The sequence below is a fragment of the Paraburkholderia steynii genome, assembly GCF_900100565.1.
Lineage (GTDB): Bacteria > Pseudomonadota > Gammaproteobacteria > Burkholderiales > Burkholderiaceae > Paraburkholderia > Paraburkholderia terrae.
On sequence record NZ_FNDI01000007.1, the window covers coordinates 113,575 to 228,917 of the forward strand.

A 115,343-nucleotide genomic window follows, 5' to 3' on the forward strand; every position below is an offset into this window, starting at 1 on the left:
TCGGCGAAAACCTGAGCACGTGCGGCCTGACGGAAGCGGATGTTTGCGTCGGCGACGTGTACCGGATAGGCGGGGCGATCGTCCAGGTATCGCAGCCGCGTCAGCCGTGCTGGAAACTGAACCTGCGCTTCGCGCGCGCCGACATGTCGCGCGCCGTGCAGAACACGCGCCGCACGGGCTGGTATTACCGCGTGCTCGAAGCGGGCGAAATCGGCGCAGGCGACGCGATCGAGCGGCTCGCGCGTCCTCACGCACAGTGGAGCGTCGAGCGCCTGTTGCGCGTGTTCTATGTCGATCGCGACGACCGGCCGGCGCTGGAAGCGATGGCTCAACTCGACACGCTGTCGCCGTCATGGCGCAAGACCGCGTCGAAGCGTCTCGAAAGCGGTGAAGTCGAATCGTGGTCGAAGCGCCTCGATGTGCCTCCCAGTCAAAGCTGATTCTCGCTGTTGAAAGCGACGCGCCTGGCCGTCTGCAGCAAATCAGACCCGGTGCTATCCTCGATCGCTCTTGAGTTTCGATGGGTAACCCCACCACCATGAGCGCTCTTTTCACTCCGCTCACGCTGCGTAGCGTGACGCTGCCGAACCGCATCGTCGTGTCACCGATGTGTCAATACTCTGCCGAACGCGGCGAAGCGACGGCATGGCACATGATCCATCTCGGCCACCTCGCGCTGTCGGGTGCGGCCATGCTGTGTATCGAGGCAACAGCCGTCGAGCCCGATGGCCGCATCACGCCCGCCGACCTCGGCCTCTGGGACGACGTGACGGAAGAAGCACTGAAGCCCGTGCTCGCCGCGATCCGCAAGCACTCGAAAGTACACGTCGCGATGCAACTGTCGCACGCGGGGCGCAAGGCTTCGAGCAACGTGCCGTGGGAAGGCGGGCAACTGATTCCCGTCGCCGACGGCGGCTGGCTGCCGCATGCGCCATCCGCGCTGCCGCACAAAGCCGGCGAAGAGCCGCCGCTCGCGCTGGACAACGCGGGTCTCAACCGTATCCGCGAAGCGTTCGCGGCGTCGGCACGGCGCGCCGCGCGTCTGGGCATCGACGCGCTCGAAGTGCATGCGGCGCACGGTTATCTACTTCATCAGTTCCTGTCGCCGCTTGCAAACCAGCGCAGCGACGAATACGGCGGCTCGCGTGAGAATCGCATGCGTTTCCCGCTCGAAATCTTCGACATCGTGCGCGCCGCATTCCCCGCCGACAAGCCGGTCGGCGTGCGTGTCTCGGCGATCGACTGGGTCGACGGCGGCATCACGATCGAAGACACGATTGCGTTCGTGCAGGAGCTGAAGAAGCGCGGCTGCGACTGGGTCGATGTGTCGTCAGGTGGCGTGTCGCCGTTGCAGAAGATCCCGCTCGAACCCGGCTATCAGGTGCCGTTCGCGAAGGCGGTAAAGGAAGCGACGGGTATGACGACGATGGCCGTCGGTCTGATCACGGACCCGGAGCACGCGAACCGGCTGATCGAAGAGGGCGACGCGGATCTCATCGCGATGGCCCGCGCGATGCTCTACGATCCGCGCTGGCCGTGGCACGCGGCCGCGCAGCTCGGCGCGACCGTCGACGCTCCGCCGCAATACTGGCGTTCGCAACCGCGCGAACAGAAGGCGCTGTTCGGCGATATTTCGTTCGGTCAGCGCTGAAGGCTGCGTTCAACCGACTACGCAGAATACGCATCGCGCGCACATGCGATGTGGATCTGTACGTAAGACGGTTGAACGAAGTCACATCATCCGTGTACGATTTCGGTTGTGACGCTGTATGCGTCGCATGTCGACGCGGCGCCAGCAAGGCGCCGCGTTTGCTATCCGCGTCAGAAAAGCCGCGCATCTGCAAAGGTGCGTCGAACGCGGAGGCATCGGCGAACAAGCGAGTTTGTTCATCCACCGTTCTACAAGGATTGATTCAATGAGTTCACGCAGGATCGCTGTGCGTCAATCGGGCGTGCACGGCAAAGGCGTGTTTGCACTCGAACCGATCGCAGCCGGCGAGCGGTTGATCGAATACAAGGGCCAACGGATTTCCTGGAAGGAAGCGCTGCGACGGCATCCTCATAATCCCGACGAACCGAATCACACGTTCTACTTCGCGCTCGATAGCGGCGACGTGATCGACGGCAAGGTGAAGGGCAACAGCGCGCGCTGGATCAATCACTCGTGCGCGCCGAATTGCGAAGCGGAAGAAATCGACGGCCACGTATTTATCGACGCGCTGCGTGATATCGGCGCGGGCGAAGAGCTGTTCTACGACTACGGGCTCGTGATCGACGCGCGTCAGACGAAGAAGCTGAAGAAGGAATACGAGTGTCGTTGCGGCGCGCGCAAGTGCCGCGGCACGATGCTCGCGGCGCCGGACAAGAAGGACGAGAAGAAAGCGAAGAAGAAAAAGTGACCAGAGTGCGCTGCCGTTCGTATCGAACGCAGCGCACGTTTTGGGACACGCTTCAAGGATCGACCGGCGCATGATGCGCCGGTTTTTTTGTTTCGCGCGGTGGTTCCGGTGCGCGCAGCACGGCGCCCGTCGCGACGGGAAGCCGCACGATAAAGCGCGCGCCACCTTCGGCGGCATCTTCGTAATGCACGCTGCCGCGATGCAGCGCCATGATGTCGTGAACGATCGCAAGGCCGAGACCGGCGCCACCGTCGACGGTGCCGTCGCTCATGCCCTGGCCGTCGCCGCGGAAGAAGCGCTTGAACAGATCGGGTTGCTGCTTTTGGGGCACGCCCGGGCCGTTGTCCTCAACGGTGACTTCCGCTGTCGGGACGCCATCCACCACCGTTTGCGCGACCGTCATCGTGATCCGCGCGCCGTTCATGCGCGACGGCGGCACATATTTCAGCGCGTTGTCGAGCAGATTCGCGATCACTTCACGCAGCAGCACAGGGTTGCCGCGCGCAATCAGCGGGTTATCGTTCGACGGATCGTCGAGCCGCTGGAAACCGAGGTCCACATGCACGGCGAGCGCGCGCGGCACCCATTCGGCGCCCGTATCGAAAGCGAGCGACGCGACGTCGAGGTTCACGAAACGCGCGGCCTGTTCGCCCGGTTCGGCGCGCGCTAGCGACAGCAACTGGTTCGACAGACGCACGGCGCGATCGGCGGCGGCACGCAGTTCCTTGACGGCGGCGAGTGTCTGCTGCGGATCGCGTCCAATGGCCGCCTGTTCCGCGTGCAGCTTGATCGCGGTGAGCGGCGTGCGCAGCTGATGCGCGGCGTCGGCGATGAATTTGCGCTGTGCGTCGAGCGCGGCTTTCAGACGGTCAAGCAAACCGTTCAGCGCGCCTGTCAGCGGACGGATTTCGACGGGGACGAAGGTTTCGTCGACGGGTTCCAGCGACGTGTGGGTCTGGCGGTTCAGCGAATCGGCGAGATCGGTCAGCGGGTTCAGTTGCTGGTTCACGACGCGCCACACGATCACCCAGCCCGCGAGCAGCAACAGCAGCAGCGGCATCATGATCGCGACCAGAAATTCGGCAGCGATGCGAAAGCGGTGATGCACCGGTTGGCCGACTTCGATGACGACGGGATTGCCCGTCGGCTGATCGACGCGCACCTGCGCAACGCGCACGGCCGTACCTTCATGCTGCGTCTCGAACACGTACGCATAGTGCATGCGACGCACATTGGTGCCTTGCAGCGGCAGTTTCGGATCGCCGGCGATTTCGGTTTCACCATTGCTGATCCGGTACACGAGTTGTTCGACGGGATCGGAGAACATCGCCTGCGCGAGCGGCGGGACGGTGATCGGCGCATCGGGGCCGGCAATCTGGATCTGCTTCGAAATGGCCGTGGCGAGGTCGGCGAGAGAACGGTCGACGACGTGCTGCGTGTATTGCCACGCGAGCCAGTACGCGATGAGGCCGCTCATCAGCGCGAGCAGCGAAAGGGGAGCGGCGAGTCGGCGCAGTAACTGGCGGCGCAGGCTATTCGCGGCGGGATAGGGCATGATCGAACCCGCGGTAAAGGACCGACGCCGAGGGATTATCGACTGCGTCAGTCATGCGTTCCAAGTGCAGTTCCAAACGGCAGTTCATATCCGGGTTGAATGACACAGGCGGCCGCCGCGCATCTGTGAGGATGCGCTCGCGGCCGCCCGTCGGACAACCCGGACGCCGTCAGACCACAATGATCTTGACGACCATTATGACGCCTGGCGGATTTCCTGGAGCAGATAGCCGAAGCCGCGCACCGTGACGATTTCGACGCGGCAGTTTTCGAGCTTTTTGCGCACCCGGTGAACATAGACTTCGATCGCGGTGTCGCCGAGATCGCCGCCGAAGTGCGTCAGGTGATCCTGCAGTTGCGCCTTGCTGACCACGCGGCCATGGCGCAGCAACAGCATTTCGAGCACCGCAAATTCACGCGGCGACAGTTCGAGCGGCTTGTCGTCGTTGAAGATGCGGCGATCCACACCCGACAGACGCACGCCACCGAGCGACACTTCCGGACGCGGCATGTCGCCGTGCGGTCCGCTGCGGCGCATCACGGCGCGAATACGCGCTTCGAGTTCGGCGGGTTCGAACGGCTTCAGCATGTAGTCGTCGGCGCCGGAATTGAGGCCTTGCACGCGGTCATTCAGTTCGTCGCGCGCGGTCAGGACGATCACGGGCGTATGACGGTTGCTCTGACGGAAACGCGAGAGCAGCGTCATGCCGTCGATACCGGGCAGTCCCAGATCGAGGATCACCAGCTCGTGGCGGTTTTGCGTGAGGGCCTGTTCGGCGAAGATGCCGTCGTGGACCATGTCGACCGTGAAGCCGGCTTGTTCGAGACTGCTTTGGATGCCGCGCGCGATAGGGCGGTCGTCTTCGATCAGAAGGAGTCGCATGGGTTTCGCTCAAGTACAATGGGTTGGGCAAGGGGCACGCGGTTCGCCGGGGCGCCTGCTGCACAGAATGCCGTGCGGCGTGCCGTCGATGCGGCCTTCAACAGATCTGCCAGCCATGTCCGATATTACGATCTACGAACTGGAAGCCGCGATCAATTTCTGGCGTTCCCGCTCGCCTTCGAGCGGTGACGAACTCGTTCTGTGCAAGGAGGCAAGCGCGCTCTCCAAGCCGTATGCGCTGATGATTGTACAGCGACAGACCGTGCTGCCGCAGGAAGGAATGGACGAGATTGCCCGCGCCGCGTGGGATTCTTACGTGTCCCTTAAGAATGGCCTAAAGAAGTGAAGGTTTGGTGGCCTGATTACCTGCAAAACGCTTTCATAACGGGTTTTCGTCAGGGTTTTGGAGCGTCACCGGCTTTCGTCCGATCAACGGCTCAAGTCACTTTCCAGCCGCAATTTCATCGATAAAACGTGCGAGGCGAATGTCGCGCTCGGTGATTCCGTTTGCATCGTGCGTCGATAGCGTGATCTCGACGTTGCTGTAGACGTTGAACCATTCCGGATGATGGTCCATCTCCTGGGCTTTGATCGCGACGCGCGTCATGAAGCCGAACGCTTCGTTGAAGTCGGCGAACTTGAACTGCCGTTTGATCGCGTCGCGGCCTTCGACGTTTTGCCAGCCGTCGAGTTGAGCGATTTGCGTTGCGCGTTGTTCGGAAGAGAGTTTCTCGATCATCGTGTCACCTTTTGAAGCCGCGCGTGGCCGCGCCGATGCCGCGTGCATTGGCGCATACGCGGTCGTCCTATTTTTTCACGGTTGAAGGGTTGCTGCAGCGCGCTACGTCAGATGTCACCGTCCGTCGCCCAGCCTTCGCCCGTGCCGCGCGTGATGACGGTGTCGGTGGCGCGCACTTCGCCGGCCGGGAAAGGTACTGCATGCGCGAGCTTCGCCAGCAGCGGCGCGAAGTCGGTACGCGCGACGTCGAACAGTTGCGAGAAATCGTCGATCACGAAGTAGGTCTTCTGGAACGTGTCGATCCGGTACTGCGTTTGCATCACGCGTTCGAGATCGAACGCGATGCGATTGGGCGCGTCGCTTTGCTGGCTGTAGAGCGTCTCGCCTTTGCTCGACACGATGCCCGCACCGTAGATCTTCACGCCGTTTGGACTCGCGTCGTCGCGGATCAGGCCGAATTCGACTGTGTACCAATAGAGGCGCGCTAGCAGCGGCAGCGCATTCGCATCGTTCGCAGCGAGGGCCGCGCGGCCATATGCATGCATGTAGTCGGCGAACACGGGGTTGATCAGTAGCGGCACATGGCCGTACAGATCATGGAAGCAGTCGGGCTCCTGCAGATAGTCGAGCTGATCCGGGCGGCGCATCCACCACGTCACGGGAAAGCGGCGGTTCGCCAGATGCTCGAAAAACACCTGATCCGGCACGAGGCCCGGCACGGCGACGATCCGCCAGCCGGTCGCAGGCATCAGCTGTTCGTTGATCGCTTCGAACGAAGGCACGCTTTCCGGCGACAGATTCAGCCGCTCGACGCCTGCCAGAAATTCGTCGCACACGCGCCCTCTGAGCAGCGCCGTCTGCCGCGTATAGAGCTGCTTCCACACCGCGTGATCGACCGCGCCGTAGCGATGCGTCGGCTGGTCGATGGTGAAGTCGGCGCGGGTTTCGAGGCCGGCGTCAAATTGCTCTTTGAGCTTCGCGGTGTTCGGGACTGACATGACGGATGACTGGCCGGGCGCGGCTCGCCCGATAGATAGAAACCGTGCAAGTCTAGAGCGGGTAACGCGCGGAAAGGGCGCATGTTTTCCGGATCGCACGACGGGAATGCGATAATCGTGCATTAGATCGCCAATTCATGCGGAGGATTTACATGCTAGAACTCGATCACTTCGATCTGGCGCTGCTCGACGTCCTGCAGCGCTTCGGGCGCGCGACGCACCAGCAACTGGGCGAGCAGGTGCCGCTGTCGCCTTCGCAGATCGGGCGGCGCTTGCAGCGGCTGGAGTCGATCGGTGTGGTCGATGGTTACCGCGTGGTGCTGCGGCCGGAAAAGCTCGGGCTCGGCGTGACGGCTTTCACGAGCCTGAAGCTGAAGCACCACGGCGATTCGATCATCGAGCAGTTCCAGCAGCAGATCGACGTGCTGCCCGAGGTGCTGGAGTGCCACGCGGTGGTTGGCGACGCGGATTATCTGCTGCGTATCGTGGCGCCGGATCTGAACGCGCTGTCGTCGTTCGTGATGAAGAAGCTGATGCGGGTGCCGGGCGTCGACAGCGTGCGCTCGTACATCGTTCTGACGACGTTCAAGCGCAACGGCCCATTGCCGCTCGGTCATCTGGCGCCCGGCGCGGCCGCCGTCTGACCTCGCGGCATATCGGACATCAGGCGGCTTTCAACGGCTCCTGATTCAGCATATCCACGTAAGCGACGGCAACCAGATCCGATTCCGGCACGCCGAGCTTCGAGAACACGGCGTGCGCTTCCTTCTCGCCGCCTTCTTCGTCGTCATCCTGCGCGAGCACGACTTCGAGCTCGATGAAATCGCCGAGACCATCGACGCGATCCAGGTGAATCCGCGTGCGCCCGACGATATAGACATGGCGCTCCTTCGTGACGATGCCGCGCGTCGTGAGCGCGGTGGCGAGCAGCGAGTGCATCGCTTCGGGGTTCGTCACCGGGCTGCGCGTGTAGTACGACGCCTTCGGGCCGTCGCGGTCGTCGCGCTGATAGAAGATCAGTTCGGCGGGCGTGCCGTCGTCGAACTGGCGCAACTTCAGACGGCCACGCGGCACGTCGTAGAAAAAGTCCTGCTGGCGAAAAATCAAAGGAGCGTCAGGCGAAAGCGCAGCGGCGCGCTCGCGAAGCTGCTCGAAGTGCTGCGCGCGAGCTTTGATTTCGATGTTGCGTGCCATGTGAAGCTCCTGTCGAAAGGTGAACGTGGACGGCTTCTGACGACAACGGGTTCGCCCCGATTGGCTGAGTGCGCAAACCGGTCGGCAGAGACCAAAGGGATACGGAAAAACAGCGGGGGAAAAGCGGGCAAAGCGTCAATCTAGCAAAAAGCCCATGACGATGTGGTTAAAGGCCACGGCATGCGAAGGGTGCAAAAACCTCGCTGTGTCATGAGATCGGCTCATATCGCGCGACGCCGCTTTTCGCGCTGTGGCATGCGCGTTCCGCGTGTACCGCTTATGCCGACCACTGCTGTTCGATCAGCTTCAGCGCCACGGCGATCGCCGGCTCGTCCTTGTGCGCGGCAAGCGTGATGAACGTCAGCTCCGTCGGCACGGTGATGCCTTCGACGATCGTCAGTGCATGCGCGTGCGCTTCGGCAAGTGCAGTCGAATCGCGCGCGAGCGTGAGCCCGACGCCTGATTTGACGAGATCGAGCATCGACGGTTCCTGATCGACCTCCGCGACCTTGATGGGCTTGACGCCGGCATCGGCGAAGCGGCGCGTCAGCAGCCGGTTGTGTGCGGACGCGGGCGGCGTCCAGATCCACGGAAACGAAGCGAGCGCACGCCAGTCGCGCGCGCCTTTCATGCGGTCTTTCCAGCCGGGCGGCGCCAGCACGCGATACTGGAAGTGCGTCAGCGTGACGGCGTGAAAGATCGCGCTGTCGCGTGGTTCGTCTTCGTCAGGCTGGCCGATGTAATAACCGACGTCGAGTTCGCCCGCGCGCACCTGATCGCGCACCCAGCCGGACATGCCGTGCCGCAATTGCGTTTCGATGTGCGGCCACGTCTCGACGAGCTGCTTCAGAAATCCGCCGAGCCGCAGAAACGCCGGATCGAGAATCGTGCCGATGCGCAGACGCCCGCGCACTTCCTGGCGCAGTGTGGCGGCCGCCCGTTCGACATCGTTCGCGGCCGCGAGCGCGCGCTCAGCATGCGGCAACAGCGTCTGACCGTCGCGCGTGAGCGCAAGCCCGTGTGACGTGCGCGTGAACAGAGTCACGCCGAGCGCGGCTTGCAGGTTCTTGATCTGCAGGCTGACGGCGGGCTGGGTCAAATGCAATTGCGCGGCAGCGCGCGTCAGATTGCCTTCGCGCGCGACCGTCGCAAAGGCGCGGAGCAGGGTGAGGTCCATCCGCTGATATTAACGCGCCTTATATCGCATTTGAGCATTACTCATTGGATTTGCGACTCACTTGCCGATTAGGCTGAAAAGATCATGCGAAGGCGCGCCGCATTGCGCTGCAGCATCGACCATCAGAAAGCCCTACACAGGAGACACCATGAGCGAGACAGATCAAGGCAAGGTGCGCGCGCTGACGCACGTGATCAACGGCCATCCTATCGATGGCACGAGCCAGCGCTTCGGCGACGTGTTCAATCCGGCGACAGGCGAAGTGTCGTCGCGTGTGCCGCTCGCGAGCGTCGCCGAAGTCGATGCAGCTGTTGCCGCCGCTAACGCCGCGTTTCCCGCATGGAGCGAAACGGCACCGATCAAGCGCGCCCGTGTGCTGTTCAAGTTCAAGGAACTGCTCGACCGTCATCACGACGAACTCGCCGAACTGATCACGCGCGAGCACGGCAAAGTGTTCTCGGACGCGAAGGGCGAAGTGATGCGCGGCATCGAGATCGTCGAATTCGCGTGCGGCATTCCGAATCTGTTGAAGACCGACTTCACCGATCAGATCGGCGGCGGCATCGACAACTGGAACCTGCGTCAGTCGTTGGGTGTGGTCGCGGGTATCACGCCGTTCAACTTCCCGATGATGGTCCCGTGCTGGATGTTCCCGGTCGCGATCGCATGCGGCAATACGTTCGTGTTGAAGCCATCGGAACGCGATCCGTCGGCGTCGATCCGTCTTGCCGAGTTGCTGAAGGAAGCGGGATTGCCTGACGGCGTGTTCAACGTCGTGCATGGCGACAAGGTGGCCGTCGATGCATTGCTCGCGCATCCCGATGTCAGCGCGCTGTCGTTCGTCGGCTCGACGCCGATTGCCGAATACATCTACACGGAAGGCACGAAGCACGGCAAGCGAGTGCAGGCGCTGGGCGGTGCAAAGAACCACCTCGTCGTGATGCCCGATGCGGATCTCGATCAGGCCGTCGATGCATTGATCGGCGCAGCGTATGGTTCGGCGGGCGAGCGTTGCATGGCGATTTCCGTTGCAGTCGCAGTCGGTCATATCGCCGACGAACTGATCGACAGGCTCACGCCGCGTGTGAAGACGCTGAAGATCATGAACGGCATGGAAGGCGAGGCGGAAATGGGTCCGCTCGTGACGGCGGCGCATCGCGAGAAAGTGTCGGGTTATATCGACGCTGGCATCGAAGCGGGCGCGAAACTGGTGGTCGATGGACGCGGGCACAAGGTGCCGGGTCACGAGAAAGGCTTCTTCCTCGGCGGCACATTGTTCGACGATGTGAAGACCGACATGAAGATCTATCGCGAAGAGATCTTCGGCCCCGTGTTGTGCGTGGTGCGCGTGCCCGATTTTGCTTCGGCTGTCGAACTCATCAACAAGAACGAGTTTGCGAACGGCGTGTCGCTGTTCACGTCGGACGGCGGCGTCGCGCGCGCGTTCTCGCGTCAGATTCAGATCGGCATGGTCGGCATCAACGTGCCGATTCCCGTACCGATGGCATGGCACTCGTTCGGCGGCTGGAAGCGGTCGCTGTTCGGCGATCACCATGCGTATGGCGAAGAAGGCGTGCGCTTCTATACGCGCTACAAGAGCATCATGCAGCGCTGGCCGGACAGTATCGCGAAGGGCGCCGAGTTCACGATGCCCGTTGCGAAGTAACGCGAATCAGTAGATTGGAATGGCCGCGGCATTGCGTCGTCAATAACGCAGTGCCGTGCGCATCGCACTTGTGGTGTTGATAAACAAAAAGCAGTAGCGACACAAACGCCCAAAGCGCAATCAGATGCCATGCAACGTGGCCATGCGAAGGAGACAGGGGTGAGCACGACAGCAAGAAAACTCGAAGGCGAATTCGACTACATCGTCATTGGTGCGGGCACGGCGGGTTGCGTGCTTGCGAATCGCCTGACCGAAGATCCCGACGTCACCGTGCTGCTGCTCGAAGCGGGCGGCAAGGACGATTACCACTGGATTCATGTGCCCGTCGGTTACCTCTATTGCATTGGCAATCCGCGCACTGATTGGCTTTATAAAACACAGGCAGAACCCGGACTCAACGGACGTGCATTGTCGTATCCGCGGGGGCGCGTATTGGGCGGCTGCTCGTCGATCAACGGCATGATCTATATGCGTGGGCAGCGCGAAGACTACGACGAATGGGCGCGTGTGACGGGCGATTCGTCGTGGTCGTGGGATGCTGTGCTGCCAATCTTCAAACGTAGCGAAGACCATCATGGTGGCGCGAATGAATTTCACGGCGCGGGCGGTCAATGGCGCGTGGAAAAGCAGCGCCTCAAATGGAAGATTCTGGAGAAGTTCGCCGAAGCCGCGCAGGAAGCCGGTATTCCCGCCACCGAGGATTTCAATCGCGGCGACAACACGGGCGTCGGCTATTTCGATGTGAACCAGAAGCGCGGCATTCGCTGGAATGCATCGAAGGCTTTTTTGCGGCCTGCGTTGCAGCGGGCGAATCTCACCGTCATCACAGGCGCGCACACGCAGCGCGTCGTATTTGAAGGCAAACGCTGCGTTGGTGTCGAATATCGTGGCGACAATGTCGAGTACATCGCAAAGGCGCGCATCGAAGTCGTCATGAGTTCGGGCGCGGTGAACTCGCCGCAATTACTCGAATTGTCTGGCATCGGTAATGGCGCGCGTTTGCAGAATCTCGGGATCGAGGTCGTGAACGATTTGCGCGGCGTCGGCGAAAATCTTCAGGACCATTTGCAGTTGCGCATGGCGTATAAGGTGCATGGCGTGCGCACATTGAATACGGCCTCCGCGCACTGGTGGGGCAAGATGATGATCGGTCTGCAGTATTTGCTGACGCAAAGCGGGCCGATGTCGATGTCGCCGTCGCAACTCGGCGCGTTTGCGAAGTCCGATGTGAACGACAGATCGTTGACGCGTTCCGATCTCGAGTATCACGTGCAGCCGCTTTCACTCGACAAGTTCGGCGAGCCCTTGCATCGCTTCAATGCCTTTACGGCATCGGTCTGCCATTTGCGTCCGACTTCGCGCGGCAGCGTGCATATCGAATCACGCGATCCGCACACTGCGCCGCTGATCGCGCCGAACTATCTGTCGACGGATTACGACCGTCACGTCGCTGCGAATGCGTTGCGTCTCACGCGGCGCATTGCGGCTTCGCCTGCATTGAAACCCTATCGGCCCGAAGAGATCTTGCCGGGCATCCAGTTTCAGACCGAGGAAGAATTGCAGATTGCAGCGGGTCAAGTCGGTACAACCATCTTCCATCCCGTCGGCACATGCCGGATGGGCACATCGAATGATCCAGGCGCTGTAGTGGATAGCCGCTTGCGGGTGATCGGTGTCGAAGGACTGCGCGTGGTCGATGCATCCGTGATGCCTACCATCACCTCAGGCAACACGAACTCGCCGACACTGATGATCGCGGAACGCGCGAGCGACATGATTCGCGCCGACCGTCGTGCGCGAAGAGACAGTCACACCATCGAAACCAACACCGCTTCACCGATGTCCGTTGCATGACACGCAACGTTTAACGTTTTGCGGCACGAAGGTCGCATTAAACACTAAGTGCAAATCCCAATGATTGCGCTGCATCATTGGCGCGACAATGGCACCCATGCTGCGTGGTGCGGCATGGATTACCGTCCGCATTGGTGCACCACGCCACGATTGGCACGGGGGTGTCATCGCCAATAACAGTCGCGACGATTCAGCGCGGCATAAAACGCGGTAATGCTTCGCCTTACTTCGCATGGAAGGGAACATGATTCTCGGCGATACGATACTCGAAACGCGCGGGCTCACTCGTGAGTTCAAGGGTTTTACCGCGGTCAACGGTGTGAACCTGCGCGTGAAGCGCGGTTCGATCCATGCGCTCATCGGGCCAAACGGCGCAGGCAAAACCACCTGCTTCAATCTGCTTACCAAATTTCTCGTGCCCACTGCGGGTCAGATCGTCTTTGACGGCATCGACATCACGGGCGAACGTCCTGCGCAGGTCGCGCGTCGCGGCATCATTCGCTCCTTTCAGATTTCCGCTGTATTTCCGCATCTGACGGCATTGCAGAACGTACGCGTGGGTCTGCAACGTCAGCTCGGCTCGGCGTTTCATTTCTGGAGAAGCGAGCGCACGTTGCGTCAACTCGATGACCGCGCGATCGATCTGCTCACGCAAGTAGGCTTGACCGATTTCGCCGATGTGCCCGCCGTCGAGCTGTCATATGGGCGCAAACGCGCGCTCGAAATCGCCACGACGCTCGGCATGGAACCGGAACTGATGCTGCTCGACGAACCGACGCAAGGCATGGGACACGAAGACGTTGACCGCGTGACTGCGCTGATCAAGAAAGTATCGGCGGGTCGCACGATCCTGATGGTCGAACACAACATGAATGTGATAGCCGGCATCTCCGACACGATTACCGTCCTGCAACGCGGCGAGGTGCTCGCCGAAGGCACGTACGCGGAAGTCTCGAAGAACCCGCTGGTCATGCAGGCCTATATGGGCAGTGCGGACGCGGCGCTTGCCGGAGCGCATGCATGAGCACAGTGAGCGAACAGGAAGACGCATCGGTCAGTGTGGTGAGCGGCGAGCCGGCGCTGGAGATCGCGGGGCTGCAGGCGTGGTACGGGGAATCGCACATCCTGCATGGCGTCGATCTGACCGTCAGCCGCGGTGAAGTCGTCACGCTGCTCGGCCGCAATGGCGCGGGCCGTACCACGACGCTGCGCGCGATCATGGGCCTGACGGGTCGGCGCACGGGCTCGATCCGCGTCGGTGGACGCGAGACGATTTCGATGGCGACGCACCGCATCGCGCATTGCGGCGTCGGTTATTGCCCGGAAGAGCGCGGCATCTTTTCCAGCCTGTCGTGCGAAGAAAATCTGATGCTGCCGCCGCCCGTCGGCGACAAGTCGTTGATGATGTCGATCGACGAGATCTACCAGATGTTTCCCAATCTCCAGGAACGGCGCATGAGCCAGGGCACGCGTCTGTCGGGCGGCGAGCAACAGATGCTGGCCGTCGCACGCATCCTGCGCACGGGCGCAAACCTGCTGTTACTCGATGAAATCTCCGAAGGCCTTGCGCCTGTGATCGTGCAAGCGCTCGCGCGCATGATCGTCACATTGAAAGCACGCGGCTACACGATCGTAATGGTCGAACAGAATTTCCGCTTTGCCGCGCCGCTCGCCGATCGCTTCTATGTGATGGAACATGGACGCATCGTCGAGCATTTCGGTGCAAAGGAACTCGAAAGCAAAATGCCGGTGCTGCACGATTTGCTCGGCGTCTAAGTGGGGTGGACGCATCCCGATCAGAACTCGGGGTCGTCATGGGAACTGCGACGCACGACATACCCAGATGCCTCTGATAACCACAAGCATGGAAAACAGGAGACACGCATGAAACTGAAGAACTTCGCCAGGCTGTCAGCAGTCTGCTTTGCGGCCGCCGCGGGCACGATGTTCGCTGCGGGTAACGCGCAGGCCGCCGATGGCGCGACCGTCAAGATTGGCTACATCACCGATCTTTCCGGTCTGTATGCGGATATCGATGGCCAGGGTGGCCTCGAAGCGATCCGCATGGCGATTGCCGATTTCGGCGGCAAGGTCAATGGCAAGCCGGTCGAACTGGTCTACGCCGATCACCAGAACAAGGCTGATATTGCTGCTTCGCGTGCGCGTGAATGGATCGACCGCGACGGCGTCAATGTGATCATTGGCGGCACCAACTCGGCCACCGCGCTGTCGACCAATCAGGTTGCGGGCGAAAAGAAGGTGCCGTACATCAACATCGGCGCGGGTGCGGACAACCTGACCAACGAGCAATGCACGCCGTACACGGTTCACTACGCGTACGACACGATGGCGCTCGCAAAAGGCACGGGTTCGGCCGTTACGAAGCAGGGCGGCAAGACCTGGTACTTTCTGACGGCGGACTACGCGTTCGGCAAGGCGCTCGAAAAGAACACATCGGACGTGGTCAAGGCGAATGGCGGACAGGTGCTCGGCACGGTGCGTCATCCGTTGTCGGCATCGGATTTCTCGTCGTTCCTGTTGCAGGCACAAGGATCGAAGGCGCAGGTGCTCGGTCTCGCGAACGCGGGTGGCGACACGATCAACGCGATCAAGGCCGCCAAAGAGTTCGGCGTCACAAAGTCGATGAAGATCGCCGCGCTGCTGATCTTCCTGACCGATATTCACAGCCTTGGACTTGAAACGACGCAAGGTCTGGTCGCGACCGATAGCTGGTATTGGAACAAGGACGCCAATACCCGCAAGTGGGCGCAGCGCTACTTCGACAAAATGAAGAAGATGCCGACCAGTCTGCAGGCAGCGGACTATTCGGCCGTCACCACTTACCTGAAGGCCGTGCAGGCAGCTGGCACGACCGACAGCGACAAGGTGATGGATCAACTGCACAAGACGAAGATCGACGATTTCTACGCGAAGGGCTACATCCGTCAGGACGGCAGCATGATCCACGACATGTACCTGATGGAAGTGAAGAAGCCGTCGGAATCGAAAGAGCCGTGGGACTACTACAAGATCACCGCAACGATTCCCGGCGATCAGGCATTCGGAACGAAAGCGGAATCGCGCTGCGCGCTCTGGAAGTAAGCGGTTCGCAGCGGGATGTAACGGGCGGCGCAGCGCCGCCCGTTGTGTCTCGTGAGTGAACTGCGTCGATACTATTCTGACGGCGGATTCAATGGAAATCTTTGGCATTCCGCTACCGGCGATGCTCAGCCAGTTGCTGCTCGGTCTCGTGAACGGCTCGTTCTACGCGATCCTGAGTCTGGGGCTGGCTGTGATCTTCGGTCTGCTCAACGTGATCAACTTCGCGCACGGCGCGTTGTTCATGCTGGGTGCGATGCTCACGTGGATGGGCATGTCGTATTTCAGTCTCCCGTACTGGGTGATGCTCGTGCTCGCGCCCGTGCTCGTGGGGCTGTTCGGCATCGTGATCGAACGCACGATGCTGCGCTGGCTGTACAAGCTCGACCACCTCTACGGCCTGTTGCTCACGTTCGGGCTCACGCTCGTCGTCGAAGGCGTGTTCCATTCGATCTACGGTTCGTCGGGGCAGCCGTACGACGTGCCGTCAGCGCTTGCGGGCGCAACCAATCTCGGCTTCATGTTCCTGCCGAACTATCGCGCGTGGGTGGTCGTCGCGTCGCTGATCGTGTGCTTCGCGACGTGGTTCGTGATCGAGAAGACGCGTCTTGGCGCGTATCTGCGCGCGGGCACAGAAAACCCGAAACTCGTCGAGGCATTCGGCGTGAACGTACCGATGATGGTCACGCTCACATATGGCTTCGGCGTCGCGCTGGCCGCATTTGCCGGCGTGCTTGCGGCGCCTGTGATCCAGGTCTCGCCGCTGATGGGCCAGTCGATGATCATCACGGTGTTCGCGGTCGTGGTGATCGGCGGCATGGGCTCGATCATGGGTTCGATTCTCACGGGCCTTTTGCTGGGTGTGATCGAAGGGTTCACGCGCGTGTTCTACCCGGAAGCGTCGGCGACCGTGGTCTTCGTGATCATGGCGCTCGTGTTGCTCGTGCGTCCGGCAGGTCTCTTCGGCAAGGAAAAATGATGCAGAGAAAAGCGCTCTACGTTCTGCTGCTGATCGCGCTCATCGTTGCGCCGTTTGTCGGCGCGTATCCCGTGTTCGTGATGAAGGTGTTGTGCTTTGCGCTGTTCGCGGCCGCGTTCAATCTGCTGATCGGTTATACGGGTCTGCTGTCGTTCGGACACGCGATGTTTCTCGCATCGGCCGGCTATATCACCGGTTACGCGATCCAGACACTCGGCGTGTCGCCCGAACTCGGCGTGCTAGGGGGCGTGGTGGCGGCGACGCTGCTGGGCTTTGTCGTCGGTATGTTCGCGATTCGCCGGCAGGGCATCTACTTCGCGATGGTGACGCTCGCGCTCGCGCAGATGGTCTACTTCGTGTTCCTGCAGGCGCCGTTCACACATGGCGAAGATGGCCTGCAAGGCGTGCCGCGCGGCAAGCTGTTCGGCGCGTTGAGCCTGTCTTCAGACCTGACGCTGTACTTCGTCGTGCTGGCCGTGATGGTGCTCGCGTTCCTGCTGATCGTGCGTATCGTGCATTCGCCGTTCGGGCAGGTGCTGATCGCGATCAAGGAGAACGAGCCCCGCGCGATCTCGCTTGGCTATGATACGAACCGCTTCAAGCTGCTGGCGTTCATTCTGTCGGCGGGGCTTGCGGGTCTCGCCGGCTCGCTGAAGGTGGTCGTGCTGGGCTTCGAAACGCTCGGCGATGCGTACTGGACGATGTCGGGCCTCGTCGTGCTGATGACGCTGGTGGGCGGCATGGGCACGCTGTTCGGGCCGTTGCTCGGCGCCGCGTTGATCGTTGCGCTGGAAGACCGGCTTGGCGATATCGGCAGCGGGCTGGCGTCGGTGACGGGTGTTGAGTGGTTCCGATCACTTGGCGAGTCGGCGACGATCGTCACGGGCCTGATTTTCATCGCGTGCGTGCTGGCGTTCCGGCGCGGTATCGTTGGCGAGATCGTGCAGCGGGTCAAACCGTTGCGCGCCTGAGTGGGCCAGGAAATTAGTTTGCGATCCGAAATAACGGTTAGCCGCAGCGAAATGACGCGAACATGGAGCGAAACTACAAGAATGCGCCCCATTTTTGTGCGGCGCTGCACCACTAGGGTAAATGCTAGTTGCTCGTGAAGCGTCCCCCGTTTAATCTTCACACAGTTCTGATGCACCGAATTTTGCAGGTGGAGAACGAGGAGACATGAGGCGCATAAGTGCCCATACAAAAGCGCTGTTGGACGAAATCCAACAGCGCTTTTTACTTTTTCCGTTCAGAACTCATCTTCTTCAGCGCACCTTCCTGCGTCGCGCGGCATTGTAAGTCTGGCGTTTTCTCTCTCGCTGCACCCGGCAATTTTCCCCAAAGATTCAAAGCCTTCAAACCGCTTGCCGCCTGCGCTATGCGTCCGCTACACTCGCCATTCGCCGACCATCGGGTCGGCCTTTGGGACATTCGAATCCATTCGAACATCGGGGCGTAGAGGAGCGGAATGAAGTCGGCATTGCGGTGGATCAGCGCGGCACTCGTCGCGGCAGGCGTGTGCGCAACATATAGCGGCGCGGCATTCGCGGACGTGAAAATCGGCATGACGGTATCGGCGACGGGGCCCGCGGCCTCGCTCGGCATCCCGGAGAAGAACACCAGCGCGCTTCTGCCGAAGGAAATCGCGGGCCAGAAAATCGACTACATCGTGCTCGACGATGCGACCGACTCGACGCAAGCCGTCAAGAACGCACGCAAGCTCACCAGTGAAGATCACGTCGACGCGTTGATCGGCTCGACTGTCGTGCCGAACTCGCTGGCCATGATCGACATCGCCAACGAAACGCAAACGCCGATGATCTCGATGGCCGCGGCGGCGTCGATCGTCGAACCGATGGACGCGAAGCGCTCGTGGGTCTTCAAGACGCCGCAGAACGACATCCTGATGGCTACGGCGATTGCGCAACACATGTCGAACCACGGCGTGAAGTCGGTGGCGTTCATCGGCTTCTCGGATGCATACGGCGAGAGCTGGTTCAAGGAATTCAGCAAGGCGGCAGATCTGAAGAAGATCAAGGTCGTCGCGAATGAACGTTTTGCCCGCAACGATGCGTCCGTGACGGGCCAGGTGCTCAAGATGATGTCGCAGAACCCGGATGCCGTGCTGATCGCCGGCGCGGGCACGCCGGCCGCATTGCCCGAAAAGACGCTGCGTGAGCGCGGCTTCAAGGGCAAGTACTATCAGACGCACGGCGTCGCGAATAACGACTTCCTGCGCGTGTGCGGCAAGGATTGCGAAGGCACATATCTGCCCGCTGGTCCGCTGCTCGTCGCCGATCAACTGCCCGATTCCAATCCTGTGAAGAAGGCTTCGCTCGCGTACAAGCGTGCGTATGAAGGCGCAAACGGTGCGGGCTCGATCTCGACGTTCGGCGGTCACGCGTGGGACGCGGGCCTGCTTCTGCAGCATGCAATTCCTATCGCGTTGAAGAAGGGCCAGCCTGGTACGCCGCAATTCCGCGAAGCATTGCGCGTCGCGCTCGAAGACACGAAAGATCTGCCCGGCTCGCACGGCATCTTCAACATGAGCGCGAACGATCACGCGGGTCTCGATCAGCGTGCGCGTGTGATGGTGCAAATCGTCGACGGCAAATGGAAGCTTGCTTCCGATTAAACGAGGCGAATTAACGAATTCGAATTCACAAAAAAGACGCGAGCAGTTGACGCGTCTTTTTTATTGCACGCGAGATGTCTGAATTAAAAAGCAGTGCAGCGGCGAGGGGAGGCGACTAAAGCGGTAGAGCCTGCGTTTGAGGTTTGACGCAATTGCAACGAGCAGGGAAAACCATGCTTGGCAGGCTTATACCCGATAACTAGATTCAGTTACCCGGTTCTTACTGGATTACGACACGCATTTAAAGCGTTTGGAGACAAGCAATGAAAACGACAAAACAATGGGTCCGTACCGCGATCGCGATGGCGCTCGTGTGCGGAGCAAGTGCGGCGATGGCACAGGTGAAGATTGGGGTCACGCTGTCCACGACGGGACCGGCCGCATCGCTCGGCATCCCTGAGAAAAACACGATTGCGCTGCTGCCTAAGGAAATCGCGGGCAAGAGCGTGCAATACATCGTGCTCGACGACGCATCGGATACGAGCCGCGCCGTGCAGAACACGCGCAAGCTGATCGACGAAGATCACGTCGATGCGATCATCGGTTCGACGGTCACGCCGAATTCGCTCGCGATGCTCGATCCCGCTTCTGAAGGCAAGACGCCGGTGATCTCACTCGCGGCATCGGCGGCCATCATTTCGCCGATGGACGCGAAGCGTGCGTGGGCATTCAAGACGCCGCAGAACGACGGCCTGATGGCCGATGCGATCGCCGAGTACATGGAGAAGCACGGCGTGAAGACGGTCGCGTTCATCGGCTTCGCGGATGCGTATGGCGAGAACTGGTACAACGTGTTCAGCAAGGCGGCGGAAGCGCATCATCTGAAGATCGTCGCGAACGAGCGCTATAACCGCACCGATGCATCGGTGACGGGGCAGGTGCTGAAGCTCGCTGCATCGAATGCGGATGCGGTGCTGATCGCTGGCGCGGGCACGCCGTCCGCGCTGCCTGCGAAGGCACTCAAGGAGCGCGGCTACAAGGGCAAGATCTATCAGACGCACGGCGTCGCGAACAACGACTTCCTGCGCGTGTGCGGCAAGGACTGCGAAGGCGAATTGCTGCCTGCAGGCCCGATTCTCGTCGCCGATCAGTTGCCCGATTCGAACCCGGTGAAGAAGTCGTCGCTCGCGTACAAGAACGCGTACGAGAAGGCCTATGGCGTGGGCACCGTGGCGACCTTCGGCGGTCACGCGTGGGATGCCGGCCAGATGCTCCAGCGTGCGATTCCCGAGGCGCTGAAGAAGGGCCAACCCGGCACGGAAGCGTTCCGCGTCGCGTTGCGTGAAGCGCTCGAGAACGTCAAGGACTTGCCACTCTCGCACGGCATCATGAACACGACGCCCACTGACCACAACGGTCTCGACAAGCGCGCACGCGTGATCGTCGAGATCTCTGATGGCAAGTGGAAACTCCAGAACGACTAAGACGGTACGCGCCTCTCGCGCAAGGGCGTGGGGGCCAGCGTATGCGAAAGCGCTTAAGCCACGCAGCAATTTCTGATCGATAACAATGGCAAGCTCTGCCGCGCTGTATCTCAGGCGCGGCAGTTGTTTTATGTGTTTGAGCTTCGCTTCGTGGCGGGTAGTCGTTCGGCCCGCTCTCATTGTTTCTTAGTTTCGATTTCGACGTTCCAGGACGAGGAAGTATGGATCTATCAATTGCGGCGATCCTCGCGCAGGACGGCATCACGACCGGCGCGATCTACGCATTGCTCGCGCTCGCGTTGGTGCTGGTGTTCTCCGTGACGCGCGCCATTTTCATCCCGCAAGGGGAGTTCGTGTCATACGGCGCGCTGACGCTCGCCGCACTGCAGACACAGAAGTTTCCAGCGACGTGCTGGCTGCTGATGGCGATGGGGCTCGCGTGCTTCGTCGTCGAGGTGACCGGCATGGCGCGGCATCCAGAGCGGCGGCGTCATGCGGCGCGCACGCTCGTGATGCTGGTCGGCAAGTATCTGCTGTTTCCGGTTGCAGTCTACGCGGTCACGCGCGGCGTATTCATGCAGCCGCTGCCGATGCTCGCGCAGATCGCGCTGACGCTGCTGATCGTGGTGCCGATGGGGCCGTTCGTCTATCGCCTCGCCTACGAGCCGGTTGCCGAAGGGACGACGCTGTTGCTGCTGATCGTATCCGTCGCCGTACACTTCGCGATGGTCGGCCTCGGGCTCGTGATGTTCGGCGCGGAAGGCTCGCGGACCAACGCGTTCACGGACTCCACGTTCAACGTCGGCAGCATGTCGATTTCGGGGCAGAGCGTGTGGGTGATCGGCGTCGCTGTGGTGCTGATCGGTGTGTTGTATGTGTATTTCGATCGCTCGATTTCGGGCAAGGCGTTGCGCGCGACGTCGGTGAACCGGCTCGGCGCGCAGCTGGTCGGCATCGGCACGACACAGGCGGGACGGCTCGCGTTCACGCTCGCGGCTGGTCTCGGCGTGCTGTGCGGGATTCTCGTCGCGCCGCTCACGACCATCTACTACGACTCGGGCTTCCTGATCGGTCTGAAGGGCTTTGTCGGGGCGATTATCGGCGGGCTGGTCAGTTATCCGCTGGCTTTTGCGGGTTCGATACTCGTTGGCTTGCTGGAGTCGTACTCATCGTTCTGGGCCAGTTCCTACAAGGAAGTGATCGTGTTCACGCTGATCATTCCCGTGCTGCTCTGGCGGAGTCTCGCCAGCCCGCACGCGGAAGAAGAGGAGGAGTGACGCGATGAAACGCATCATGCAAAACAGGTTCTTCTGGTTGTTTCTCGTCGTGATGTTCGCGCTGCCCGTGCTGCCGCAGCCGATCCGCGTGCCCGAGTACTGGGTGACGCTGCTCAACTACATCGGGCTGTATTCGATCGTGGCGATCGGCCTTGTGCTGCTGACAGGCATCGGCGGAATGACGAGCTTTGGGCAGGCGGCGTTCGTCGGCGTCGGCGCGTATGCGACGGCGTATCTGACGACGCAGTTCGGCGTATCGCCGTGGCTCGCGCTGATCGTCGGCGTCGTGCTGACGGCGCTGATCGCGCTGCTGCTTGGTGCCGTCACGATGCGGCTGTCGGGCCACTTCCTGCCGCTTGGAACGATCGCGTGGGGTCTCGCGTTGTTCTTCCTGTTCGGCAATATGGAAATGCTCGGCAAGTACGACGGGATCAACGGGATTCCGGTGTTGAACGTGCTCGGCATCAACCTGGAATCGGGCCGACATATCTACTACCTGATCTGGATCGTCGTGCTCTGCGCCGTGGTGTCTGTTCAGAATCTGCTTAATAGCCGGCCGGGGCGGGCGATTCGCGCGCTGCGCGGCGGCGGCTTGATGGCGGAGGCAATGGGCGTAAATACGGCGTGGATGCGCGTCGTTATCTTCGTCTACGCGGCGGTGCTGGCGGCGATTTCGGGTTTTCTGTACGCGCATCTACAGCGTGCGGTGAATCCGACGCCGTTCGGCCTCAATCACGGCATCGAATTTCTTTTCATGGCCGTGGTTGGCGGTGTCGCGCATGTTTGGGGCGCGGTGCTTGGTGCGGCGATCCTGACGATTCTGCAGGACTATCTGCAGACGCTGCTGCCGAAACTGCTCGGCGAAAACGGCAACTTCGAGATCATCGTCTTTGGCGTCTTGATGGTGCTGCTTTTGCAGTATGCACGCCAAGGCGTGTGGCCGTTCGTCGCGCGCATGTTCCCGCGCGGTCCGCGCGCGCACGTGCCGGATCATGCGGATGCTTTGCCGCAGCGCAGCAAGCCAAGTGCGGGCGAATCGCTGCTGGTGGTGGACAAGGCGCGCAAGCAGTTCGGCGGTCTGGTGGCGGTCAACGATGTCAGCTTCGAAGTGAAGGCGGGGCAGATCATCGGCTTGATCGGGCCGAACGGCGCGGGCAAGTCGACGACGTTCAATCTGGTCACGGGCGTCTTGCAGCCGACGAGTGGCTCGATTTCGTTTCAGGGCGAGCGCATCGATGCGCTCAATTCACGTGAAATCGTCAAACGCGGCATTGGGCGCACGTTCCAGCACGTCAAGCTGCTGCCGGGCATGACTGTGCTGGAGAACGTCGCGATCGGTGCGCATCTGCGCGGGCATGCGGGCGTGTGGCGCAGCGTGGCGCGCCTGAACGCGGCCGAGGAGGCACGTCTGATGGCGGAAGCGGCGCGTCAGATCCGGCGCGTGGGCCTGGAAGAGCATATGTACGACGAAGCGGGCAGCCTCGCGCTGGGCAAGCAGCGGATTCTGGAGATTGCGCGGGCGCTGTGCTGCGATCCGACGCTTCTGCTGCTTGATGAGCCGGCAGCCGGCCTGCGTTATCAGGAAAAGCAGCAACTGGCGACGCTGCTGCGCAAGCTTCGCGAGGAAGGTATGAGCGTGCTGCTGGTCGAACACGATATGGATTTCGTGATGAACCTGACGGATCGACTGGTAGTCATGGAGTTTGGGACACGTATCGCGGAAGGCTTGCCGCAAGACGTGCAGAACGATCCGGCCGTGCTGGAAGCTTATCTGGGCGGGGTGGAGTGATGGTGAATCAGACAACGGCTGCACCGATTCTCGAAGTCAACAGTCTTTCCGTGCGATATGGAAAGGTGGAAGCGCTGCACGGCGCGAAGATCGCCGTCGGCCCCGGCCAGATCGTCTCGGTGATCGGTCCGAATGGTGCGGGTAAGTCGACGCTGCTGAACGCGATCATGGGCGCGTTGCCGGTAACGGGACATGCAAAGGGCGCGATTATGTACCGGGATGAGGACGTGAGCCACGTTCCCATCGAGAAGCGCGTGGGGCGCGGCATGTGTCTTGTGCCGGAGAAACGCGAGCTGTTTGCCGCGATGACGGTCGAGGACAACCTGGTGCTGGGCGCATATCGTCGCAAGCGCGCTGGCGAGCGGAATTATCTCGACCAACTTGAGCCCGTGTTCCAGCTCTTTCCGCGGTTGAAGGAGCGTCGCAAGCAAGCTGCTGGAACGTTGTCGGGCGGCGAGCGGCAAATGCTGGCGGTTGGGCGCGCGCTGATGGGCAAGCCAGATCTGCTGATGCTCGATGAGCCGAGCTTGGGCTTGGCGCCCCTGATCGTGAAGGAGATTTTTCATATCATCAGCGCACTGCGTCAGACGGGTGTTGCCACGCTGCTGATCGAGCAGAACGCACGCGCCGCGCTACAGATCTCCGACTACGGCTATGTGCTTGAAACAGGAGAACTGGCGCTAGAAGGAGCGGCGAATGAATTGGCACAAAATCCGCGTGTCATCGAGACATATCTGGGTCTGACGAAGAAAGTCGCGTAGTCAAAGGATTTTTTGGCTGATTGGCTGTCAAATGAGCGGCGTGTTTCACGTGAAACACGCCGTTTTTTCGTCCTATACCGTCTGGACGGAATTCGGGCCAAAAGCGAACCCGCTATAATTTCGCCCATACTTTCTTTTAGGCTCACGCTGGATCCCGCGTGAGATCCGCGATGCTTTATCCCACAGAGTTTGACGTAATCGTCGTTGGCGGCGGTCATGCCGGCACGGAAGCCGCTTTGGCGTCCGCGCGCATGGGCAACAAGACGCTTTTGCTGACGCACAACATCGAAACCCTCGGTCAGATGAGCTGCAATCCGTCGATTGGCGGCATTGGCAAAGGCCATCTGGTCAAGGAAGTCGACGCACTCGGCGGCGCAATGGCTGCTGCAACTGACGAGGGCGGGATTCAATTCCGCATTCTCAACTCGTCGAAGGGGCCCGCCGTTCGGGCGACGCGCGCACAGGCTGACCGCATTCTCTACAAGGCGGCGATCCGCCATCGGCTCGAGAATCAACCGAATCTTTGGCTGTATCAGCAGTCTGTCGACGATTTGATGGTCGAAGGCGACCGCGTTGTCGGCGCCGTGACGCAGGTTGGAGTTCGTTTTCGCTCGCGTGCGGTGGTTTTGACGGCTGGTACGTTCCTCGATGGGAAGATCCACGTCGGCCTCAACAACTACACGGGCGGGCGAGCAGGGGACCCGGCTGCGGTGTCGCTGTCGGCACGGCTCAAGGAGCTGAAGCTGCCGCAGGGGCGGTTGAAGACGGGCACACCGCCGCGTATCGACGGTCGTACGATCGATTTTTCGAAGCTGGAAGAGCAGCCGGGTGACCTCGATCCGGTCCCAGTGTTCTCGTTCCTTGGACGCGTCGAGCAGCATCCGCGTCAGGTGCCGTGCTGGGTTACGCATACCAATTCCCAAACTCACGACATCATCCGTAGCGGTCTGGACCGTTCGCCGATGTACACGGGCGTCATCGAAGGCGTTGGGCCGCGATATTGCCCGTCAATCGAGGACAAGATTCACCGTTTTGCGTCGAAAGAGTCGCATCAGATCTTTCTCGAGCCGGAAGGCTTGACCACAAACGAGTTCTACCCGAACGGAATCTCCACGAGCCTGCCGTTCGACGTCCAGCTCGAGTTGGTCCGGTCGATGGTGGGCCTGGAGCACGCGCATATCCTACGTCCGGGCTATGCGATCGAATACGACTACTTCGATCCGCGTGGGCTGAAGGCGTCGCTGGAAACGAAGGTGATCAACGGTCTGTTCTTTGCCGGTCAGATAAACGGTACGACCGGCTACGAAGAGGCGGCGGCGCAAGGGCTGCTGGCCGGGATCAACGCTGGTCTATATGTGCAGGGCAAGGAAGCGTGGTGTCCGCGCCGTGATCAGGCTTATCTGGGCGTGCTGGTGGACGATCTGGTCACGCGGGGCGTGTCCGAACCGTATCGGATGTTCACGAGTCGCGCAGAATATCGCTTGAGCCTGCGCGAAGACAATGCCGACATGCGCCTGACGGAGATCGGTCGTGAACTCGGCGTGGTGGACGACGAGCGTTGGGATGCATTCAGCCGAAAACGCGACGCTGTTTCACGTGAAACAGAGCGGCTGCGCACCACATGGGTCAATCCGAAGACGCTTTCGTCTGAGGAAGCGACCGCCTTGCTCGGCAAGTCGATCGACCATGAGTACAGTCTCGCCGATCTGCTGCGGCGTCCCGGTGTTTCGTACGACGGCGTCTGCGCTTTGCGCGAAGGCGCCTGCGGCCCGGCCGAGGTACTGGCCGATGACGAAGTGCTGCTCGCGCAAATCAAGGAACAGATCGAGATCGGCGTCAAATATCAGGGTTATATCGAGCGGCAAGCTGGCGAGATCGAGCGAAACGAAGCGCACGAGAACACGAAGTTGCCCGAAAACCTCGATTACTCAGAGGTTCGAGGGCTGTCGTTCGAGGCACGTCAGAAGCTGACGCAGTTCCGCCCGGAAACGATTGGCCAGGCGTCGCGCATTTCCGGCATCACGCCGGCTGCGATCTCGCTGCTGATGGTTCACCTGAAGCGCGGCCTCGGTCGGCGCGCGCAGAAGCCCACTAACGCTGGCACCGACAACTCGCCGGTGGCTCAATGACGGCACGTATCGACACGACAGCGGGGCGCGACGCGCTCGCCGCTCTGCTGGAGGATGGCCTGCGCGAACTGGACATCGAGCTGAGCGCGGATCAAAAGGGCAAACTGCTCGACTACGTTGCGTTGCTGGCCAAGTGGAACGCCGTCTACAACCTGACGGCGATCCGCGATCCGCGGCAAATGCTGATTCAGCACATCCTCGATTCACTTTCGATCGTTCCGCATCTGGCTACGCTTGGACCGGCGACGCTGCTGGACGTCGGCTCAGGAGGCGGACTGCCGGGCGTCGTCCTTGCGATCGTGTTTCCCGAATGGACGATCACCGTCAACGACATCGTTCAGAAAAAGTCCGCGTTCCAGTCACAAGCTAAGGTGGAACTGGGCTTGGGAAATCTGTCGGTTGTCACGGGGCGGGTCGAAAATCTGCGGCCGGGCACCGAGGTTCCAGGAAAGTTCGATGTAATTGTCTCGCGCGCATTCGCAGAGCTGGCGGATTTCGTTACACTGGCCCGTCACCTCGTTGCGGACGACGGCGCGATCTGGGCAATGAAGGGCGTTCGACCGGATGGGGAAATCGAGCGCCTGCCTGAAGGCGCCCACGTGAAGCAAGTGATTCGTCTCAAAGTGCCTGCGCTGGATGCCGAGCGGCATCTGATCGAAGTCACGGTAGGCTGAATTTCAGATCGAAATTTCATTAAACAGGCTGCAAAGGGACACCTAACAGATGGCAAAAATCTTCTGCGTTGCGAACCAGAAGGGTGGAGTCGGCAAAACGACGACCGCGGTCAATCTCGCCGCGAGCCTCGCATCGCAGGGACAGCGGGTCCTGCTCATCGATCTCGATCCGCAAGGTAACGCCACCATGGGTAGCGGCGTCGACAAAGCCGCTTGCGAGAACACGGTTTACGAAGTGCTGGTCGACGGCGTGTCGTTGGTCGACGCGCGAGTGAAGTCCGAAGCTGTTTCGTATGATGTCGTGCCGGCGAACCGTGAACTGGCAGGGGCCGAAGTCGAACTCGTGGGCATGGAGAATCGCGAGCGTCAGCTCAAGGAGGCGATTGCGCACGTCGTATCGGACTACGACTTCGTGCTGATCGACTGTCCTCCAGCACTGTCGCTGCTGACGCTGAACGGACTCTGCGCCGCGCATGGCGTCGTTATCCCGATGCAATGCGAATACTTCGCGCTCGAGGGCCTGTCGGACCTCATCAATACGATCAAGCAGGTGCATGCAAACCTGAACCGAGACCTGAAGGTGATCGGCTTGTTGCGTGTGATGTTCGATCCACGCATCACGCTACAACAGCAGGTATCGGAACAACTGAAAGAGCACTTTGGAGACAAGGTGTTCGACGTCGTCATTCCGCGGAACGTGCGACTCGCCGAGGCGCCGAGTTACGGCCTGCCGGGCGTCGTGTTCGACCGCGCATCGCGCGGCGCACAGGCTTATGTGCAGTTCGGCGCGGAAATGATCGAGCGGGTGCGCCTGCTATGACGCAGCGTCAATCATCCAAAGCGGATCGAGGAACCACGATGAACGCAGTAGCACGGAAGAAGGGGTTGGGCAGGGGGCTGGAAGCGCTGCTCGGCGGAAGCGCGGATATCACCGAAGCGGTGAAGATCAACGGCGCACCTCACACGTTGCCGCTCGACAAGATGCAGGCGGGCAAGTATCAGCCGCGCACGCGCATGGACGAGGGGGCACTGCAGGAACTGGCGGCCAGCATTCGCGCGCAGGGTCTGATGCAGCCGATTCTGGTGCGGCCCGTTTCTCCGGAGAAGTTCGAAATCATCGCGGGTGAGCGGCGTTTTCGCGCTGCGCGCCTCGCTGGTCTCGAAGAAGTGCCTGTCCTGGTGCGCGACGTGCCCGATCAGGCTGCCGCCGCGATGGCACTCATCGAGAATATCCAGCGCGAGGATCTGAACCCGCTGGAAGAGGCGCAGGGTATCCAGCGGCTGCTCGATGAGTTCAGCTTCACGCATGAGCAGGCGGCCGAGTCGGTGGGGCGCTCGCGCAGCGCGGTATCGAATCTGCTGCGTCTGTTGAACCTGGCGTCTCCCGTGCAAACGATGCTGCTCGCCGGCGATCTCGACATGGGCCACGCGCGCGCACTGCTTGCCGTGGACGGGGCCACGCAGATTACGCTCGCGAACCAGGTCGTCAACAAGCGCATGTCGGTGCGTGAAACCGAAAAGCTGGTCACGGCGACGACGAAGGCTGTACCTACTGTAAAGGCGAAAGCGAACAACGACGGCGGCCGCGATACGCGACGGCTCGAAGAGGAACTGTCGGATCTGCTCGCTGCCACGGTGAAGATCAAGCTCGGACGCCGTGGGCGAGGGCAGGTGCTCGTCGATTTCGGCGACCTCGATGCACTGGAAGGCATTCTCGTTCGGCTGCGGGGCAACGCAGCCGCCGCATAAGAACCTTCTCCGATGCCCGCTGCCGAGCAAGCGCTAAGCTCACATCGCAACCTGCTAAGCACGATCTTCCACTATGCAACGAAGGAGCCGGTCCTCACCGTGCTCGTCGTTGCATTGATCGTGTTGCAGGTTTTTCATCCGCATCCGTGGGGATCGTTGCCCGCGCTGGTCGACTGGCAGACGGTGATGACGCTCGCCGGGCTCCTGATCTTGACGAAGGCCGTCGAATATTCAGGATTCCTGATGTGGCTCGCCCATCGCGTCGTCCATCACATCCGGTCGCAGCGAGCGCTGGCGTATCTGTTGATCGCGCTCGCGGCCGCGCTGTCGACGTTGCTCACCAATGATGTCGCGTTGTTCGTCGTCGTGCCGCTTACGTTGTCGCTGAACGAGTTGGCACCGCTACCGCTCAAGCGGCTCGTCATTTTCATCGCGATAGCGGTCAACGCAGGCTCGATCCTCACGCCTTTGGGCAATCCGCAGAATCTGTTTCTCTGGCAAACGAGCGGCGTCTCATTCGGCGGGTTCGTGTTCGCGCTCGCGCCCTTGTGTCTGGCGCTGATGGTGATGCTGTACGCGTTGGCCACGGTATCGTTCAAGCGGACCGCGCTGGATCTGTCGAAAGACACGGAACCGCATCCCGTCGATCGTCCGTTGCTTGGCGTTGCGGTTGTTTTGTTTGCGGCATTCGTGCTGCTCGCCGATTCTCATCGGGCGGGCATCGGACTGATTGGCGTCGGCGTCGGATTTATCTTCTGGCGCCCGCGAATCGTCCTGAAGATCGACTGGCTTTTGCTGCTGATCTTCGTGTTCATGTTCATTGTGTTGAGAAGCGTCGCAGCGCTGCCGTGGGTACACAACGCCGTCGGGCAACTGCATCTCGCGACGCCGTTGCGCGCCTACGCGGCGGGCGCCGTGCTGTCCCAGTTCATCAGCAACGTTCCCGCAGCGATCATGCTGGCCGAGTTTTCGAAGGATTGGCGCGCGCTTGCGTTCGGCGTCAGCGTCGGCGGCTTCGGATTCGCGATCGGTTCGCTGGCGAATCTGATTGCAATGAGGCTTTCAGGACAGCGCGGAATGTGGGCGCAGTTTCATCTCTTTTCGATCCCGTTCTGGGTCGTCGGCGGCGCAATCGGCGGCTGGCTTCTGTTGCATTTTTGACACTCCTGCGTGTGGCAAAAACACGCATTGGAACGTGATGCCCTAGCACAGTCCGGCCCGGATTTCCCGGTCTCCCGCGACGTCCTTACATTTGCAGTCCGACAGCATGAAAATCGGAGTTTTCCCGTATCGTGAAGCACCGTTTCATGCGGGTTATTGGTCGGGCTAAAGTCTTGAATTGCCTGCAACTATCGCTTACAATCGCCCGGATTTATTTGCTAGGCAATCCCGTAAGCGGTGCGAAAGCTCGCGGACTGAACAGGACTCTGCGGAACACTGCGATGGCGGTCAAAGCGTCGAACCAAACGCCGCAACAACGGCACGACGAACACCGCGACGGGCGCAGTGGCCCGCGAGCGACTGGTGGTCAGCGCGCCGTGCATGACGAGGCATGGGATGCCGAGCAGCAAGATAACAATATCGTTCCGCTCACGCGGGCCGAGGCCGAAAAACTGTTCGGCCCGAACGTGAGTCGTCCATCGCGCGTTACGCCGTTCAAGGTCGTGATTGCGCAAATGGTTTTGTCCCTGGGTGCGACGCTGTTGTGGTGGCTGTTCTACACGCCGCCGGGCGCTGCTGCGCTGTCAGCCTTCCTGGGAGGAGCGATTTGCTGGGTGCCGAGCGCATTGTTCGCGGCACGTCTTAAGAAGTTGAGCGGCGCCCAGACAGCGATGAGCTGGATGATCGGTGAAGCGCTCAAGATGGGGACAACGATCGCGATGTTTATTGCCATCGCCTTCTGGTATCACGACGTACGGTGGATTCCGCTGCTCGTGACCTATCTCATCGCTCTCAAGACGTACTGGATCGCGCTCGCCTGGCGATGAAGCAAACGAGACATTAGGCTGATGCGAGGCGTGAACAACGCGGCGTCAGCCACGAGGCGCGCGGGTTCGACAAAGTCCCGCGCTGGCGTGTTCCCGCAATAAAGTATTGCGGCGGGAGCGGCCCGGAAAGATTTTCGACAATTTGGGTGGCATTAACGATATGGCAGCTAGCGAAGGAACGCGCGCTCTGGATCCGTCCGAGTACATTGCGCACCACTTGCAGAATTTTTCCACCGCTCATCAGACGTCGATTTTCGACATCCACGTCTGGAATCTCGATACGCTTTTCTGGTCGATCGTATGCGGTCTCGTCACCATCCTCATCTTGCGTCTCGCTGCGCGTAAGGCGACGTCCGGCGTGCCGGGCCGTTTCCAGTGCGCAATCGAAATGCTGGTCGAGATGGTCGAGGATCAATCGAAGTCGATGATCCACGGCAACCGCACGTTCATCGCGCCGCTCGCGCTGACGGTATTCGTCTGGGTCGCGCTGATGAACTCGCTCGACTTTCTCCCCGTCGACCTGCCGGGCCGCGTGATCGGCTGGCTGGGTCTGTCGGAAGTCATCCCGCACCACCGCATCGTTCCGACTGCCGACCTGAACGGCACGCTCGGCATCGCGCTCGGCGTGTTCGCGCTGATGATTTACTACAACTTCAAGATCAAGGGCGCAGGCGGCTTCGTGCACGAGCTGCTGTCCGCTCCGTTCGGCGCGCATCCGCTGCTGTGGATCCCGAACCTTGCACTGAACATCATCGAGTTCGTCGCGAAGACGGTTTCCCTCGGCATGCGGCTGTTCGGCAACATGTACGCGGGCGAGCTGTTGTTCCTGCTGATTGCCCTGCTCGGCAGCATCTGGAGCTTCGGCGCGGACACGACGGTGCTTGGCTTCATCGGCCACGTGATCGCGGGCAGCGTGTGGGCGGTCTTCCACATCCTGATCGTTCTGCTGCAGGCGTTCATTTTCATGATGCTGACGCTGGTGTACATCGGCCAGGCACACGACTCCCACTAACGTGGCGTCGTAAGAAAGAATCAGAGTTTCAAGTATCGTAGTTTTTTAAATCCCAGTTCCAAAAAGACTTTTCACAAGGAGTGATCATGCAAGCTTTCATCGCCAACATCCAGGGTCTGACCGCCATCGGTATCGGCATCATCATCGGCCTGGGTGCTATCGGCGCCTGTATCGGTATCGGTCTGATGGGCGGCAAGTACATCGAAGCATGCGCTCGCCAGCCGGAACTGATGAACCCGCTGCAAACCAAGATGTTCCTGCTGGCTGGTCTGATCGATGCGGCGTTCCTGATTGGCGTTGGTGTGGCAATGCTGTTTGCGTTTGCGAACCCGCTGCTGTCGAAGCTGGCAGGCTGAGGTTCCTCGGAAGTGTGCGCCTGATCTATAACTGATAAGGCGCGAAGCGGAACGGGCACTAAGGCGCTGATCGAGCAATGAATCGATGAGCGCCTTGCCGTTTCCTCCTCCGACCAAGCAACGTTTAAGGAAACACCGTGAATCTCAACGCAACCCTGTTTGCGCAAATGGTCGTGTTCCTGATCCTCGCGTGGTTCACGATGAAGTTCGTGTGGCCGCCGTTGATCAACGCCCTCGACGAGCGCTCGAAAAAGATCGCCGACGGCCTCTCGGCCGCTGAAAAGGGCAAGTTGGAACTCGAAGCCGCGCACAAGCGCGTCGACCAGGAACTCGCTCAGGCACGCAACGACGGCCAGCAACGTATTGCTGACGCCGAAAAGCGTGCAGTCGCGGTCGCCGACGAAATCAAGGCACAGGCGCAAGCCGAAGCTGCGCGCATCATCGCTCAGGCGAAAGCCGACGCTGATCAGCAGGTCGTGAAGGCGCGTGAAACGCTGCGTGGCGAAGTCGCCGCGCTGGCCGTGAAGGGTGCCGAACAGATCCTGAAGCGCGAAGTCGACCAGGCGGCTCACGCCGACCTGCTGAATCAACTCAAAGCCGAGCTCTGATCATGGCCGAACTTGCAACCATCGCCCGTCCGTACGCAGAAGCGCTGTTTGGCGTGGCCGAAGCAGGTGACACCGCCGCCTGGTCCACGCTCGTGCAGGAGCTGGCACAGGTTGCGCGTCTGCCCGAAGTGCTGTCGATTGCCTCGAGCCCGAAAGTCAGCCGTACCCAGATCAGCGAACTGCTGCTGGCCGCGGTGAAATCGCCGCTCAAGGACAACCCGCAGGCGAAGAACCTGGTTCAGATGCTGGTCGACAATCATCGTCTGCCGCTCTTGCCGGAAATCGCCACGCAGTTCGAAGAGTTGAAGAACGCCCGCGAAGGTGCGGCCGATGCGCTGATCGTCAGCGCATTCCCCCTCGAAGGTGCGCAGCTGAACGACCTCGTCGCAAGCCTCGAACGCAAATTCAAGCGCAAGCTGAAGCCGACGGTCCAGGTGGACTCGTCGTTGATCGGCGGCGTTCGCGTGACGGTTGGCGACGAAGTGCTCGATACCTCGGTCCGCGCGCGGCTCGCCAGCATGCAGACGGCTCTGACGGCCTGAAGCCCTCACGTGGTTGTGACGGCTGGCACGCAACAGAATTGACTATCAGGAGCGAATAATGCAACTCAATCCCTCTGAGATCAGCGAGCTGATCAAGAGCCGGATCCAGGGCCTTGAAGCGAGCGCAGACGTTCGCAACCAGGGCACCGTGATCTCCGTGACCGACGGCATCGTGCGTATCCACGGCCTGTCGGAAGTGATGCAGGGCGAAATGCTCGAATTCCCGGGCAACGTGTACGGCCTCGCGCTGAACCTCGAGCGTGACTCGGTCGGCGCGGTGATTCTGGGCGAATACGAAAGCATCTCGGAAGGCGACATCGTCAAGACGACGGGCCGCATTCTCGAAGTGCCGGTGGGCCCGGAACTGATCGGCCGCGTGGTCGACGCACTGGGTAACCCGATCGACGGCAAGGGCCCGATCAACGCGAAGAAAACCGACGCAATCGAAAAGATTGCTCCGGGCGTGATCTGGCGTAAGTCGGTGTCGCAACCGGTGCAAACCGGTCTGAAGTCGATCGACTCGATGGTGCCGATCGGCCGTGGCCAGCGCGAGCTGATCATCGGCGACCGCCAGTGCGGCAAGACGGCCGTCGCAGTCGACACGATCATCAACCAGAAGGGCAAAGACCTGTTCTGTATCTACGTTGCGATCGGCCAGAAGGCTTCGTCGATCGTGAACGTGGTTCGCAAGCTCGAAGAAACGGGCGCGATGGAATACACGATCGTCGTCGCCGCTTCGGCTTCGGAATCGGCAGCGATGCAGTACCTCGCACCGTACGCCGGCTGCACGATGGGCGAATACTTCCGCGACCGCGGCCAGGACGCACTGATCGTTTATGATGACTTGACCAAGCAGGCTTGGGCATACCGTCAGATCTCGCTGCTGCTGCGCCGTCCGCCGGGCCGTGAAGCTTACCCGGGCGACGTGTTCTATCTGCACTCGCGTCTGCTCGAGCGTGCTGCTCGCGTCTCGGAAGAGTACGTCGAGAAGTTCACGAACGGCGAAGTGAAGGGCAAGAGCGGCTCGCTGACGGCACTGCCCGTCATCGAAACGCAGGCAGGCGACGTGACCGCATTCGTTCCGACGAACGTGATCTCGATTACCGACGGCCAGATCTTCCTGGAAACCGATCTCTTCAACGCAGGTATCCGCCCGGCAATTAACGCCGGCGTGTCGGTGTCGCGCGTTGGTGGTGCGGCGCAGACGAAGGTCGTGAAGAAGCTGTCGGGCGGTATCCGTACCGACCTCGCACAGTACCGTGAACTGGCAGCGTTCGCGCAGTTCGCATCGGACCTCGATGAAGCCACCCGCAAGCAGCTGGAGCGCGGCCGCCGCGTGACGGAACTGCTGAAGCAGCCGCAGTATCAGCCGCTGCAAGTGTGGGAGCTGTCGGTGTCGCTGTTCGCAGCGAACAACGGCTACCTCGACGATCTGGAAGTGTCGCAAGTGCTGCCTTTCGAAAAGGGCCTGCGCGATTTCCTGAAGTCGAAGCACGCTGACCTGATCAAGCGCATCGAAGACAACAAAGACCTCTCGAAGGACGACGAAGGCGCGCTGCATGCCGCACTCAAGGACTTCAAGAAGTCGGGCGCTTATTGATCCGCGAGTGATCCGCAAGGCATAAACGGACCTTGAAGCAGCGTGGGCGCGTGAAAGCGCGTCCGTGCTGCTTCGATCAAGGAGCAAGCAATGGCTGGAATGAAGGAAATTCGCGGCAAGATCAAGAGCGTGCAAAACACGCGCAAGATCACGAAAGCGATGGAGATGGTGGCCGCATCGAAGATGCGCCGCGCTCAGGAGCGCATGCGCGCTGCTCGCCCGTACGCCGACAAGGTCCGCGATATCGCTGCGCACATGAGCAGTGCTACTCCGGAATACCGTCACCCGTTCATGGTCACGAACGAAGGGGCGAAGTCGACAGGCTTCATCCTTGTCACGACTGACAAGGGTCTGTGCGGCGGTATGAACACGAACGTGTTGCGCGCTTCGCTCCAGAAGTTCAAGGAGCTGGAAGGTCAGGGCAAGACGGTCGAAGCGACGGCAATCGGCGGCAAGGGTCTGGGTTTCCTGAACCGTCTGCGCGCGAAGGTCGTGTCGAACGTCGTGCAACTGGGCGACACGCCGCACCTCGAGAAGCTGATCGGCGCTGTGAAGGTTCAGCTCGACATGTACTCGGAAGGCAAGGTTTCGGCCGTGTACATCGCGTACACCCGCTTCGTCAACACGATGAAGCAGGAGCCGGTGATCGAGCAGTTGCTGCCGCTGTCGGCGGAACAGTTCGAGCGCAAGGACGACAAGGATGGTCCGACGCCGAAAACGTCGTGGGACTACATCTACGAGCCGGACGCGCAAACCGTCGTCGACGAACTGCTGGTGCGTTATGTCGAAGCGTTGGTCTATCAGGCCGTCGCGGAAAACATGGCATCGGAACAGTCGGCACGGATGGTCGCAATGAAGGCCGCTTCGGACAATGCGAAGACGGTGATCAACGAACTGCAGCTCGTGTACAACAAGAGCCGTCAGGCAGCGATCACGAAGGAACTGTCGGAAATCGTCGGTGGCGCCGCGGCAGTCTGACGCTAACGTCGACACGCGGAAGCGCCTTCTGGCGAGTCCACCGAAACTGCGCCGTTGCGCGAGTGAAGAATTGAGTATCTAAAGGAAAAGCGATGAGTACTACTGCTTTGGTAGAAGGCAAGATCGTACAGTGCATCGGCGCGGTGATCGACGTGGAATTCCCGCGTGAGAACATGCCGAAGGTTTACGACGCGCTCATTCTCGAAGGTTCGGACCTGACGCTCGAAGTCCAGCAGCAGCTGGGCGACGGCATTGTCCGTACCATCTGTCTGGGTTCGTCGGACGGTCTGCGCCGTGGCGTCGTGGTGAAGAACACCGCGAAGCCGATCAGCGTGCCCGTAGGCAAGGCGACCCTCGGCCGCATCATGGACGTGCTGGGCCGTCCGATCGACGAAGCCGGCCCGATCTCGAGCGAAACGACGCGTTCGATCCACCAGAAGGCGCCGAAGTTCGACGAACTGTCGCCGTCGACGGAACTGCTCGAAACGGGTATCAAGGTTATCGACCTGATCTGCCCGTTCGCAAAGGGCGGTAAGGTCGGTCTGTTCGGTGGTGCTGGCGTGGGCAAGACCGTCAACATGATGGAGCTCATCAACAACATCGCGAAGGAGCACGGCGGTTACTCCGTGTTCGCGGGCGTGGGCGAGCGTACCCGTGAAGGGAACGACTTCTATCACGAAATGAAGGACTCGAACGTTCTGGACAAGGTCGCGCTGGTGTACGGCCAGATGAACGAGCCGCCGGGCAACCGTCTGCGCGTCGCGCTGACGGGCCTGACGATGGCCGAGCACTTCCGTGACGAAGGCCTCGACGTGCTGTTCTTCGTCGACAACATCTACCGTTTCACGCTGGCCGGTACGGAAGTGTCGGCACTGCTGGGCCGTATGCCTTCCGCAGTGGGCTATCAGCCTACTTTGGCTGAAGAAATGGGCAAGCTGCAAGAGCGTATTACGTCGACGAAGACGGGCTCGATTACGTCGGTGCAGGCCGTGTACGTCCCTGCGGATGACTTGACCGACCCGTCGCCGGCTACGACCTTCGGCCACCTGGACGCAACCGTCGTTCTGTCGCGTGACATCGCTTCGCTGGGTATCTACCCGGCAGTGGACCCGCTCGATTCGACCTCGCGTCAGATCGACCCGCACGTGATCGGCGAAGAGCACTACAACATCACGCGTGGTGTTCAGCAAACGCTGCAGCGCTACAAGGAACTGCGCGACATTATCGCGATTCTGGGTATGGACGAACTGTCGCCGGAAGACAAGCTGTCGGTCGCGCGCGCTCGTAAGATCCAGCGTTTCCTGTCGCAGCCGTTCCACGTTGCTGAAGTGTTCACGGGCTCGCCGGGCAAGTACGTGCCGCTGAAGGAAACGATCCGTGGCTTCAAGATGATCGTTGAAGGCGAGTGCGATCACCTGCCGGAGCAGGCGTTCTACATGGTCGGCACGATCGACGAAGCCTTCGAAAAGGCCAAGAAGATCCAGTAACGGCTGGGTGTAACCAGGCGGACGCTGTATCGGTGATTCAGCGTCCACGCAATTACGCTCAACTCGGAGTCGACATAAATGGCAACCATCAAGGTAGACGTCGTCAGCGCGGAAGAGCAGATCTTCTCGGGCCAGGCGAAGTTCGTTGCGCTGCCGGGCGAAGCGGGCGAGCTCGGCATTCTGCCGGGCCACACGCCGCTCATCACGCGGATTCGTCCGGGTGCCGTGCGCATCGAATCTGAAAACGGCGAAGAGGAGTTCGTGTTCGTCGCTGGCGGCATTCTCGAAGTTCAGCCGGGCGCGGTGACGGTTCTGGCCGACACGGCGATCCGCGGCAAGGATCTCGACGAAGCGAAGGCCGAGCAGGCTCGCAAGCGCGCAGAAGAAGCGCTGCAGAACACCGGCTCGAACCTCGAATACGCGACTGCGCAAGCGGAACTCGCGTATGCGACGGCTCAGCTGGCGGCGATCCAGCGTCTGCGTAAACTGCGCGGACAACAATAAGCAGCACAATTGAAAAGCAGCCCTCGTGGCTGCTTTTTTTATCGCATACTTGACGTTTACGGAAAGGTAAGCAAAATCATACCGACGAGCCCGAAACAGCTAGAAAGCTGCGGGTAAGACTTGATGCCGGACGGATCATCCGCGGGGCACAATCGGTCGCAAACTCATTCCTATACTGGGATTCATCTCTGGAGACAACACCATGGCAACGCAAGCGGCAGGAGTGGGCGCAGTCATCGAACCGAAAGACGGGCTGTCATACGTGCGCGGTTCGACTGACGTACCACTCAGCGAGTCGACGGTCGGACAGTTTCTTGTCGATACGGCACGGCGCTTCCCCGAGCGGCCGGCTGTGGTGTTCCGTGAGCAGGAGATTCGCTGGAATTGGCGGGAGTTTCAGCAAGAAGTCGACGTTTTGGCGTCGGGATTGCTGGAACTTGGCATCCAGAAGGGAGACCGCGTCGGCATCTGGTCGCCGAACCGCGTCGAGTGGCTGATGACGCAATTTGCGACGGCGCGTATCGGCGCTGTGCTCGTCAATATCAACCCCGCTTACCGCCTGGCCGAGCTTGAGTACGCGCTGAACAAGGTTGGTTGCAAGGCGATTATCTCGGCCGAGAAATTCAAGTCGTCGATGTATCTGCAGATGCTGCAGGAGCTGGCGCCCGAACTGGCGTCGGCCACGCCCGGCGATCTGCGCGCCGCGCGGCTACCCGATCTGCGCATCGTGATCCGGATGTGCGACACCGAAACGCCCGGCATGCTCACGTTCTCAGATGTCATCGAACAGGGACGCACCGCATTCGATCCCGCAAGACTCGACGCAATCGGCGCAACGCTCAACGCCAACGACCCGATCAACATCCAGTTCACGAGCGGCACGACGGGCAATCCGAAAGGCGCGACGCTGACGCACCGGAACGTCGTGAATAACGCACGCTACATCGCGATGGCGATGCGGCTCACGGAGCAGGATTCCCTGTGCATCCCGGTACCGCTGTATCACTGCTTCGGGATGGTGCTCGCCGTGCTGGCGTGCGTTTCGGTGGGGGCTGCGATGGTGTTCCCCGGCGAGGCGTTCGACCCCGGCGCGACGCTGAAAGCCGTCGCCGAGGAGAAATGCACGGCGCTGCATGGCGTGCCGACCATGTTCATTGCCGAGCTCGACCATCCCGATTTCGCGACTTTCGATCTCACGCGTCTCCGCACGGGCATCATGGCGGGCTCGCCGTGCCCAATCGAAACGATGAAACGCGTCGTGTCGCAGATGCACCTTGCCGAAATCACGATTGCCTACGGTATGACTGAGACAAGTCCGGTGTCGTTCCAGAGCTCGACGACCGATCCCCTGGACAAACGGACGACCACGGTCGGCCGGATTCAGCCGCATCTGGAGGTCAAGGTAGTCGATCCACTCGGCAATATCGTGCCCGTGGGCGAAACGGGCGAGCTGTGTACGCGCGGCTATTCGGTAATGAACGGCTATTGGGGCGACGAAGCGAAGACACGCGAAAGCGTTGTCGACGGCTGGATGCACACGGGCGACCTGGCGACGATCGACGCCGAGGGCTATTGCAACATCGTCGGCCGTCTGAAGGACATGCTGATTCGCGGCGGCGAGAACATCTACCCGCGCGAAATCGAGGAGTTTCTGTTCCGCCACCCCAAGATTCAGAGCGCGCAGGTGTTCGGCGTGCCGGACTCGAAGTATGGCGAGGAAGTGTGCGCGTGGATCGTCGTGCGCGCCGGCGAGAGTCTCACGGCCGAAGACGTGCAGGAGTTCTGCCGCGGCCAGATCGCGCACTACAAGATTCCGAAATACATCCGCTTTGTCGACGAGCTTCCGATGACGGTGACCGGCAAGGTTCAGAAGTTCGTGATGCGCGAACGGATGATCGACGAGCTTCGTTTGAAAGAAGACAAGACCGCCTGATGTAGCGCGGTTGCATCCCGAAGCAGAAAAGCGAAACGCCGTGTGCAGGGCACACGGCGTTTCGCTTTGAGGGGAAGTGCCCGCTCGCGCACAGAAGCTTGATGGCGCGCAAACGTTTGGCAGGGCAAAAAAAAAGCGGGCCTGGAGCCCGCTAAAAACCACACGCTACGGGGTTAGCGCGAGGAGACCATTGGAGGAACCGACTACTCGGCGCGCTCGACGCCGATCACGATTCCAGCAGAGATGCCCCTTTGCAGAGCTTCGACGCTTTTACGCCAACCGGCCAAGGAGGTGTGTTCAAAGACACTACTACCCGGCCGCATCCGTGCTGAACCCGTGAAAGGCATTGTGGGCGAATTACCCGGCTCGCGCGGTAACAAAGTGTTTCAGGTTGTAACGCCCGCCAGATAAGGCGTTGCGGGATTTTTTGCGATATCGAAACGCTTGTTCGGCAAATATTGCCGATACCTTTCGAGTCCATTGCCCCGCCTTTCGCCCGACCGTTCGAATCGGATACTGCGCTGCGCTATCCCGTTTTCAGTGGTGTACCGTTCGTCCAGCCCGCCCACGCAAGGCTCCGAAGTCGAATGCTCATACGGATCACGCGGATACTTGTTTAAAACTTCCGTTTGCCATCTGGTGCTAAAAATGCTGCAGCACAGCAATAACCGACCGTCCTGACGGGACTTGTCAGCGACCACGCGAGGACACAAAACCGCCAGACCGAACTTCAGGCAGCCGCTTGTACCAATCGGTAAGTGCGACTGCCTCGGCCGTCACAATCTCGGCGTTATTTCAGCCACTTATCGGATATCGACTGGTATTCCCCCGACGCGCGAGCGAGGTGCAACCACTGGTCGACATACTGCTGAAACACCACATCGCCACGCGGCACCAGCCATGCCTTTTCTCCATACTGGAACGGTTTGTCAGGATGTACCGCGCACAGACCGGGATTGAGCTTTTGCTGCAACAGCGTCTCAGACGCGTCCGTGACCATCACATCCGCTTTGCCGGCCAGTATCTGCTTGAAGATCGTCACGTTGTCCGGATAGAGGACCTGGCTCGCATGCGGAAAGAACTGCTTGGCGAACCGCTCATTGGTGCCGCCCGGATTGAAGATCACGCGAGTGGACGGCTGATCGATCTGCGCGACGGTCTGGTATTTGTCGACGTCGTCGCAACGCACGATGGGCGACTTTCCGTCCACCTGATACGCCACCGTGAAGAAAGCCCGCTTCTGCCGATCCAGTGTCGTCGACACACCGCCGACGGCGACATCGCACTTCGCAACGAAGTCGGTCATCAGGTTCGACCATGACGTCTTCACGAATTCCGCCTTAACGCCGAGCGATTTCGCCAGCGACTCGGCCATTTCGATGTCGATCCCTTCAAACTGGCCGTCCTGTTTATAGAACGAGTACGGCTTGTAGTCGCCCGTCGTGCATGCTCGCATCGTGCCGCGCGCGAGGATCTCATCGAGCCGAGACGCCGCCGCAGGTGCGACACTTTGCGCCTGGACCGTGCCGGCACAGCACATGGCGCCAAGAAGGGCCAACGTAGCTTTCTTCATTGAGTCTCCTTTATCGTTATCTATGTGGGTGCAACGGAATCGATAATAGTCCGCACAACTACCGGTGACCATCGACCGGATGGCATAGGACAAACAGCAATTGCCAGGATTACGGAGGCGGCGTCGGGCGCTCAGCGGTTAAAATGCGTCTTTGCCTTCAGTCGCGAGCGCCGTGGCCCACAACCTCCTCAACGACACTTTCCTGCGCGCGTTGTTGCGCCAGCCGACCGAGTACACGCCGATCTGGCTGATGCGCCAGGCAGGACGCTATCTGCCGGAATACAACGCGACGCGTAGCCGCGCGGGCAGCTTCCTCGGCCTCGCGAAGAATCCCGATTACGCGACGGAAGTCACGTTGCAGCCGCTCGAACGCTATCCGCTCGACGCCGCGATTCTTTTCTCCGACATCCTGACCATCCCCGACGCGATGGGGCTCGGCCTCGATTTCCAGGTCGGCGAAGGGCCGAAGTTCGCGCGTCCGGTCCGCACCGAAGCGGACGTCGCGCGTCTGGCTGTGCCGGATATCGACAGCACGTTGCGTTACGTCACCGACGCCGTGCGCCAGATCCGCACCGCGCTCACCGACGCGCAAGGCCGTCAGCGCGTGCCGCTGATCGGCTTCTCGGGCAGCCCGTGGACGCTTGCGTGCTACATGGTCGAAGGCGGCGGCTCTGACGATTTCCGGACCGTGAAGTCGATGCTGTATGCCCGTCCCGACCTGATGCATCGCATCCTGGACGTCAACGCGAAGGCGGTGGCGGCCTATCTGAACGCGCAGATCGAAGCGGGCGCGCAAGCCGTGATGATTTTCGACACGTGGGGTGGGGCGCTTGCCGACGGCATCTATCAGCGCTTCTCACTGCACTACATCCAGCAGGTCGTGAGTCAGTTGAAGCGCGAGCACGACGGCAACCGCGTGCCCGTGATCACTTTCACGAAGGGCGGCGGCCTGTGGCTCGAAGAGATTGCCGCGACGGGTGTCGATGCTGTCGGGCTCGACTGGACGGTGAATCTGGGCAAGGCGCGCGAGCGCGTCGGTGGCAAGGTGGCGCTACAGGGCAACATCGATCCTTCTGTGCTGTTCGCGCCGCCGTCGACGATTCGCATCGAAGCGCGCGCGGTGCTCGACAGCTTCGGTAATTTCCCCGGTCACGTCTTCAATCTTGGGCATGGTATTTCGCAGTTCACGCCGCCCGAGAACGTCGCCGAACTGGTCGATGAAGTGCATCGGCATAGCCGCACGATCCGGTCGGCGGGTGGCGACGCCAAGGCGTGAAGGAATCGTCCGGATTGTGACGTTTTTGTTGCGACGCAACGACGTGGGCTCTCGGTCTGAGGGGAAAATAGCGTTCCAAAGTCCGCCCCGAGGCCCTCTTAGCGTTGTCAAGACTTGACTTATGCACACTTGTCACGCTGCGGCGCGGTAGAGGGATCGATCGTCGCAGCTGCCTTGAAAAGTACGCGGAAATCTGTTGAAGGCCTTGAGCGACAAGGCTTTCCGGGTTCCTAAGACAAATGTGCGCTATCCCACACAGAGGCCCGTACCACGGCCCTTGCGGGACATCAGGGCCAAGTTCTCAACAAAGTTATCCACAGGCAGGCGGGATCGGGCGCAATTGTCGATGCAAAATCAAAACTTAGCGCCGAAATTGAAGTTTTACTTTAAGTGTGTCGGCGGCGGCTCTCGGTCGGTGAATAACTTTCCTTACGAACGGTGCCTATGCGGGTCGTCGATCTGACGGGCACCTACGTCCGCGTCGCGCTCGATCATCCTCTGCCGACGCTTTTCGATTACCGCTGTGACGCCTCACTGGCGCCGGCGCCGGGCATGCTCGTCAGCATGCCGTTCGGCAAGCGGCATGTCGTGGGCCTCGTCATGGAAGTGACTGCTCACAGTGACGTGCCCGCCGACCGCCTGAAATCGGTCCATAGCGTCTGCGCCGCCTGCCCGCCGCTCTCCGAACATTGGCTGCAACTCACGCAGTTCGCCGCCGACTACTACCAGCGCGGCATCGGTGAAGTTGCGTTGCCGGCGCTTCCCCAGGCATTGCGCGATGCGGCGCGCTGGACGCGGCTTTTCGCTCCCGAGGAGCGTTATCGTCTGTTGCCCGCAGGGCGCGCCGCGCTGCCCGACGCGCTTCCGGCGCGTGCCACGGCGTTGCGCCGTCTTGCAGCCGCACTCGCGGAAGCCGATACGCTGCCCGCCGCGGAAGCCCGTGCGTTGCACGCGAAGGCAACCGTGACGCTCGAAGCGTGGCAAGCCGAAGGCTGGGTCGCGCTCGAAGTGGTCGATCCTGCCGCGCACAGCCTGTCGCGGGATCACACGCCGCGCAGCGCGACGCTGCCGACGCTCACGGACGAGCAAACGGCCGCCGTCGAAGCGATCCGCGACGCGCAAGCCTTCGCGCCGTTCCTGTTGCATGGCGTGACGGGCAGCGGCAAGACGGAGGTCTACCTGCGGGCGCTGGCGGGCTTGCTGGCGACCAATCCGCAAGCGCAGGCGCTCGTCCTCGTGCCCGAGATCAACCTGACGCCGCAATTCGAGGCTGCGTTCCGCGCGCGCTTCGCGTCGATGGACGATACCGAAATCGTCACGCTGCACAGCGGGCTAGCCGAGGGCGAGCGCGCCCGCAACTGGTTTGCCGCGCACACGGGGCGCGCGCGCATCGTGCTGGGCACGCGGCTCGCCGTGCTGGCGTCGCTGCCGCATCTGGCCATCATCGTCGTCGACGAGGAACACGACCCGGCGTACAAGCAGCAGGAAGGCTTGCGATATTCCGCGCGCGATCTCGCCATCTGGCGCGCGAAGCAACTGGGCGTGCCCGTCGTGCTCGGCTCGGCGACGCCGTCGCTGGAAAGCTGGTGGCAGGTCGAGCAAGGACGCTACAAACGGCTCACGTTATCGCGCCGCGCCGTCGCTGACGCAGTGCTGCCAACCGTCCACCTCGTCGATCTGGAAGACGAGCAGCGGCGTGGACGCGCTCCAGTGGAGGGTTTGTCGGGGCCGCTGATCGCGGCGCTGAAGGCGCGCCTCGAGCGAAGCGAACAGAGTCTCGTATTCCTCAACCGTCGCGGCTACGCGCCTCAGCTGGCGTGCGACGCATGTGGCTGGGTGGCGGGATGCCCGCGATGCAGCGCCTACGTCGTGCTGCACAAGCCGGAGCGCGCGCTGCGCTGCCATCACTGCGGCTGGGAATCGCGCATTCCGCGCTCGTGTCCGGAATGCGGCAATGTCGATATCGCGCCGCTCGGACGCGGGACGCAGCGTATCGAAGAAGCGCTCGCCGGCGCCGTGCCGGGCGCGCGCGTGTTGCGCATCGATGCCGACAGCACGCGACGCAAGGGCAGCGCGCAGGCGCTGTTTTCCGACGTGCATGCGGGCGAGGTGGATATTCTCGTCGGCACGCAGATGATCGCGAAGGGCCACGATTTCCGCCGTGTGTCGCTGGTGGGCGTGCTGAACGCCGACACGGCGCTGTTTTCCCACGACTTCCGCGCGAGCGAGCGCCTCTTCGCGCAACTGATGCAGGTGAGCGGCCGGGCGGGCCGCGCCGGTCTGCCAGGCGAGGTGCTGGTGCAAACGCGCTATCCGCGTCATGCGCTTTATCACGCACTGGCTCGCCACGATTACGTCGGCTTCGCCAATTCGACGCTGGCCGAACGGCGCGACGCGCATCTGCCGCCGTTCGTCTATCAGGCGATGCTGCGCGCCGAAGGCCGCACACTGGACGCCGCGCTGACGTTCCTGCAGCAGGCGGCCGCCGTGCTGACTGACATTCCTGCCGCCAGCCGCGTGACCGTCTACGACGCTGTGCCGCTCACCATCGTCAAGGTGATGCACGTGCATCGCGCGCAATTGCTGATCGAAAGTGCGTCTCGGGCAGCGTTGCAGACGACGCTGCGCGCCTGGCAACCCGTGTTGCGCACGCTGAAAGGCGTGCTGCGCTGGAGCGTCGAGGTCGATCCGCTCGACATCTAGCGAGCCGTGCTGTAAGCAATTTGTCGGCAAGCTGCACGCATCTGCTCGCAAATCCATTTAAGTCATATCGATAAAACGAAAGGTCGTTTCGTTTCGCGACATCGCTCGACTATATTTCGCCGGATCGGCGCATGAATCACAACAATCGATAGCGCGTGCGCCGCCAACTTTGACCGGGGCACAACGATGAGCGATACGAGACATACCTTGCCGGCGGGCGCACAGCCTTCGCGACGGGCAAGCACGACAGGCGGCGGCGGACTTTTTTCGACGGAAGACTGGTGGGCCGTATGGGTCGGCCTGCTGGTGATCGTCGTTGCCTGGGCGCTATTCGCGTCGGGCAGCAGCATCAAGTGGCTCGCGACGGCGCCCGCGAAATGGACCGATCCCGGCGCGGCCGGACAAGATCTGGTCAAGCATCTGCCGAATTACATCGCGCTGTTCGTCGTGTTCACCGTGCTGTTCGGCGTCAGCCTGAGCGTGCTGAAGCAGCGCATCGCGCACTTCCTGGCGTCGTTCGCGATCCTGTTCGTCGTGTCGGTGCTGATTTTCGAAGTCGGCGCGTGGGCCAATGCGTCGAAGTACAACCTCGAACCGCCGCTCGTCGCGCTCGCGCTTGGCTTGCTGATCTCGAATGTGTTCCGCCTGCCCGAATGGTTTTCGGCGGGATTGCGCGTCGAGTTTTACATCAAGGTGGGGATCGTGCTGCTCGGCGCGACGCTGCCGTTCACGCTGCTCGTCTGGGCGGGCCCGGTTGCTGTCGGACAGGCGACCATCGTTTCGCTCGTCACGTTCTTCGTGATCTTCTTCGCCGCGAAGGCGCTTGGGCTCGACAAGCGGTTCGCCGCGGTGCTTGGCGTCGGCGGCGCGGTGTGCGGCGTGTCGGCGGCGATCGCGATTGCGGGCGCGGTGCGCGCGAAACGCGAGCATGCGTCGGTGGCGATCACGCTGGTGATCCTGTGGGCGATCGTGATGATCTTCGTGCTGCCGTTCGCGTCGCGCTCGCTCGGACTGTCGACGGCCGTTGCGGGCGCATGGATCGGCACCTCGGAATTCGCCGACGCCGCGGGTATCGCCGCAGCACAAGCCTATGGCGACTTCGCGAAGCACGCGGGCGGCGCGATCGCGGGATCGCCCGAAGCGTCGCTTCAGGCGTTCACGCTGATGAAGGTGGTTGGCCGCGACATCTGGATCGGCATCTGGGCGTTCCTGCTCGCGATCGTCGCGACGACGCGCTGGGAGTCCAGCGAAAGCGGTGTAACCGCCAAGGCCGACGCGCGCGAAATCTGGGCGCGCTTTCCGAAGTTCGTGATCGGTTTCGTGATCGCGTCCGCGCTCGTCACGTGGATCGCGAGCCACTACTCGCTCGCCGACTACCGCAAGGTGGTGACGCCGGAATTCGTCGCGCCGATTACCGCGCTGCGCACATGGGCGTTCATCTTCTGCTTCTTCAGCATCGGACTGACGACGCGCGTGCGCTCACTGGCGGCCACGGGCATCAAGCCGTTTATCGCGTTCACGGTCGGCGTCGCCGTCAATATCGCCATCGGCTACGCGCTGTCCGCGCACGTGTTCGCACCGTATTGGAATAGCTTGGGGCAGGGCTCGTGAGCGCGCCCGTCCTCGACGACGCCATCGACGCGCAGCCCGGTGAACGCCGGCCGTGCTGCGCGGATTGCCGGTTTCGCGCCGAGGATCGGCATTCGCTTGAGCAGAGCATTCCGGGCCTCGCTGTGTTCGGTTCGGGCTTCGGCGCCAGTGTTGCCGACAGCCGCCTGTGTCTGGTTCACGACCAGCTCGTCGCACCGCGCGACAGCTGCCGCCGGTTCGCGCCGATGCGCTGACGGCATCCGCGTCATCGAGGCGCGTATCTGCAGCGCGCCACGCACCTCGAAACGCTTAGCCGCGAGTCGACTTCGGCTGCGCGTCGCGCTCGTCGTCGCGCACTTCAATGGGTACCAGTTCGCGGCGCGACACACCCGTCGCGCCGCGGATGAACAGCACCATGCACGTCGCGAACATCATCCAGACCCCCGTCACTACCAGCCATTTTTCCATTTTGGTCACCCCGTATAGCGAGACTTCGAACCCCGTACCGTGCGTCATTGCGCATCTCATGACCGGTATAACGGCGCAATTTTCGTTTCGATAAGGGTTGCCTGAAAATAAACCGATCCAGGGAAAACACCGAGCGCAACCGCATGCATCCAGACGGTGCATACCGGCCGCAAACCCTTGTGTGACGGGCGTTGCCAAAGGGTGCAACCGTTTCTCGCCACTGGTTGCACCTTTTTATTGAGAGGGGTACGATTCGGCCAACTCTTAAGTCTTTGGCCGGCGTCCGCCCGGCGCATAAAGAAGGAACCATGGCGAGCACCACCCTTGGCGTCAAAGTCGACGATCTGTTGCGTACCCGGCTGAAAGATGCCGCCACGCGTCTCGAACGCACTCCGCACTGGCTGATCAAGCAGGCGATCTTCGCGTACCTGGAGAAGATCGAACACGGTCAACTTCCCGCCGAACTGTCGGGCCACCATAACGCAACCGAACTGGTCGAAGGCGCCGCCGATTCCGACGAAAGCGACGGGCTGCATCCGTTCCTCGAATTCGCGCAGAGCGTGCAGCCGCAGTCGGTGCTGCGCGCGGCGATCACGGCGGCGTATCGCCGTCCCGAGCCGGAGTGCGTGCCGTTCCTGCTTGGCCAGGCGCGCCTGCCCGCGAATATCGCGAGCGAAGTGCAGACCCTGGCGGGCAAGCTCGTCGAAACGCTGCGCGGCAAGAGCAAGGGCGGTGGCGTCGAAGGGCTGATCCACGAATTCTCGCTGTCGAGCCAGGAAGGCGTCGCGCTGATGTGTCTCGCGGAAGCGCTGCTGCGCATTCCCGATCGCGCCACGCGCGATGCACTGATCCGCGACAAGATCAGCAAGGGCGACTGGCGCTCGCACGTCGGTCATGCGCCGTCGCTGTTCGTGAACGCAGCGACGTGGGGCCTGATGATCACCGGCAAGCTGGTGACGACGAATAGCGAAACGGGTCTGTCGTCGGCGCTCACGCGCATGATCGGCAAGGGCGGCGAGCCGCTGATCCGCAAGGGCGTCGACATGGCGATGCGTCTGATGGGCGAGCAGTTCGTCACGGGCGAAAACATCTCGGAAGCGCTGGCGAACAGCCGCAAGTTCGAAGCGCGCGGTTTCCGCTACTCGTACGACATGCTCGGCGAAGCCGCGACGACGGAAGCCGACGCGCAGCGCTACTACGCGTCGTACGAACAGGCGATCCACGCGATCGGCAAGGCGGCAGGCGGCCGCGGCATCTACGAAGGCCCCGGCATCTCGATCAAGCTGTCCGCGCTGCATCCGCGCTATTCGCGTTCGCAGCAGGAACGCACGATGAGCGAACTGCTGCCGCGCGTGCGCGCGCTGGCGATCCTCGCGCGCCGCTACGACATCGGCCTGAACATCGACGCCGAAGAAGCGGACCGTCTGGAAATCTCGCTCGATCTGCTCGAAGCGCTGTGCTTCGATCCGGAGCTGCAAGGCTGGAACGGCATCGGCTTCGTCGTGCAGGCTTACCAGAAGCGCTGCCCGTTCGTGATCGACTACATCGTCGATCTGGCGCGCCGCAGCCGTCACCGCATCATGGTGCGTCTGGTGAAGGGTGCGTACTGGGATACGGAAATCAAGCGCGCGCAGGTGGATGGTCTCGAAGGCTATCCGGTGTACACGCGCAAGATCTATACGGACGTGTCGTATGTCGCGTGCGCGAAGAAGCTGCTCGGCGCGCCGGATGCCGTCTATCCACAGTTCGCGACGCACAACGCGCACACGCTGTCCGCGATCTATCACCTCGCGGGCCAGAACTACTATCCTGGCCAGTACGAGTTCCAGTGCCTGCACGGCATGGGCGAGCCGCTGTACGAAGAAGTCACGGGTCGCGACAAGCTGAACCGTCCGTGCCGCGTGTATGCGCCTGTCGGCACGCATGAAACGCTGCTTGCGTATCTTGTGCGCCGCTTGCTGGAAAACGGCGCGAATACGTCGTTCGTGAACCGTATCGCCGATGAAAGCGTGGCCATCAAGGACCTCGTTGCTGATCCGGTGGAAGAAGCCGCGAAGGTTGTGCCGCTCGGCGCGCCGCACGCGAAGATTCCGCTGCCGCGCAATCTGTTCGGTGCGGAGCGTACCAATTCGATGGGCCTCGATCTGTCGAACGAACATCGTCTCGCGTCGTTGTCGTCGGCGTTGCTGGCGAGCGCGCATCATCCGTGGCGCGCCGCGCCGATGCTCGAAGACAACGAGATCGCTGTCGGCAATGCGCGCGACGTGCGCAATCCGTCGGATCATCGCGACCTCGTCGGCACGGTTGTCGAAGCGACGCCCGAACACGTGAGCGCCGCGCTCTCGCACGCTGTCGCCGCCGCGCCGATCTGGCAGGCGACGCCCGTCGAAGCACGCGCCGATTGCCTCGCGCGTGCCGCCGATCTGCTTGAAGCACAGATGCATACGCTGATGGGTCTGGTCGTGCGCGAAGCGGGCAAGTCGCTGCCGAACGCCGTCGCCGAAATCCGCGAAGCTATCGACTTCCTGCGCTACTACTCGACGCAGATTCGCGACGAATTTTCGAACGACACGCATCGTCCGCTCGGTCCCGTGGTGTGTATCAGCCCGTGGAATTTCCCGCTGGCGATCTTCATGGGTCAGGTTGCGGCTGCGCTCGCAGCAGGCAACACGGTGCTCGCGAAGCCGGCTGAACAGACGCCGCTGATCGCCGCGCAAGCCGTGCGCATTCTGCGCGAAGCCGGCGTGCCCGCAGGCGCTGTGCAACTGCTGCCGGGCGACGGTGAAACGGTCGGCGCCGCTCTGGTCGCCGATGCGCGCACGCGCGCCGTGATGTTCACCGGCTCGACGGAAGTCGCGCGTCTGATCAACAAGACGCTGTCGAACCGTCTCGACCCCGAAGGCAAGCCGATTCCGCTGATCGCCGAAACGGGCGGCCAGAACGCGATGATCGTCGATTCGTCGGCGCTCGCGGAACAGGTGGTCGCGGACGTGCTGCAGTCGTCGTTCGATTCGGCCGGTCAACGTTGTTCGGCGCTGCGCGTTCTCTGTCTGCAGGACGACGTCGCGGATCGCACGCTCGAAATGCTGACGGGCGCGATGAAGGAACTGGCTGTCGGCAATCCGGACCGTCTGTCGGCCGATGTGGGTCCCGTGATCGACGCGGACGCGAAGCGCGGTATCGACGCGCACATCGCCGGGATGCGCGAGAAGGGCCGCAAGGTCACGCAGCTGCCGATGCCGGATGGTTGCAATGCCGGCACCTTCGTTCCGCCGACGCTGATCGAACTCGACAGCATCGACGAATTGAAGCGCGAAGTGTTTGGTCCGGTGCTGCACGTGGTGCGTTATCGCCGCAGCGCGCTCGACAAACTGCTTGAACAGATTCGCGCAACGGGTTACGGCCTGACACTCGGCATCCATACGCGTATCGATGAAACCATCGCGCATGTGATCAGCCGCGCGCACGTGGGCAACATCTACGTGAACCGTAACGTGATCGGTGCTGTGGTCGGCGTGCAGCCGTTCGGCGGCGAAGGGTTGTCGGGCACAGGTCCGAAGGCAGGCGGCGCGCTGTATCTGCAACGTCTGCTCGCGACGCGCCCCGCTGGTCTGCCGAAGTCGCTCGCGCAAACGCTGATGGTTGATGGTTCGCAAGCTGCATCGAATGGTGCGCAAAACGGCAACGCGGCAAGCGATAATCCTGCCGCAGCGCTGACGTCGCTGCGCGACTGGCTGATCGCGGAACGCGAGCCGGTGCTGGCCGCGCGTTGCGACGGCTATCTGGCAAACATTCCGGCGGGCGCGACGGCCGTGCTGTCCGGTCCGACGGGCGAGCGCAACACGTACACGCTCGGCGCGCGCGGCACGGTGCTGTGCGTTGCATCGACGGCAAGCGGCGCGCGCGTGCAGTTCGCGGCGGCGCTCGCGACGGGCAACAAGGCGCTGTTCGAAGGCGCGGCGGGCGAGCAGTTGTATGCTGCGCTACCCGCGTCGCTCAAGCAGTACGCGAGCGTGAAGAAGAGCGCGGAAGCATCGTTCGATGCCGCGCTGTTCGAAGGCGACAGCGACGAGCTGCTGACACTCGTGAAGGACATCGCGAAGCGCGCGGGTCCGATCGTGTCGGTGCAGGGCGTCGCGGCGCGGGCGCTGGAAAGCGGCGATGAGGATTACGCACTCGAACGTCTGTTGACGGAGCGTTCGGTGAGCGTGAACACGGCAGCAGCAGGCGGTAATGCGAATTTGATGACGATCGGCTGAGCGAACCTCGCTTGATCGATTCAAAAAAATGGCGCGAGACGGCGACCCCGATCACCGCGCCGTCCACACCTGGTACCAAGGAGAAGCTATGCAACATACGATGAAAAAGCTGGCAGGCGCGACGCTGTTCGCTGCCATGTCGCTGGCGGGGACTGCGCACGCACAGCAGGTCGAAGACGTGAAGATCGGCTTCGCCGGCCCGATGACGGGCGCACAGGCGCACTACGGCAAGGACTTCCAGAACGGCATCACGCTCGCAGTCGAAGACATGAACGCGACGAAGCCGGTGATCGGCGGCAAGCAGGTTCGCTTCGTGCTCGACACGGCCGACGACCAGGCTGACCCGCGTACGGGCACGACGGTCGCGCAGAAGCTGGTCGACGACAACATCAAGGGCATGCTCGGCCACTTCAACTCGGGCACGACGATCCCGGCATCGCGCATCTACGCGAACGCGGGCATTCCGCAGATCGCGATGGCGACGGCTCCGGAATACACGCAGCAAGGCTTCAAGACGACGTTCCGCATGATGACCTCGGACACGCAGCAAGGCTCCGTCGCGGGCACGTTCGCTGTGAAGACCCTGGGCATGAAGAAGATCGCGATCGTCGACGACCGTACGGCTTATGGCCAGGGTCTCGCGGATCAGTTCGAGAAGGCAGCGAAGGCTGCGGGCGGCACGATCGTCGATCGTGAGTTCACGAACGACAAGGCCGTCGACTTCAAGTCGATTCTGACGAAGCTGAAGTCGGTTCAGCCGGATCTGATCTATTACGGCGGTGCTGATTCGCAGGCTGCGCCGATGGTCAAGCAGATGAAGACGCTGGGTATCAAGGCTCCGCTGATGGGCGGCGAAATGGTTCATACGCCGACGTTCCTGCAGGTCGCAGGCGATGCGGCGAATGGTACGGTTGCCTCGCTGGCTGGTTTGCCGCTGGAAGAAATGCCGGGTGGCAAGGACTACGTTGCGAAGTACAAGAAGCGTTTCAACGAAGACGTTCAGACGTACTCGCCGTACGCTTATGACGGCGCAATGGCTATGTTCGATGCCATGAAGAAGGCTAATTCGACCGATCCGGCTAAGTACCTGCCGGTGCTGGCGAAGACGAGCATGCCGGCTGTGACGACCAAGGATCTGGCCTATGATCCGAAGGGCGATCTGAAGAACGGTGGCATCACGCTGTATAAGGTTGTCGATGGTAAGTGGACGACGCTGCAGAGCGTGGGTGGGAAGTAAGGTTTTTTGCCTTGCGGCGCTTGGTGATTAGCTGAGCGCTGCCGGTTGTTTTCGAAGCCTCGTAGGGTTTTTTGCTCTGCGAGGCTTTTGTGTTTTTTACGCTTGTCGCGGGCATCCGCGATGCGGTGTTTGCCGTTCACACGTCGCCCCTGTGCGGGGCGGCACCTACTTTTCTTTGCCGCCGCAAAGAAAAGTAGGCAAAAGAAAGCGGCTCACACCGAGCCGCTTGACGTTTGCCCACGGGCCCTCAACGGCCCGGGGCTGTGTGGTGCGCGAACCTCTTTACTCCCCGCGCAACTTCTTGCCCTGCTCGCGTACCTGCTCCAGCGTCGCGCCCGGCGTGCTCGCTTCCTGCAGCAAGCGAATTTCAATCACCGCCGGTTTCTTCGTTTCCTGCGCGCGTTTGAACGCCGGCATGAAGTCTTCCGTGCGCTCCACTGTTTCCCCATGTGCGCCGAACGACTTCGCGAACGCTGCGAAGTCCGGGTTTGTCAGCCCCGTTCCATGCACGCGGTTCGGATAGTGCCGCTCCTGATGCATGCGGATCGTGCCGTACTGGCTGTTGTTCACGACGATGAAAATCACGGGAAGATCGTATTGCATCGCCGTCGCGATTTCCGATGACGACATCATGAAGCAGCCATCGCCCGCAAAGGCCACCACCGCGCGATCCGGATACAGCGACTTCGCCGCAATCGCCGCCGGCACGCCGTAGCCCATCGCGCCGCTCGTCGGCGCAAGCTGCGAGCGGAAGTGGCGGTACGCGAAGTGCCGGTGCAGCCACGTCGCGTAGTTGCCCGCGCCGTTCGTCAAAATCGCGTCATTCGGCAAGTGCTCGCGCAGTTGCAACATGATCTCGCCAAGCTGCACGTCGCCCGGAATCTTGCGCGGCTTGCGCCATTCGAGGTACGCGTCGTGCGCTTCTTTTGCCGCGCCTTCCCATGCGGGTTTCGTCGATGGCTTCAGTTGCGCCAGCATCGACGCGATTTCCGGCATGCCCGAGACGATGGGGAGATCGGCGGAATAGACGCGGCCGAGTTCTTCCGCACCCTGGTGGACGTGGATCAACGTCTGCTTCGTCTTCGGAATGTCGAAGAGCGTGTAGCCGTTCGTCGTCGCTTCGCCCAGGCGTGGACCAAGCGCAAACAGCACGTCGGCATCCTGGATACGCTTGGCTAGCGCCGGGTTAATGCCGAGTCCGACGTCGCCCGCGTAGTTCGGATGCTCGTTGTCGAGCGTGTCCTGGAAGCGGAATGCGAGGCCAATCGGAAGCTGCCAGTTTTCGATGAACGTGCGCAAGCCTTCGCAGGCTTGCGGCGTCCAGCCGCTGCCGCCTGCGATTACCATCGGCTTCTTCGCGCTTTCGAGCAGGCCGCGCAAACGCTCGATCTGCTGCGGCGCAGGCGCTGCGGCAACGCGCTGATAGGCGGGCGCGCCCGGCATCGCGGCGCACGCGTCGCTCAACATGTCTTCCGGCAGCGACAGCACGACAGGACCCGGGCGGCCCGATGTCGCCGTGTGGAACGCGTGGCTCATGTACTCGGGAATGCGGCGCGCGTCGTCGATCTGCGCGACCCACTTCGCCATCTGGCCGAACATGCGCCGATAGTCGATTTCCTGGAACGCCTCGCGGTCCAGATGCTCGCGCGCGCATTGGCCGATGAGCAGGATCATCGGCGTCGAGTCCTGAAACGCGGTGTGTACGCCAATCGATGCGTGCGTCGCGCCCGGGCCGCGCGTGACGATTGCAATGCCCGGCCGGCCAGTCAGCTTGCCCACGGCTTCCGCCATGTTGGCGGCGGCCGCTTCGTGGCGGCACACAACCGTCTGAATTTGCGACGTTTCGTCGTGCAGCGAATCGAGTACTGCCAGAAAACTCTCGCCGGGCACGCAGAACACGCGCTCGACGCCATGCGTCAACAGCGCGTCGACCATGAGCCGCGCGCCAGTAGTCATATTTGAAGCATCGGAAGACAGCGACATTGCGAAGACACCTCCAGTCAGAAGAGCTTCGACAGCTTACGCCGAGACCCTCGCGGATGTCATTCGTAAAAGCGGCATCAACATTCGATGATGTTCACTGCCAGCCCGCCGCGCGACGTTTCCTTGTACTTGGTCTTCATGTCGGCGCCCGTCTCGCGCATCGTCTTGATGACGGAATCGAGCGAAACATAATGGCTGCCATCGCCGCGCAGCGCCATGCGCGCAGCGTTCACCGCTTTCACCGAAGCCATCGCATTGCGCTCGATGCAAGGAATCTGCACCATCCCGCCGACGGGGTCGCACGTGAGGCCAAGGTTGTGTTCCATGCCGATTTCCGCGGCATTCTCGACCTGCAGCGGCGTGCCGCCCATCACGGCCGCGAGCGCGCCCGCCGCCATCGAGCACGCGACGCCCACTTCGCCCTGGCAGCCCACTTCCGCGCCGGAGATCGACGCGTTCAGCTTGTACAGAATGCCGATTGCAGCCGCCGTCATCAGAAAGTCGAACACGCCTTGCTGGTTCGAGTTCGGCATGAAGCGCGTGTAGTAATGCAGCACGGCAGGGATGATGCCCGCCGCGCCGTTGGTCGGCGCAGTGACCACGCGGCCGCCCGCCGCGTTTTCTTCGTTGACGGCGATCGCGTACAGATTGATCCAGTCGATCATCGACAGCGGGTCTTGCAACGCGCGCTCCGGATTGCCCGTCAGCCCGCGATACAGTTGCGGCGCTCGCCGCTTCACCTGGAACGGGCCAGGCAGATTGCCGTCCGCGTCCGGATTGTTGATGCCGCAGCCGCGCGCAACGCACGATTGCATTACGTCCCAGATCTTCAGCAGGCCCGCGCGCGTTTCTTCATCCGTATGCCATGCGCGCTCGTTTTCCCACATCAGTTGCGCGATGCTCTTGCCCGTCGCCTTGCACATCTCCAGCAAATCGGTGCCGCTGCGGAACGGATGCGGCAACTGTTCGACGGCGGCGAGCACCTTCGTATTCGGCGCGCCTGCCGTCACGACAAAACCGCCGCCAACCGACAGATACGTCGATTCGCGCAGCGTCTCGCCGTTCGCATCGAAAGCGCGCAGCTTGAGGCCGTTCGGATGCTCGGGGAGTGCCTGCCGGTAGAACGAAATGTGGTCCTTCTGCACGAACGGAATAGCGTGCGTGCCGAGCAGCGCGAGCGTGCGTGAAGTGCGGACCTGTTCGAGGCGGGCCGCAATCGTGTCGGGATCGACGGTATCGGGCGCGTCGCCGAGCAGGCCGAGCATCACGCCGCGATCGGTGCCGTGACCTTTGCCCGTCGCACCGAGCGAACCATACAGATCCACCTTCACCGATGCCGTGTTGTCGAGCAGTCCGTCGCGCTCGAGCCCTTGCGCGAACATCAGCGCCGCGCGCATGGGACCGACTGTGTGCGAACTCGACGGGCCAATGCCGATTTTGAAGAGATCGAAAACGCTGACTGCCATCACTGCTCCTGCTAGCTGGAAATTCGTTTGTGCTGCACTGCGCGGGTAGCGCGGCAGCAGAATGTGCCGCGCGTGATCAACGCGCCGGCAACGGCAGACACACGGCGAGCCACGCGGGCGGCGTCGGTGCCAGTTTCAGCGCGACGGGCGTGTAGCGTCCGTCGAGCCGCGCGGCGAGGTGATACAGCTCAGCCGCATTCTTCGGGTCCCACTGTCCACTATAGCCCGGCAAACCGGCCTCGCGGCGCTTTGTGTCGAAAGGCACGCTCGAACGCACGAATTCGTCGTGTGTTTTCGCGCCCATTGCATACGGCGTGAGCCAGTTCAACGCGGCGGCGAGCGTCGCGCCGCTCGGCGCGCGTTCGTTGAGCCAGTTGCGGTTATGGCGGCGCGCGGCGAGCGCGGCCGTCACCAGCGGTTGCAGATCGTAAGTCACATAGTGCAGCGCATCGCGCTCGCCGAAATCGACGGTCGTGCCGTCGGGCGCGATGTTGTCGTTGACGTGCTCGACGTACAGGCGCTGCGCCGCCTCGATCATCTTGCGGTTGTCGAGCGTGAAAGCCGCCATGGCGATCAGCTTCACGCGATGGCTCTGCCAATTGTTACGGAACGTGCCCGTCAGCGGCCGCTTTTGCGCGTCGATCTGCGCGATATAGCCGTTCGCGAGCTTCGCGAGGAACGCCATTGTTGCGTTGCGCGTCTTCACGGGCAGGGCGCTCGCCGTCATGTCGTACGCGAGGATCAGCCCTTCGAACGGCGTTTCGTCGATCGGATTGAACGACGGCTGGTAGGTCGTGACCCATGCATACAGCAGGCGGTCGACCAGCTTCAGATAGCGGTCGTCGCTGGTGGCGCGCCACGCGAGGGCAGCATCGCGCAACAGGTCGAGATCTTTCTCCGCTTCCTTGCTCTGGTCGTAGATGCCCTCGTGAGGCAGCGTGCCTTCCGTATGCAACTGACGCACCGCGTGCGCGGGCTCGTTCAGATGCGCCTGGACATTGCTCACCAAAGCCTTGACGCCCGGATCGGAATTGGTGCGCTCACTGGTTTGCAGCGCGGGCGCGGCGCAGAGGTTCATCGCGGCGTAGGCGCTCTGGGCGCAGAACGCGGCGGCCGCGATCAACAGCGCGGTAAGCGGGAAGGCAGGAGAGGGTCGTTGCGGCGCACGCGTACGGTGTGTCGGCGGTTGCATCATTCGCACCTGTCGCACCATGCGAAACTCCTTCGTTGGGCTGATTCGGTGTGAGATGGTAACGGTTTGACGCGCGGAGCAACAGGACTGCGGGCAGAACCGCACGCCGTTCCCATTCGAGCGGCGCACGGTTCACGCTACTTCAACACTTCTACTTCACTCGTAATCGGCCACGGGCACACACGAGCAGAACAGGTTGCGGTCGCCGTACACGTTGTCGGCACGGCCGACGGGCGGCCAGTACTTCTTCGCAACCAGCGACGGCAACGGATACGCCGCCGTTTCACGCGCATAACCGTGCTTCCATTCGTTCGCGACGACGATAGCCGCCGTATGCGGCGCATGCTTCAGCGGATTGTCTTCGCGATCGCTGCGGCCTTCCTCGACGGCGCGGATTTCGTTGCGAATCGCGATCATCGCTTCGATGAAGCGATCCAGCTCTTCCTTCGATTCCGATTCGGTCGGTTCGACCATCAGCGTGCCCGGCACCGGGAAGCTCATCGTCGGCGCGTGGAAGCCGTAGTCCATCAGACGCTTCGCGACATCGTCGACGGAGATGCCGCTCGTTTCCTTGATGGGGCGCAGATCGAGAATGCACTCGTGCGCGACCAGTCCGCCCGGGCCCGAATACAGCACCGGGTAATGCGGCGCGAGCTTGTTCGCGACGTAGTTCGCGTTGAGGATCGCGGTTTCGGTGGCGGCCGTCAGGTTCTTCGCGCCCATCATCGCGATGTACATCCACGAGATCGGCAGGATCGATGCCGAGCCATACGGCGCAGCGGAGACAGCACCGATGCCGTTCGCGTCGCGCTCATAGCCCGTCGACGTCTGGTTCGGCAGGAACTTCGCCAGATGCGCGCCGACTGCGACAGGGCCGACGCCCGGTCCGCCGCCGCCGTGCGGAATGCAGAACGTCTTGTGCAGGTTCAGGTGCGAGACATCGCCGCCGAACTGGCCCGGCGCCGCGAGACCGACCATCGCGTTCATGTTCGCGCCGTCAACGTAGACCTGGCCGCCGTGCCCATGCACGATCTCGCAGACTTCGCGGATATTCTGCTCGAACACGCCGTGCGTCGACGGATACGTGATCATGATCGCCGCGAGCTTGGCCGAATGCTGTTCAGCCTTCTTCTTCAGGTCTTCAATATCGACGTTGCCTTGCGCGTCGCACGCAACGACGACGACCTGCATGCCCGCCATCTGCGCCGACGCCGGGTTCGTGCCGTGCGCCGAAGCGGGAATCAGGCACACATTGCGATGACCTTCGCCGCGCGATTCGTGATACGCGTGGATGATCAGCAGACCCGCGTACTCGCCTTGCGAGCCCGCGTTCGGTTGCAGCGACACGGCCGCGTAGCCGGTTGCGGCGACCAGCATCTGTTCGAGCTGATCGATCATTTCGCGGTAGCCGACAGTTTGCTCGGCGGGCGCGAACGGGTGAATCTGGCCGAACTCGGGCCACGTGACGGGCAGCATTTCCGACGTCGCGTTGAGCTTCATCGTGCATGAGCCGAGCGGGATCATCGAGCGGTCGAGCGCGAGATCCTTGTCCGACAGGCTGCGCAGATAGCGCAGCATTTCCGTTTCCGAATGGTGACGGTTGAACACGTGGTGCGTCAGATACGCGCTTTCGCGTTCGAGTGCTGCCGGGAACGTGTTCGACGCGCCAAGCTTTGCATCGAGTTCATCGATTTGTGGCACGGCTTCGACAAATGCCGCTTGCGCGAACGCGGCGAGCAGATCGGCGAGATCGGCGCGGGTGGTCGTTTCGTCGAGCGACAGACCGACGCGCGTCTCGCTCACGTGACGCAGGTTGATGCCCTTCGCCGTGGCGGCGTCGTGCAGTGCCTGGGTGCGCGGGCCCGTTTCGAACGTGAGCGTGTCGAAGAACGATTCGTTGACGAGCGTGTAGCCGAGTTGCTTCGCGCCAGCGGCCAGCAGAGCGGCGATGCGGTTCACGCGTTGCGCGATCATCTTCAGGCCGCGCGGGCCGTGATAGACGGCGTACATGCTCGCCATGATCGCGAGCAGCGCTTGCGCGGTACACACATTCGACGTCGCCTTTTCGCGGCGGATGTGCTGTTCGCGCGTTTGCAGCGCGAGACGCAGCGCGGGATTGCCTTGCGCATCGACGGTGACGCCAACCAGACGGCCCGGCATCTGACGCTTGAATTCGTCGCGCACGGCGAGATACGCCGCATGCGGGCCGCCGAAGCCGACGGGCACGCCAAAGCGCTGCGAATTGCCGACGGCCACGTCCGCGCCCCATTCGCCCGGCGGCGTGAGCATCGTCAACGCGAGCAGGTCGGCAGCAGCGACCACGTGGCCGCCCGCTGCGTGGATCGCTTCAGCGAGCGCGCGGTAGTCATGCACGTCGCCGTGTACGCCCGGGTATTGCAGCAGCACGCCGAACGCGTTCGACGCCGCCGCATCAGCAGCCGGTCCGACCTTCACTTCGATGCCGACGGGCTTCGCGCGCGTCTTCACGACTTCGATGGTTTGCGGCAGCACGTCGTCTGCCACATAGAAAATGTTCGACTTCGGCTTGCCGACGCGTTGCAGCAGCGTCATCGCTTCGGCGGCGGCCGTCGATTCGTCGAGCAGCGATGCGTTCGAGATCGCGAGGCCCGTCAGGTCGACGATCATCTGCTGATAGTTCAGCAGCGCTTCGAGACGGCCTTGCGAGATTTCCGGCTGATACGGCGTGTATGCCGTGTACCACGCCGGATTTTCGAGCACGTTGCGCAGGATGACGGCGGGCGTGTGCGCGTTGTAGTAGCCCTGGCCGATGTATGAGCGGAACACCTGGTTCTTGTCCGCGAGTTCGCGCAGCGCGGCGAGCGCTTCGGCTTCGCTCTTCGGCTGGGCGAAGGGGCCGAGCGGCAGCGCGTCCTGGCGGCGAATCGTCTTCGGAATCACCGCGTCCATCAACGCGGCGCGCGACGCAAAGCCGAGGGCTTCGAGCATCGACTGCTGATCGGCCGTATCCGGGCCGATATGCCGTTCGGCGAAGGCGTCATGCACTTCGAGCGCGGCGAGCGAGAGAGGAGTGCGGTTCATCAGATGATCCGGGTGTTCGAGCTTCATGGAATGTTCCTGCTGGCGCGGCGTTCTTCTATCGTGGCGAACGCCGCGCCGGTCGTGAGTAAGTGGCTTATTCGCCGATCGACTTGCCGTACGCGGCGGCGTCCATCAGACGGTCTTCCGAGGCGCCCGCAGCCGGCTTGATCTTGAACAGCCAGTTGTCGTACGGCGCGCTGTTCACGGCGTCCGGCGTATCGGCGACGTTCGGGTTGGCCTCGATGATCTCGCCCGAAACAGGGGCGTAGATATCGGACGCAGCCTTCACCGATTCGATGACGGCGACGGTATCGCCTGCCGAGACGGTCTGGCCCAGTTGCTGCACTTCGAAGAAGACGATGTCGCCGAGCGCTTCCTGCGCGTGGTCGGTGATGCCGACCGTCAGCGTGCCGTCTGCTTCGGTGCGGACCCATTCGTGCGATTCGGTGTATTTCAGATCGGCCGGGATGCTCATCGGATGCTCCTATGCGGTAATTCGGTTGATTTAAATGATGGGACGCACGCGACGATTTCGTGTCTGTCCGGTGTCTGTCTCGTGACGCTCATCGTGTGACCGATCAGCCGACGAGCACTTTGCCGTTGCGCACGAATGGCAGTTTAACCACGCTGGCGGGAAGTGCCTTGTCACGGATCTGAACGTGGACGACGTCGCCCGGCTGCACGCCCTTCGGCACGCGCGCGAAGGCGATCGATTCCTGCATGGTCGGCGAGAACGTGCCGCTCGTGATTTCGCCTTCGCCAGCGGGCGTGACGACCTTCTGGTGCGCGCGCAGCACGCCAGCGGCCTTGCCGTTGTCCTTGTGCAGGATCAGGCCGACAAACGACGCCTGCGAACCGTCCGCTTCGAGCTTCGCGCGGCCGATGAAATCGCGCGGCGCGGTCAGATCGACCGTCCATGCGAGGCCGGCGTCGAGGGGCGACACGTTGTCGTCCATGTCCTGGCCGTACAGGTTCATGCCGGCTTCGAGGCGCAGCGTGTCGCGCGCGCCGAGACCGGCGGGACGCACGCCTTGTGCCTGCAGCGCGTTCCACAGCGCTTCGACGTGATCAGCGGGGACGATGATTTCGAAGCCGTCTTCGCCCGTGTAGCCGGTGCGCGCGACGGTCAGCTCGCCAAACGGCGTCTCGGTGACGCGCGCGGCGTTGAACGGCTTGAGGGCTTCGCTGGCAGCGCGAGCGTGGGGCACGGTCGCCCACACTTTTTCGCGCGCGTTCGGACCTTGCACGGCGACGATCGCGTAGTCGCGGCGCGGCTTGATGGTCAGGCCAAAGCCTTGTTCGTCATTGAGCTTGTTGAACCACGCGACGTCTTTCTCGGCCGTGCCGGCATTCACGACGACGCGGAAATGATCTTCGCCGAAGTAATAGACGATAAGATCGTCGATCACGCCGCCTTCGGGGTTGAGCAGGCAGGAGTAAAGGGCTTTGCCCGGGGCTTGCAGCTTGCCGACGTTGTTCGCCAGCGCGCGCTCGAAGAAAGCGCGTACGCGCTCGCCCGTGAAATCGACGACGCACATATGGGATACGTCGAACATGCCGGCGTCGGTGCGCACGGCGCGATGCTCTTCGATCTGCGAGCCGTAATTGACGGGCATGTCCCACCCGCCGAAGTCGACCATGCGGGCATTGAGCGCACGGTGCGTGGCGTGGAGCGGGGTGTGTTTGAGTTCGATCATCGGGGCCTCGGGGCGTCGCTAAACAGGAAAGGCCATGCGGCGAAACCCTCGCGGCCTGATCCCATCTCGGGCCAACGAGCGATAACTGCATGCCCCCTCTGTCCTCGATACCTGAGAGATTGCGCTGCCGTCAGCGAGTGCTGTCAGCGTGGCGCGCGCCCCTTCGGTGGGCAGCCTGCGCGTGCGGCTTAATGCACGGCGCTACTGCCGCTCTCCAGAGTGCGAAAAACGGGCGCTCATTCGAATGAGGTCACTATGACCAGATGACGAGCGGGTTTTTCGACGCGGTCGGTCCTTTTGCCTGAGAGTTTGCGGGTGTGCCCCTTCGGCGGCGCTGGCTGCTGCACGTTTCAGAAAACGACAGCGGACGGCGCGCTCTCCCGACGCGTGCGGCGAATGTACGCGAGGGCCTGAGGCTTGTCAATTCGAGCCCGTGAGGCCGCGCGGCTACGGCCCTGCGGCGGCGACGGATGCGGCCCTGGCGTCAAAAAAAGCGCTCTATGTTGGCCAGCGCTCACGGGCCGGGTCGCGCGTGATCGATGGAATTGGTGCCGAATACGCTGCCTGCTTGGGCAATTGCATTGCAAAGCAGCATCGGATACTTGCACATAGGCACCATGCGGCCTTTGTTTCCCAAACTCTCCGTTCTACCCATGAGCAAAGCGCACATCTACCAGATCTACTATTCGGAGCAAACCCGAAGCAATCTGGACAAGGGCTTCATTCCCCTCGACAACGTGGGTCAACGGCCGGACTGGAGCGAATACTGGCCGATCCGCAATTTCCTGCTCAACAACGACCTGGACGACGACGCGCTTTACGGCTTTCTGTCGCCGAAGTTCGCGTTGAAGACAAATCTCGAAGCGAGCGACGTTCACGCGTTTATCGCGAGCGTGCCGGAATCGACGGATGTCGTTTCGTTTTCGCCGTTCTTCGACGCCAGCGCATTGTTTTTGAACGTGTTTCAACATGGCGCGCTCGAGCATCCGAACGCGTGGCCGACTTTTGTCGAAGTCGCCGCGCTACTGACGCCGAGCGTCGATCTCAACACGCTGGTCATGGATTCGTCGAACACGGTCTTTTGCAATTACTTCGCTGCGAAGCCACGGTTCTGGCGGCACTGGCTGCGCCACGCCGAGATTGTCTTCAACGTCGCAGAGGCCAACCGGACCCCGCTCGCGCATGCGCTCAACTCGGGCACGCGGCACAACCTTCGAGAGTCGCCGGTGAAGGTGTTCGTCACTGAGCGTCTGGTCTCGCTGCTGCTCGCGACCGACCGAAGCTGGCGGACGATGTCGTACAACCCGATTGTCTTGCCGCTCCTCTATCAAAAGGCGCTGAAGGTCCCACAGGAACTGGTGATGCTCGATGCGCTCAAGCAGTCGGCCATCGCCACGGGGCGCGCCGAGTATCTCACCGTGTATCAGCAACTGCGGGAACGTGTCATAGCGGCGGCGATGGCGTGAACCGGGGCGGCACGCCGCCGCGTCTAGCGATTGCGTTATCGGTTGATCGCCGCCGACGCCGTATCCAGTTCCTCATTTAGCGCGCGCTGTTCGTCGCCGGAAAGTCCGCCGGCGTGTTGCGCAGCCATGTCGTGCGCTTCCTGGCGGATCGTGCCCAGACGACGATGAAGGGCGCCGCCTTCGGGCGGTGGGTAGTAGCCCTGGCTGACGCGGGCGTCGATGTGGCGGCCCATGTTGTCGATGCGGCCGTCCACCTGTTCGAGGCGCTTCACGGCCGCTTCATGCGGATTCGGCGCGGGACGCGGTTGAGCCGTTTGCTGCGGCGCGACCAAGCACGCCGCCAGCGACGACACCAGCGCGCAACAGCCAAGCGCGCGAACGATACGTTGCATAGGGTTCTCCTTTGTGATGGGGCCGTCTCGCTACGGTCCGTGTGCCCTGCGAGGCGGTTCGTACGGGTAGCAACGGCCGTCGAGCGGCGCGCGATGACGCACCACCCGACCATTTTTTAACTATCGATTGGCTGCAATCGGGGCGTCAGCCAAGGTTTTGCGTTCTGCAGAACCCTTGAAGGCGCAATGAAGGGCGCGACGACGATTTGTCCGTCAGCCAAGGCTGTGCGTTTTGCAAAAGCCTTGAGGGCGCATTGACGGCCGCAGCGGCGAACCAGCCGTCAGACGCCGCGCTTGAACGGCAGCCGTACGCCTTCCTGTTCGCTACGATTCGCAAGTTCGATGATCGTCATCACATCGACGGCGTCTTGCGCGCTGACCGGGAACGCGACGCCGTCGTGAACCGATGCCGACAGCGCCCGGTAGAAATCGACATAGACGCCATCGCGAGTCGGCAATTCACGCTCGACTTCCTGCTCCCCCTCGAGCAAGCGCAACGTGCCCGCTGCGTTGCCACCCCCGAAACCGGCATCGCCGGGACGCAGCCCGGCCTTCAACTGGTCTTCCTGTGTATCGAGCCCGACCTTCGCATAGCTACCACGCGTGCCGTGGATCGTGAAACGCGGCGCGACGATTGCCGTCAGCGCGCTCGCGTGCAGCACCACTTCATGGTTCGCGTAGCCGAGCAGCAGATGCACGTAATCCGGCGCGCCCGCGTTGTCGCGATACGCCTTCACCGTTGCATAGACCGTTTCGGGCACGCCGAACAGCGTCAACGCCTGATCGATCAGATGCGGGCCGAGATCGAACAGCAGGCCGCCGCCACGCGACGCCTCTTCGCGCCAGCGTTGCCGGATGCCCGGTCGAAAGCGGTCGAAGTGCGATTCGAAATGCGTGATGCGGCCGAGTTCGCCGCTCGCGATCAGTTCGCGCACGGTTATGAAATCGCCGTCCCAGCGACGGTTGTGGAACGGCGCGAACACCAGCCCCTTGCTTTGCGCGATATCGGCGAGCGTGCGGGCATCGGCGGCGGAGAGCGTGACGGGCTTGTCGACGACGACATGCTTGCCCGCTTCGAGCGTGCGGCGCGCGAGGTCGAAGTGCGTGTCGTTCGGCGTCGCGATCACGACGCATTCGATGTCCGACAGCGCGAGCAGCGCGTCGATATCGGCGACGATCGTGGCGTTCGGATAATCGGCGCGCGCCTTGTCCGGCTGGCCCGTGGCAATCGCGGCGACGCTCGCGCGTCCGCAGTGTTCGATCACCGGCGCGTGAAATGTGGCGCCGGCAAAGCCGTAGCCCATCAAGCCAATTTTCAGCGATGAAGACATGCGTGTTCCCTGCAGAACCGGCGCGCCGCGGGGGCGGCGCACAACGCCGCAATTTTGGCATAGCTGCGCTTTGCTCCGTCGCGCATCGGGCGGCGCGCGCCGCGCGGATCTCATCAGGAAGACATAAGCCGAGGCATTGGAAAGGGCATTCGTGTTAACATCGCGGTTCTCACGCGAACGGCAAAAAGCGCATGGAATCAATTGCGTGGCGCATCGGCGGCGGGTTGACGGCGCGCCGCGCGGCCACCTGATCCGACGCGTCGCCAGCGCCGTCTCGCTGCATGTTCTCGGGCCGTTCCTTGTGAATCGCGTCCTCAATCGACTACTCATCCACACACGATGTCCGCAGGCCTGAATTCCGCCCAAAGCGAAGCGGTGCGCTATCTCGACGGTCCGTGCCTCGTGCTCGCAGGCGCGGGTAGCGGCAAGACGCGCGTGATCACGCAGAAGATCGCGCACCTGATCGAAAACAAAGGCTTCGAGCCGCGCCATATCGCTGCCGTCACGTTCACGAACAAGGCCGCCGCCGAAATGCGCGAGCGCGTGAGCAAGCTGCTCGAAGGCAAGACGCTCACGACGCCCGGCAAGGAAGGCCGCAAGGTGCCCGTCAACCAGCTGACGGTGTCTACGTTCCATTCGCTCGGCGTGCAGATTCTGCGTCAGGAGGCGGAGCACGTCGGGCTGAAGCCCCAATTCTCGATCATGGATTCTGACGATTGCTTCGGCATGATCCAGGAGCAGGTCGGCTCGGCGGACAAGGGCTTCATCCGCAAGATCCAGACGATCATCTCGCTCTGGAAGAACGGGCTCATCATGCCGGACGAAGCGATGGCGATCGCATCGAACGAGGACGAGCATCAGGCGGCGATCGTCTATCGCAACTACGTCGCGACGCTGCACGCGTATCAGGCCGTCGATTTCGACGATCTGATCCGCCTGCCCGCCGAGCTGTTCAAGAACAACGAGCAGGTGCGCGACCGCTGGCAGAACAAGCTGCGCTATCTGCTGATCGACGAGTATCAGGACACCAACGCGTGTCAGTACGAACTGGTGAAACTGCTGGCGGGCCCGCGCGCCGCGTTCACGGCCGTCGGCGACGACGACCAGGCGATCTACGGCTGGCGCGGCGCGACGCTCGAAAACCTCGCGCAGCTCGGCAAGGATTTTCCGAAGCTGCACGTGATCAAGCTCGAGCAGAACTACCGCTCGACGGTCCGCATCCTGACGGCGGCGAACAACGTGATCGCGAACAATCCGAAGCTCTTCGAGAAGAAGCTGTGGTCCGAGCACGGCATGGGCGATTCGATTTCCGTCACCGGATGTAACGACGAAGAGCACGAAGCGGAGTCGGTCGTGTTTCGCCTGTCAGCGCACAAGTTCGAGCGGCGCGCGCAGTTTCGCGATTACGCGATCCTGTATCGCGGCAATTTCCAGGCGCGCATCTTCGAACAGGTGCTGCGCCGCGAGCGGATTCCGTATGTGCTGTCGGGCGGCCAGTCGTTCTTCGACAAGGCCGAGATCAAGGACATCTGCGCGTACCTGCGTTTGATCGCCAATGCCGACGACGATCCCGCGTTCATCCGCGCGATCACGACGCCGCGCAGAGGCGTCGGCAATACGACGCTCGAAGCGCTCGGCGCGTTCGCGGGGCAGGCGAAGGTGTCGCTGTTCGAGGCCGTGTACATGGGTGGCCTCGAGGCGCGGCTGTCGGCGCGTCAGGTCGAGCCGCTGCGCATGTTCTGCGATTTCATGCAGCGTCTGCGAGACCGGGCCGATAAGGATGCGGCGACGTCTGTGCTCGACGACATGATGGAAGCGATCCACTACGAAGCCTATCTGTACGACGCATTCGACGAGCGCCAGGCTCAGTCGAAATGGCAAAACGTGCTGGAGTTTCTGGAGTGGTTGAAGCGCAAGGGCACAAAGCCTGAACCGGCAGCGGGCACGGAACAGACGGGCTACGACAGCGCCGATGGTCTCGCCGACACCGGCAAGAATCTGCTCGGATTGATTCAGACGGTTGCGCTGATGTCGATGCTTGAGGGTAAGGACGAAGATCCCGATGCGGTGCGGTTGTCGACGGTGCATGCATCAAAGGGGCTGGAATATCCGCATGTGTTCCTGGTCGGCGTCGAGGAAGGCATCATGCCGCATCGGGGCGGCAGCGAAGACGACAGCCCGATCGACGATGAGCGCATCGAGGAAGAGCGTCGGCTGATGTATGTCGCGATTACGCGTGCGCAGCGCAGCTTGCATCTGAACTGGTGCAAGAAGCGCAAGCGGGCGCGTGAGACGGTGGTGTGCGAGCCGTCGCGCTTTATCCCCGAGATGGGGCTCGACGAAGCGCCGCCGCCGACGCCGGAAGAAGCGCCGATGTCGCCGAAGGATCGCCTCGCGAGTCTCAAGGCGCTGTTGCAGAAGGCTTGATCAGGCGAACGCACCCTGTGTGTGCATGCTGAAGGCATAAAAAATCCCCGCTCTTCGAGGCGGGGATTTTTGTTTGCGCGTTGAAAGATGCGCGGTGCTTATTTCGATGCGTTGACCATGTAATCGACGGCGGCCTTCACATCGGCGTCCGACGCGCTCGATCCGCCTTTCGGCGGCATCGCGCCCTTGCCGTGCAGCGCGTAGTTGTAGACGGTTTCCATCGGCTCCTTCAGGCGCGGCGCCCAGGCTTCCTTGTCGCCGAACTTCGGCGCGTTCAGCACGCCCGCCGCGTGACAGGCCTGGCAGACCTGCTGATACAGCGCCTTGCCCGCCTGCGATGCGTCCGCGCTCTGCGTCGCGCCCGATGCGGGCGCCGCCGCTTGCGGCACGTTGGCCATGGCGGCCATTGCGGCGGCGGCCTGGGTGCCTGCTGCATCGGAGGCGCCGGCTGCGCCTGATGCCGCTTCCGCGCCCGAAGCGGCCGCTGCGCCGGACGCGCCGGCCGGCCCTGCGGCCGGCTGACCGGGCACAGGCTTCGGCGGATCTGCGAACTTCGCGCCCGCGTTGTTCGCCATGTATGCGACGGCGAGGCCGATTTCGTAATCGCTGTAATCGTCCGGGCTCGTGCCGCCGCGCGCAGGCATTGCGCCCTTGCCCGTCAGCGCGTTGTGCCAGAGCGTATCGAAACCTTCGCCGATGCGCGGCGCCCAGTCGGCCGTGTTGGTGAACTTCGGCGCGCCTGCCGCGCCGGACGCGTGACACGTCGAACACACGGCTTTGTAGACTTCCTCGCCCGTTTTGTAGACGCGCGGCGCATTGGCGTCGCGGATGTCGACCTTGGCGAGGGGTTGGGTGCGCGCGTCGACTGCGGCATCGGACAGACCGTCGGTGCCCGCGCCCGTGCGGGTCGAGTTGTCGACGTAATAGGCGAGCAGAATGATGATGATGACGGGAACAGCAAAACCCGCGATGACTGCGGCGATCAGCTGTCCGGGGGTTTTGATCGGGGCTCCGTGTGGTGCTTCGCTCATGCTTGTCTCGTCTCCCGTGGGTATTGTGAGCGGTACAGCGCGACGGCAACAACTTTGTTCTTGATCAGCCACGGACGATTATAGACGGAAGGTTTCAGCGTCGGCGAGCGGGCCCGGGAGGTGTTCAGTAGGCGTTTACGCGAACATTTTTTGGGTTTGTTGCGTGGCTGGCCGGAGTCGGCGAACCGTTCCGGGCCGTGCGACGGCGTCCGGCGCCCCGCGCCAGCCCGCTCGCGGTGGACGGGCCGTCCGAAACCGGGTATGCTCTCGGTCTCGCTTTAGCGCCATATCTCGCATCAACTGCGTGATTTTGCAGCGCTTTTTGCCGAATGCGCCCGTAGCTCAATGGATAGAGTACTGCCCTCCGAAGGCAGGGGTTGCTGGTTCGATCCCAGCCGGGCGCGCCAAACCTGCAACGGGTTTGGCAATTCTTCGCTGCTGCTTCTCCCGCATCACCGCTTTCCTTTTCCGCTGCGTCGACGTTTTAGCCCGCTTCGCAGGCGACATGCGTTCGTCAGTCCCTCCCGTTGCCGGAGGTATCCGACGCTGCTGCGTCATTTCTGACGGTCCCGGCTACGCCAACCCACTCCTCCATCAACGCCTTCCATCCTCGCCAATCCCGGTCTACATACCGATCCGTGCAATTGGCAAGACTTTCACCATCATTTCCGCGCTTTGCGCGCCCGGCATCCCGGGGATACTTCTTTCCTGGAAACGGGAGATAGCATCCTTCTATCGGCTCGGCGTAGAGCTTGGCCGATACGGTCGCATGTGAGGGAATCTTCTTTTCGACATTGCGCATGCGCGAAAGCGACGCGCTTGCATCCGCCTGCCCACAACCCCACGTCTAAGGGTTCGGCTTTGTCCGGACCGTTCTGAAAAACAGAGGAATTCGCCATGAGCGAGAACAAACCCAAAGAGGGCATCAACCGGTTTGGCCAGAAGACCATCACGATGATTCCCGTCGAAGCGCCGCTCAACCCGAATCCCGGGCATAAGCTGCGCACGTCCAACGTCATCGTGAACCGTCAGGCGCTATCGAGCGGCGAAACACTCATTGACAGCAGCAGGCTCGACAAGGTTGCGGGTCAGAAGATCGAGTTTTACAGCGAGGGCAATCAGGTGGGTGTGATCCGGGTTGCGGATCAGGAAGAAGGAGGCCCGGTGCCCAATCAGTTTACGGGGCCAAGCTACCGCAATCCGCGTCAGCGTTTTCGCTTCGATGGCCACAAGATGATGCATCACCTCGACCGCCTCCTCGCCTGGGAGCGAGGCGAGCGCTTCGCGCCCGTGCATATCGACATGGGCCTGACGAAGTTTTGCAATACCGCATGCCTTTACTGTTACGCGGTGGTTCAGAACATGACAAGGGGTACGCTGATCGAGCGCGAAGCGCTGCTCTCTTACATTGAAGACTGCGGCCGTCTCGGCGTGCGCTCGATCGGCTTCATCGGCGACGGCGAACCGACGCTCAATCCGGCGCTGTACGATGCGACAGTGAGGGCTGGCGAACTCGGCGTCGACACGTCGATGGCGACGAACGGTCTTCTGCTCGACATGGACCGCGCTCATGACCTGCTGAAGAACATGAGCTGGATCCGTTTCAATTTGTCGGCCGGCACCCGCGAAGGTTTCCGGCGTGTTCATCAATCGAAGGAAGAGAACTTCGATCTGCTCATCGAGAAGATCCGTGCGCTGGTCCAGATCAAGAAGCAGTATGGATACAAGTGCACACTCGGGTTGCAGATGGTCCTCATTCCCGAATGCTTCGACGAAGTGCTTCCGGAGGCGCGGCTTGGTGCCGAGCTGGGTGTCGACTACTTCGTCATCAAGCATTGCTCCGATTCGGAATACAAAGAGATCGGTATCAATTACGAGGACTATCTGACGATTGGCGACGTGCTCAAGGAAGCCGAGAGCTACTCGACGGCCGATTACGTCGTCCAGGCCAAATGGAACAAGATCAACGCAGCGTCCGAGTCCGCCCTCTATAAGAACGGTATTCGCAAGTACGATGTCTGCCACGGAACGCCCTTCCTGCTGCAGATTTCCGGCAACGGAAAGGTCTACCCGTGTGGTCCCTTCTTCAACAAGGAGCGCTTCTACATCGGCGATCTGCACGAGCAGTCGTTCTTTGACATGGTGATGGGCGACCGGTATTGGGCCGTGCATCGCGACGTCACCGAATCGGTCGACGTGCACAAGGACTGCGCGATAGGCTGCCGGCAGGACTACGTCAACAAGTTCCTTTGGGATCTGAAGAATCCGCCGGAGCACGTCAATTTCATCTGACGTCGTAACCTGAATCGGGTCGCGAGTAGCGGCCCGGCGTCATTGCAGCAGCAGTGGAAATACGACACGCCGAAGGCTGGACACCGATCCGGGCTTCGGCGTGTTTTTTCATGAGCAATCGCTGACTGAACCGCGAACCAGCATCGGTTGGCTTCGACCGACAACCGTCCATTCACGTCGATGCAGCTTAAAAAAGATGAAGGGGCGCGTGTATCTCGCCCCTTCTTGTGCCCCTTCTCTGCGAGTTAGCTATACGCCAACGAAGCTTGAGTCGGATGGTCGGCAGCAAGCACTCTTGCGCGTAGCTCCTTGATCATCGGAACGCCGAGGTCATCGTATCGGCTGTAAATGATCTCGAAGTCGCGACGCATTCCGTGCCACGCCTTCATGGTCCGCGAATCCGGCTCAGGGTTGTCGCGCGGCCGCTGACGCACCTGGACGGTCGCGTCGGCGAAGTGCACGAAAGGTATCGCGCGGGACATGCGAATCAACATATCCCAATCTTCATGCGATGCCAACGCCTCATCGAAATCACCGACCGTATCCAGGACCGATCGCGGGTGAGCAATCGTATTGACGGGAATGTAGTTGAATACCTGCAGCCTGTTGAAGTCGTATGCCTGACAGCCCATGAGCGTGGCTTTGAGGTCGAAGCGCAAACCACACTTGATCTGTTCGCTGATCCGGTGTGCATTGCCGAACACGAGCGCGCCCGGATTCTTCGTTGCTTCCTGGTGCAATCTGGCAAGGTGGTGCCCATACATCACATCGTCGTCGTCGAGATACACGATGTATTGCCCACGCGCCAACTTGAGACCGAGGTTGCGTGCTGCCGCTACGCCACGGTTCGGTTGGCGAATGTAGGTCACGTCGATATCACGGCCAGCCCAATCGACGACCGTTTCCTGAGACACGCCGCCATCGTTCACCACGATCACTTCGAAATCGCGAAAGCTCTGTTCGGCAATGCTTTGCAACGCGTTGATCGCAAGCTGCGGCCGGTCGTAAATCGACAGGATCACGGTGAAGAAATAGTTCGTCGACCGGGCCCCTTCGACCACGGGTGCGACCGCGCGTGCAACGACAGCTTGCGCGGCCGCGTCTTGCGAAACTGCCGCGGGTGCTTTGCGCGACTTATATTCGGTGGCGATCTGGTTGATGTTCGACAGTACTTCATTGGCCTTCACTTTGGCCGCTTCGACTCGCTCTGGAACGTCGGGCAACGCGTGCGTCTGAAAGTACTGGAACTTGGAAAAATACAGCGTGGCGATTCCGTCCAGATTCGGCATGAGGCGCCCGACGGATTCCGGCGTGAAGTAGCGCTGCAGAAGAATCGAGTGCTCGAAAAACGCGATACCCGACCGGCTGTACCGGTCTCCTGACGAAGCTTGCGCACCGTGTACCCGGAACACGGAAATGTTTCTGTTGACGTACGCACTCTTTACGCCCTTGTGCGACAGGTGCAGCATCAGGTCCCAGTCGGTCGCCCTGAAGAATCGCTCTGACTCGAAAGCGGAAAGCGATACATCGAAAAATTCCTGATCCGCGATCACATCCCTGCGAAACATCGACGCAGAGATGTTGATGTAAAGGTCATGCTTCAACAGATCCGGAAACTCGTCGCGCGTGCCAGCGTAATCGCGATCGAGCCATCCCGGATGCTGAAGCGGGAGGTGTTGATTCGCTTCGTCAAGCATCGTGTAGCGACCGAATGCATAGCCGCACTCCGGGTGCCCGTCCAGGATGTCCTTGAGCGTTCGCAGGCTGCCTGGAGCCAGCATATCGTCTGCGCCTAGCAGGACGACGTATTCGCCTCGGGCGCGTTTCATCCCCTGATTGATGTTGAGGATGGCGCCGAGATTCATCTCATTGCAGAAATATTGAACACGACCGTCGTCGCGAGCAAAACGCTCGACGACTTCTTTCGTATCGTCGGTCGAGCAGTCGTCGCAGACGATCACTTCGATATCTTCAATGTCCTGTGACACGATGCTATTGATGGCATCGGTGAGGTACCGCGCATAGTTGTAGGCAGGGATGACGATCGAGATCACGTTTGCCAGTTTCCATTCAAGAGTTGAGCAAGGCCATGCCGCTCGATAGCGGCTGCCTTGCTCTTGAGATGTGAAGTCGTCCGTATGTCAGAACGGACCGGTGAACCATTTGCCGGGGACATCGTGATGTTCCCGCGCGGGTGGCAATGCGTCGAGTGGCGGCGAGGCGAGACCCATCATCCTTGCGACCGCGGTCACGATATCGGCTGCCTCTGTATAGAACTCTTTGGTGAGACCGTAGCTGGTCGGCTCGGGACAATCGGGCGCCGTGAGCCTCGCAGGCGGGCAGCGAAAATGCGACCAATGCGTCATCGTCAGCCGGGCAATGATTTCGCCCGCGACGGAACCCGTTGCCGCGCCGGTGTCGAGAACCAGCAGGCGCCCCGTCTTGCGCAGCGAGCTTTCGATGGTGGCCATGTCTAGAGGCTTGATTGTGCGAAGATCGATGAGATCGCAGTGAATGCCGGCCGTCGCCAATGCGCGGCATGCGTGCTGTGCTTCCGCAACCAGATACGACATGGCGACGATCGTTACCGCGTCGCCCTCGTGCACGCGGCGTGCCTTGCCGATTGGCACACGCACGTCGCCGGGTTCGACGTCGCCCGTCGCCGGATGCACCCAGCGATGCTCGAGAAAAACGACGGGGTCGTCATCGAAAATCGACGACAGCAGTAAGCCCTTCGCGTCTGCGGCGGTGGCGGGCATCACCACCTTGAGACCGGGCACATGCGCAAACCACGCCTGCAGATTCTGCGAATGCGTCGGTCCCTGCCCCCAGCCTCTGCCGAGGATAAGTCGCAGCGTCAGCGGCACGCGGTGTCGTTCGCCAAATGTGTAGCGCCATTTCGCGGCGTTGTTGACGAGTTGATCCATCGCCAGCAGAAAAAAGTCGAGGCGCTGATGACACATGACAGGACGGAGACCGCCGAGCGCGGCGCCGACAGCCACGCCCGTCATCGCGTTTTCCGAGGTCGGCATATCGAATACACGCCCCGCTCCGAACCGTTGCTGCAATTCAGCCGTCGTGCCGAAAATCGTCTTTGGGTCGTCGACCCCCAGGCCGTAGCAGATCATGGACGGGTCTTGCTCCATCGCCACATGCATTGCTTCGTTGATCGCCTGGGCTGCGTTGATGTGGCTCATCAGAAGACTCCAAGGTCAGTGGCGTAGATGCCCGTCTGCGCCGACGATGCCGGCGGAAACGGCGCGGCGTCCGCGCCTACGAATGCGGCCTCGATCCGTCGCGCCAGGTCCTGCTCAACCTGTTCGAGCCAGCGTTCGTCCGCGCCACTGCGCGCAACCTGCTTGAGCAGTGGGTCTTGTTCCTTCCACTTCTGCAATTCCCCTTCGGGGCGGTAATTCAGCTGATCGTCGTCGTATGGCCCGCAATGCTCCAGCCAGCGATAAGTTGACATTTCAATGAAGCACGGCCCATCACCCGCTCTGATTCGCGCAGCGGCTTCTTTTGCCACCTCGTACACCGCTTCCACGTCATTGCCATCGACCGACGCGCTCCACAAACCGATAGCGCTGGCAAAAGCTGTCAGCGAACGTCCGGCGGGTTGTCTCTTCGACAAGGGACTGTAGACGGAATAAAGATTGTTTTCGCAGGCGAAAAGAACAGGCAGCTTGCGCACCGCGGCGAAGTTTGCGCTTTCGAAGAAAACGCCTTCTTCCGTCGCGCCGTCGCCAAGGAAGACGCAAGTGAGATCGCCGGATTGACGCAGCTGTTGCGCCAACGCCATGCCGACACCAACGGGAATGCTATTGCCGACGATGGCAGTACTGGCGAGAAATCCCGCGTCAAGATCGGACAGGTGCATGGAACCGCCGCGGCCGCCGCAGCAACCGGTCGCCTTACCGTGCAGCTCCGCGATCAACGCGTCGAGATCGCCGCCTTTCGCCAGGTAGTGAGCATGCGAGCGGTGCGTACTCACAGCCTGGTCTCGTGAAGTCAATGCGTGCGCGATTCCTACGGCAGCCGCCTCCTGGCCAATCGACAAATGCACCGGGCAGCGCATCTTTTGAAGGGGATAGTGGCGTGCAATGGCCTCTTCGACCCGACGGACCAACAGCATGCGCTCGAGTAGTGCGAGCGAAAGCGGTGACGATGCCATGATCAGATGAAGTTCATGTGGGGAACGGACTGATTCACCAGTCTGTCGAGATACCGGTTAACCTCATCCATGCGGCAGTTCTTTCTGCAATCCTGGATGTTCAACTGGTTTCGCACGAAGTTGAAATTCTCCTTGCGACGTTCGCCTTCCCAGATATCCTGAAAAGACGATGCGTTGAGGTTGCCGTATTCAAACTTCTTGTCGAGGAGATAAGCGCTGCACCCGTACACGCTTCCGTCTGCCATCACGTAGCCCCAGACGAACGGCGTTGCGTGGCACTTCTTGTAACGTTGCTCGGGCTTCTCCAGATACTTCTGCATGGTATGGCTGCGGAAAATCAGCTGGAATTCGCTGGTGCTCATTCCGTCGAGCTGCTTCTCCATAGCCAGGTACGGGTTGTAGTCGATACCCTCGTATTGATGTGTCTCGCTATACAGATGTTGCGAGTACGGCTTGATCACCAGATAGTCCGCGCCGATCTCATCGCGGCAAATACGTGCGAGCTCCGGCATATCGGCCGCATTCTCGGGCAGAAGCACGGCCTGCACGCCGATCGTGCAGTTGATGCCATGCTGGCGCTTGAACGCCACTGCGTGCTTCAGATTGTCGACCACTCGCTGGAAATCACGCTCCTTGGTCCGGTGAATCGCCGCATACGATGCTGCCGTACCCGCATTGAGGGAGACTTTGATCCACGAGACTTTATCGAGCGAACGCTCGACGAACTCGCTGTTCAACAGCACGCCGTTTGTCGTGAACGAAACGTCGATTCCGGACGAATGCGTCAACGCGACGATGTCATTGATCTTCTTGTGCAACAACGGCTCGCCTTCACCGGCGAACATGATGCTTTTCACGCCAAGCCGCCCCATTTCGGGCAGGCGGTGCTGCAGCATCTCATAGTCGAGCATCACGGCTTTGTACCCGATGTAGTCGACTGCGCAGAACGTGCAACGGTGATTGCACGCACCCACGGGAGAGAGTTCGAGATAGATGGGGTAAATGCTTTTCGCCTTAGCCCAGTCGTCGCCGGATTCGATCACATCCGCGACGCGTCGCGGATGGTAAATCAGCTTGTGACTATCGATGAGAAATGTGTCCATGACTAGTCCGTCATTTTAGAAGGGTGGTCGCGTACTTTGCGAACAGAACAGGGTCGACAGGCTCACGATTGCAGACGATCTGCACATCGAGAGCCGCCGCGATGCTCCCCGCAAGAATTGCGATTTCGGATGGCGCGCCTGCCGCCATGCACGGTCCCGCAAGCGACAGAAAGGCATCGCCCGCGCCAATCCGGTCGACGACATGGGACGACAGCGCAGGTATCGCTACAGGCTTGGCTTCAGTGACGATCAAAGCGCCAAGCGACCCGCGCGTGACGGCCATCGCCTTGCCGTTCAGTTTCGCGAGGACATCCGCTGCCACGTCTTCGATATTCGAATGCCGATCGTGAACGGCGAGTCGCGCCTCCGGTTCATTCAGGCAGATGAAGTCGGCCTTAGGGTATCGAGTGACGCTGTGATACCCGCGATTTCCACTGTTGATTTGCGTATTGAGCGCCAGAAAGCGCGCGTGCTTCGAAATGGCGGCGGCCATTTTTCGACCAATCAGCCCATTGCCGAAGTCCGGCACGATGACAGCATCGTACTTGTCCGCAAATTGTTCGATCCAGTTGCAGAAGTCGTGCTCCAGTTCCGAATCGCCCTGTTCTTCCCCACCCAGATAGATTTCGAACAGACGTTGCAGGTCCTGGTCGACAAAGCGCCGCTTGATCAGCGTCGGCGCTTTCTTGAAATGCCGGCACTCGAGCGTGACGTTGTCGCGCAACTTGCTTTTGACGTATTCGAGCGAGTCATCGTATTTGCCGAGTGCCGTGAGCAGCGTCACTTCGCGCGCGAACCCGGCGACGTGATTGGCAACCGCGATCGAACCTCCCGCAAACCGTTCTTCGCTATGAAAGCGCACGGCAAGCGAGTTTCCCTTCCCCGTCTGGCCGAGCGCATTGACGTAGTGATACTCGTCGAGAATGGCATCACCTATCACAAGCACCCGCATGTTGGAGAGCGAGTGAACCTGCGCGAGGAAGCGATCGAGCGGACAGTCCTGCTTGAAGCGCTCAAGGAACAGGCGTGTCTCTTCCGGCAAGACATCGAAATGGTTGTTCAGCAGTTTGGTCGAACTGAAGGTGAGTTCGTCCGTGAAGTAGACTTCTCCGGCGTGCCTGCGGACGGCTTCTACCTCACGCGAAATATTGCCGCTCGCATCCTGACTGGCATCGATATAGTCGCTGCCCTTAACATACAGATGCGGTCGAATCTGATTGATCGCCGGAATGGCCGTTTCAGCGTCGCTGACTGCGAGATAGTCTACGCAGGCCAACGCTGCCAGGCTTTCCAGCCTGAGCGTGTCGGGAAACACAGGGCGATTGGGTCCTTTGCGCACGAAGGCGTCGGAAGTCACGGTGACGACCAGCATCTCGCCAAGGCTGCGCGCATGCTGCAAATGCTTGATATGCCCGGCGTGCATCAGGTCGAACGTGCCGTGACAATGAATGACCTTGAGGCCGTCGTGACTTGCGCGTCGGGACAGTTCGCCAAGTTCTTCAAGGCTTTTGATCTTGGATGTGCTCATTTTGCATCGGCCAAAGCGTCAGAGAGGTAATGAAGAACGAACTGGTGACCCACTTCCACTTCGCCGTAGTCGGCGGACGGCAACCAGACGTTCACGGTTCCTTTCGACTGAAGCGGATTGTCGGGAGAGAAGCCCGACAACGTAATGACGTCTGCCTCACGCGACATGGCGACATCGACTGCAGCAAGGATGTTTTTGGAGGCGCCGGAACTGCTGACCGCGATCAGGACATCTCGTGGCTTCAGGTAGCGCTCCGCGAGCAATGCGTATGCGTTTTCGTAACCGTAGTCATTGCTCATGCAGGTCAGCAGCGACGGTTCGTGCAGGACATGTGCGCGAACCCGGGCCTTGTTGACGAGATCGTTGTGAACGTGAGCGACCAACGCCGCACTACCGCCATTCCCGATTAGATACACATCGGACGATTCGCGTTGCGCTCGCTGCAGAATGGAGAGCGCGCATCGCAGGCCTTCTTCCAGACTGACGCTGGGTTGCGCGGGCACCATCACCTGGGTTTCTTTCAAAACGCGCTGAAACTGGTTCAACGCGGACAAGAAGTTCTCTGTATTCATGCTTCGCGTCCCAGATGATTGAACCAGGTGCGGGTAGCTTCGGCGATGGATTCGGAGGTCCATACCGGCGCGCTTGCCCAGTCATTGATGCAGCCCAGCATGGCGTTGACGCCTTCTTCGAAGGTCGTTCTGGGTGCCCATTCAAGTTGCTCGCGGATCGCGCGCGTATCGGCAAACGTGCAGTCGGGTTCGCCGGGGCGCTTGGGAATGTAGGTGCGTTCGCAGTCGAGCAGATCGACCAGCCGGTTGATGCTGTAGTGATTGCCGCTGCCGACGTTGAATATCTCCCCGCTCAAAGACGACTGGGCCGCGGCGAGAAAGGCTCGAGCGACGTCGCTGACGAACGTGAAGTCGCGCGTTTGTTCGCCGTCGCCGACAATGGTCACAGGCAGGCCTTTCAGGCGCTGCGCGAGAAATACGCCAAACACGGCGCCGTATGCGCCATTCGTTCGCGAGCGCGGTCCGTAGACGTTGAAGAGCCGAAGGGACAGTGCAGGCAACTGATAGACCTTTGCCCAATGCATCACCAACTGTTCACCCATTGCCTTGGTCAGCGCGTACGGATATTCGGGCTTGACGGGTGCGCTTTCAGGTGTCGGATAAACGTCAGGGATGCCGTAACACGACGACGAAGCCGTATAGATGAAGCGCTTCGCGCCATGCCGGCGGGCCGCTTCCAGAACATTCAACGTTCCGGATACGTTGACGTCGTAGTAGTCGGTCGGCTGCTCGATCGACGGCACGATGTCGGAGCGGCCGGCGAGGTGCAACACCCAGTCGACGCCTTCGAAGTATTGCCCGATGCTCTCGCGATGCCGGATATCCGCCTGGACGAAACGAAACTTCGGGTTGGCGGCAAGCGAAGACACGTTGCGTTCAGATCCCGTCGAAAGATCATCAAGCCCGATGACCTCGTGTCCTTCCTTGAGGAATAGCTCGCACACGTGGCTGCCGATAAAGCCCGCCGCCCCTGTTACTAGAACTCGCATACACACCCTTATGACGCTTGAAAGCGTCTAATCCGGTCGAAATACCTTGTGGGACATCGCAGCACGCCAACCGCCAACCGGTTTGGAGTCGCGCTGCAAACCTTGGCGAGGCGGACTGTCACGCGTCATAGCGCCACGCTTTAAGGGTTCGCGCGGCTGCACCGCACAGGGAACTGATTTATTTCACGGTGGCAGTATCGGGGAGATCGTCGCAACTCGAGACGGGGAAAAAACACCCAAAACAGGTCCAAATTGGACAATTGACCGGACTCGTGTTCATGTCCGACGCCGGGTGATGCGTTGGTTTGCCGGAATTAGGGGTATTTAGCCGGCTTGATCCGCCGATCGAAGTGCACAAGTGGCCAACATAATGCGAGCAAGTGGGGTTTCGTGAAGCAATCGTGAAGGCCATCGTCTGGATGATTTCCTGCGGTGCGGCCACGACTTGTGGTGGCGGCCCCTTTCTGCTCGACCATTGCCGGATTCAATACCAATGAAGCCCATTCGCCTCGTTTGCGGCACGCGCGCAACCTACGACGACTTTCCGCGCACGACCGCGCTCGGCCGCACGCTCGCGCTGGGCCGCCACGCGGTGCCGCCGCAACTGATGCTGTTCGACAACAACCGGGCAGGTCTTTCGTCGATCTACAACTACGCGATCGAGCAGTCGCGCAACGATCCCGCCATCCTCGTCTTCCTGCACGACGACGTGCATCTGTCCGACTTCTACTGGATGGACAGGCTGCGCGAAGCGGTAGCGCAGTTCGACGTCGTCGGTCTGGCGGGCAACGTGCGCCGTCTGCCGGGTCAACCTTCGTGGTTCTTCCGGGATATGACCTTCACGCCCGACGATGCGCAGAACCTGAGCGGCGTCGTCGGACACGGAAAGGGCTTCCCATGCGACAAGATTTCGGTCTACGGACCGCCCGCGCGCGAGTGCAAGTTGCTCGACGGGTTGCTGCTCGCTGCCGATAGCGAGCGCCTGATCGCGAGCGGCCTGAACTTCGACGAGCAGTTCGATTTCCATTTCTACGACCTCGATTTCTGCCGCCAGGCCGAAGCGCGCGGATTGCGGATGGGCACCTGGGCGATGAGCGTGATTCACGAGAGCGGCGGCGCGTTCAACACGCCACCGTGGCACGCAGCTTATGAGCGCTACATGCGCAAGTACACGGGCGTCTAGACGCGCCGCGCAGCGACACGCGAAACACGATCAGCCAATGGAAGCAAGAGCCGACCACGAACCATGCGCAAGCATCGACGTCCGCGAGGACGCGACGGTGCTCACGTTGCCACCGTCGCCAGCGCAATCGGCTCCGTTCGACGCCGCAGCGTTGCTCCAGAGCGCGTTTGCACATCATCAGGCAGGTCGGCTCGCCGAAGCAGCTGCGTTCTACAAGCAGATTCTTCAGCAGGACACCGCGCATCCCGACGCGATGCATTTTCTCGGCGTGCTGGTATGCGACGCCGGGCATCTGGAGACAGGCATCGGCCTGATCGAAAAGTCGATCCAGCTGCATCCGAATGCAATCTATCTGAACAACCTCGGCAACATGCGGGGCCGCGCGCGCAACTTTCAGAGCGCGGTGGCCGCGTATCGGGCGGCGCTGGCGATAGCGCCCGATTACGCGGAAGCACACAACAACCTCGGCCATGCGTTGCGCGAATCGGGCGACCCCATGGCAGCGCTCGAATGCAGCTATCACGCACTCCGGCTCAATCCCGAATTCGCCCAGGCGTGGGTCAATCGCGGCAACGCGCTGCTCGACCTCGGCAGCGACGAAGAGGCGCTAGAGAGCTACGTCAAGGCGATCGCCCTGAACCCGAACGACGTCAACGCACACAACAACGTCGGCAACATTCTGGAAAAGTACGGGCGCAGCGCCGAAGCCGTCGCCAGCTATCGGCGGGCGCTCGCGCTCGAACCGGCGTGCGCGATGCTGCACAACAACCTAGGTAACGTATTGCGCGATCAGGGGCAACTCGACGAAGCCTGCGCGCGATACCGGCAAGCCGTTTCGCTCGATGCTGGCTTCGCGCAGGCGCACAGCAATTTGTTGTTGCTGCTGAACACGCGGCCCGACGTACTGCTCGACGAGCAATGCGCCGAAGCGCGCGCCTACGGGGAGTGCCAGACATCGAAAGCCCGGGCCTTTGCGCACCCGGCGCACGTCATGCATCTGACGCAATCCGACGCTGCGGCGAAGCGTCTGCGCATCGGCTTCGTATCCGGTGATCTGAATTCGCATCCCGTCGGCTTTTTTCTCGAGAGCGTGCTTGGGCACCTCGACGGGACTCAGCTTGAACTCGTCGCCTACGCGACCCGCAAACGCGACGATGCGGTTTCGCAGCGCCTGATGTCGCATTTCAGCGCATGGCGTGACGTGTCGCGGCTCGACGACGAGGCCTGCGCGCGCTGCATCCACGACGACGGCATCGATATTCTTGTCGACCTGTCGGGCCACACGAATCACAACCGTCTGCCGGTGTTTGCATGGAAGCCCGCGCCCGTGCAAGCGACATGGCTCGGCTATTTCGCCACGACGGGGCTTGCCTCGATCGATTATGTGATCGCCGACCGTCACGTGCTGCCACCGTCTGAAGCATCACAATTTGTCGAAACGGCGTGGCATCTGCCCGACAGCTATCTGTGCTTTACGCCGCCCAACATCGATATCGACGTGGGTCCGTTACCCGCCACGGCGAGCGGCGAGAACGGCGCAATCACGTTCGGCTGCTTCAATCATCTGGTGAAGCTCAACGATGCCGTGATGGCGTTGTGGGCCCGTGTGCTCGCCGCCGTGCCGGGCTCGCGCCTGCTGCTGAAGACGCGACAGCTCGATGACCTGACGGTCCAGCAGACGACGCGCGAACGTTTCGCGGCACATGGCGTCGACGGCGCACGTCTGATGCTCGAAGGCCAGTCGCCTCGCGCGGAACTGCTCGCTGCATACAACCGCGTCGACATCGCGCTCGATCCATTCCCATACGCGGGAGGCACGACGAGCGTCGAGGCGCTGTGGATGGGTGTGCCCGTCCTGACGCGCCGGGGCGAGCGCTTCCTGTCGCACGTCGGCGAGAGCATCGTGAACACGGCGCATCTGCCTGATTGGATCGCGCAAAGCGACGATGACTACGTCGCGAAGGCCGTCCGCTTCAGCACGCAACCCAATCATCTGGCGGCGCTCAGAAGCACGCTGCGTGAGCGGCTGCTGGCGTCGCCGCTGTGCGACGCGGCGCGCTTCGCTGGCCATCTCGAGCACGCATTTCGCGGCATGTGGACGCGCTACGTCGCATGTCTTCACGCCGACGACCGGCACGTCGCACAACGGGATCGACACCTAATGGAGGACGCCCGCAATCAAGCGGAGCGCAATTTCGCATGACTGACTTCAACCCGAACCATAACCATTCGTGGCAGCGCATTCCGACGCCCACCAACTTCGGCGCAGCGCCTCGAGCGCAGGCAGCGCTAGATACGCAGGCCCAGGAGCGCATCGCGCAGACCTTGCAGGCAGCCGTCGAGCACCATCAGGCCGAGCGCTTCGATGAAGCGGAAACGCTGTACCGGCAGATCCTCGCCATCGATCCGGATCACGCCGATGCAATGCACCTGCTGGGTTTGATCGCTCACGAGTTCGGCCAGTACCAGACCGCGTGCGATCTGATCATGGGCGCCATTACGCGTAAGCCTGAGGCGTTCTACCTCTACAACCTCGGCAATGTGATGCAGGCGAACAATCGCCATGCGGCGGCCGTCGAATGTTTCCGCCAGGCGCTTGCGTTGCAGCCGGACTATGTCGATGCACACAACAATCTGGGCAACGCGTTACGCGCGCTGAAGAGCCATCACGAGGCGGTCCAGTCGTTTTGCCATGCGATCAATCTCAAGCCGGATCACGCGCAGGCCTATAACAATCTCGCCAACACGCTAATGGAGTTGAACGAGTTGGATGCCGCGCTCGAAGCCTGGCGTAACGCGACGTCGTTGCGCCCCGACTACGCGGAGCCGCGCAGCAATCTGCTGTTCGCGCTGAACTACCAGGGTGGGACGACGCCGCAAGCTTATCTCGAAGAAGCCGTGCGTTTCGGCGAACTGGTCAGCGCACGCGCGAAGCCGTTCACGACGTGGCTTGTCGATGCAGACTCGCGCGCAGACCGTCCACTGCGCGTCGGCATCGTGTCCGGCGATCTGAAAAAGCATCCCGTCGGCTATTTCATCGAAAGCGTGCTCGGCAATATTGACGCATCGCGCGTTCAGCTGGTTGCGTACCCGACGCGCAATCTCGAAGACGAACTGACGATCCGCATCAAGCCTGCGTTCTCCGCGTGGACGAGCATCGCGGGCATGAGCGACGAAACGGCTGCAAAGCGCATCCGCGACGACGCCGTGGATATCCTGATCGATGCATCGGGCCACAGCACGCACAACCGTTTGCCGCTGTTCGCATGGAAGCCGGCGCCCGTGCAGGTAAGTTGGCCGGGCTATTTCGCGAGCACGGGCGTGAGCGCGATCGACTACATTCTCGGCGACAGGCATGTGCTGCCCGAAGCGGAAGAAGCCCACTTCGTCGAAAAGCCCTGGCGCCTGCCCGACAGCTACCTGTGCTTCACGCCGCCCAACGAGTCTGTCGAACCGGGCCCGCTGCCGATGCTGGCGAACGGTCACGTGACCTTCGGCTATTTCGGCAACGTCACGAAGATCACCGATCAGGTCATCGCTGTCTGGTCCGCGGCGCTGCAGAAAGTGCCAGGCTCGCAACTGTTGCTGAAGTCCGGCCAGTTTGGCGACGCCTATGTGCGCGACGCGTTCATCAAGCGCTTTGCGGTGCGCGGCATTCCTGCGTCTCGCCTCATCCTCGAGGGCCGCTCCGCACGCGACGAATATCTCGCGACATATCGCCGCGTCGACGCGATGCTGAGCCCATTCCCGTATCCGGGCGGCACTACCACGGCGGAAGCGTTCTGGATGGGCGTCCCTGTGCTATGCCGCAGCGGCGAGCGCTTCGTGACGCATATCGCCGAGACGATGTGCCACGCGGCCGGTCTCGCCGACTGGATCGCGGCCGACGACGCCGCGTATGTCGAGAAAGCCGTCGCCTTCGCCGCGGATCGTGAACGCATCGCGGCGTTGCGCAGCGGACTGCGTGCGCAACTGCTTGCCTCGCCGCTGTGCGACGCGGCGCGCTTTGCGCGCAATTTCGAAGCGGCGCTGCACGGTATGTGGGACGCGCACCTGGCGCATCCGGCCACGCTTCCCGCCGAGGCGGCGCAGTGAACGCACAGTCGATCCTGATCACCGGCGGCGCGGGGTTTCTCGGCTCGCATCTGTGTGACCGGCTGGTAGCGGCCGGTCACGACGTGATGTGCGTCGACAACTTTCATACGGGTAGCAAGCAGACCATTCACCATTTGATCGGCAAGGTCAATTTCGAAGTGATCCGCCATGACGTGTGGCTGCCTCTGTACGTCGAAGTTGATCGCGTGTTCAACATGGCGTGCCCTGCAAGCCCCGTGCACTACCAGAGCGATCCTGTCTCGACGGTGAAGACGGCAGTGCTCGGCGCGATCAACATGCTCGGTCTCGCGAAGCGCTGTGGCGCGCGCATCCTTCAGGCATCGACGAGCGAAGTCTACGGCGACGCGCAGCAACATCCGCAGCCCGAGAGCTACTGGGGCAACGTGAATCCGAACGGGCCACGCGCCTGTTACGACGAAGGCAAGCGCTGCGCCGAGACGCTGTTTTTTGACTATCACCGTCAGCATGGCGTCGATATTCGTGTCGCACGCATCTTCAACACCTATGGTCCGCGCATGCGTCCCGACGACGGCCGTGTGGTGTCCAATTTCATCGTGCAGGCGCTGCATGGCGAGCCCATCACGATCTACGGTGACGGCAGCCAGACGCGCTCGTTCTGCTATGTTGAGGACCTTGTCGAAGGGCTGCTGCGTCTGATGAATCACGAAGGCGAGCCCGGTCCTTTCAACATCGGCAACCCGAGCGAGATCACGATCCGCGAACTGGCCGAAACGGTGCTGCGTCTCACGGGCTCTCGCTCGCGCATTGAATACCGCCCGTTGCCGTCGGACGATCCGGTGCAGCGCCGCCCGGACATTGCGAAGGCTCGCCGGCATCTCGACTGGCAGCCGGGCGTAATGCTCGAAGACGGTTTGAGGGAAACCATCGCGTATTTCAGGAAGGTAGTGAAGTGATGAATTGCGATCTGATTGAAGCGGATTGCCCCGTTTGCGCGAACACGGTTGCCGCGCGATTTTTCCCCGCTGGCGAGCAGACGCTCGCGACGCTCGCGTGGCCCGCTTCCGCGCACGCTGCGCAGTCGCTGCCGCGCCACGCACAGGATTTCGTGCAGTGTCCGTCGTGCGCGCACGTATGGAATCACCGCTTCGAATACGACGCGATTCCGTATCAAAGCAACCCCAACCGGATGTTTAACAGCGGCAGCATCTGGAAAGGCCATCTCGCGCACACGCGCGATCTTGTGCTGTCACGTCTGCCTGATGCGCCAAACGTCGTCGAGATTGGCTGCGGCGAAGGACACTTCGTGCGCGGACTCGCGCAAGCGCAGCCGGGCGGGCGCTTCATCGGCTTCGATCCGAATGCGACACCTGAAACGGGACTCGGCGTCGAGTTTCATCCGCGCCTTTTCGAACCGCTCGCCGACATGTCCGCGTTCAGTCCCGACGCCGTGGTGATCCGTCACGTGCTCGAACATCTGACCGAACCGGCACGGCTCGTCGAAGCGCTCGCGTGGGGCGCGGCATCGGCGGGCAAGGACTGCTGGCTGTTCGCGGAAGTGCCGTGCATCGACCGCGTGTTCGACACGCAGCGTCTCGCCGATTTCTTCTATGAACACGTATCGCATTTCACGACGGAATCGTTTCGCACGCTGATGTCGCGTGCGGGCGAGATAGTCACGCTCGCGCATGGTTACGATGGTGAAGTAGTCTATGCGCTAGTGAAGCTTGGCGTGCCGGCGGGTGCCCGAACGCGGGCCCAGGCTGCGACGCAGTTCGCTGTTCGCACGGTCAAGAGCCGCGCGACGATCGCGCAGCAACTATCGCAACTGAGCGCTTCGGGCAAGCGCGTCGCGATCTGGGGCGGAACGGGCAAGGCGGCCGCATTCATTCATCAATTCGGCGCGGATGCCGCACGCTTTCCGCTCGTGGTCGATTCGGATCGCGGCAAGGTCGGTACCTATGTGCCCGGCACCGGTCAACGGATCGAATTCCGCGACGTGCTGAAAGAGGCACAAGTGGACGTGATCGTCATCCCGACGCAATGGCGCGCGCGCGACATCATTGCCGAAATGGAACGTGAAGGCATCGCGACGAAGAACGTGCTGATCGAGCACGACGGCGGCCTCGTCGATTTCTTCGCGCAAGCGCATCCCTACTGAACGCGCTGCGGAAGTTCGATCATGCACGACATCCCAGATATTCTGAACGTCGCGCTCGCGCATCATCAGGCGGGCCGTCTCGCCGATGCGCAGGCGCTCTACGACGCTATCTTGCAATCCGATCCGGGACAGTCCGACGCGCTGCATTTCTCCGGACTGCTCGCGTGCCAGACGAATCGCGGCGAAGCGGGGCTCGCGCTGATGCGCGCGTCGATTGCGGCGAATCCGAACGCCGTGTACTACAACAATCTGGGCAACGCGTTGCTGCAGCGCCGCCAGATTGCGGAAGCCATCGACGGTTACCGCCATGCCGTCGCGCTGCGTCCCGATTATGCGGAGGCGCACAACAACCTCGGCAATGCGCTGCGCGAAGCGGGCGACGCGAACGCGTCGATGCTCAGTTGCGCGAAGGCGATCGAGCTGCGGCCCGGCTATCCCGAGGCCTACAACAATCTCGGCAATGCGCTGAAAGCGCTCGGCGATCGGGACAGCGCGGCGCTCGCTTACCAGAAGGCCGTGTCCTTCCGGCCGGACTACGCGGAAGCATTCAGCAATCTGGCGCGCGCGCAGGCGGGGCGCGGACATGGCGACGAATCGATTGCGGCGTTCCGTCAGGCGATCGCGATCGATCCGACGCGCACGGCAGACCTCGACAGCCTCGCGACCTTGCTGCATGCAAACGGCGATATCGCAGGCGCAATCGGTTGCCTGCAACGCGCGGCGCAATTCGATTCCATGGACGTCGAACGTCGTCGCACGCTCGCGCGGTGGTTGCGCGGCGCGGAGCGTTGCGACGAAGCCGCGCAATGGCTGACACGCGCCGCGGAGATCGCGCGCAACGACGCTTCGATTTATGTGGAACTGGGCGACACCTATGAGCAGGCCGGCAAGCTCGACGCGACGATCCTCTGTTATCAGTCGGCCGTGGAACTCGCGCCGCGTGATGCGGACGTCCATCATCGGCTGGCAGTCGCACTGCTCAAACAGCGTCGCGCCGACGAAGCGCTTGGGCACGCGCGCGAGGCCGTCGCGCTCGCGCCGCATCTGGCCGTGCCGCACTTCAATCTCGGTGACACGCTGAGCATGCTCGGCGACGCGGACGGCGCGATCGACAGCTATAGGCGCGGTCTCGCGATCGACGGCGATAAGGAACTGGCGCACAACCGCCTGATCTTCGATCTCGCCACGCACGCGGCGACGCCGCCTTCCACCACGCTCGCGGCCGCGCGCGAATTCGGCGCACGCATGGCCGCGCGGGCGCGCGTGTGCGAGCACCCGCCGCCGCGTCACGATGGGAGCAAGCTGCGTATCGGATTCGTGTCGGGTGATCTGCTGCTGCATCCTGTCGGCATCTTCATCGAGTCGGTGATGGAGCATTTCGCCGACGGCAGCTTCGAGCTCATCGCTTACTCTACGCGCAGAAGCGAAGACGACATCACGCGCCGCCTGAAGACGCGCTTCGACGCATGGCGAAGTCTGGTGAACGTCGCCGATACGCAGGCGGTGCAGATGATCCGCGACGACGGCATCGACATCCTCGTCGACCTGTCGGGACACACGGTCTACAACCGCCTGCCGATGTTCGCGTGCAAGCCGGCGCCGTTGCAGGTGAGCTGGCTAGGCTATTTCGGCACCACGGGACTGGCGACGATGGACTATGTGCTCGGCGACCCGCTCGTGCTGCCCGTGGACGAAGAATCGCATTACGTCGAGAAGATCTGGCGCCTTCCCGACAGCTACCTGTGCTTTACCCCGCCCAGCGACGACGTGAAAGTCGGCCCGTTGCCGATGCTGCAAAACGCGACGATGCAGAACGGCGAGGCAGGGCATGCGACGTTCGGCTATTTCGGCAAGCTTTCGAAGGTCACGCCCGCTGTGATTGGCGTGTGGTCTCGCATCCTGCACGCGGTGCCGGGATCGAAGCTGATGTTGAAATCGCACCAGCTGGACGCAGTGCATGCGTGCCGGTCGACGGAGCAGAACTTTGCCGCACACGGCATCGAGGCATCGCGTCTCGTGCTCGAGGGTGGGTCGCCTCGCGACGCATATCTCGCGGCCTACAACCGCGTGGACATCATGCTGAGCCCGTTCCCCTATCCAGGTGGCACGACGACGGCGGAAGCGCTATGGATGGGTACGCCCGTCGTGGCGCTCAAAGGCGACCGATTCGTCACGCACATCTGCGAAAGCGTGCTGCATGCTGCCGGGCAAGGCTGCTGGATCGCACACGACGAGGCTGCGTATCTCGAACTGGCGCGCGCATGGGCCGCACGGCCCGAGCGACTTGCCGCTTTGCGCGCCGGCTTGCGCGAGCAGACCCTGGCGTCGCCGTTATGCGACGCGCGCCGCTTCGCGAAGAACCTCAAGGCGGCGTTCGAAGGTATGTGGGCGCAGCATGTCGTCGCCCGCGACGCATGAGGCGGGCAAGCCGGCCTCACACTCATGATTCAAAAGGATGACAGTGGACCACTCGAAACTGCTCAATACGGCGCTCGCGCATCATCAGGTCGGGCGGCTCGCCGAGGCCAAGGCCATCTACGACCAGATCCTGCGCGCGAATCCGCGGCATCCGGATGCAGTGCATTTTCTCGGGCTGCTCGCCTGCCAGATTCAGCAGCATGAGGCCGGCATTGCGCTGATGCGTCAATCGATCGCCATCTTTCCAAACGCGATCTACTACAACAATCTCGGCAACGCGCTGCGCGAGCATGGACAGCTGAAGCACGCGATCGACGGATATCGCGAGGCCGTGACGCTCAATCCGGGCTATGCCGAGGCGCACAACAACCTGGGTAACGCGTTGCGCGAGGATCGTCAGCCGGATCTGGCGATGCGCAGTTGCGCGCAGGCCATCGAACTGCGGCCGGGCTACGCCGAGGCGTACAACAATCTCGGCAATGCGCTGAAGGATCTCGGCGAAATGGAGAGCGCGGTGAAGGCGTACGGCAAGGCGATTTCGTTCAGGCCGGACTACGCCGACGCGCACAACAACCTTGGTAACGTGCTGATGGAGCAGGGCAAGTACGAGGCGGCTATCGACAGTTACCGAGAGGCCATCGCACACGATCCGAATCGTGCCTTGATGCACAACAGCCTCGGCACGCTGCTGCTCGCGCGCGGTGATCTGGCGGGCGCGGCGGTGAGTCTGCGCCGTTCGATCGAACTCGATGCCGCGCGGCCCGGGGTGCACAACAATCTGGCCAACACGCTCCGTGACATGGGTGAGCGCGAGGCAGCGGCTGTGCATTACCGCAACGCGATGCAGCTTTCGCAGGCAATCATCGATTCATATCAGGGCGGCGCGGCAGCGGCTGCGCCGCTTGCGCCACCGCGCGGGGCGGAGCCGCGCATGTCGCTTGCAGAAGCATACGCGACGCTCGGCAATGCGTGGTTTGGACTGTACCATTATGACGAGGCGATCGAGAATTATCTGCGCTCGGTCACGCTCGCGGATGACGACGCCGAGGTTCAGCACAATCTCGCCGTCGCTTACCTGAAGACGACCCGCGCGGACGATGCATTGACGTTTGCCCGCAAGGCGCTCGAGCTGAAAGCGGGATCGGCGCGCATGCACATCAATTTGGGCGACGTGCTGCGTTCGCTCGGCGATCTGGATGCGGCTGCCGCGAGCTACCGGAGCGCGATCGAGCGTTCGCCGGATGCGGAAGCGGCGCATACGGCATTGCTCTTTTGCGAAGCAGGGCTGGTGCAGCGGCCCGTCGAAGACTATCTGGCCGATGCGGTCTATTTCGGCCAGCGGCTCGCTGCCGGTGCCACGCCGTTCACGCATACGCCGGCGGCACGCGGCGCACGGCCGCTGCGCGTGGGTTTCGTATCGGGCGATCTGCGCCAGCATCCAGTTGGCATCTTCACCGAAAGCGCGCTGCGGCATATCGATCCTTCCCGGATCGAACTGATTGCCTATCCCACCAACGAGCTCGAAGACGATACGACGCAACGGCTCAAGCCGTTGTTCACCGCGTGGACGCCGTTGTGGGGCATGTCGCGCGACACTGCGGCACGGCGCATCTGCGACGATCGCATCGACATATTGTTCGACATGTCGGGCCACACCGCCTTCAATCGCCTGTCCGTGTTCGCGATGAAGCCGGCGCCGATCCAGGTGTCGTGGATCGGGTTTTTCGCGTCCACGGGCGTCAAGGAAATCGACTATGTGCTCGGCGACCGATACGTGCTGCCGCCGGAGGAAGCGCATCACTTCATCGAAAAGCCGTGGCGGCTGCCCGACAGTTATCTGTGCATGTCGACACCGGAGCACGACGTGAGCGTCGGACCGCTGCCGATGCGCGCGAATGGCATCGTCACTTTCGGCTATCTCGGCAAGCTCGCGAAGATGGCCGACGAAGTGCTCGATCTGTGGGTGCAGGTGTTGCGCGCCACACCGGATTCGCGGCTGCTGGTCAAGGCGCACGAACTGGATCGCAAGCACGCACTCGAGGCGACGTATGCGCGTTTCGCAGCACGCGGCATCGATGCGTCGCGCCTGCTGCTGGAAGGCGGTTCGGCGCGCAAGGCCTACCTGGAGACGTTCAACCGGATCGATATCGTATTGAGTCCATTTCCGTACCCAGGCGGAACCACGACGGCCGAAGCGCTGTGGATGGGTGTGCCCGTCGTGGCCATGAAGGGCAGCCGGTTCCTCGGGCATATCTGCGAGAGCGTGCTGCATGCCGCGGGTTTCGGTGCGTGGATCTGCAGAGACCGGGCGGCTTACATCGCGAAGACGAGTGAACTGGCCGCCGATCCCGACGCGCTGGCAGCATTGCGTGCGACGTTACGCGAGCATGTACTTGCATCGCCGATGTGCGATGCGCGCCGGTTCGCGCGCAACTTCGAGGACGCGCTCGACGGCATGTGGCGCGTGTACGAACAAGGCGTGAGGTAGACAATCCCGCTCTGGAATCAGCGACTACGCCTGATCACGCCCGGACGGCGCAGTCGCGAACATCACGCCTCGAAGCAGGCAAAAAAAAGCTGCATCGCTGCAGCTTTATCAATCCGCGCAGTTCTTCTTCACTACGTCGCACGGCGTTCTTCAGATCTGTTGCTCAGAGCATGCCTGTCGTGTGATACATGCTCACCGACTTGATACGCTGCAGCGCATCGCCATGCCGCTCGGAAAGTCGGTCCATGCCGCTGCGAGCCCGCGCGGAAATGCCGGCGTCGATGCGCTGGATCGAACGGATCTTGTCGAGCGCTTCGGGCGTCTGGTCCGGACACAGCGACATCAGCAGCGGCGAACGCTCTTCGACGATCGCCGACGCACGCGCCCAGTCTTGTTGCGAAACCGCGCTTTCGAGAGCGTGTGTCAGGTCCAGTGCGCGAGTCAGTGAGTCGTTCATCGTATGTTCCATTGAGCGGTGTCCCGTTCCGCGTTACTTCGAGTTCAGCGAGCCGGAGAGGCCGCCGCCGCCGAACAGCTGGTTCAGGTAGGCAGTGTTGTTCTGCATCGTCGTCATCAGTGTGTTCAGCGCCGAGAACTGCGCATTGTACTGATCGGTCAACTGGCTCTGAAAGTTCGTGAGCTGCGTCGCCTGATCCGACAGATTGCTCAGGTCGGTGTTCAGGTTCTGCGTGCGCTGGTCGATCGTGCCGCTCGTCTGCGTGTACGTGTTGATGAACGAGTTCAGCGTCGTGCCGATGCCGTTCGTCGTGTTGAACACGGCTGCCACGGCCGAGCTGTTGCTCGTCAGCGCGTTTTGCAGCGCGGTCGTATCGACCGACAGCGTGCCGTCGTGCTGCAGGTCGATGCCGATCGACGACAGGCTGAATGTCTTGCCGCCCACGGTAATGCCGCCGCCGATCAGGCCACCCAGACCGTTAGTGATCGTGTTCGTCATCGAGTCGCCGAGCAGCGCACCGGCCTGCGAGCCCGTCGCCTGCGTGGGATCCCAGGTCAGACCCGTTTCGGTCGTGATGTAGTTGTTGTACGCGGTGACGAAATCGTTGATCGCTTTCGTCGAAGCCGTCGTGTCGTTGGTGATCGAGATCGTCTGCGTGCTGCTTGCCGACGCGCCCGAGATATCGATGGAGACGCCCGTGAGTGCCGTCGTGATGGTGTTGCTTGCGCTCGTGATCGGGTTGCCGTCGATCGAGAACTGCGCGTCTGCGCCGGGCGTGACCTGCGTGAAGCTTGCTGTGTTCAGGCCGGCGTTGACGCCCGTGCCTGCCGAAACCGTGACCTGGTTGGCCTGGCCCGTCTGCGTCGAGGTGAGCACGAGGTGCTGGCCGTCCGCTGCCGTGATGACGGCGGCCGATACGCCTGGATTGTTGTTCGCCGTGTTGATCGAGTTGGCGATGCTTGCCAGCGTGTCGGTCGACGAGACGTTGATCGACATCGTGCTCGTGCCGACGCCAACTGTCAGTGTGCCGCTGCCGAGGGGCGCGTTCGAAGCGAAGGCCTGCGAGGAAATCTTGTTCGCCGTCGCGATGTTGGTGACGTCGAGTGTGTAGTTGCCAGCCACCGCGCCCTTGCCGGGTGCGGCTGTTGCCGTGACGCCCTGGCCCGTTCCGGTGACAGCGACTGCGAGCTGGTTGAGCGCCGTACCGTCCGACAGGCCGCTCAGTGCGGTCTGCAGCGACGAAAGTGCCGATTTGATCTTGCCAATTGCAGAGAGTTCGGCGTTGTCCGAATTCTGCTTGGTCGTGATTTGCGACGATTGAGCGGCCGTTTTCGCCGTTACGAGCGCCGACACCAGCGAGTCGACATCGAGGGTCGACTTGGTCGAGCCACTGATAATGGACTGCGCCGCCTGTTGTAGCAGGGTGGCGACGTCAGTTGATGAAGTCGAAGTCGACGTGGTGGTCATGCGGGTGCTCCGATTGGCGAAACAGGATGCCGTTTGTTCGTGGCTTGTAAATGCATGATGGGAGGCGAACCTCCCAACCATGCGATCCAGTTGCGTACCGAAGCCGGGCGCGAGCCGCGGCCTCGGGGCGCGGCGCCGTGCGGTGCGCCGCTAGTCGTCAGTCTTACTGGAGGAGCTTCAGAACTTGCTGCGGCATCGAGTTCGCTTGCGCCAGCACCGAGATACCGGCTTGTTGCAGAACCTGAGCCTTCGACAGGTTCGCCGTTTCCGTCGCGAAGTCTGCGTCGGTGATCTGCGAACGTGCTGCGCTCATGTTCGTTGCTTGCGTTTGCGTCGTCGAGATTGCAGCCTGGAACGTGTTCTGCGTTGCGCCCAGCGTTGCCTGGAATGTATTGACGCTCGTCAGAACGTTGTCGATCTGGCTCATTGCTGCCTGAGCGTCCGAAGCCGTTGCAACCGTCAGGCCGCTGATGCCCAGGCTGCTCGAATCCCACGACTGCGTGCCGAAGTCAGCGGTGATCTGCTGGCCGTTGAACGCGCCGATCTGGAAGTTGACCGAGCTGATACCCGTCAGGACGGACTGGCCGTTGAACGTCGTTTGTTGCGCAACGCGTGTGATTTCCGTCAGACGCGTCGACACTTCCGACTGCAGGTTTGCCAGCGCGTTCGAGTCGAGCGAGCCGTCGCCTGCTTCCACAGCCAGCTGACGGATACGTTGCAGGTTGTCGACGACCGATTGCAGCGCGCCGTTCGTGGTTTGCACCATCGAAATGCCGTTGTTCGCGTTTGCAGCACCTTGCGTCAGTGCGTTGATCGAAGCCGTTTGCGACGTCGAGATCGCGAGACCTGCCGCGTCGTCAGCAGCGGTGTTCACACGCTTGCCCGACGACAGGCGGTTGATCGCCTGCGACAGCGCGCTTTGCGAACCCGACAGGTTGTTCTGCGCGGTCAGCGAAGCGATGTTGGTGTTGATGTTCAGCATTTTGCGTCCTCGTTTTTAAAACGCCTCGGATGGAGAGGCTGTTTTGGCTCGGCGTCGCGCTTGACGTGTGCATTGCGTCGCCGCCTGTCCTGGTTGACGGCGTGGTCAGAAGAAAACTTTAGGGGCGATCTCGCGAAATTTGGGGGCGCATGGGTGTGGCGCGGGTGCGCGCGGGGGCGTCTGTGACGAATGTCAAGACGGCGTATCCTTGTTGGCCCGCTTTCTTTGCTCGTGGAGATGTCATGCAGAAACGCAATCTCGGCACGTCGCAATTGCAGGTCGCGCCGCTGATGTTCGGCGGCAATGTGTTCGGCTGGACGGCGGATGAAGCGACGTCGTTCTCCATCCTCGACGCGTTCGCCGACGGCGGCCTGAATTTCATCGATACCGCCGACGTCTATTCCGCCTGGGTGCCGAACAACCACGGCGGCGAGTCGGAGACGATCATCGGCAAGTGGTTTGCGAAGTCGGGCAAGCGCGACAAAATCGTGCTGTCGACCAAGGTCGGCATGCTGGGAAGCCGCAAGGGATTATCCGCGGGCAATATCCGCGCGGCTGTCGAAGACTCGCTGCGGCGCTTGCAGACGGACTATATCGACGTGTATTTCTCGCATCTCGACGACGAGGAGACGCCGCTCGCGGAAACGCTGGGCGCGTATCAGCAGCTGGTCGAAGCGGGCAAGGTGCGGGCGATCGGTGCATCGAACTACGGCGGCGCGCGCTTGCAGGAAGCGCTGCAGATCGCTCGGGACAACGGCTTGCCGCAATATCAGGCGATCCAGCCGGAGTACAACCTGTACGACCGCGCGGCCTACGAAACCGATCTCGAACCCGTTGCGCTCGCCGCGCGGCTGGGTGTCGTCTGCTATTACAGCCTCGCGAGCGGCTTTCTGTCGGGCAAGTACCGTTCACGCGACAATCTGTCGAAAAGCGCGCGCGGCCGCAAGGTCGAGGGTTATCTGAACGAACGCGGCTTCGCGATCCTCGACGCACTCGACGAAGTGGCGCAGCGGCACGGCAGCACGCCTGCCTCGGTAGCGCTGGCATGGCTGATTGCGCGGCCCAGCATCACGGCGCCGATCGCCAGCGCGACGTCGGTCAAACAGCTCGAAAGTCTTGTCGCAGCAGTGCATCTGACGCTTACCGACACGGATTTGCGCATATTGAACGACGCAAGTGCCTGAACAGAATCGCTAAAATGCTGGTCTGAAAGCGAATTTCCTGGTATGATCGGGAGTGAATTGAGATCTTTGCTCGTTTCGTCATGGGTTACTGGTGGCGAAACGCTAGCTAGGCGCGGCGCCGCAACGTGCGCTGCCCGCGTTTCGCGGTGAACTCCCACCTCTCTTTTCCGGCCTCCGTGGCCGCATTGCCTCTCGTTTTCAGTTGTGCTTCGCCAGTCTGAAACGACCGGAGGGCCGGCGCGTGAGTGGGTTGACCGCCACGCCATTAACCGTATCAAGCGTATTTAGGAATTACATGACGACGATTCTTCTGAAGGAAAACGAGCCGTTCGAAGTGGCAATCCGCCGCTTCCGCCGCGCAATCGAAAAGAATGGCCTGATCGCAGAACTGCGTGAGCGCCAGGCGTACGAAAAGCCGACGACGGCACGTAAGCGCAAGAAGGCAGCTGCAGTGAAGCGCCTGCACAAGCGCCTGCGCAGCCAGATGCTGCCGAAGAAGCTGCACTAAGCACGCTTCCTCCGGTACGCAAAAGCACGCCAACGGCGGTGTGAGCTTCGAAAGAAGCCACACCGCCGTTTTTCATTTGTGCGGTTTAGTTCGCTTGCCGGACCTGGCGCGCTGAAGCTTCGTGCGCTGCCGTCGCTCGTGAGGCTGAATATCAGGCGGCCGTTTTGACGCGTTCGTCGGAAAGGACGAATTGGCGGGCGATCGAGCGTAGCCGGTCGCGCCATTCCCAAGTCCCGAAAACGTCATGCACGTTTTGCAGGCAACTGAGCAATTCGACGGTGACGGGATCGTAGATGTTCAGGCGCGCGCGCAACAACGCCTTCTTCAGCGCAGCCACGCCGACGTCCATGTACATGGGCGTATCAGAAGGCGTCTTGCCGACGTATCGCACGGGAATGCCTTCCATCGCGGTCATGTAGTCGCGCGGATGGATAAAGCTGCCGACCGGGCAGCCGCCGCAATAACCGCGGTAGGCGCCGCCACCGCGCGGCAGGAGCGCCGCGCGGCCTTGGCCGAACAGATGCTCGACTGCCCGGTCGAAAATTTCCTGATGTGTCAGGAAGTTATGATTTTTCATGTTGGTCTCCCCCCGCGCACTGCGCAGCGGTCATTCCTTTCTGGTGCAATCGCCGACAGTATTCCGTGACGTGCTCACGCCCGAAGCGGCGACGAGAGCATCATTTACCGCCTAATTCACGGCTTGCGAAGCGCACGCCCTGCACCAGCGACGCCGCCGACACCCGGCTGACTATCCCCGTCCGGAGGCGCGTCGAACGACATCGCATACATTAGTTATAACGAGCGGAATGCGGTAAAGGTCAGCCGTTGTGTTGGCTAGCGCTCAATGCGGGCACGAACGGCCGTCGCTCCGCTCGTCAAGCTTTGTTCGAGGCCTTGCGGGAAGCGGGTTTGCGGGTGACGCTATGCAGCAGGCCATGCCCGTTCGAGCCGGGCGCGATTATGCCATGTGTTGCAACGGCGCGACACATACGCACAACCCACCGGAACAAGCCGCACTCGTCACTTCACGCTCTTTTTGCGGCCTTTCTTCCCGAGCAGGGCGCACCGCGCATAGCAGGCGCAATCGGTCTGATGGTCGTTGACCATACCGACTGCCTGCATGAACGCGTAGCAGATGGTTGTGCCCACAAATTTGCAGCCATAGCCTTTGAGCGCTTTGCTGAGCGCGTCCGACACATCCGTCGATGCAGGCGCATGCGTGTAGCTCGTCCACGCGTTCTGGATCGGCGTGTTATCGACGAACGACCACACGAAATCCGCTAATGACCCATGCTCCGCCTGAATCTGCATGACGGCCTTGGCATTGAGAACCGTCGATTCGATCTTGCCGCGGTGGCGCACGATGCCTTCGTCGAGCACAAGCGCGTCGATCTTCTTCGGCGTGAAGCGCGCGACCTTGTCAATGTCGAAGTTCGAGAAGGCGCGCCGGTATCCGGCGCGTTTGTTCAGAATCGTCGACCACGACAGCCCGGCCTGCGCGCCTTCGAGCACCAGCATCTCGAACAGATGCTGGTCACTGCGCGAAGGGACGCCCCATTCGGTGTCGTGATAGTGTGCGAGCGCTTCGCTCGTCGTCGCCCAGTTGCATCGCTGCTCCGCCACGTTCAGGCTCCTGCATGGTTGGTTGATCGCCCGTCTGTCGGGCCACGCCAGCATAGCGGATCGGCTTTCGGCCGCAACCTGGCCGATCGGCTAATTGTCGCGGGCGAAAAGACCTGCCACGCTATGCGTTAACACATCAATGAGCATATCGATGAATCAAGACCTCTATCTGATCGGCGTCGACGGTGGCGGCACCGGCACGCGCGTCGTGCTGGCGAACGCCGGAGGGCAGGAACTCGCGCAAGGCGCGGCGGGGCCGTCCGGCCTTGCGTTGGGCGTCGAGCGCGCGTGGGACGCGATTCTGGCTGCGAGCGCGCAAGCGTGCGAGCGCGCCGGCATCGCCGCCGACTGGCCGCGCTTCGTTTTCGGCTGCGGGCTCGCGGGCGTCAACAACCGCGACTGGCTGGCCGCATTTCGCGCGAAGGCGCCGGCGCTCGCCGGCCTCGCGATCGAAAGTGACGCCTATTCGACCTTGCTCGGCGCGCACGGCGGCGAGCCGGGTGTGATCGTCGCGCTGGGAACGGGCAGTGTGGCGGCGGTGCTGGACCGCGACGGTCAAAGCCGCATGGTCGCCGGCTACGGCTATCCGTCTGCCGACGAGGCCGGCGGCGCCTGGCTCGGCCTGCGGGCCATCGTGCATGCGCAGCAGGCGCTCGACGGCCGCGTTCCCGCCGACGAACTTTCGCAGGCATTGATCGAGCACGTCGGCGCGACCGATCGCGACGGGCTGGTCGTCTGGCTGTGCGACGCGAACCAGACGGCTTATGCGAGCCTCGCGCCCGTCGTCGTCGCGCATCGCGAGCATCCGTTTGCCGCCCGGCTGCTCCGCGAAGCCGGTCAGGAGATCGGCAAGATGATTGCGGCGCTCGACCCGTCCGGAACCTTGCCTGTCGCGCTGTGCGGCGGGCTTGGCAAGCCGTTGAGCGAGTATGTGCCCGCGCCTTATCGCGAGCGTCTGCGGGCGCCGCTCTCGGATTCGGCGCACGGCGCGTTGCAGATGGCTCGGAGGGAGGCCGCGAAGATCGGCGGCGCATGACGGGCGAAATGCATGGGAGCGGCGGGAAACGGAAAGCGCCGCGCCAAGAGGCGATAAAATAGACGTTTTCCGACGCCGTCTGCCGCCTACCCATGTACAAAGTCATCGCCAGCGATCTGGATGGAACGCTGCTGAACAGCAACCATCAGGTGGACCCCTTCACGATCAGCACGGTGCGCACGCTCGAAGCGCAAGGCATACATATCGTGATCGCGACGGGGCGCCACTATAGCGACGTCGCGGGAATTCGCGATGTGCTGGGTATCCGGCCCTATCTGATCACGTCGAACGGCGCGCGAGTCCATTCACCCGACGACGAAATGATCTTCGCCGACGATCTTCAGGCGAACGTGGTCCAGCAACTGGTGAAGCCGGAGATCGCGGGCGAGCATGGGCGCGTGATCGTCAATCTGTTCGCCGACCGGGAATGGCTGATCGATCGGGACGCGCCTGAACTGCTGCGCTATCACCAGGACTCGGGCTTCACCTACAACGTGACCGATCTGCAGCAGCACGACGGCGCGGATATCGCAAAGGCGCTGTATATCGGCGATCCCAAAGATCTCGCCGTGATCGCGGCCAACCTCGAGCGCACGTTCGGCGAGGCGCTTTACGTCACGTACTCGTTGCCGGACTGTCTGGAGGTGATGACGGCGAACGTATCCAAGGGGCGTGCGCTGCAGTTTGTGCTCGACCGGCTGGATGTTCCGGCGGCGAAGTGCGTTGCGTTCGGCGACAACATGAACGACATCGACATGCTGGAAACGGCGGGCCATCCGTTCATGATGAACAACGCGAATCCCGATCTCATCAAGCGTCTGCCGAATGTGCCGCGTATCGGCAATAACTTCGAAGCGGGCGTCGCGCACCATCTGCGCAAACTGTTCGAACTGGACGATGAACTGACGGCGTAAATTCCGCTCGTGGAATGCAAATGGCGCGGCTCCTGTCAGGGGCCGCGCCACGCTGAAGTGAAGGCTACTAAGCTAGGCGAAAGTCTGAAGCCAGCAGGCGCAACAATAAGACGATCTACGCCGCGAAAGCCGGCTTCTTAGTCACGATAGCCGCCCCGGTGGTTGTCGTTCCCCCGGTAGCCATAGCCATTGTTGTTGTCCCAACGGTTGCCATGATCCCAGCGGCCGCGATCCCAGCCACGGTCATGGCGATAGCCGTCGTAGCGGCGGTCCCCCCAATAGCGGTTGCCGTAATACACCGGCCGCGGGGCGGGCGCGACATACGCAGGCGCGACATAAACAGGGGCAGGCGTCCCGAGCGACAAGCCGATGCTCAGATTCGAGTGCGCCTGTGCGACACCGCATGCGCCAGCGGCGAGGCCAACTGCAACGAGCATGTGTGTGACGATGCGCTTCATTGTGGTTCTCCTGTGAATGCGGCGTGTTTGCCGTACAGGTTCAATCTACGCGTCGCCGGCGAGCGGCACTGCGACAGGATGTTACGAAGTGAAAGCATGCAATGCCGCCGTATCAGGTGGATTGCGGCATTCGCGCAATGCTTTACAGATGGCGCTTTGCGGGCGTCCGGCCATTTGTCCGTATAGCGCGGAGCGGAGCGAGATGGGCCTTTCAAAAAGCTAAAGCGCTTCTTCAATAGCGATGAATACAGCCGTAAACCAGCCTTACATTTGAACCATCTATTAATGCTGGAAGGGCTCCGCGAAAACGACAACGGGGCGCCGAAGCGCCCCGTTGTCATTCAGGCGGGATAGCCAGCAATCAGGCCGTCACGCGTACGCGTTTTTCGTCCGTGACATGCCGGGCATCGCCGGCCACCAGCGGATAAACAATAGCGGCGATCACGGCGCCGAGAATCGGCGCGACCCAGAAGAGCCACAACTGGTCGACGGCAGCGCCGCCGACGAACAACGCCGGCCCCGTCGAACGCGCCGGATTCACCGACGTATTCGTGACGGGAATCGAGATCAGATGGATCAGCGTGAGGCACAGGCCGATTGCGATCGGCGCGAAGCCGGCGGGCGCGCGTTTGCCGGTCGCGCCGAGAATCACGAACAGGAAGAAGGCCGTCATCACCGTTTCGCAGACGAACGCCGCCGGCAACGCGTAATGGCCCGGCGAGCGGTCGCCATAACCATTGCTCGCGAAACCGCTCGCGACCAGATGGAAGTCTGGATTGCCCGAAGCGATGACGGACAGCACATACGCGCCGAACACGGCGCCGAGCACCTGCGCGACGATATACGGGACGAGGTCGCGCGCCGGAAAGCGCCCGGCGACAGTCAGGCCGACGCTCACCGCCGGATTCAGATGACAGCCGGAGATATGCCCGATGGCGTAGGCCATGGTCAGGACGGTCAGGCCGAAAGCGAGCGAAACGCCCACGAAGCCGATGCCGAGCCCGTGAACGGGACCGGCGAAATTTGCTGCCAGGACGGCGCTGCCGCAGCCTCCGAGTACGAGCCAGAAGGTGCCGAACAGCTCCGCCGCGAGGCGCTTGGAGAGGTTCATCGTGTGTAATCCTAAAAAGTACGGTGATTCAAGGACGAGAGCGTATGCGCTACCCGGCACTTGGGAGCGCAAATTTTAAGCAACGTTGCACAAATGGACTGTCAAGAATTGTCATTCACGAACGGGGAATTATTTCGTGATAAAAGTCCAGCGGTTTGAACAATTCAGTGCCGCTTTATAAATACTCAGACGAAAACTTTTGATAGCGCGGTATTAGCCGCCATTGCGAATTTCGTTAGCACGGGCTAATCTCCGTGCTAACCACTTTTAGAAAAAGAGGGGAGCCCAAATGTCACAATACGCAGATCTCAAGGCGCAGATTGCCCGCTTGCAGCAGGAAGCGGACGAAGCGCGTCGTAGTGAAGTAGGCAATGTGATTGCCGAAATCCGCCAGAAAATCGCCGAATACGGACTTAACGCGCATGACCTGGGTTTTGCCGAGGCGGCTCGCCGCGGACGCCCGCCCAAAAAGGCGCCGTTGCCTGCGAAATATCAGGATCCGAAGTCGGGCAACACGTGGAGCGGCCGGGGAAAGCCGCCCAAGTGGATTGCCGGCAAGAACCGCGAGCGCTTTCTGATCGGGCAGGCCTAATTAGGGGAAACGGCGAAAGCCGCCTGAAGGCGATCTGGCGAAATTCGCCGCCTTTCAGATTCTGTTAATGCGCGGTAAGCCGTCTGAAGCGGGGATAGCTTCATTCGGTAAAAGCGCATTGCGGCGCATTGAAGAAAGCGCTTCCATTGCCGATCCGGTTCCGAACGCCGGAAAAGAAAAAGCCGCCTGGGGAGGCGGCTTTTTCGTGTGGGAAGCGAAATAACTGTCTTTGAATGACAGCGCAAACGTTCAAGTGAACAAATTACGCAATCTGTCGCAGCATCGGCAGAGTTGACCCGTGCAATCCGCGGATCAGCCCACGGCCACGCGGCGCAGCATCGGACGGCGCGTTGCTTCCAGCATCGCCGAATAGCTGTCGACATAGTTCTGCGCCATGATCTTCGAGCTGAAACGGCGCTCGAACTGCGATCGGATTTCCGTGCGCGACAGGTCGTCGATACGTTGCAGCGCGGCCACGGCGCCCTGCACGTCTTCGCAGATGAACCCCGTCACGCCGTGGTCGATCACTTCCGGCACCGAACCGCGGTTGAACGCGATCACGGGCGTGCCGCAAGCCATCGACTCGATCATCACGAGGCCGAACGGCTCCGACCAGTCGATCGGGAACAGCAGTGCCTTCGCGCCCGACAAGAATTCAGGCTTCTGCGCCTCGTTGATCTCGCCGATGAACTCGACGTGCGCCATCGACAGCAACGGCTCGATTTCCGTCTTGAAGTATTCCTGATCGACCTTGTCCACCTTGGCGGCGATCTTCAGCGGCAGACCGCTTTGCGCGGCGATCTTGATGGCTGTATCGACGCGCTTTTCCGGACAGATCCGACCCAGGAATGCCAGGTATTCCGGCTTCTTGTGCGTTTGCGGCGTAAGCAGCTGCTCCGGCAGGCCGTGATAGATCGTGTTGAGCCAGTTGGCCTGCTGCAGCGGCAAACGCTGCGAATCCGAAATCGAGATCACGGGTGCATCGGTGAACGTGTCGAACACCGGTTGCAGCTCCGGCAGGTCCAGACGGCCGTGCAGCGTGGTCACGAACGGCGTGTCCAGCGTCGAAAAGAGCGGGAACGGCAGATAGTCGAGGTGAAAGTGCAGCACATCGAACTCGTGCGCGACCTTGCGCACCTTCTCGAGCAGCAGCATGTGCGGGGCGAGCGCGTCGCGGATCGTCGGATCCAGACGCAGCGCGCGCGGCCACGAGGCTTCGAGTTTCGCGGACGTCACCGAATCGCCGCTCGCGAAGAGCGTCACATCGTGACCCAGATCGACCAGTGCCTCGGTCAGATACGACACGACGCGTTCTGTGCCGCCATAGAGTTTCGGTGGGACAGCTTCGTACAACGGTGCGATTTGTGCGATTCGCATGCGTGATCTCCTTGTGCAAACGGGCTTCGCGCGGCGCTGCTTTGCGTGTGGCAAAAAAGCGGAAGCCTTTCGGACGGTTGGGCGCGGTGTGCCGCCGCCCTTGGCAGGATGCCCAAATGGGGTTATCCCTAGGTGCCATTATCGGGATCGCGAGCCGCAATTCGAGCTATTTTTCAAACACTTAATGTTGTTACAGCGCGAAACATGATGCGTAACAACTCCGCGGATGCTGCCGGAAAGCTCGCGACGACGGGCATCGAGGCAATATCCGCCGCACTTTGGGTCGATTGACGCAGCATGTTGCACAGTCGATTCGTCGGATCAAATGGTGCGCCGCCGAACATATCGCTGCGAAATTCGCTTTGTTTCCGCTCAAATATGGGCGCATAATCCGCTTCCCAAACCTTTCACGCCGATCGCGCGTGTAAGTAGTCGACGCATTCGGCGTGCCAATACCCTCCAAAATCCCCCGTCGCGAAAATTTGTAGGAAAAACTCCTACAGAAATCCTGGATTTTTCCGTCAATGAGTTGGGGTGCCTGTCCGATTTTCATCGACTGCCCCTTTCGGGAAAATGCACGCTGACCATAAGCGTGCCGTTCGTGGTTTTTTTTAACGCGAGCGAGCAAACGTTTTACCAGGCCTGACCAGCCAGATTTGAATCGGGGGATTCAATGAGCACCCAAAGTGACATGCTCAATGAAATTAGGGAAGTGAACTTGTCCTATCTGCTACTCGCGCAGCGTCTGCTGCGTGAAGACAAGCCAATGGGAATGTTCCGCATGGGCATCTCGGAGCAGCTCGCCGACGTGCTCGCCAACCTGTCGCTCGCACAGACTGTCAAGCTGGCCGCATCGAACCAGGTGTTGTGCCGCTTCCGCTTCGACGATCACCAGATCCTCTCGTCGCTGGCCGACAAGGGCAAATCGTCCGCCGTCGCCCAGGCGCACTCCGCCATCCTGATGGCGGGCCAGCCCGTCGAGCAGATCGGCTGAGACTGGCCGACGGCCGGCGCGCAGGCGCCGGGACAGACGCACCCTACGCGCGCCGGCAACGGCGCTTTTATCGTTTTTCCCGGCCGTTCGCGCCGACGGGAAACGACAACAGACACGGGAAGCGACGCGGATGGCACAGAAAAGCGTGGTGCTCGAAGTCAGGGAAATCACCCTGGCGATTGAACTGATCGAACTCGGCGCGCGCTTGCAGCTGCTCGAGGCGGAGACGACGCTGTCGCGCGACCGGCTCATCAAGCTGTACAAGGAAGTGAAGGGCGTATCGCCGCCCAAGGGCATGCTGCCGTTTTCGACCGACTGGTTCATGACGTGGCAGCCGAACATTCACTCTTCGCTGTTCTACAACATCTACCGCTTCATGTCGGGGCTGGGCGGCTGCGTGACGATCCAGTCGATCGTCAAGTCCTACCGGCTCTACCTCGAACACGCGCGCATGCACCACGACGAACCGGCGCTGAGCCTGACGCGCGCGTGGACGCTGGTGCGCTTCTTCGACTCCGGCATGCTGCAGATGACGACGTGTACCCGTTGCCGCGGGCAATTTGTCGCACACGCGCACGACCCGCAGCACGGGTTCGTATGCGGCCTGTGTGCGCCGCCGTCGCGCGCCGGTAAGACCCGGAAAGCCGCCGACGCGCGCTACGAGGAAGCGCAAGCGGCCCTCGGCGTGTCGCTCGACGAAACGCTCGAAGCCTTGCCTGAGGCCGTCGTCACGGTCGTCTGACAGGCCGCCGGAGCGCCCGTCGCGCAGCCTTCGCCTGTCGCGCGGGGGCACTCTGGTTAACACCGTCCCAGTCCGGCGCTCATTCCGCCAAAGTTTTCCGACTGCTTGCCGTAAACCTGAATAACGACGGTCTCCGTCGCTTTTCGAGAGGGCTCGGCAGTGCTGATTTTCGTGGGAACACTCGTTACGCTGTTGTCCGTCTTCGGCGGCTATGCGCTGGAGGGCGGCCACCTGGGCGCGCTTATGCAGCCCGTCGAAGTGCTGATGATCGCGGGCGCGGGTCTCGGTGCGTTCATCCTCGGCAACGGGATGAAGACGATCAAGGCTACGTTGCGCGTGATTCCGACGCTGTTCAAAGGCGCCAAGTACAACAAGGACGTCTACATGGAGCTGATGGCGCTCCTCTACGTCCTGCTGGCGAAGGCGCGTAAGGAGGGCACGCTCACGCTCGAAGCGGATATCGACGATCCGCAGAAGAGCCCGATCTTCACGCAGTACCCGAAGATTCTTGCGGATCATCACATCGTCGAATTCCTGACGGATTATCTGCGCCTGATGGTCGGCGGCAACATGAATGCGTTCGAGATCGAAAGTCTGATGGACGAAGAAATCGAAACGCATCACGCCGAGGGCGAAGCGCCCGCACACGCGCTGATGAAGGTCGGCGACGCGATGCCTGCGTTCGGTATCGTCGCGGCCGTGATGGGCGTGGTCCACACGATGGCCTCGGCCGACAAGCCGCCCGCCGTGCTCGGCGAAATGATCGCGCAGGCGCTGGTCGGTACGTTCCTCGGCATTCTGCTGTCGTACGGTCTGATCGGGCCGCTCGCGAGCGTCGCGGAACAGCGCGTCACCGAGTCGACCAAGATGTTCCAGTGCATCAAGGTGACGATCCTCGCGAGCCTGAACGGCTATGCGCCTGCAATCGCTGTCGAATTCGGCCGCAAGGTGCTCTTCTCGACTGAACGCCCGTCGTTCGCCGAGCTGGAAGAGCATGTGCGCCGCGTGAAGGCGAAATAAGGAACGCGGGCGATGAGCAAGGACAAAGACCGCGCAATCGTTGTCAAGCGCGCAGCGCCGAAGAAGGGCGGCCATCACGGCGGCGCGTGGAAGCTCGCGTATGCGGACTTCATGACGGCGATGATGGCGTTCTTCCTGCTGATGTGGCTGCTGAGTTCGGCCTCGACGGTGCAGTTGAAGGGCATTGCCGATTACTTCAACCAGCCGCTGAAGATCACGCTGTGGGGCGGCGACCGCAGTGCCGTCGATTCGAGCCAGATTCCCGGCGGCGGTCGCGACATCTCGACCGACAAGGACGGCATCACGCGTCAGTCGGACGGCTCGACCAACCGTGCCGAACACACCGCGATGCGTGCCGACGACCAGGCAATGCAGCAGTTGCAGGGCGCCGTCGAGCGCCGTGAGCAAGTCCGCCTGCATGACTTGCAAGTCAAGCTGATGGCCGCGATCGAGGCGAACCCGGTGCTGCGTCAGTTCAAGCAGCAGATCCGCATCGATTCGACGCTGCAGGGCTTGCGCATCGAGATCGTCGATACGCAGAAGCGCCCGATGTTCGCGACCGCGCAGGCCATCGTCCAGCCGTACATGCACGACATTCTGCAAGCGATCGGCAACACGCTGAACGACGTGCCGAACCGCATCGTCGTGCAGGGCCACACCGACGCCGTGCCGTACGCCGGCGGCGAGAAGGGCTACAGCAACTGGGAATTGTCGGCGGACCGCGCGAACGCGTCGCGCCGCGAGCTGATCGCGGGCGGCATGGACGAAGCGAAGGTGCTGCGCGTGCTCGGCCTCGCGTCGACGCAGAACCTGAACAAGGCCGACCCGCTCGACCCGGAAAACCGGCGCATCAGCATCATCGTGCTGAACAAGCGCTCGGAAGACGCGCTGATGCAGGACGACTCGACGTCGACCACGCTGTCGAACGACGCCGCGGGCTCGAACAAGCCGCTGCTGCAAAAGATTACCCAGCCGGTTTCACCGCCCGCCGCGCAACCGCCGTCGCCGCCCGCCAAAGCGCCGCACGCGATGCAACAGGAAGCGGAGCAAACCAGCGCGGTCGCGCAGCGCGCGGCTGAACCGGCTGAAGCGACAGACAAGAGCGCGGCGCCTGCAACGGCGACGCAATGACAGATAGCGGGATAACGGATGCGTCGATGGCGGCGCTACCTTGATCCATCGTGAGCGCAGTGAGGATTGAATGATCAGGCACATTCTGGCAATCGACGATTCGGCAGCGATGCGGCAAATCCTTGCCGCGACGCTGACGGATGCCGGCTATCAGGTGACGCTCGCGGCCGACGGCGACGAAGGGCTCGAAAACGCGCTGGCGATGCCCTTCGATCTCGTGCTGACCGACCAGCACATGCCCGGCCGAACGGGCCTCGATCTGATCGCCGCGCTGCGCGGCAACCCCGCGTACCGCGACACGCCGATCCTGGTCCTCACGACCGAATCCGGCGAGCCCTTCAAGGCGGCGGCGCGCGATGCGGGCGCCACAGGATGGATCGAAAAACCGCTGGACCCCGACATGCTGACCGAACTGGTCGCGGCGCTCGCCTGAGCGCGGCAGCCAGCAGGCAGCAACCGATATTTGGAAGTGGCATAGCAGCCAGGACTCTCGCGGTGACACACGCATGACTCTCGACATCACTCAGTTCTACCAGACGTTCTTCGACGAAGCGGACGAGCTGCTCGCGCAGATGGAGCAACTGCTCCTGAACCTGGACGTCGGCCATCCCGATCCCGAAGATCTTGCCGCCATCTTTCGCGCGGCTCACTCGATCAAGGGTGGCGCGGCCACCTTCGGCTTCACGGCGCTGACCGAGACGACGCACATTCTCGAATCGCTGCTGGACCGCGCGCGCAACAACGAGATCGTGCTGCGCAAGGACATGATCGACACGTTCCTCGAAACCAAGGACGTGCTCTCAGGCCAGCTCGCCGACTATCGCGCGAGCGCCGAGCCGGATGCGGCCACCGCCGCCGCGATCTGCGCGAAGCTCGAACAGCTCCATAAGGAAAGCAGCGGCGCCGCGCCCGCAGCGGCGGCGCCTGCCGCGGCTGCGCCGGAAGCGGCAGCCGTGCAAGGGCATACGCCGGAGCACGTGGTCGAACAGGCTGCACAGGCAGTAGAAGCCGCAGGCGTTTGGGCAGACAACGAACCGGCACAGACCGGCGCTGCTTCATTCGATGCGGCTGCAGGACCCCATCTGAAAATTACGCTACGGGGCGTTGGGGAAAAGGACCAGGAACTGCTCACCGAAGAGTTGGGCAACCTGGGCCGTATCGTCGGACAGGTGAAGACGGGCAGCGATATCACGCTGTGGCTGGAATCCGATGTGTCGTCCGACGATATCGTCGCCGTGTGCTGTTTCGTGATCGACGAAAGTCAGATCGTGATCGGCCGCGGCGCAGCGCCGGCAAACGGTGCGGAACAGGGTGCGCCTGGAGCATCCGAAGCCGCGCAGACCGAGCCGGCGAATGCGGGGGGCATGGCGAGCGGCGGCGCGGGGGCGCCGGCCGCTGTCGTGCAGCCGGCGGCTGCTGCACCGGCGCCTGCCGCCGCGCAGCCGGTCGCGCAGCCCGCAGTGGCGCAAGCCGCAACACAGGCGGCGCCTGTTCCGGCCGAGGCCGCAATCGTTACACCAGCTGCCGCAGCCGCGCCCGCCTCGACTGCGCCCGCCGCGCCGAAGGCCGCGTCTGCATCCGCCGAAGGCGATCGCAAGGCACGTCCGGCGGCCGCCGCGAATGCGGGCGAAGGCAGCTCGATCCGCGTGGGCGTCGAAAAGGTCGACCAGCTGATCAACCTGGTCGGCGAACTGGTGATCACGCAGGCAATGCTCGCCGAAACCACCAGCACGTTCGACCCGGCGCTGCACGACCGCCTCTTCAACGGCATGGCGCAACTGGAGCGCAATGCGCGCGATCTCCAGGAAGCCGTCATGTCGATCCGCATGATGCCAATGGATTACGTCTTCAGCCGCTTCCCGCGTCTGGTGCGCGATCTGGCGGCGAAGCTCGGCAAGCAGGTTGAACTCGTCACCTTCGGTCAGGCGACCGAACTCGACAAGAGCCTGATCGAGCGCATCATCGATCCTTTGACTCACCTCGTGCGCAACAGCCTCGACCACGGCATCGAAACGGTCGAGGCGCGCAAGGCAGCGGGTAAGGATTCGACGGGCCAGCTGGTGCTGTCGGCGGCCCATCACGGCGGCAACATCGTGATCGAGGTCAGCGACGACGGCGCGGGCCTGCGCCGCGACAAGATTCTCGCGAAGGCCGCCAAGCAAGGCATCACCGTCAGCGACACGATGACGGACGACGAAGTCTGGAACCTGATCTTCCTGCCGGGCTTCTCGACGGCGGAGCAGGTGACGGACGTCTCGGGCCGTGGCGTCGGCATGGACGTGGTGAAGCGGAACATCCAGTCGATGGGCGGTCACGTCGAAATCACGTCGCATGCGGGCAAGGGCAGCACGACGCGCATCGTGTTGCCGCTCACGCTGGCAATTCTCGACGGCATGTCGGTCAAGGTGGGCAGCGAGATTTTCATTCTGCCGCTGAACTTCGTGATGGAGTCACTGCAGCCGCGCGCCGACGACATTTACACCGTCGCGAACGGCGAGCGCGTCGTGCGCGTGCGCGGCGAATATCTGCCGCTCGTCGCGCTGCACGAAGTGTTCTCCGTCGAAGACGCGCGCACCGATCCGACCCAGGGCATCGTCACCATCATGCAGACGGAAGGACGGCGCTTCGCGATGCTGATCGACGAACTGGTCGGCCAGCAGCAGGTGGTGGTGAAGAACCTCGAAACGAACTACCGCAAGGTACACGGCATTTCCGCTGCGACCATCCTCGGCGACGGCAGCGTCGCGCTGATCGTGGACGTGGCGGCACTGAACCGCGAGACGCGCGCGTCGCATAGTGCGTCGCTGGCGCTCGCCTGAAATTGAAACTGAAACTCAACTCATCCCAACCGTTTGGGGGCTAACGTGGCAGAAGTCCAATCCATCAATTCGAACGGCGTAGCCGGTTCGATCGGCCGCCGCGACGCGCAAGCCGACGCGAGTGGTCAGGAATTCCTGATCTTCACGCTCGGCGCCGAAGAGTACGGCATCGACATCCTGAAGGTGCAGGAAATCCGCGGCTACGACAGCGTGACGCGGATCGCGAACGCGCCGGAGTTCATCAAGGGCGTGATCAATCTGCGCGGCATCATCGTGCCGATCGTCGATATGCGTATCAAGTTCCACCTCGGACGGGTCGAGTACGACCATCAGACGGTGGTGATCATCCTGAACGTCGCGGGCCGCGTGGTCGGCATGGTCGTGGACGGCGTGTCGGACGTGCTGACGCTCGCCACCGACCAGATCATGCCCGCGCCGGAATTCGGCGCGACGCTGACGGCGGAATATCTGACGGGCCTGGGCACGGTCGACGGCCGCATGCTGATCCTGATGGACATCGAAAAGCTGATGACCAGCCGGGAAATGGCACTGACGGAAGCGCTGGGCAAGTAAGCGAGACAAGAGTGGGCGCGAGAGCGCCGACTCTGATCGACGGGTAATCAGGGAGTACAACAATGCTTAGCAGATGGTCGATCCGGACGACGCTGACCGTCGTGGGGATCATTCTCGTTGGGCTGACGGTGATCGTCGGGGCGCTCGGGCTCACCGCGCTGAGCCGTTCGGGCGACGCGCTCGACAGCATGGCGCGCGGCGACATGGTCGCGATCCGCACGCTGAACGACTCGGGTTCGTTCCTGTTGCGCTCGCGTGTGTCACTCGACCGCGTCAACGCGCTGACGGCGGCAGGCGAGATCGAGCAATCGAAGCAGGTGCTCGACCGCGCGGCCGAACTGCTCGGCAAATCGAATGAAAGCTGGCAGGCGTTTCTGAACACGCCGAAGAACGGCATCGATCAGACGCTGATCGACGCCGTGGTCGCGAAGCGCACGGCGCTCATCAACGACGGCGTGAACCCCGAGTTCACGGCGCTGCGCGCAAGCGATCTGTCCGGCTATCACGCGATCGCCGACACGAAGATCAGCCCGATGTTCGTCGCGTACGACAACGCGGCATCGCCTGTGGTCAAGGCGTTGCAGGCACACGCGGAACAGCAGCAGGCGGACACCGTCGCGCAGATGTCGATGCTGCGCGCGGCGATCATCGGCGTCATCGTGGTTGCGCTGGTGCTGGTAGTGGCGATCCGCTTCGCGATGCGCGGCATGATCGTGCAGCCGCTGGATGATGCCGTCACGTGCTTCGAGCGCATTGCGAAGGGCGACCTGTCGCAACACGTGGACACGTCGGGCACCAATGAAATCGGCCGCCTGTTCAAGGCCGTCAAGGCGATGCAGGACAGCCTGTCGACGATGATCCGGTCGGTACACACGAGCGTCGAGTCGATCGATACAGGCGCGCGCGAAATCGCGATGGGCAACACGGACCTGTCGCAGCGCACCGAACAACAGGCGGCGTCGCTGCAGGAAACGGCGTCGAGCATGGAGCAACTGACGGGCACCGTGAAGCAGAACGCCGACAACGCACGTCAGGCGAGCCAGCTTGCCGTGAACGCGTCGGACATCGCGACGCGCGGCGGCGAAGTGGTGGGCCAGGTGGTGAGCACGATGCAGGGTATCGCGACCAGCTCGAACAAGGTCGTCGACATCATCAGCGTGATCGAAGGCATTGCATTCCAGACCAACATCCTCGCGCTGAACGCCGCCGTCGAAGCGGCGCGCGCCGGCGAGCAGGGCCGCGGCTTCGCGGTCGTCGCAGGCGAAGTGCGCAGCCTCGCGCAACGTAGCGCGAGCGCGGCGAAGGAAATCAAGGAGCTGATCGGCGACTCGGTCGACAAGGTCCAGAGCGGCTCCGCGCTCGTCGGTCGCGCCGGCACGACGATGGACGAGATCGTGCAGGCCGTGCGCCGCGTGACGGACATCATGGGCGAGATCAGCGCGGCGTCGGAAGAGCAGTCGGGCGGCATCGAGCAGGTCAACCGCGCCGTCGTGCAGATGGATGAAGTGACGCAGCAGAACGCGGCGCTCGTCGAACAGGCTGCCGCAGCGGCCGCGTCGCTCGAAGAGCAGACGCGCTCGCTGCAGACGGTGATTGGACAGTGGCGCGTGAGCGGCGCGCAGCAGGCAACGAAGGCGCTGCCGACGGCCAACACGGCGAAGAGCCGCGTGAAGGCGGCCGTCGCACACGCGAAGCCGGTTCATGCGCAACCCGCCGTCGCGAAGCCGGAAGCGGCAGCGCACACGCGCGCCGAACCGGTGGCGCGCAAGCCGAGTGTCGCGGCGGCTGAACCCGCGCCGCGCCAGACGGCCGTGGCCTCCACGTCCGATGCCGACTGGGAAACGTTCTGAAGGACGATGGATCGAGATGCGGACTTCCGGCACATCGTCCCGTGATGGACGTTTCAGCGCGACGCGTCGTGAAGGCGCGCGCGCAGCAGGCTGGATCGGGCCGTGGGAAGGGCAGTGGGAACAGGTAGAACAGAAGGCCGCGGCGCTGGCGACAGCGCATGCAACATCGCAAGCAGTATCGAAGGCAATGGCGGCATTGGCGGGATCGACGGGCGGTGCGGCGCTCCTTATGGCAGACGGAAGACATGATGATGGCAACGCGCGCGCAATCACGCCCTGAACGGGCAGAGCCGGGAAGATCCGGCGAACAGGCACGCGACTTCGAGTTCACATCGGCGGATTTCGCACGGATTCGTGAGCTGATTCATCGCAGCGCAGGCATTTCGCTGTCCGACCACAAGCGCGACATGGCGTACAGCCGCCTCGCGCGACGGCTGCGCGCACGCGGGCTCGACTCGTTCCGCCAGTACCTCGACATGCTCGAGGCGGACAACGATCCCGCCGAGTGGGAAGCGTTCACGAACGCGCTCACGACGAACCTCACCGCGTTCTTTCGCGAAGCGCATCACTTTCCGATCCTCGCGGACTTCGTCGCGCGCCGGCCGGCGCCCGTGTCGGTGTGGTGCTCGGCGGCATCGACGGGTGAGGAGCCGTATTCGATCGCGATGACGCTGATCGAAGCGCTCGGCGACCATGCCGCGCGCCAGGCGACGGTGCTCGCCACCGACATCGACACGCAGGTGCTGGCGAAGGGCGAAGCGGGCACGTACCAGTTCGATCAGGTCAAGCACCTGTCGCCGGAACGGCTCAAGCGCTTCTTTCTGAAGGGCACGGGCGCGCACGCGGGCATGGTGAAGGTGCGTCCCGAAGTGCGCGCGATGATCCGCTTCGAGCAGTTGAACCTGACGGATCGCGATTACCGGTTGAACACGCAGTTCGACGCGATCTTCTGCCGCAACGTGATGATCTACTTCGACAAGCCGACGCAGGGACAGGTGCTGTCGCGCTTCGAGCCGCTCGTGAAGCCGGGCGGTCTGCTGTTCGCCGGGCATTCGGAGAACTTCACGTACGTCACGCAGGCGTTCCGTCTGCGCGGACAGACCGTCTATGAACTGACACGCGATGCCGGCGCTTCCACGGCTGCCGGTCGCACGGCTCAACGTGCAACAAGCGGGGTGCCAGCATGAGCAGCACCCTGCCGATCGCAACGAACCTGTATTACGACAACCACTTCCAGCGCCCCGGCGTGAAGCTGCTGCCGAACGAGTTCTACACGACGAGCGAAGACATGGTGCTCGTCACCGTGCTCGGCTCGTGCGTGGCGGCATGCATCCAGGACCGCACGGCGGGTATTGGCGGCATGAATCACTTCATGTTGCCCGACGACGGCGCCGATGTCGCGCAAGCCGCGTCGGACTCGATGCGCTACGGCGCGTACGCAATGGAAGTGCTGATCAACGAGCTGATCAAGGCGGGCGGCCGCCGCGAACGCTTCGAAGCGAAGGTGTTCGGCGGTGCCGCCGTGCTGGCGGGCATGACGACGATGAACATCGGAGATCGCAACTCCGAGTTCGTGCGCCGTTACCTTGCGCTTGAAAAAATCCGCATCGTCGCCGAGGACCTGGAGGGCAAGCATCCGCGCAAGGTCGCGTTCATGCCGCGTACCGGTCAGGTGATGGTGAAAAAGCTGCGTCTTCAGCAGGAAGCAGGCGTCGCGGAACGCGAACAGGCGCTCGCCCGGCAATCGGCCGAAGAGCGCGCCGAGCGGCTCGCGAAAGCGCGTGCGCGCGTCGAGTTGTTTTCGTCGCCCACTGCCGCGAAGCCGCGCATCGAGCTGTTCGGCTCGGGCGGATCGGCGGGAGCCAACCAGGCTTCGGGAACGGGCGCCGCGCGCCCGGCTGGCGCGAAGCCGCGTATCGAACTATTTGGCGCCACCGCGCGCCCGACCCAACCAAATAACGCCAGGACAGTAGAGGAGGCGTGAGCACCGTGCAAAAAATCAAAGTATTGTGCGTCGATGATTCGGCGTTGATTCGTAGCCTGATGACGGAAATCATCAACTCGCAACCCGACATGACGGTCGTCGCCACGGCGCCCGATCCACTCGTCGCGCGAGACCTCATCAAGCAACACAACCCGGACGTGCTGACGCTCGACGTCGAAATGCCGCGCATGGACGGCCTCGACTTCCTCGAGAAGCTGATGCGCCTGCGTCCGATGCCCGTCGTGATGGTGTCGTCGCTGACCGAGCGCGGCTCGGAAATCACGCTGCGCGCGCTCGAACTGGGCGCTGTCGATTTCGTGACGAAGCCGAAAGTCGGCATTCGCGACGGCATGCTCGACTACTCGGAAAAGCTCGCCGACAAGATCCGCGCGGCAGCCCGCGCGCG

96 protein-coding genes, 1 tRNA gene and 2 riboswitches (2 of these 99 only partly in view) are annotated in these 115,343 nt (G+C 61.9%); of the genes, 65 read left to right on the plus strand and 32 right to left on the minus strand.

What is annotated here, in order from left to right:
• From BLT65_RS14810 to BLT65_RS14820, 3 genes are all read left to right on the plus strand, one after another.
• Window positions 1–440, plus strand: partial view of an MOSC domain-containing protein gene (locus BLT65_RS14810; RefSeq protein WP_091778729.1) — the 3' portion only. The gene continues 292 nt to the left of window position 1, outside the view; 440 of the gene's 732 nt are visible here — the last part of the coding sequence; its start codon lies off the left edge, out of view; it ends in the stop codon at window positions 438–440.
• A gap of 98 nt (window positions 441–538) precedes the next feature.
• Window positions 539–1,651: an NADH:flavin oxidoreductase/NADH oxidase gene (locus BLT65_RS14815; protein ID WP_091778731.1), complete on the plus strand. Its 1,113-nt coding sequence runs from the start codon at window positions 539–541 to the stop codon at window positions 1,649–1,651.
• 265 nt (window positions 1,652–1,916) lie between these two features.
• Window positions 1,917–2,399, plus strand: a complete 483-nt coding sequence (locus tag BLT65_RS14820; protein ID WP_007742823.1) for an SET domain-containing protein — start codon at window positions 1,917–1,919, stop codon at window positions 2,397–2,399.
• A 52-nt stretch (window positions 2,400–2,451) separates the two neighbouring features.
• Here the strand turns inward: BLT65_RS14820 and BLT65_RS14825 are convergent, their stop codons facing one another.
• A complete protein-coding gene (locus BLT65_RS14825) occupies window positions 2,452–3,954 on the minus strand; it encodes a sensor histidine kinase (RefSeq protein WP_091778733.1) in 1,503 nt (500 codons plus the stop codon).
• Window positions 3,955–4,149: 195 nt separating this feature from the next.
• Window positions 4,150–4,836, minus strand: coding sequence for a response regulator transcription factor (locus BLT65_RS14830; RefSeq protein WP_007581727.1), 687 nt, complete (start codon window positions 4,834–4,836; stop codon window positions 4,150–4,152).
• A 115-nt stretch (window positions 4,837–4,951) separates the two neighbouring features.
• Between BLT65_RS14830 and BLT65_RS14835 the strand changes: the two genes are divergently transcribed.
• On the plus strand, window positions 4,952–5,182 hold the full coding sequence (locus BLT65_RS14835; RefSeq protein ID WP_091778735.1) for a DUF3717 domain-containing protein: 231 nt from the start codon (window positions 4,952–4,954) through the stop codon (window positions 5,180–5,182).
• Between the two features lie 96 nt (window positions 5,183–5,278).
• On the opposite strand, the gene BLT65_RS14840 is transcribed toward BLT65_RS14835, so the two are convergent.
• Entirely contained in the window at window positions 5,279–5,623 is a 345-nt protein-coding gene (locus BLT65_RS14840) for a 4a-hydroxytetrahydrobiopterin dehydratase (protein ID WP_079482239.1), read from the minus strand.
• 59 nt (window positions 5,624–5,682) lie between these two features.
• Entirely contained in the window at window positions 5,683–6,573 is an 891-nt protein-coding gene (phhA, locus tag BLT65_RS14845) for a phenylalanine 4-monooxygenase (protein WP_091778737.1), read from the minus strand.
• Between the two features lie 152 nt (window positions 6,574–6,725).
• Here phhA and BLT65_RS14850 point away from each other — a divergent pair, with 152 nt between their 5' ends.
• Window positions 6,726–7,217, plus strand: a complete 492-nt coding sequence (locus BLT65_RS14850; RefSeq protein WP_007581720.1) for an Lrp/AsnC family transcriptional regulator — start codon at window positions 6,726–6,728, stop codon at window positions 7,215–7,217.
• A gap of 19 nt (window positions 7,218–7,236) precedes the next feature.
• Here BLT65_RS14850 and BLT65_RS14855 read toward each other — a convergent pair whose 3' ends face one another.
• Both BLT65_RS14855 and BLT65_RS14860 read right to left on the minus strand, forming a co-directional pair.
• Entirely contained in the window at window positions 7,237–7,767 is a 531-nt protein-coding gene (locus BLT65_RS14855; protein WP_091778739.1) for a class IV adenylate cyclase, read from the minus strand.
• 277 nt (window positions 7,768–8,044) lie between these two features.
• Complete coding sequence (locus BLT65_RS14860; protein WP_042305086.1) at window positions 8,045–8,944, minus strand: LysR family transcriptional regulator; 900 nt, start codon at window positions 8,942–8,944, stop codon at window positions 8,045–8,047.
• A 148-nt stretch (window positions 8,945–9,092) separates the two neighbouring features.
• Here BLT65_RS14860 and BLT65_RS14865 point away from each other — a divergent pair, with 148 nt between their 5' ends.
• The 27 genes from BLT65_RS14865 to BLT65_RS14995 all read left to right on the plus strand — a co-directional run bounded on the left by BLT65_RS14865 (window position 9,093) and on the right by BLT65_RS14995 (window position 39,985).
• Window positions 9,093–10,610, plus strand: coding sequence for a CoA-acylating methylmalonate-semialdehyde dehydrogenase (locus BLT65_RS14865; RefSeq protein WP_039900430.1), 1,518 nt, complete (start codon window positions 9,093–9,095; stop codon window positions 10,608–10,610).
• A 129-nt stretch (window positions 10,611–10,739) separates the two neighbouring features.
• Window positions 10,740–12,464 (plus strand): GMC family oxidoreductase, encoded by a 1,725-nt coding sequence (locus BLT65_RS14870; RefSeq protein ID WP_208545771.1) that lies wholly within the window; start codon window positions 10,740–10,742, stop codon window positions 12,462–12,464.
• 244 nt (window positions 12,465–12,708) lie between these two features.
• A complete protein-coding gene (locus BLT65_RS14875; protein ID WP_035987717.1) occupies window positions 12,709–13,488 on the plus strand; it encodes an ABC transporter ATP-binding protein in 780 nt (259 codons plus the stop codon).
• On the plus strand, window positions 13,485–14,240 hold the full coding sequence (locus tag BLT65_RS14880; protein WP_035987372.1) for an ABC transporter ATP-binding protein: 756 nt from the start codon (window positions 13,485–13,487) through the stop codon (window positions 14,238–14,240). The genes BLT65_RS14875 and BLT65_RS14880 overlap by 4 nt, the downstream gene beginning before the upstream one ends.
• 108 nt (window positions 14,241–14,348) lie before the next feature.
• Entirely contained in the window at window positions 14,349–15,566 is a 1,218-nt protein-coding gene (locus BLT65_RS14885) for an ABC transporter substrate-binding protein (protein WP_042305089.1), read from the plus strand.
• 91 nt (window positions 15,567–15,657) lie between these two features.
• Window positions 15,658–16,542 carry a branched-chain amino acid ABC transporter permease gene (locus BLT65_RS14890; protein WP_091778743.1) on the plus strand — a complete coding sequence of 295 codons (885 nt, stop codon included), beginning with the start codon at window positions 15,658–15,660 and terminating at the stop codon, window positions 16,540–16,542.
• Window positions 16,542–17,513 carry a branched-chain amino acid ABC transporter permease gene (locus tag BLT65_RS14895; protein WP_167306489.1) on the plus strand — a complete coding sequence of 324 codons (972 nt, stop codon included), beginning with the start codon at window positions 16,542–16,544 and terminating at the stop codon, window positions 17,511–17,513. The genes BLT65_RS14890 and BLT65_RS14895 overlap by 1 nt, the downstream gene beginning before the upstream one ends.
• A gap of 494 nt (window positions 17,514–18,007) precedes the next feature.
• Window positions 18,008–19,174 carry an ABC transporter substrate-binding protein gene (locus BLT65_RS14900; protein WP_091778747.1) on the plus strand — a complete coding sequence of 389 codons (1,167 nt, stop codon included), beginning with the start codon at window positions 18,008–18,010 and terminating at the stop codon, window positions 19,172–19,174.
• A 263-nt stretch (window positions 19,175–19,437) separates the two neighbouring features.
• The gene (locus tag BLT65_RS14905; protein WP_091778749.1) at window positions 19,438–20,598 is read left to right on the plus strand and encodes an ABC transporter substrate-binding protein; all 1,161 of its coding nucleotides are present in this window, start codon (window positions 19,438–19,440) and stop codon (window positions 20,596–20,598) included.
• Window positions 20,599–20,819: 221 nt separating this feature from the next.
• The gene (locus BLT65_RS14910) at window positions 20,820–21,875 is read left to right on the plus strand and encodes a branched-chain amino acid ABC transporter permease (protein WP_042305093.1); all 1,056 of its coding nucleotides are present in this window, start codon (window positions 20,820–20,822) and stop codon (window positions 21,873–21,875) included.
• 4 nt (window positions 21,876–21,879) lie between these two features.
• Window positions 21,880–23,664, plus strand: coding sequence for a branched-chain amino acid ABC transporter ATP-binding protein/permease (locus BLT65_RS14915; RefSeq protein WP_091778751.1), 1,785 nt, complete (start codon window positions 21,880–21,882; stop codon window positions 23,662–23,664).
• Window positions 23,664–24,425, plus strand: a complete 762-nt coding sequence (locus BLT65_RS14920; protein ID WP_091778753.1) for an ABC transporter ATP-binding protein — start codon at window positions 23,664–23,666, stop codon at window positions 24,423–24,425. Before BLT65_RS14915 ends, BLT65_RS14920 begins: the two co-directional genes overlap by 1 nt.
• A 170-nt stretch (window positions 24,426–24,595) precedes the next feature.
• The gene (mnmG, locus tag BLT65_RS14925; protein WP_091778755.1) at window positions 24,596–26,554 is read left to right on the plus strand and encodes a tRNA uridine-5-carboxymethylaminomethyl(34) synthesis enzyme MnmG; all 1,959 of its coding nucleotides are present in this window, start codon (window positions 24,596–24,598) and stop codon (window positions 26,552–26,554) included.
• Window positions 26,551–27,228: a 16S rRNA (guanine(527)-N(7))-methyltransferase RsmG gene (gene rsmG / locus BLT65_RS14930; protein ID WP_091778757.1), complete on the plus strand. Its 678-nt coding sequence runs from the start codon at window positions 26,551–26,553 to the stop codon at window positions 27,226–27,228. Before mnmG ends, rsmG begins: the two co-directional genes overlap by 4 nt.
• 49 nt (window positions 27,229–27,277) lie before the next feature.
• Window positions 27,278–28,048, plus strand: a complete 771-nt coding sequence (locus tag BLT65_RS14935; RefSeq protein WP_042305097.1) for a ParA family protein — start codon at window positions 27,278–27,280, stop codon at window positions 28,046–28,048.
• A gap of 38 nt (window positions 28,049–28,086) precedes the next feature.
• A complete protein-coding gene (locus tag BLT65_RS14940) occupies window positions 28,087–28,977 on the plus strand; it encodes a ParB/RepB/Spo0J family partition protein (protein WP_007581688.1) in 891 nt (296 codons plus the stop codon).
• Window positions 28,978–28,989: 12 nt separating this feature from the next.
• Window positions 28,990–30,138 (plus strand): SLC13 family permease, encoded by a 1,149-nt coding sequence (locus tag BLT65_RS14945; protein ID WP_091778759.1) that lies wholly within the window; start codon window positions 28,990–28,992, stop codon window positions 30,136–30,138.
• Window positions 30,139–30,419: 281 nt separating this feature from the next.
• On the plus strand, window positions 30,420–30,965 hold the full coding sequence (locus tag BLT65_RS14950) for an ATP synthase subunit I (RefSeq protein ID WP_091778761.1): 546 nt from the start codon (window positions 30,420–30,422) through the stop codon (window positions 30,963–30,965).
• Window positions 30,966–31,125: 160 nt separating this feature from the next.
• Complete coding sequence (atpB, locus tag BLT65_RS14955; RefSeq protein ID WP_042305100.1) at window positions 31,126–31,977, plus strand: F0F1 ATP synthase subunit A; 852 nt, start codon at window positions 31,126–31,128, stop codon at window positions 31,975–31,977.
• A gap of 86 nt (window positions 31,978–32,063) precedes the next feature.
• Entirely contained in the window at window positions 32,064–32,333 is a 270-nt protein-coding gene (atpE, locus tag BLT65_RS14960) for a F0F1 ATP synthase subunit C (protein ID WP_007180033.1), read from the plus strand.
• Between the two features lie 137 nt (window positions 32,334–32,470).
• Window positions 32,471–32,941: a F0F1 ATP synthase subunit B gene (locus tag BLT65_RS14965; protein WP_007742789.1), complete on the plus strand. Its 471-nt coding sequence runs from the start codon at window positions 32,471–32,473 to the stop codon at window positions 32,939–32,941.
• A 2-nt stretch (window positions 32,942–32,943) separates the two neighbouring features.
• Window positions 32,944–33,483, plus strand: a complete 540-nt coding sequence (locus tag BLT65_RS14970; protein WP_042305101.1) for a F0F1 ATP synthase subunit delta — start codon at window positions 32,944–32,946, stop codon at window positions 33,481–33,483.
• Window positions 33,484–33,541: 58 nt separating this feature from the next.
• Window positions 33,542–35,083 carry a F0F1 ATP synthase subunit alpha gene (gene atpA, locus BLT65_RS14975; RefSeq protein WP_042305102.1) on the plus strand — a complete coding sequence of 514 codons (1,542 nt, stop codon included), beginning with the start codon at window positions 33,542–33,544 and terminating at the stop codon, window positions 35,081–35,083.
• Window positions 35,084–35,173: 90 nt separating this feature from the next.
• Window positions 35,174–36,061, plus strand: coding sequence for a F0F1 ATP synthase subunit gamma (gene atpG, locus BLT65_RS14980; RefSeq protein ID WP_091778763.1), 888 nt, complete (start codon window positions 35,174–35,176; stop codon window positions 36,059–36,061).
• 92 nt (window positions 36,062–36,153) lie between these two features.
• On the plus strand, window positions 36,154–37,548 hold the full coding sequence (atpD, locus tag BLT65_RS14985) for a F0F1 ATP synthase subunit beta (protein WP_042305104.1): 1,395 nt from the start codon (window positions 36,154–36,156) through the stop codon (window positions 37,546–37,548).
• Between the two features lie 78 nt (window positions 37,549–37,626).
• Complete coding sequence (locus tag BLT65_RS14990) at window positions 37,627–38,052, plus strand: F0F1 ATP synthase subunit epsilon (protein WP_007581641.1); 426 nt, start codon at window positions 37,627–37,629, stop codon at window positions 38,050–38,052.
• A gap of 202 nt (window positions 38,053–38,254) precedes the next feature.
• Window positions 38,255–39,985, plus strand: a complete 1,731-nt coding sequence (locus tag BLT65_RS14995; RefSeq protein WP_091778764.1) for an AMP-binding protein — start codon at window positions 38,255–38,257, stop codon at window positions 39,983–39,985.
• A 790-nt stretch (window positions 39,986–40,775) separates the two neighbouring features.
• Here the strand turns inward: BLT65_RS14995 and BLT65_RS15005 are convergent.
• A complete protein-coding gene (locus BLT65_RS15005) occupies window positions 40,776–41,558 on the minus strand; it encodes a transporter substrate-binding domain-containing protein (RefSeq protein ID WP_091778768.1) in 783 nt (260 codons plus the stop codon).
• A gap of 172 nt (window positions 41,559–41,730) precedes the next feature.
• Between BLT65_RS15005 and hemE the strand changes: the two genes are divergently transcribed.
• From hemE to BLT65_RS15025, 4 genes are all read left to right on the plus strand, one after another.
• Window positions 41,731–42,834, plus strand: a complete 1,104-nt coding sequence (gene hemE / locus BLT65_RS15010) for a uroporphyrinogen decarboxylase (RefSeq protein ID WP_091778770.1) — start codon at window positions 41,731–41,733, stop codon at window positions 42,832–42,834.
• A 444-nt stretch (window positions 42,835–43,278) separates the two neighbouring features.
• Window positions 43,279–45,537, plus strand: coding sequence for a primosomal protein N' (locus BLT65_RS15015; protein WP_091778772.1), 2,259 nt, complete (start codon window positions 43,279–43,281; stop codon window positions 45,535–45,537).
• 186 nt (window positions 45,538–45,723) lie between these two features.
• Complete coding sequence (locus tag BLT65_RS15020; protein ID WP_091778774.1) at window positions 45,724–47,148, plus strand: YeiH family protein; 1,425 nt, start codon at window positions 45,724–45,726, stop codon at window positions 47,146–47,148.
• Window positions 47,145–47,381 (plus strand): hypothetical protein, encoded by a 237-nt coding sequence (locus BLT65_RS15025; RefSeq protein WP_091778776.1) that lies wholly within the window; start codon window positions 47,145–47,147, stop codon window positions 47,379–47,381. The genes BLT65_RS15020 and BLT65_RS15025 overlap by 4 nt, the downstream gene beginning before the upstream one ends.
• 55 nt (window positions 47,382–47,436) lie before the next feature.
• On the opposite strand, the gene BLT65_RS15030 is transcribed toward BLT65_RS15025, so the two are convergent.
• Window positions 47,437–47,643, minus strand: coding sequence for a hypothetical protein (locus BLT65_RS15030; RefSeq protein ID WP_007748986.1), 207 nt, complete (start codon window positions 47,641–47,643; stop codon window positions 47,437–47,439).
• Window positions 47,644–47,903: 260 nt separating this feature from the next.
• Here BLT65_RS15030 and putA point away from each other — a divergent pair, with 260 nt between their 5' ends.
• Together putA and BLT65_RS15040 are read left to right on the plus strand one after the other, a co-directional pair.
• On the plus strand, window positions 47,904–51,854 hold the full coding sequence (gene putA, locus BLT65_RS15035; RefSeq protein ID WP_091778778.1) for a trifunctional transcriptional regulator/proline dehydrogenase/L-glutamate gamma-semialdehyde dehydrogenase: 3,951 nt from the start codon (window positions 47,904–47,906) through the stop codon (window positions 51,852–51,854).
• An 88-nt stretch (window positions 51,855–51,942) separates the two neighbouring features.
• Complete coding sequence (locus BLT65_RS15040) at window positions 51,943–53,091, plus strand: branched-chain amino acid ABC transporter substrate-binding protein (RefSeq protein WP_091778780.1); 1,149 nt, start codon at window positions 51,943–51,945, stop codon at window positions 53,089–53,091.
• Between the two features lie 282 nt (window positions 53,092–53,373).
• Here BLT65_RS15040 and BLT65_RS15045 read toward each other — a convergent pair whose 3' ends face one another.
• The 6 genes from BLT65_RS15045 to gcvT all read right to left on the minus strand — a co-directional run bounded on the left by BLT65_RS15045 (window position 53,374) and on the right by gcvT (window position 62,489).
• Window positions 53,374–55,074 carry a thiamine pyrophosphate-binding protein gene (locus BLT65_RS15045; RefSeq protein WP_091778782.1) on the minus strand — a complete coding sequence of 567 codons (1,701 nt, stop codon included), beginning with the start codon at window positions 55,072–55,074 and terminating at the stop codon, window positions 53,374–53,376.
• 77 nt (window positions 55,075–55,151) lie between these two features.
• Window positions 55,152–56,540, minus strand: coding sequence for an L-serine ammonia-lyase (locus BLT65_RS15050; protein WP_091778784.1), 1,389 nt, complete (start codon window positions 56,538–56,540; stop codon window positions 55,152–55,154).
• A gap of 76 nt (window positions 56,541–56,616) precedes the next feature.
• Window positions 56,617–57,753: an alginate lyase family protein gene (locus BLT65_RS15055; protein WP_091778786.1), complete on the minus strand. Its 1,137-nt coding sequence runs from the start codon at window positions 57,751–57,753 to the stop codon at window positions 56,617–56,619.
• Between the two features lie 135 nt (window positions 57,754–57,888).
• Window positions 57,889–60,819, minus strand: coding sequence for an aminomethyl-transferring glycine dehydrogenase (gene gcvP / locus BLT65_RS15060; protein WP_091778788.1), 2,931 nt, complete (start codon window positions 60,817–60,819; stop codon window positions 57,889–57,891).
• Between the two features lie 67 nt (window positions 60,820–60,886).
• Window positions 60,887–61,267, minus strand: a complete 381-nt coding sequence (gene gcvH, locus BLT65_RS15065) for a glycine cleavage system protein GcvH (protein WP_042305124.1) — start codon at window positions 61,265–61,267, stop codon at window positions 60,887–60,889.
• A gap of 103 nt (window positions 61,268–61,370) precedes the next feature.
• Window positions 61,371–62,489, minus strand: coding sequence for a glycine cleavage system aminomethyltransferase GcvT (gene gcvT / locus BLT65_RS15070; protein ID WP_091778790.1), 1,119 nt, complete (start codon window positions 62,487–62,489; stop codon window positions 61,371–61,373).
• 88 nt (window positions 62,490–62,577) lie between these two features.
• A riboswitch (glycine riboswitch) is annotated at window positions 62,578–62,717 on the minus strand.
• 51 nt (window positions 62,718–62,768) lie between these two features.
• Window positions 62,769–62,882: riboswitch (glycine riboswitch) on the minus strand.
• A 260-nt stretch (window positions 62,883–63,142) separates the two neighbouring features.
• Between gcvT and BLT65_RS15075 the strand changes: the two genes are divergently transcribed.
• Entirely contained in the window at window positions 63,143–63,955 is an 813-nt protein-coding gene (locus tag BLT65_RS15075; protein ID WP_091778792.1) for a hypothetical protein, read from the plus strand.
• Between the two features lie 35 nt (window positions 63,956–63,990).
• On the opposite strand, the gene BLT65_RS15080 is transcribed toward BLT65_RS15075, so the two are convergent.
• Together BLT65_RS15080 and BLT65_RS15085 are read right to left on the minus strand one after the other, a co-directional pair.
• Entirely contained in the window at window positions 63,991–64,347 is a 357-nt protein-coding gene (locus tag BLT65_RS15080) for a hypothetical protein (protein ID WP_091778794.1), read from the minus strand.
• Window positions 64,348–64,628: 281 nt separating this feature from the next.
• Window positions 64,629–65,678, minus strand: a complete 1,050-nt coding sequence (locus BLT65_RS15085) for an oxidoreductase (protein ID WP_091778986.1) — start codon at window positions 65,676–65,678, stop codon at window positions 64,629–64,631.
• Window positions 65,679–66,017: 339 nt separating this feature from the next.
• Between BLT65_RS15085 and BLT65_RS15090 the strand changes: the two genes are divergently transcribed.
• Window positions 66,018–68,105 (plus strand): UvrD-helicase domain-containing protein, encoded by a 2,088-nt coding sequence (locus tag BLT65_RS15090; RefSeq protein WP_091778796.1) that lies wholly within the window; start codon window positions 66,018–66,020, stop codon window positions 68,103–68,105.
• A gap of 98 nt (window positions 68,106–68,203) precedes the next feature.
• Here the strand turns inward: BLT65_RS15090 and BLT65_RS15095 are convergent, their stop codons facing one another.
• Window positions 68,204–69,136 (minus strand): c-type cytochrome, encoded by a 933-nt coding sequence (locus tag BLT65_RS15095; RefSeq protein WP_091778798.1) that lies wholly within the window; start codon window positions 69,134–69,136, stop codon window positions 68,204–68,206.
• 331 nt (window positions 69,137–69,467) lie between these two features.
• Here BLT65_RS15095 and BLT65_RS15100 point away from each other — a divergent pair.
• Window positions 69,468–69,543: transfer RNA gene (locus BLT65_RS15100), tRNA-Arg, on the plus strand.
• A gap of 490 nt (window positions 69,544–70,033) precedes the next feature.
• A complete protein-coding gene (locus tag BLT65_RS15105; RefSeq protein ID WP_091778800.1) occupies window positions 70,034–71,428 on the plus strand; it encodes a radical SAM protein in 1,395 nt (464 codons plus the stop codon).
• A gap of 245 nt (window positions 71,429–71,673) precedes the next feature.
• Here the strand turns inward: BLT65_RS15105 and BLT65_RS15110 are convergent, their stop codons facing one another.
• The 7 genes from BLT65_RS15110 to BLT65_RS15140 form a co-directional block, all read right to left on the minus strand.
• Window positions 71,674–73,482 (minus strand): glycosyltransferase family 2 protein, encoded by a 1,809-nt coding sequence (locus BLT65_RS15110; protein WP_091778802.1) that lies wholly within the window; start codon window positions 73,480–73,482, stop codon window positions 71,674–71,676.
• Window positions 73,483–73,569: 87 nt separating this feature from the next.
• On the minus strand, window positions 73,570–74,625 hold the full coding sequence (locus BLT65_RS15115; RefSeq protein WP_091778804.1) for an alpha-ketoacid dehydrogenase subunit beta: 1,056 nt from the start codon (window positions 74,623–74,625) through the stop codon (window positions 73,570–73,572).
• Window positions 74,625–75,599 carry a thiamine pyrophosphate-dependent dehydrogenase E1 component subunit alpha gene (locus tag BLT65_RS15120; RefSeq protein WP_091778805.1) on the minus strand — a complete coding sequence of 325 codons (975 nt, stop codon included), beginning with the start codon at window positions 75,597–75,599 and terminating at the stop codon, window positions 74,625–74,627. The genes BLT65_RS15115 and BLT65_RS15120 overlap by 1 nt, the downstream gene beginning before the upstream one ends.
• Before the next feature lie 2 nt (window positions 75,600–75,601).
• The gene (locus BLT65_RS15125; RefSeq protein ID WP_091778807.1) at window positions 75,602–76,702 is read right to left on the minus strand and encodes a radical SAM protein; all 1,101 of its coding nucleotides are present in this window, start codon (window positions 76,700–76,702) and stop codon (window positions 75,602–75,604) included.
• A 10-nt stretch (window positions 76,703–76,712) separates the two neighbouring features.
• On the minus strand, window positions 76,713–78,230 hold the full coding sequence (locus BLT65_RS15130; RefSeq protein WP_091778809.1) for a PfkB family carbohydrate kinase: 1,518 nt from the start codon (window positions 78,228–78,230) through the stop codon (window positions 76,713–76,715).
• Window positions 78,227–78,784 (minus strand): SIS domain-containing protein, encoded by a 558-nt coding sequence (locus tag BLT65_RS15135; protein WP_167306490.1) that lies wholly within the window; start codon window positions 78,782–78,784, stop codon window positions 78,227–78,229. Before BLT65_RS15135 ends, BLT65_RS15130 begins: the two co-directional genes overlap by 4 nt.
• A 14-nt stretch (window positions 78,785–78,798) precedes the next feature.
• A complete protein-coding gene (locus BLT65_RS15140) occupies window positions 78,799–79,791 on the minus strand; it encodes an SDR family oxidoreductase (RefSeq protein ID WP_091778813.1) in 993 nt (330 codons plus the stop codon).
• 493 nt (window positions 79,792–80,284) lie between these two features.
• Here BLT65_RS15140 and BLT65_RS15145 point away from each other — a divergent pair, with 493 nt between their 5' ends.
• Genes BLT65_RS15145 through BLT65_RS15175 form a run of 7 tightly spaced genes read left to right on the plus strand, consistent with a single transcriptional unit; the run spans window position 80,285 to window position 92,115 of the window.
• The gene (locus tag BLT65_RS15145; protein ID WP_091778815.1) at window positions 80,285–80,974 is read left to right on the plus strand and encodes a glycosyltransferase family 2 protein; all 690 of its coding nucleotides are present in this window, start codon (window positions 80,285–80,287) and stop codon (window positions 80,972–80,974) included.
• Window positions 80,975–81,011: 37 nt separating this feature from the next.
• Window positions 81,012–83,177, plus strand: coding sequence for an O-linked N-acetylglucosamine transferase, SPINDLY family protein (locus BLT65_RS15150; RefSeq protein ID WP_091778816.1), 2,166 nt, complete (start codon window positions 81,012–81,014; stop codon window positions 83,175–83,177).
• Window positions 83,174–85,069: an O-linked N-acetylglucosamine transferase, SPINDLY family protein gene (locus BLT65_RS15155; protein ID WP_091778818.1), complete on the plus strand. Its 1,896-nt coding sequence runs from the start codon at window positions 83,174–83,176 to the stop codon at window positions 85,067–85,069. Before BLT65_RS15150 ends, BLT65_RS15155 begins: the two co-directional genes overlap by 4 nt.
• Complete coding sequence (locus BLT65_RS15160; RefSeq protein WP_091778820.1) at window positions 85,066–86,004, plus strand: UDP-glucuronic acid decarboxylase family protein; 939 nt, start codon at window positions 85,066–85,068, stop codon at window positions 86,002–86,004. The genes BLT65_RS15155 and BLT65_RS15160 overlap by 4 nt, the downstream gene beginning before the upstream one ends.
• Window positions 86,004–87,209: a class I SAM-dependent methyltransferase gene (locus tag BLT65_RS15165; RefSeq protein ID WP_091778822.1), complete on the plus strand. Its 1,206-nt coding sequence runs from the start codon at window positions 86,004–86,006 to the stop codon at window positions 87,207–87,209. Before BLT65_RS15160 ends, BLT65_RS15165 begins: the two co-directional genes overlap by 1 nt.
• Window positions 87,210–87,230: 21 nt before the next feature.
• Window positions 87,231–89,627: a tetratricopeptide repeat protein gene (locus tag BLT65_RS15170; protein ID WP_091778824.1), complete on the plus strand. Its 2,397-nt coding sequence runs from the start codon at window positions 87,231–87,233 to the stop codon at window positions 89,625–89,627.
• A gap of 37 nt (window positions 89,628–89,664) precedes the next feature.
• A complete protein-coding gene (locus BLT65_RS15175; protein ID WP_091778826.1) occupies window positions 89,665–92,115 on the plus strand; it encodes a tetratricopeptide repeat protein in 2,451 nt (816 codons plus the stop codon).
• 163 nt (window positions 92,116–92,278) lie between these two features.
• Here the strand turns inward: BLT65_RS15175 and BLT65_RS15180 are convergent, their stop codons facing one another.
• The 3 genes from BLT65_RS15180 to BLT65_RS15190 all read right to left on the minus strand — a co-directional run bounded on the left by BLT65_RS15180 (window position 92,279) and on the right by BLT65_RS15190 (window position 95,021).
• Window positions 92,279–92,572, minus strand: coding sequence for a flagellar protein FliT (locus tag BLT65_RS15180; protein ID WP_244186504.1), 294 nt, complete (start codon window positions 92,570–92,572; stop codon window positions 92,279–92,281).
• 33 nt (window positions 92,573–92,605) lie between these two features.
• Window positions 92,606–94,039: a flagellar filament capping protein FliD gene (gene fliD / locus BLT65_RS15185; RefSeq protein ID WP_091778830.1), complete on the minus strand. Its 1,434-nt coding sequence runs from the start codon at window positions 94,037–94,039 to the stop codon at window positions 92,606–92,608.
• Between the two features lie 163 nt (window positions 94,040–94,202).
• Window positions 94,203–95,021, minus strand: coding sequence for a flagellin domain-containing protein (locus tag BLT65_RS15190; protein ID WP_091778832.1), 819 nt, complete (start codon window positions 95,019–95,021; stop codon window positions 94,203–94,205).
• A 242-nt stretch (window positions 95,022–95,263) separates the two neighbouring features.
• Between BLT65_RS15190 and BLT65_RS15195 the strand changes: the two genes are divergently transcribed.
• A complete protein-coding gene (locus tag BLT65_RS15195; protein ID WP_091778834.1) occupies window positions 95,264–96,205 on the plus strand; it encodes an aldo/keto reductase in 942 nt (313 codons plus the stop codon).
• Between the two features lie 295 nt (window positions 96,206–96,500).
• Window positions 96,501–96,713, plus strand: coding sequence for a 30S ribosomal protein S21 (gene rpsU / locus BLT65_RS15200; RefSeq protein ID WP_007581560.1), 213 nt, complete (start codon window positions 96,501–96,503; stop codon window positions 96,711–96,713).
• A 151-nt stretch (window positions 96,714–96,864) separates the two neighbouring features.
• On the opposite strand, the gene BLT65_RS15205 is transcribed toward rpsU, so the two are convergent.
• Both BLT65_RS15205 and BLT65_RS15210 read right to left on the minus strand, forming a co-directional pair.
• Entirely contained in the window at window positions 96,865–97,290 is a 426-nt protein-coding gene (locus tag BLT65_RS15205; RefSeq protein WP_091778836.1) for a hypothetical protein, read from the minus strand.
• A 443-nt stretch (window positions 97,291–97,733) separates the two neighbouring features.
• A complete protein-coding gene (locus BLT65_RS15210; protein ID WP_091778838.1) occupies window positions 97,734–98,336 on the minus strand; it encodes a DNA-3-methyladenine glycosylase I in 603 nt (200 codons plus the stop codon).
• A 151-nt stretch (window positions 98,337–98,487) separates the two neighbouring features.
• Here BLT65_RS15210 and BLT65_RS15215 point away from each other — a divergent pair, with 151 nt between their 5' ends.
• Both BLT65_RS15215 and BLT65_RS15220 read left to right on the plus strand, forming a co-directional pair.
• Window positions 98,488–99,372, plus strand: a complete 885-nt coding sequence (locus BLT65_RS15215) for a glucosamine kinase nucleotide-binding domain-containing protein (RefSeq protein WP_091778840.1) — start codon at window positions 98,488–98,490, stop codon at window positions 99,370–99,372.
• Window positions 99,373–99,464: 92 nt separating this feature from the next.
• The gene (locus tag BLT65_RS15220; RefSeq protein WP_042305146.1) at window positions 99,465–100,286 is read left to right on the plus strand and encodes a Cof-type HAD-IIB family hydrolase; all 822 of its coding nucleotides are present in this window, start codon (window positions 99,465–99,467) and stop codon (window positions 100,284–100,286) included.
• 137 nt (window positions 100,287–100,423) lie between these two features.
• On the opposite strand, the gene BLT65_RS15225 is transcribed toward BLT65_RS15220, so the two are convergent.
• A complete protein-coding gene (locus BLT65_RS15225) occupies window positions 100,424–100,744 on the minus strand; it encodes a PXPV repeat protein (RefSeq protein ID WP_091778842.1) in 321 nt (106 codons plus the stop codon).
• Window positions 100,745–101,105: 361 nt separating this feature from the next.
• On the minus strand, window positions 101,106–101,855 hold the full coding sequence (aqpZ, locus tag BLT65_RS15230; RefSeq protein WP_091778844.1) for an aquaporin Z: 750 nt from the start codon (window positions 101,853–101,855) through the stop codon (window positions 101,106–101,108).
• Between the two features lie 289 nt (window positions 101,856–102,144).
• Here aqpZ and BLT65_RS15235 point away from each other — a divergent pair, with 289 nt between their 5' ends.
• Complete coding sequence (locus BLT65_RS15235; RefSeq protein ID WP_007581545.1) at window positions 102,145–102,447, plus strand: H-NS histone family protein; 303 nt, start codon at window positions 102,145–102,147, stop codon at window positions 102,445–102,447.
• A gap of 312 nt (window positions 102,448–102,759) precedes the next feature.
• On the opposite strand, the gene BLT65_RS15240 is transcribed toward BLT65_RS15235, so the two are convergent.
• Complete coding sequence (locus BLT65_RS15240) at window positions 102,760–103,824, minus strand: glycosyltransferase family 4 protein (protein WP_007731003.1); 1,065 nt, start codon at window positions 103,822–103,824, stop codon at window positions 102,760–102,762.
• A 673-nt stretch (window positions 103,825–104,497) separates the two neighbouring features.
• On the opposite strand from BLT65_RS15240, the gene flhD reads away from it, so the two are divergent.
• The 11 genes from flhD to BLT65_RS15300 all read left to right on the plus strand — a co-directional run.
• On the plus strand, window positions 104,498–104,818 hold the full coding sequence (gene flhD, locus BLT65_RS15245) for a flagellar transcriptional regulator FlhD (protein ID WP_007581541.1): 321 nt from the start codon (window positions 104,498–104,500) through the stop codon (window positions 104,816–104,818).
• A 130-nt stretch (window positions 104,819–104,948) separates the two neighbouring features.
• Entirely contained in the window at window positions 104,949–105,560 is a 612-nt protein-coding gene (gene flhC, locus BLT65_RS15250) for a flagellar transcriptional regulator FlhC (RefSeq protein ID WP_042305149.1), read from the plus strand.
• Between the two features lie 159 nt (window positions 105,561–105,719).
• Window positions 105,720–106,580 (plus strand): flagellar motor stator protein MotA, encoded by an 861-nt coding sequence (motA, locus tag BLT65_RS15255; protein ID WP_007581537.1) that lies wholly within the window; start codon window positions 105,720–105,722, stop codon window positions 106,578–106,580.
• A 12-nt stretch (window positions 106,581–106,592) separates the two neighbouring features.
• Window positions 106,593–107,711, plus strand: a complete 1,119-nt coding sequence (gene motB, locus BLT65_RS15260) for a flagellar motor protein MotB (protein WP_091778846.1) — start codon at window positions 106,593–106,595, stop codon at window positions 107,709–107,711.
• Window positions 107,712–107,781: 70 nt separating this feature from the next.
• Window positions 107,782–108,144: a response regulator gene (locus BLT65_RS15265; RefSeq protein WP_091778848.1), complete on the plus strand. Its 363-nt coding sequence runs from the start codon at window positions 107,782–107,784 to the stop codon at window positions 108,142–108,144.
• A gap of 73 nt (window positions 108,145–108,217) precedes the next feature.
• Window positions 108,218–110,530: a chemotaxis protein CheA gene (cheA, locus tag BLT65_RS15270; protein WP_091778850.1), complete on the plus strand. Its 2,313-nt coding sequence runs from the start codon at window positions 108,218–108,220 to the stop codon at window positions 110,528–110,530.
• 45 nt (window positions 110,531–110,575) lie between these two features.
• On the plus strand, window positions 110,576–111,103 hold the full coding sequence (locus BLT65_RS15275) for a chemotaxis protein CheW (protein WP_042305153.1): 528 nt from the start codon (window positions 110,576–110,578) through the stop codon (window positions 111,101–111,103).
• Between the two features lie 62 nt (window positions 111,104–111,165).
• The gene (locus tag BLT65_RS15280) at window positions 111,166–112,953 is read left to right on the plus strand and encodes a methyl-accepting chemotaxis protein (RefSeq protein ID WP_091778852.1); all 1,788 of its coding nucleotides are present in this window, start codon (window positions 111,166–111,168) and stop codon (window positions 112,951–112,953) included.
• Window positions 112,954–113,201: 248 nt separating this feature from the next.
• Window positions 113,202–114,140, plus strand: coding sequence for a CheR family methyltransferase (locus BLT65_RS15290; protein ID WP_091778856.1), 939 nt, complete (start codon window positions 113,202–113,204; stop codon window positions 114,138–114,140).
• Window positions 114,137–114,937, plus strand: a complete 801-nt coding sequence (gene cheD, locus BLT65_RS15295) for a chemoreceptor glutamine deamidase CheD (protein WP_042305155.1) — start codon at window positions 114,137–114,139, stop codon at window positions 114,935–114,937. Before BLT65_RS15290 ends, cheD begins: the two co-directional genes overlap by 4 nt.
• Window positions 114,938–114,942: 5 nt before the next feature.
• Window positions 114,943–115,343, plus strand: the 5' end (the start) of a protein-coding gene (locus BLT65_RS15300) for a protein-glutamate methylesterase/protein-glutamine glutaminase (protein WP_042305173.1). It continues 703 nt past the right edge of the window; the window shows 401 of its 1,104 coding nt (coding positions 1–401); it begins with the start codon at window positions 114,943–114,945; the stop codon falls past the right edge of the window.

Bases quoted from the DNA above. Each gene is read 5' to 3' on its own strand.
- BLT65_RS15225 (WP_091778842.1), bottom strand. From the start codon at position 100,744: ATGAAGCGCATCGTCACACACATGCTCGTTGCAGTTGGCCTCGCCGCT.
- BLT65_RS14995 (WP_091778764.1), top strand. From the start codon at position 38,255: ATGGCAACGCAAGCGGCAGGAGTGGGCGCAGTCATCGAACCGAAAGAC.
- BLT65_RS15005 (WP_091778768.1), bottom strand. From the start codon at position 41,558: ATGAAGAAAGCTACGTTGGCCCTTCTTGGCGCCATGTGCTGTGCCGGC.
- aqpZ (WP_091778844.1), bottom strand. From the start codon at position 101,855: ATGAACCTCTCCAAGCGCCTCGCGGCGGAGCTGTTCGGCACCTTCTGG.
- BLT65_RS15280 (WP_091778852.1), top strand. From the start codon at position 111,166: ATGCTTAGCAGATGGTCGATCCGGACGACGCTGACCGTCGTGGGGATC.
- BLT65_RS14860 (WP_042305086.1), bottom strand. From the start codon at position 8,944: ATGGACCTCACCCTGCTCCGCGCCTTTGCGACGGTCGCGCGCGAAGGC.
- BLT65_RS15080 (WP_091778794.1), bottom strand. From the start codon at position 64,347: ATGCAACGTATCGTTCGCGCGCTTGGCTGTTGCGCGCTGGTGTCGTCG.
- BLT65_RS14940 (WP_007581688.1), top strand. From the start codon at position 28,087: ATGAACGCAGTAGCACGGAAGAAGGGGTTGGGCAGGGGGCTGGAAGCG.
- fliD (WP_091778830.1), bottom strand. From the start codon at position 94,039: ATGACCACCACGTCGACTTCGACTTCATCAACTGACGTCGCCACCCTG.
- BLT65_RS14970 (WP_042305101.1), top strand. From the start codon at position 32,944: ATGGCCGAACTTGCAACCATCGCCCGTCCGTACGCAGAAGCGCTGTTT.
- cheD (WP_042305155.1), top strand. From the start codon at position 114,137: ATGAGCAGCACCCTGCCGATCGCAACGAACCTGTATTACGACAACCAC.
- BLT65_RS15090 (WP_091778796.1), top strand. From the start codon at position 66,018: ATGTCCGCAGGCCTGAATTCCGCCCAAAGCGAAGCGGTGCGCTATCTC.
- BLT65_RS14835 (WP_091778735.1), top strand. From the start codon at position 4,952: ATGTCCGATATTACGATCTACGAACTGGAAGCCGCGATCAATTTCTGG.
- BLT65_RS14935 (WP_042305097.1), top strand. From the start codon at position 27,278: ATGGCAAAAATCTTCTGCGTTGCGAACCAGAAGGGTGGAGTCGGCAAA.
- atpA (WP_042305102.1), top strand. From the start codon at position 33,542: ATGCAACTCAATCCCTCTGAGATCAGCGAGCTGATCAAGAGCCGGATC.
- BLT65_RS14920 (WP_091778753.1), top strand. From the start codon at position 23,664: ATGGTGAATCAGACAACGGCTGCACCGATTCTCGAAGTCAACAGTCTT.
- atpG (WP_091778763.1), top strand. From the start codon at position 35,174: ATGGCTGGAATGAAGGAAATTCGCGGCAAGATCAAGAGCGTGCAAAAC.
- BLT65_RS15030 (WP_007748986.1), bottom strand. From the start codon at position 47,643: ATGACGCACGGTACGGGGTTCGAAGTCTCGCTATACGGGGTGACCAAA.
- BLT65_RS14865 (WP_039900430.1), top strand. From the start codon at position 9,093: ATGAGCGAGACAGATCAAGGCAAGGTGCGCGCGCTGACGCACGTGATC.
- motB (WP_091778846.1), top strand. From the start codon at position 106,593: ATGAGCAAGGACAAAGACCGCGCAATCGTTGTCAAGCGCGCAGCGCCG.
- BLT65_RS15175 (WP_091778826.1), top strand. From the start codon at position 89,665: ATGACAGTGGACCACTCGAAACTGCTCAATACGGCGCTCGCGCATCAT.
- BLT65_RS14990 (WP_007581641.1), top strand. From the start codon at position 37,627: ATGGCAACCATCAAGGTAGACGTCGTCAGCGCGGAAGAGCAGATCTTC.
- BLT65_RS15140 (WP_091778813.1), bottom strand. From the start codon at position 79,791: ATGCGAGTTCTAGTAACAGGGGCGGCGGGCTTTATCGGCAGCCACGTG.
- BLT65_RS15120 (WP_091778805.1), bottom strand. From the start codon at position 75,599: ATGGCATCGTCACCGCTTTCGCTCGCACTACTCGAGCGCATGCTGTTG.
- phhA (WP_091778737.1), bottom strand. From the start codon at position 6,573: ATGTCAGTCCCGAACACCGCGAAGCTCAAAGAGCAATTTGACGCCGGC.
- BLT65_RS14905 (WP_091778749.1), top strand. From the start codon at position 19,438: ATGAAAACGACAAAACAATGGGTCCGTACCGCGATCGCGATGGCGCTC.
- gcvT (WP_091778790.1), bottom strand. From the start codon at position 62,489: ATGATCGAACTCAAACACACCCCGCTCCACGCCACGCACCGTGCGCTC.
- BLT65_RS15020 (WP_091778774.1), top strand. From the start codon at position 45,724: ATGAGCGATACGAGACATACCTTGCCGGCGGGCGCACAGCCTTCGCGA.
- BLT65_RS15240 (WP_007731003.1), bottom strand. From the start codon at position 103,824: ATGCGAATCGCACAAATCGCACCGTTGTACGAAGCTGTCCCACCGAAA.
- BLT65_RS15165 (WP_091778822.1), top strand. From the start codon at position 86,004: ATGAATTGCGATCTGATTGAAGCGGATTGCCCCGTTTGCGCGAACACG.
- BLT65_RS15045 (WP_091778782.1), bottom strand. From the start codon at position 55,074: ATGTCGCTGTCTTCCGATGCTTCAAATATGACTACTGGCGCGCGGCTC.
- BLT65_RS14915 (WP_091778751.1), top strand. From the start codon at position 21,880: ATGAAACGCATCATGCAAAACAGGTTCTTCTGGTTGTTTCTCGTCGTG.
- BLT65_RS15085 (WP_091778986.1), bottom strand. From the start codon at position 65,678: ATGTCTTCATCGCTGAAAATTGGCTTGATGGGCTACGGCTTTGCCGGC.
- BLT65_RS14870 (WP_208545771.1), top strand. From the start codon at position 10,740: ATGCAACGTGGCCATGCGAAGGAGACAGGGGTGAGCACGACAGCAAGA.
- BLT65_RS15095 (WP_091778798.1), bottom strand. From the start codon at position 69,136: ATGAGCGAAGCACCACACGGAGCCCCGATCAAAACCCCCGGACAGCTG.
- BLT65_RS15125 (WP_091778807.1), bottom strand. From the start codon at position 76,702: ATGGACACATTTCTCATCGATAGTCACAAGCTGATTTACCATCCGCGA.
- BLT65_RS15130 (WP_091778809.1), bottom strand. From the start codon at position 78,230: ATGAGCACATCCAAGATCAAAAGCCTTGAAGAACTTGGCGAACTGTCC.
- BLT65_RS15040 (WP_091778780.1), top strand. From the start codon at position 51,943: ATGCAACATACGATGAAAAAGCTGGCAGGCGCGACGCTGTTCGCTGCC.
- atpD (WP_042305104.1), top strand. From the start codon at position 36,154: ATGAGTACTACTGCTTTGGTAGAAGGCAAGATCGTACAGTGCATCGGC.
- BLT65_RS15055 (WP_091778786.1), bottom strand. From the start codon at position 57,753: ATGGTGCGACAGGTGCGAATGATGCAACCGCCGACACACCGTACGCGT.
- BLT65_RS14895 (WP_167306489.1), top strand. From the start codon at position 16,542: ATGCAGAGAAAAGCGCTCTACGTTCTGCTGCTGATCGCGCTCATCGTT.
- BLT65_RS14830 (WP_007581727.1), bottom strand. From the start codon at position 4,836: ATGCGACTCCTTCTGATCGAAGACGACCGCCCTATCGCGCGCGGCATC.
- BLT65_RS15220 (WP_042305146.1), top strand. From the start codon at position 99,465: ATGTACAAAGTCATCGCCAGCGATCTGGATGGAACGCTGCTGAACAGC.
- BLT65_RS15205 (WP_091778836.1), bottom strand. From the start codon at position 97,290: ATGAAAAATCATAACTTCCTGACACATCAGGAAATTTTCGACCGGGCA.
- putA (WP_091778778.1), top strand. From the start codon at position 47,904: ATGGCGAGCACCACCCTTGGCGTCAAAGTCGACGATCTGTTGCGTACC.
- gcvH (WP_042305124.1), bottom strand. From the start codon at position 61,267: ATGAGCATCCCGGCCGATCTGAAATACACCGAATCGCACGAATGGGTC.
- BLT65_RS14950 (WP_091778761.1), top strand. From the start codon at position 30,420: ATGGCGGTCAAAGCGTCGAACCAAACGCCGCAACAACGGCACGACGAA.
- rsmG (WP_091778757.1), top strand. From the start codon at position 26,551: ATGACGGCACGTATCGACACGACAGCGGGGCGCGACGCGCTCGCCGCT.
- gcvP (WP_091778788.1), bottom strand. From the start codon at position 60,819: ATGAAGCTCGAACACCCGGATCATCTGATGAACCGCACTCCTCTCTCG.
- BLT65_RS15180 (WP_244186504.1), bottom strand. From the start codon at position 92,572: ATGAACGACTCACTGACTCGCGCACTGGACCTGACACACGCTCTCGAA.
- BLT65_RS15215 (WP_091778840.1), top strand. From the start codon at position 98,488: ATGAATCAAGACCTCTATCTGATCGGCGTCGACGGTGGCGGCACCGGC.
- BLT65_RS14855 (WP_091778739.1), bottom strand. From the start codon at position 7,767: ATGGCACGCAACATCGAAATCAAAGCTCGCGCGCAGCACTTCGAGCAG.
- BLT65_RS14875 (WP_035987717.1), top strand. From the start codon at position 12,709: ATGATTCTCGGCGATACGATACTCGAAACGCGCGGGCTCACTCGTGAG.
- BLT65_RS14840 (WP_079482239.1), bottom strand. From the start codon at position 5,623: ATGCACGCGGCATCGGCGCGGCCACGCGCGGCTTCAAAAGGTGACACG.
- BLT65_RS15145 (WP_091778815.1), top strand. From the start codon at position 80,285: ATGAAGCCCATTCGCCTCGTTTGCGGCACGCGCGCAACCTACGACGAC.
- BLT65_RS15015 (WP_091778772.1), top strand. From the start codon at position 43,279: ATGCGGGTCGTCGATCTGACGGGCACCTACGTCCGCGTCGCGCTCGAT.
- BLT65_RS14850 (WP_007581720.1), top strand. From the start codon at position 6,726: ATGCTAGAACTCGATCACTTCGATCTGGCGCTGCTCGACGTCCTGCAG.
- BLT65_RS14880 (WP_035987372.1), top strand. From the start codon at position 13,485: ATGAGCACAGTGAGCGAACAGGAAGACGCATCGGTCAGTGTGGTGAGC.
- BLT65_RS15195 (WP_091778834.1), top strand. From the start codon at position 95,264: ATGCAGAAACGCAATCTCGGCACGTCGCAATTGCAGGTCGCGCCGCTG.
- BLT65_RS15170 (WP_091778824.1), top strand. From the start codon at position 87,231: ATGCACGACATCCCAGATATTCTGAACGTCGCGCTCGCGCATCATCAG.
- mnmG (WP_091778755.1), top strand. From the start codon at position 24,596: ATGCTTTATCCCACAGAGTTTGACGTAATCGTCGTTGGCGGCGGTCAT.
- atpB (WP_042305100.1), top strand. From the start codon at position 31,126: ATGGCAGCTAGCGAAGGAACGCGCGCTCTGGATCCGTCCGAGTACATT.
- flhC (WP_042305149.1), top strand. From the start codon at position 104,949: ATGGCACAGAAAAGCGTGGTGCTCGAAGTCAGGGAAATCACCCTGGCG.
- rpsU (WP_007581560.1), top strand. From the start codon at position 96,501: ATGACGACGATTCTTCTGAAGGAAAACGAGCCGTTCGAAGTGGCAATC.
- BLT65_RS15075 (WP_091778792.1), top strand. From the start codon at position 63,143: ATGAGCAAAGCGCACATCTACCAGATCTACTATTCGGAGCAAACCCGA.
- BLT65_RS15190 (WP_091778832.1), bottom strand. From the start codon at position 95,021: ATGCTGAACATCAACACCAACATCGCTTCGCTGACCGCGCAGAACAAC.
- BLT65_RS14820 (WP_007742823.1), top strand. From the start codon at position 1,917: ATGAGTTCACGCAGGATCGCTGTGCGTCAATCGGGCGTGCACGGCAAA.
- BLT65_RS15105 (WP_091778800.1), top strand. From the start codon at position 70,034: ATGAGCGAGAACAAACCCAAAGAGGGCATCAACCGGTTTGGCCAGAAG.
- BLT65_RS14900 (WP_091778747.1), top strand. From the start codon at position 18,008: ATGAAGTCGGCATTGCGGTGGATCAGCGCGGCACTCGTCGCGGCAGGC.
- BLT65_RS15050 (WP_091778784.1), bottom strand. From the start codon at position 56,540: ATGGCAGTCAGCGTTTTCGATCTCTTCAAAATCGGCATTGGCCCGTCG.
- BLT65_RS15150 (WP_091778816.1), top strand. From the start codon at position 81,012: ATGGAAGCAAGAGCCGACCACGAACCATGCGCAAGCATCGACGTCCGC.
- BLT65_RS15115 (WP_091778804.1), bottom strand. From the start codon at position 74,625: ATGAGCCACATCAACGCAGCCCAGGCGATCAACGAAGCAATGCATGTG.
- flhD (WP_007581541.1), top strand. From the start codon at position 104,498: ATGAGCACCCAAAGTGACATGCTCAATGAAATTAGGGAAGTGAACTTG.
- BLT65_RS14815 (WP_091778731.1), top strand. From the start codon at position 539: ATGAGCGCTCTTTTCACTCCGCTCACGCTGCGTAGCGTGACGCTGCCG.
- BLT65_RS15235 (WP_007581545.1), top strand. From the start codon at position 102,145: ATGTCACAATACGCAGATCTCAAGGCGCAGATTGCCCGCTTGCAGCAG.
- BLT65_RS15155 (WP_091778818.1), top strand. From the start codon at position 83,174: ATGACTGACTTCAACCCGAACCATAACCATTCGTGGCAGCGCATTCCG.
- BLT65_RS14890 (WP_091778743.1), top strand. From the start codon at position 15,658: ATGGAAATCTTTGGCATTCCGCTACCGGCGATGCTCAGCCAGTTGCTG.
- atpE (WP_007180033.1), top strand. From the start codon at position 32,064: ATGCAAGCTTTCATCGCCAACATCCAGGGTCTGACCGCCATCGGTATC.
- BLT65_RS15290 (WP_091778856.1), top strand. From the start codon at position 113,202: ATGATGGCAACGCGCGCGCAATCACGCCCTGAACGGGCAGAGCCGGGA.
- BLT65_RS14945 (WP_091778759.1), top strand. From the start codon at position 28,990: ATGCCCGCTGCCGAGCAAGCGCTAAGCTCACATCGCAACCTGCTAAGC.
- cheA (WP_091778850.1), top strand. From the start codon at position 108,218: ATGACTCTCGACATCACTCAGTTCTACCAGACGTTCTTCGACGAAGCG.
- BLT65_RS14885 (WP_042305089.1), top strand. From the start codon at position 14,349: ATGAAACTGAAGAACTTCGCCAGGCTGTCAGCAGTCTGCTTTGCGGCC.
- BLT65_RS15265 (WP_091778848.1), top strand. From the start codon at position 107,782: ATGATCAGGCACATTCTGGCAATCGACGATTCGGCAGCGATGCGGCAA.
- BLT65_RS14825 (WP_091778733.1), bottom strand. From the start codon at position 3,954: ATGCCCTATCCCGCCGCGAATAGCCTGCGCCGCCAGTTACTGCGCCGA.
- BLT65_RS14910 (WP_042305093.1), top strand. From the start codon at position 20,820: ATGGATCTATCAATTGCGGCGATCCTCGCGCAGGACGGCATCACGACC.